General features: G+C 57.8%; 118 protein-coding genes and 2 pseudogenes (1 of these 120 only partly in view). 64 read left to right on the top strand and 56 right to left on the bottom strand.

Annotated elements, in window-relative coordinates; translation table 11 throughout:
* A protein-coding gene (locus ACP15U_RS19620; protein WP_425046717.1) for a tripartite tricarboxylate transporter permease crosses the window boundary here: on the top strand, positions 1-1,355 show its 3' portion. 160 nt of this gene lie to the left of the window's left edge; the window shows 1,355 of its 1,515 coding nt (coding positions 161-1,515); the start codon falls outside the window, past its left edge; the stop codon is at positions 1,353-1,355.
* A 66-nt stretch (positions 1,356-1,421) separates the two neighbouring features.
* On the opposite strand, the gene ACP15U_RS19615 is transcribed toward ACP15U_RS19620, so the two are convergent.
* The gene (locus ACP15U_RS19615) at positions 1,422-2,828 is read right to left on the bottom strand and encodes a helix-turn-helix domain-containing protein (RefSeq protein WP_425046716.1); all 1,407 of its coding nucleotides are present in this window, start codon (positions 2,826-2,828) and stop codon (positions 1,422-1,424) included.
* Positions 2,829-2,978: 150 nt separating this feature from the next.
* Between ACP15U_RS19615 and ACP15U_RS19610 the strand changes: the two genes are divergently transcribed.
* Entirely contained in the window at positions 2,979-4,031 is a 1,053-nt protein-coding gene (locus ACP15U_RS19610) for a ketopantoate reductase family protein (RefSeq protein WP_425046715.1), read from the top strand.
* 71 nt (positions 4,032-4,102) lie between these two features.
* Here ACP15U_RS19610 and ACP15U_RS19605 read toward each other — a convergent pair whose 3' ends face one another.
* A complete protein-coding gene (locus ACP15U_RS19605) occupies positions 4,103-4,345 on the bottom strand; it encodes a DUF1127 domain-containing protein (protein ID WP_425046714.1) in 243 nt (80 codons plus the stop codon).
* Positions 4,346-4,548: 203 nt separating this feature from the next.
* Here ACP15U_RS19605 and ACP15U_RS19600 point away from each other — a divergent pair, with 203 nt between their 5' ends.
* Both ACP15U_RS19600 and ACP15U_RS19595 read left to right on the top strand, forming a co-directional pair.
* On the top strand, positions 4,549-5,133 hold the full coding sequence (locus ACP15U_RS19600) for a methylenetetrahydrofolate reductase C-terminal domain-containing protein (RefSeq protein WP_425046713.1): 585 nt from the start codon (positions 4,549-4,551) through the stop codon (positions 5,131-5,133).
* On the top strand, positions 5,126-6,115 hold the full coding sequence (locus ACP15U_RS19595; RefSeq protein WP_425046712.1) for a methylenetetrahydrofolate reductase: 990 nt from the start codon (positions 5,126-5,128) through the stop codon (positions 6,113-6,115). Before ACP15U_RS19600 ends, ACP15U_RS19595 begins: the two co-directional genes overlap by 8 nt.
* 28 nt (positions 6,116-6,143) lie before the next feature.
* Here ACP15U_RS19595 and ACP15U_RS19590 read toward each other — a convergent pair whose 3' ends face one another.
* Both ACP15U_RS19590 and nth read right to left on the bottom strand, forming a co-directional pair.
* Complete coding sequence (locus tag ACP15U_RS19590; protein ID WP_425046711.1) at positions 6,144-7,133, bottom strand: adenosine kinase; 990 nt, start codon at positions 7,131-7,133, stop codon at positions 6,144-6,146.
* Positions 7,130-7,774, bottom strand: coding sequence for an endonuclease III (gene nth / locus ACP15U_RS19585; RefSeq protein ID WP_425046710.1), 645 nt, complete (start codon positions 7,772-7,774; stop codon positions 7,130-7,132). The genes ACP15U_RS19590 and nth overlap by 4 nt, the downstream gene beginning before the upstream one ends.
* Positions 7,775-7,954: 180 nt before the next feature.
* On the opposite strand from nth, the gene ACP15U_RS19580 reads away from it, so the two are divergent.
* The 4 genes from ACP15U_RS19580 to ACP15U_RS19565 all read left to right on the top strand — a co-directional run bounded on the left by ACP15U_RS19580 (position 7,955) and on the right by ACP15U_RS19565 (position 11,143).
* Positions 7,955-8,803, top strand: a complete 849-nt coding sequence (locus tag ACP15U_RS19580; protein WP_425046709.1) for a bifunctional helix-turn-helix domain-containing protein/methylated-DNA--[protein]-cysteine S-methyltransferase — start codon at positions 7,955-7,957, stop codon at positions 8,801-8,803.
* A gap of 127 nt (positions 8,804-8,930) precedes the next feature.
* Positions 8,931-9,602: an OmpA family protein gene (locus ACP15U_RS19575; RefSeq protein WP_425046708.1), complete on the top strand. Its 672-nt coding sequence runs from the start codon at positions 8,931-8,933 to the stop codon at positions 9,600-9,602.
* 132 nt (positions 9,603-9,734) lie between these two features.
* Positions 9,735-10,283 (top strand): NADPH-dependent FMN reductase, encoded by a 549-nt coding sequence (locus ACP15U_RS19570; protein ID WP_425046707.1) that lies wholly within the window; start codon positions 9,735-9,737, stop codon positions 10,281-10,283.
* Between the two features lie 53 nt (positions 10,284-10,336).
* Positions 10,337-11,143 (top strand): acyl dehydratase, encoded by an 807-nt coding sequence (locus ACP15U_RS19565; RefSeq protein ID WP_425046706.1) that lies wholly within the window; start codon positions 10,337-10,339, stop codon positions 11,141-11,143.
* Here ACP15U_RS19565 and ACP15U_RS19560 read toward each other — a convergent pair.
* Positions 11,140-12,180: an NAD(P)/FAD-dependent oxidoreductase gene (locus tag ACP15U_RS19560; protein WP_425046705.1), complete on the bottom strand. Its 1,041-nt coding sequence runs from the start codon at positions 12,178-12,180 to the stop codon at positions 11,140-11,142. The genes ACP15U_RS19565 and ACP15U_RS19560 overlap by 4 nt on opposite strands.
* Before the next feature lie 51 nt (positions 12,181-12,231).
* Between ACP15U_RS19560 and mnmD the strand changes: the two genes are divergently transcribed.
* Both mnmD and ACP15U_RS19550 read left to right on the top strand, forming a co-directional pair.
* Positions 12,232-12,906 carry a tRNA (5-methylaminomethyl-2-thiouridine)(34)-methyltransferase MnmD gene (gene mnmD / locus ACP15U_RS19555; protein ID WP_425046704.1) on the top strand — a complete coding sequence of 225 codons (675 nt, stop codon included), beginning with the start codon at positions 12,232-12,234 and terminating at the stop codon, positions 12,904-12,906.
* A 13-nt stretch (positions 12,907-12,919) separates the two neighbouring features.
* Positions 12,920-13,810: a DMT family transporter gene (locus ACP15U_RS19550; RefSeq protein WP_425046703.1), complete on the top strand. Its 891-nt coding sequence runs from the start codon at positions 12,920-12,922 to the stop codon at positions 13,808-13,810.
* Here the strand turns inward: ACP15U_RS19550 and ACP15U_RS19545 are convergent.
* On the bottom strand, positions 13,784-15,769 hold the full coding sequence (locus ACP15U_RS19545) for a lytic transglycosylase domain-containing protein (protein WP_425046702.1): 1,986 nt from the start codon (positions 15,767-15,769) through the stop codon (positions 13,784-13,786). The genes ACP15U_RS19550 and ACP15U_RS19545 overlap by 27 nt on opposite strands.
* 137 nt (positions 15,770-15,906) lie before the next feature.
* On the opposite strand from ACP15U_RS19545, the gene dapA reads away from it, so the two are divergent.
* The gene (gene dapA / locus ACP15U_RS19540; protein WP_425046701.1) at positions 15,907-16,779 is read left to right on the top strand and encodes a 4-hydroxy-tetrahydrodipicolinate synthase; all 873 of its coding nucleotides are present in this window, start codon (positions 15,907-15,909) and stop codon (positions 16,777-16,779) included.
* A gap of 118 nt (positions 16,780-16,897) precedes the next feature.
* On the opposite strand, the gene ACP15U_RS19535 is transcribed toward dapA, so the two are convergent.
* The 4 genes from ACP15U_RS19535 to ACP15U_RS19520 all read right to left on the bottom strand — a co-directional run bounded on the left by ACP15U_RS19535 (position 16,898) and on the right by ACP15U_RS19520 (position 22,639).
* Positions 16,898-17,770, bottom strand: a complete 873-nt coding sequence (locus tag ACP15U_RS19535; protein ID WP_425046700.1) for a dimethyl sulfoxide reductase anchor subunit family protein — start codon at positions 17,768-17,770, stop codon at positions 16,898-16,900.
* Positions 17,770-18,534, bottom strand: a complete 765-nt coding sequence (locus ACP15U_RS19530) for a 4Fe-4S dicluster domain-containing protein (RefSeq protein WP_425046699.1) — start codon at positions 18,532-18,534, stop codon at positions 17,770-17,772. The genes ACP15U_RS19535 and ACP15U_RS19530 overlap by 1 nt, the downstream gene beginning before the upstream one ends.
* A gap of 100 nt (positions 18,535-18,634) precedes the next feature.
* Positions 18,635-21,454 (bottom strand): molybdopterin oxidoreductase family protein, encoded by a 2,820-nt coding sequence (locus tag ACP15U_RS19525; RefSeq protein ID WP_425046698.1) that lies wholly within the window; start codon positions 21,452-21,454, stop codon positions 18,635-18,637.
* Between the two features lie 51 nt (positions 21,455-21,505).
* Entirely contained in the window at positions 21,506-22,639 is a 1,134-nt protein-coding gene (locus tag ACP15U_RS19520) for a citrate/2-methylcitrate synthase (protein WP_425046697.1), read from the bottom strand.
* A gap of 33 nt (positions 22,640-22,672) precedes the next feature.
* On the opposite strand from ACP15U_RS19520, the gene ACP15U_RS19515 reads away from it, so the two are divergent.
* Positions 22,673-23,524: a phosphate acyltransferase gene (locus tag ACP15U_RS19515; protein WP_425046696.1), complete on the top strand. Its 852-nt coding sequence runs from the start codon at positions 22,673-22,675 to the stop codon at positions 23,522-23,524.
* A gap of 85 nt (positions 23,525-23,609) precedes the next feature.
* Here the strand turns inward: ACP15U_RS19515 and xsc are convergent, their stop codons facing one another.
* Both xsc and ACP15U_RS19505 read right to left on the bottom strand, forming a co-directional pair.
* Entirely contained in the window at positions 23,610-25,385 is a 1,776-nt protein-coding gene (xsc, locus tag ACP15U_RS19510) for a sulfoacetaldehyde acetyltransferase (RefSeq protein WP_425046695.1), read from the bottom strand.
* A gap of 118 nt (positions 25,386-25,503) precedes the next feature.
* The gene (locus ACP15U_RS19505; protein WP_425046694.1) at positions 25,504-26,979 is read right to left on the bottom strand and encodes a PLP-dependent aminotransferase family protein; all 1,476 of its coding nucleotides are present in this window, start codon (positions 26,977-26,979) and stop codon (positions 25,504-25,506) included.
* A 123-nt stretch (positions 26,980-27,102) separates the two neighbouring features.
* Here ACP15U_RS19505 and ACP15U_RS19500 point away from each other — a divergent pair, with 123 nt between their 5' ends.
* Both ACP15U_RS19500 and ACP15U_RS19495 read left to right on the top strand, forming a co-directional pair.
* Positions 27,103-27,426 (top strand): ArsR/SmtB family transcription factor, encoded by a 324-nt coding sequence (locus tag ACP15U_RS19500; protein ID WP_425046693.1) that lies wholly within the window; start codon positions 27,103-27,105, stop codon positions 27,424-27,426.
* Complete coding sequence (locus ACP15U_RS19495) at positions 27,419-28,450, top strand: permease (RefSeq protein ID WP_425046692.1); 1,032 nt, start codon at positions 27,419-27,421, stop codon at positions 28,448-28,450. Before ACP15U_RS19500 ends, ACP15U_RS19495 begins: the two co-directional genes overlap by 8 nt.
* A gap of 205 nt (positions 28,451-28,655) precedes the next feature.
* On the opposite strand, the gene ACP15U_RS19490 is transcribed toward ACP15U_RS19495, so the two are convergent.
* Entirely contained in the window at positions 28,656-30,056 is a 1,401-nt protein-coding gene (locus tag ACP15U_RS19490) for an aspartate aminotransferase family protein (protein WP_425046691.1), read from the bottom strand.
* Positions 30,057-30,692: 636 nt separating this feature from the next.
* Here ACP15U_RS19490 and ACP15U_RS19485 point away from each other — a divergent pair.
* The 3 genes from ACP15U_RS19485 (at position 30,693) to ACP15U_RS19475 (ending at position 33,899) form a co-directional block, all read left to right on the top strand.
* On the top strand, positions 30,693-31,691 hold the full coding sequence (locus tag ACP15U_RS19485) for an ABC transporter substrate-binding protein (protein ID WP_425046690.1): 999 nt from the start codon (positions 30,693-30,695) through the stop codon (positions 31,689-31,691).
* 127 nt (positions 31,692-31,818) lie between these two features.
* Complete coding sequence (locus tag ACP15U_RS19480; RefSeq protein WP_425046689.1) at positions 31,819-32,625, top strand: taurine ABC transporter ATP-binding protein; 807 nt, start codon at positions 31,819-31,821, stop codon at positions 32,623-32,625.
* On the top strand, positions 32,622-33,899 hold the full coding sequence (locus tag ACP15U_RS19475) for an ABC transporter permease (protein ID WP_425046688.1): 1,278 nt from the start codon (positions 32,622-32,624) through the stop codon (positions 33,897-33,899). Before ACP15U_RS19480 ends, ACP15U_RS19475 begins: the two co-directional genes overlap by 4 nt.
* Before the next feature lie 68 nt (positions 33,900-33,967).
* On the opposite strand, the gene ACP15U_RS19470 is transcribed toward ACP15U_RS19475, so the two are convergent.
* The 8 genes from ACP15U_RS19470 to hmgA form a co-directional block, all read right to left on the bottom strand.
* Positions 33,968-34,297 carry a DOPA 4,5-dioxygenase family protein gene (locus tag ACP15U_RS19470; protein WP_425046687.1) on the bottom strand — a complete coding sequence of 110 codons (330 nt, stop codon included), beginning with the start codon at positions 34,295-34,297 and terminating at the stop codon, positions 33,968-33,970.
* Positions 34,298-34,399: 102 nt separating this feature from the next.
* On the bottom strand, positions 34,400-35,038 hold the full coding sequence (gene maiA, locus ACP15U_RS19465; protein ID WP_425046686.1) for a maleylacetoacetate isomerase: 639 nt from the start codon (positions 35,036-35,038) through the stop codon (positions 34,400-34,402).
* A gap of 67 nt (positions 35,039-35,105) precedes the next feature.
* Positions 35,106-35,648, bottom strand: coding sequence for a VOC family protein (locus ACP15U_RS19460; RefSeq protein WP_425046685.1), 543 nt, complete (start codon positions 35,646-35,648; stop codon positions 35,106-35,108).
* 4 nt (positions 35,649-35,652) lie between these two features.
* Positions 35,653-35,850: a DUF2783 domain-containing protein gene (locus ACP15U_RS19455; protein ID WP_425046684.1), complete on the bottom strand. Its 198-nt coding sequence runs from the start codon at positions 35,848-35,850 to the stop codon at positions 35,653-35,655.
* Positions 35,851-35,855: 5 nt separating this feature from the next.
* The gene (locus ACP15U_RS19450; protein ID WP_425046683.1) at positions 35,856-37,466 is read right to left on the bottom strand and encodes an FAD-dependent oxidoreductase; all 1,611 of its coding nucleotides are present in this window, start codon (positions 37,464-37,466) and stop codon (positions 35,856-35,858) included.
* 150 nt (positions 37,467-37,616) lie between these two features.
* Complete coding sequence (locus ACP15U_RS19445; RefSeq protein ID WP_425046682.1) at positions 37,617-38,567, bottom strand: MBL fold metallo-hydrolase; 951 nt, start codon at positions 38,565-38,567, stop codon at positions 37,617-37,619.
* An 84-nt stretch (positions 38,568-38,651) separates the two neighbouring features.
* Complete coding sequence (gene fahA, locus ACP15U_RS19440) at positions 38,652-39,908, bottom strand: fumarylacetoacetase (RefSeq protein ID WP_425046681.1); 1,257 nt, start codon at positions 39,906-39,908, stop codon at positions 38,652-38,654.
* Between the two features lie 78 nt (positions 39,909-39,986).
* Positions 39,987-41,339: a homogentisate 1,2-dioxygenase gene (gene hmgA / locus ACP15U_RS19435; RefSeq protein WP_425046680.1), complete on the bottom strand. Its 1,353-nt coding sequence runs from the start codon at positions 41,337-41,339 to the stop codon at positions 39,987-39,989.
* A gap of 71 nt (positions 41,340-41,410) precedes the next feature.
* Here hmgA and ACP15U_RS19430 point away from each other — a divergent pair, with 71 nt between their 5' ends.
* Positions 41,411-41,848 carry a MarR family winged helix-turn-helix transcriptional regulator gene (locus ACP15U_RS19430; protein WP_425046679.1) on the top strand — a complete coding sequence of 146 codons (438 nt, stop codon included), beginning with the start codon at positions 41,411-41,413 and terminating at the stop codon, positions 41,846-41,848.
* A gap of 60 nt (positions 41,849-41,908) precedes the next feature.
* Positions 41,909-43,138, top strand: a complete 1,230-nt coding sequence (locus tag ACP15U_RS19425) for an adenylate/guanylate cyclase domain-containing protein (RefSeq protein WP_425046678.1) — start codon at positions 41,909-41,911, stop codon at positions 43,136-43,138.
* On the opposite strand, the gene ACP15U_RS19420 is transcribed toward ACP15U_RS19425, so the two are convergent.
* The 12 genes and pseudogenes from ACP15U_RS19420 to ffh form a co-directional block, all read right to left on the bottom strand.
* On the bottom strand, positions 43,139-43,948 hold the full coding sequence (locus ACP15U_RS19420; RefSeq protein ID WP_425046677.1) for a division plane positioning ATPase MipZ: 810 nt from the start codon (positions 43,946-43,948) through the stop codon (positions 43,139-43,141).
* Between the two features lie 305 nt (positions 43,949-44,253).
* The gene (rpmE, locus tag ACP15U_RS19415) at positions 44,254-44,475 is read right to left on the bottom strand and encodes a 50S ribosomal protein L31 (RefSeq protein ID WP_425046676.1); all 222 of its coding nucleotides are present in this window, start codon (positions 44,473-44,475) and stop codon (positions 44,254-44,256) included.
* Positions 44,476-44,486: 11 nt separating this feature from the next.
* Complete coding sequence (gene rplS / locus ACP15U_RS19410; protein WP_425046675.1) at positions 44,487-44,870, bottom strand: 50S ribosomal protein L19; 384 nt, start codon at positions 44,868-44,870, stop codon at positions 44,487-44,489.
* Positions 44,871-45,183: 313 nt separating this feature from the next.
* On the bottom strand, positions 45,184-45,612 hold the full coding sequence (locus ACP15U_RS19405; protein ID WP_425046674.1) for a CBS domain-containing protein: 429 nt from the start codon (positions 45,610-45,612) through the stop codon (positions 45,184-45,186).
* A gap of 171 nt (positions 45,613-45,783) precedes the next feature.
* Positions 45,784-46,599, bottom strand: a complete 816-nt coding sequence (trmD, locus tag ACP15U_RS19400; protein WP_425046673.1) for a tRNA (guanosine(37)-N1)-methyltransferase TrmD — start codon at positions 46,597-46,599, stop codon at positions 45,784-45,786.
* Between the two features lie 105 nt (positions 46,600-46,704).
* On the bottom strand, positions 46,705-47,208 hold the full coding sequence (rimM, locus tag ACP15U_RS19395; protein ID WP_425046672.1) for a ribosome maturation factor RimM: 504 nt from the start codon (positions 47,206-47,208) through the stop codon (positions 46,705-46,707).
* A 143-nt stretch (positions 47,209-47,351) separates the two neighbouring features.
* Positions 47,352-47,987: pseudogene (gene bluB, locus ACP15U_RS19390) on the bottom strand (5,6-dimethylbenzimidazole synthase).
* Between the two features lie 11 nt (positions 47,988-47,998).
* Complete coding sequence (gene rpsP / locus ACP15U_RS19385) at positions 47,999-48,382, bottom strand: 30S ribosomal protein S16 (RefSeq protein WP_425046671.1); 384 nt, start codon at positions 48,380-48,382, stop codon at positions 47,999-48,001.
* Positions 48,383-48,448: 66 nt separating this feature from the next.
* The gene (locus ACP15U_RS19380) at positions 48,449-48,745 is read right to left on the bottom strand and encodes a chorismate mutase (protein WP_425046670.1); all 297 of its coding nucleotides are present in this window, start codon (positions 48,743-48,745) and stop codon (positions 48,449-48,451) included.
* Positions 48,738-49,340 carry a GNAT family N-acetyltransferase gene (locus ACP15U_RS19375; protein ID WP_425046669.1) on the bottom strand — a complete coding sequence of 201 codons (603 nt, stop codon included), beginning with the start codon at positions 49,338-49,340 and terminating at the stop codon, positions 48,738-48,740. Before ACP15U_RS19375 ends, ACP15U_RS19380 begins: the two co-directional genes overlap by 8 nt.
* A complete protein-coding gene (locus ACP15U_RS19370) occupies positions 49,340-49,885 on the bottom strand; it encodes a GNAT family N-acetyltransferase (RefSeq protein ID WP_425046668.1) in 546 nt (181 codons plus the stop codon). Before ACP15U_RS19370 ends, ACP15U_RS19375 begins: the two co-directional genes overlap by 1 nt.
* A 4-nt stretch (positions 49,886-49,889) precedes the next feature.
* Complete coding sequence (ffh, locus tag ACP15U_RS19365) at positions 49,890-51,410, bottom strand: signal recognition particle protein (RefSeq protein ID WP_425046667.1); 1,521 nt, start codon at positions 51,408-51,410, stop codon at positions 49,890-49,892.
* Between the two features lie 318 nt (positions 51,411-51,728).
* On the opposite strand from ffh, the gene ACP15U_RS19360 reads away from it, so the two are divergent.
* Complete coding sequence (locus ACP15U_RS19360) at positions 51,729-52,259, top strand: prolyl-tRNA synthetase associated domain-containing protein (protein ID WP_425046666.1); 531 nt, start codon at positions 51,729-51,731, stop codon at positions 52,257-52,259.
* Between the two features lie 44 nt (positions 52,260-52,303).
* On the opposite strand, the gene ACP15U_RS19355 is transcribed toward ACP15U_RS19360, so the two are convergent.
* Positions 52,304-52,885, bottom strand: coding sequence for an FMN-dependent NADH-azoreductase (locus ACP15U_RS19355; protein WP_425046665.1), 582 nt, complete (start codon positions 52,883-52,885; stop codon positions 52,304-52,306).
* Positions 52,886-53,010: 125 nt separating this feature from the next.
* On the opposite strand from ACP15U_RS19355, the gene ACP15U_RS19350 reads away from it, so the two are divergent.
* Together ACP15U_RS19350 and ACP15U_RS19345 are read left to right on the top strand one after the other, a co-directional pair.
* On the top strand, positions 53,011-53,889 hold the full coding sequence (locus ACP15U_RS19350; RefSeq protein ID WP_425046664.1) for a LysR family transcriptional regulator: 879 nt from the start codon (positions 53,011-53,013) through the stop codon (positions 53,887-53,889).
* Positions 53,886-54,803, top strand: a complete 918-nt coding sequence (locus ACP15U_RS19345) for a DMT family transporter (protein WP_425046663.1) — start codon at positions 53,886-53,888, stop codon at positions 54,801-54,803. The genes ACP15U_RS19350 and ACP15U_RS19345 overlap by 4 nt, the downstream gene beginning before the upstream one ends.
* A 29-nt stretch (positions 54,804-54,832) precedes the next feature.
* On the opposite strand, the gene ACP15U_RS19340 is transcribed toward ACP15U_RS19345, so the two are convergent.
* Positions 54,833-55,171 carry an ArsR/SmtB family transcription factor gene (locus tag ACP15U_RS19340; protein ID WP_425046662.1) on the bottom strand — a complete coding sequence of 113 codons (339 nt, stop codon included), beginning with the start codon at positions 55,169-55,171 and terminating at the stop codon, positions 54,833-54,835.
* A gap of 231 nt (positions 55,172-55,402) precedes the next feature.
* Between ACP15U_RS19340 and ACP15U_RS19335 the strand changes: the two genes are divergently transcribed.
* The 6 genes from ACP15U_RS19335 (at position 55,403) to ACP15U_RS19310 (ending at position 59,359) form a co-directional block, all read left to right on the top strand.
* Positions 55,403-55,744, top strand: coding sequence for an AtpZ/AtpI family protein (locus tag ACP15U_RS19335; RefSeq protein ID WP_425046661.1), 342 nt, complete (start codon positions 55,403-55,405; stop codon positions 55,742-55,744).
* Positions 55,745-55,746: 2 nt separating this feature from the next.
* Positions 55,747-56,505: a F0F1 ATP synthase subunit A gene (locus ACP15U_RS19330; protein ID WP_425046660.1), complete on the top strand. Its 759-nt coding sequence runs from the start codon at positions 55,747-55,749 to the stop codon at positions 56,503-56,505.
* A gap of 76 nt (positions 56,506-56,581) precedes the next feature.
* Positions 56,582-56,818 carry a F0F1 ATP synthase subunit C gene (locus ACP15U_RS19325; protein ID WP_425046659.1) on the top strand — a complete coding sequence of 79 codons (237 nt, stop codon included), beginning with the start codon at positions 56,582-56,584 and terminating at the stop codon, positions 56,816-56,818.
* Positions 56,819-56,905: 87 nt separating this feature from the next.
* Complete coding sequence (locus ACP15U_RS19320; RefSeq protein ID WP_425046658.1) at positions 56,906-57,451, top strand: F0F1 ATP synthase subunit B'; 546 nt, start codon at positions 56,906-56,908, stop codon at positions 57,449-57,451.
* Positions 57,452-57,455: 4 nt separating this feature from the next.
* Complete coding sequence (locus tag ACP15U_RS19315) at positions 57,456-58,016, top strand: F0F1 ATP synthase subunit B (protein ID WP_425046657.1); 561 nt, start codon at positions 57,456-57,458, stop codon at positions 58,014-58,016.
* A gap of 173 nt (positions 58,017-58,189) precedes the next feature.
* Complete coding sequence (locus ACP15U_RS19310) at positions 58,190-59,359, top strand: BamA/TamA family outer membrane protein (protein WP_425046656.1); 1,170 nt, start codon at positions 58,190-58,192, stop codon at positions 59,357-59,359.
* A gap of 58 nt (positions 59,360-59,417) precedes the next feature.
* On the opposite strand, the gene ACP15U_RS19305 is transcribed toward ACP15U_RS19310, so the two are convergent.
* Complete coding sequence (locus tag ACP15U_RS19305; RefSeq protein ID WP_425046740.1) at positions 59,418-60,188, bottom strand: FadR/GntR family transcriptional regulator; 771 nt, start codon at positions 60,186-60,188, stop codon at positions 59,418-59,420.
* Positions 60,189-60,532: 344 nt separating this feature from the next.
* Between ACP15U_RS19305 and ACP15U_RS19300 the strand changes: the two genes are divergently transcribed.
* Positions 60,533-60,733: a hypothetical protein gene (locus ACP15U_RS19300; protein WP_425046655.1), complete on the top strand. Its 201-nt coding sequence runs from the start codon at positions 60,533-60,535 to the stop codon at positions 60,731-60,733.
* Between the two features lie 128 nt (positions 60,734-60,861).
* A complete protein-coding gene (locus tag ACP15U_RS19295; RefSeq protein WP_425046654.1) occupies positions 60,862-64,317 on the top strand; it encodes a chromosome segregation SMC family protein in 3,456 nt (1,151 codons plus the stop codon).
* Positions 64,318-64,765: 448 nt separating this feature from the next.
* Here ACP15U_RS19295 and ACP15U_RS19290 read toward each other — a convergent pair whose 3' ends face one another.
* The 3 genes from ACP15U_RS19290 to ACP15U_RS19280 are packed head-to-tail and all read right to left on the bottom strand — an operon-like array spanning position 64,766 to position 67,819.
* Positions 64,766-65,938 carry a lytic murein transglycosylase gene (locus ACP15U_RS19290; protein WP_425046653.1) on the bottom strand — a complete coding sequence of 391 codons (1,173 nt, stop codon included), beginning with the start codon at positions 65,936-65,938 and terminating at the stop codon, positions 64,766-64,768.
* Between the two features lie 13 nt (positions 65,939-65,951).
* Entirely contained in the window at positions 65,952-66,872 is a 921-nt protein-coding gene (gene cbiB, locus ACP15U_RS19285) for an adenosylcobinamide-phosphate synthase CbiB (RefSeq protein ID WP_425046652.1), read from the bottom strand.
* Positions 66,869-67,819: a threonine-phosphate decarboxylase gene (locus tag ACP15U_RS19280; RefSeq protein WP_425046651.1), complete on the bottom strand. Its 951-nt coding sequence runs from the start codon at positions 67,817-67,819 to the stop codon at positions 66,869-66,871. Before ACP15U_RS19280 ends, cbiB begins: the two co-directional genes overlap by 4 nt.
* Before the next feature lie 192 nt (positions 67,820-68,011).
* Between ACP15U_RS19280 and ACP15U_RS19275 the strand changes: the two genes are divergently transcribed.
* The gene (locus ACP15U_RS19275; protein ID WP_425046650.1) at positions 68,012-68,374 is read left to right on the top strand and encodes a response regulator transcription factor; all 363 of its coding nucleotides are present in this window, start codon (positions 68,012-68,014) and stop codon (positions 68,372-68,374) included.
* On the opposite strand, the gene ACP15U_RS19270 is transcribed toward ACP15U_RS19275, so the two are convergent.
* A complete protein-coding gene (locus tag ACP15U_RS19270) occupies positions 68,356-69,345 on the bottom strand; it encodes a glutathione S-transferase family protein (RefSeq protein WP_425046649.1) in 990 nt (329 codons plus the stop codon). The genes ACP15U_RS19275 and ACP15U_RS19270 overlap by 19 nt on opposite strands.
* A gap of 211 nt (positions 69,346-69,556) precedes the next feature.
* Between ACP15U_RS19270 and ACP15U_RS19265 the strand changes: the two genes are divergently transcribed.
* Positions 69,557-69,910 carry a hypothetical protein gene (locus ACP15U_RS19265; protein ID WP_425046648.1) on the top strand — a complete coding sequence of 118 codons (354 nt, stop codon included), beginning with the start codon at positions 69,557-69,559 and terminating at the stop codon, positions 69,908-69,910.
* 72 nt (positions 69,911-69,982) lie between these two features.
* Here ACP15U_RS19265 and ACP15U_RS19260 read toward each other — a convergent pair whose 3' ends face one another.
* The gene (locus ACP15U_RS19260) at positions 69,983-71,155 is read right to left on the bottom strand and encodes a MalY/PatB family protein (RefSeq protein WP_425046647.1); all 1,173 of its coding nucleotides are present in this window, start codon (positions 71,153-71,155) and stop codon (positions 69,983-69,985) included.
* A gap of 98 nt (positions 71,156-71,253) precedes the next feature.
* On the opposite strand from ACP15U_RS19260, the gene def (ACP15U_RS19255) reads away from it, so the two are divergent.
* Genes def (ACP15U_RS19255) through ACP15U_RS19230 form a run of 6 tightly spaced genes read left to right on the top strand, consistent with a single transcriptional unit; the run spans position 71,254 to position 74,157 of the window.
* Positions 71,254-71,772: a peptide deformylase gene (def, locus tag ACP15U_RS19255; RefSeq protein ID WP_425046739.1), complete on the top strand. Its 519-nt coding sequence runs from the start codon at positions 71,254-71,256 to the stop codon at positions 71,770-71,772.
* On the top strand, positions 71,769-72,266 hold the full coding sequence (def, locus tag ACP15U_RS19250; RefSeq protein WP_425046646.1) for a peptide deformylase: 498 nt from the start codon (positions 71,769-71,771) through the stop codon (positions 72,264-72,266). The genes def (ACP15U_RS19255) and def (ACP15U_RS19250) overlap by 4 nt, the downstream gene beginning before the upstream one ends.
* Positions 72,263-72,760, top strand: coding sequence for a peptide deformylase (def, locus tag ACP15U_RS19245; RefSeq protein ID WP_425046645.1), 498 nt, complete (start codon positions 72,263-72,265; stop codon positions 72,758-72,760). The genes def (ACP15U_RS19250) and def (ACP15U_RS19245) overlap by 4 nt, the downstream gene beginning before the upstream one ends.
* Positions 72,761-72,763: 3 nt before the next feature.
* Positions 72,764-73,669 (top strand): methionyl-tRNA formyltransferase, encoded by a 906-nt coding sequence (gene fmt / locus ACP15U_RS19240; RefSeq protein ID WP_425046644.1) that lies wholly within the window; start codon positions 72,764-72,766, stop codon positions 73,667-73,669.
* A 13-nt stretch (positions 73,670-73,682) separates the two neighbouring features.
* The gene (locus ACP15U_RS19235; protein WP_425046643.1) at positions 73,683-73,919 is read left to right on the top strand and encodes a hypothetical protein; all 237 of its coding nucleotides are present in this window, start codon (positions 73,683-73,685) and stop codon (positions 73,917-73,919) included.
* A gap of 1 nt (position 73,920) precedes the next feature.
* On the top strand, positions 73,921-74,157 hold the full coding sequence (locus tag ACP15U_RS19230) for a GlsB/YeaQ/YmgE family stress response membrane protein (RefSeq protein ID WP_425046642.1): 237 nt from the start codon (positions 73,921-73,923) through the stop codon (positions 74,155-74,157).
* Positions 74,158-74,185: 28 nt separating this feature from the next.
* On the opposite strand, the gene rnhA is transcribed toward ACP15U_RS19230, so the two are convergent.
* From rnhA to ispH, 3 genes are read right to left on the bottom strand one after another with little or no spacing between them, the layout of a single operon-like run.
* A complete protein-coding gene (gene rnhA, locus ACP15U_RS19225) occupies positions 74,186-74,638 on the bottom strand; it encodes a ribonuclease HI (RefSeq protein WP_425046641.1) in 453 nt (150 codons plus the stop codon).
* Positions 74,631-75,236: a class I SAM-dependent methyltransferase gene (locus tag ACP15U_RS19220; RefSeq protein WP_425046640.1), complete on the bottom strand. Its 606-nt coding sequence runs from the start codon at positions 75,234-75,236 to the stop codon at positions 74,631-74,633. The genes rnhA and ACP15U_RS19220 overlap by 8 nt, the downstream gene beginning before the upstream one ends.
* A gap of 16 nt (positions 75,237-75,252) precedes the next feature.
* The gene (gene ispH / locus ACP15U_RS19215) at positions 75,253-76,203 is read right to left on the bottom strand and encodes a 4-hydroxy-3-methylbut-2-enyl diphosphate reductase (RefSeq protein WP_425046639.1); all 951 of its coding nucleotides are present in this window, start codon (positions 76,201-76,203) and stop codon (positions 75,253-75,255) included.
* Between the two features lie 132 nt (positions 76,204-76,335).
* On the opposite strand from ispH, the gene ACP15U_RS19210 reads away from it, so the two are divergent.
* Positions 76,336-76,794 carry a c-type cytochrome gene (locus ACP15U_RS19210; protein WP_425046638.1) on the top strand — a complete coding sequence of 153 codons (459 nt, stop codon included), beginning with the start codon at positions 76,336-76,338 and terminating at the stop codon, positions 76,792-76,794.
* 82 nt (positions 76,795-76,876) lie between these two features.
* On the opposite strand, the gene ACP15U_RS19205 is transcribed toward ACP15U_RS19210, so the two are convergent.
* Positions 76,877-77,449, bottom strand: a complete 573-nt coding sequence (locus ACP15U_RS19205) for an NYN domain-containing protein (RefSeq protein ID WP_425046637.1) — start codon at positions 77,447-77,449, stop codon at positions 76,877-76,879.
* 136 nt (positions 77,450-77,585) lie between these two features.
* Here ACP15U_RS19205 and folK point away from each other — a divergent pair, with 136 nt between their 5' ends.
* The 11 genes from folK to ACP15U_RS19150 all read left to right on the top strand — a co-directional run bounded on the left by folK (position 77,586) and on the right by ACP15U_RS19150 (position 86,054).
* Positions 77,586-78,155 (top strand): 2-amino-4-hydroxy-6-hydroxymethyldihydropteridine diphosphokinase, encoded by a 570-nt coding sequence (gene folK, locus ACP15U_RS19200; protein ID WP_425046636.1) that lies wholly within the window; start codon positions 77,586-77,588, stop codon positions 78,153-78,155.
* A 106-nt stretch (positions 78,156-78,261) separates the two neighbouring features.
* Entirely contained in the window at positions 78,262-78,615 is a 354-nt protein-coding gene (rpoZ, locus tag ACP15U_RS19195; protein WP_425046635.1) for a DNA-directed RNA polymerase subunit omega, read from the top strand.
* A gap of 26 nt (positions 78,616-78,641) precedes the next feature.
* Positions 78,642-80,771 (top strand): RelA/SpoT family protein, encoded by a 2,130-nt coding sequence (locus tag ACP15U_RS19190; RefSeq protein WP_425046634.1) that lies wholly within the window; start codon positions 78,642-78,644, stop codon positions 80,769-80,771.
* Positions 80,772-80,802: 31 nt separating this feature from the next.
* Complete coding sequence (locus ACP15U_RS19185) at positions 80,803-81,456, top strand: DUF2062 domain-containing protein (RefSeq protein WP_425046633.1); 654 nt, start codon at positions 80,803-80,805, stop codon at positions 81,454-81,456.
* A 32-nt stretch (positions 81,457-81,488) separates the two neighbouring features.
* On the top strand, positions 81,489-82,235 hold the full coding sequence (locus ACP15U_RS19180; protein WP_425046632.1) for a pyridoxine 5'-phosphate synthase: 747 nt from the start codon (positions 81,489-81,491) through the stop codon (positions 82,233-82,235).
* Between the two features lies 1 nt (position 82,236).
* Entirely contained in the window at positions 82,237-82,713 is a 477-nt protein-coding gene (locus ACP15U_RS19175) for a hypothetical protein (RefSeq protein ID WP_425046631.1), read from the top strand.
* 20 nt (positions 82,714-82,733) lie between these two features.
* A complete protein-coding gene (gene acpS / locus ACP15U_RS19170; protein WP_425046630.1) occupies positions 82,734-83,165 on the top strand; it encodes a holo-ACP synthase in 432 nt (143 codons plus the stop codon).
* A 54-nt stretch (positions 83,166-83,219) separates the two neighbouring features.
* Entirely contained in the window at positions 83,220-84,056 is an 837-nt protein-coding gene (lepB, locus tag ACP15U_RS19165) for a signal peptidase I (protein ID WP_425046629.1), read from the top strand.
* Positions 84,053-84,739 carry a ribonuclease III gene (gene rnc, locus ACP15U_RS19160; RefSeq protein WP_425046628.1) on the top strand — a complete coding sequence of 229 codons (687 nt, stop codon included), beginning with the start codon at positions 84,053-84,055 and terminating at the stop codon, positions 84,737-84,739. Before lepB ends, rnc begins: the two co-directional genes overlap by 4 nt.
* Positions 84,736-85,638 carry a GTPase Era gene (gene era / locus ACP15U_RS19155; RefSeq protein ID WP_425046627.1) on the top strand — a complete coding sequence of 301 codons (903 nt, stop codon included), beginning with the start codon at positions 84,736-84,738 and terminating at the stop codon, positions 85,636-85,638. The genes rnc and era overlap by 4 nt, the downstream gene beginning before the upstream one ends.
* 86 nt (positions 85,639-85,724) lie before the next feature.
* Positions 85,725-86,054: a DUF1491 family protein gene (locus ACP15U_RS19150; protein ID WP_425046626.1), complete on the top strand. Its 330-nt coding sequence runs from the start codon at positions 85,725-85,727 to the stop codon at positions 86,052-86,054.
* 1 nt (position 86,055) lies between these two features.
* On the opposite strand, the gene ACP15U_RS19145 is transcribed toward ACP15U_RS19150, so the two are convergent.
* Complete coding sequence (locus ACP15U_RS19145) at positions 86,056-86,361, bottom strand: hypothetical protein (RefSeq protein ID WP_425046625.1); 306 nt, start codon at positions 86,359-86,361, stop codon at positions 86,056-86,058.
* A 130-nt stretch (positions 86,362-86,491) separates the two neighbouring features.
* Between ACP15U_RS19145 and recO the strand changes: the two genes are divergently transcribed.
* A complete protein-coding gene (recO, locus tag ACP15U_RS19140; protein ID WP_425046624.1) occupies positions 86,492-87,217 on the top strand; it encodes a DNA repair protein RecO in 726 nt (241 codons plus the stop codon).
* Here the strand turns inward: recO and ACP15U_RS19135 are convergent.
* Both ACP15U_RS19135 and ACP15U_RS19130 read right to left on the bottom strand, forming a co-directional pair.
* A complete protein-coding gene (locus tag ACP15U_RS19135; protein ID WP_425046623.1) occupies positions 87,201-87,590 on the bottom strand; it encodes an META domain-containing protein in 390 nt (129 codons plus the stop codon). The two genes, recO and ACP15U_RS19135, sit on opposite strands and share 17 nt — an antisense overlap.
* Positions 87,591-87,716: 126 nt before the next feature.
* Positions 87,717-89,408, bottom strand: coding sequence for an acyl-CoA dehydrogenase family protein (locus tag ACP15U_RS19130; protein WP_425046622.1), 1,692 nt, complete (start codon positions 89,406-89,408; stop codon positions 87,717-87,719).
* 142 nt (positions 89,409-89,550) lie between these two features.
* On the opposite strand from ACP15U_RS19130, the gene ACP15U_RS19125 reads away from it, so the two are divergent.
* Positions 89,551-90,321 carry a sulfite exporter TauE/SafE family protein gene (locus ACP15U_RS19125; protein WP_425046621.1) on the top strand — a complete coding sequence of 257 codons (771 nt, stop codon included), beginning with the start codon at positions 89,551-89,553 and terminating at the stop codon, positions 90,319-90,321.
* 94 nt (positions 90,322-90,415) lie between these two features.
* Here ACP15U_RS19125 and ACP15U_RS19120 read toward each other — a convergent pair whose 3' ends face one another.
* On the bottom strand, positions 90,416-92,014 hold the full coding sequence (locus ACP15U_RS19120; RefSeq protein ID WP_425046620.1) for a phosphoenolpyruvate carboxykinase: 1,599 nt from the start codon (positions 92,012-92,014) through the stop codon (positions 90,416-90,418).
* Positions 92,015-92,355: 341 nt separating this feature from the next.
* Here ACP15U_RS19120 and ACP15U_RS19115 point away from each other — a divergent pair, with 341 nt between their 5' ends.
* From ACP15U_RS19115 to ACP15U_RS19080, 8 genes and pseudogenes are all read left to right on the top strand, one after another.
* Positions 92,356-93,057: a response regulator transcription factor gene (locus tag ACP15U_RS19115; protein ID WP_425046619.1), complete on the top strand. Its 702-nt coding sequence runs from the start codon at positions 92,356-92,358 to the stop codon at positions 93,055-93,057.
* A gap of 37 nt (positions 93,058-93,094) precedes the next feature.
* On the top strand, positions 93,095-94,792 hold the full coding sequence (locus ACP15U_RS19110; RefSeq protein ID WP_425046738.1) for a sensor histidine kinase: 1,698 nt from the start codon (positions 93,095-93,097) through the stop codon (positions 94,790-94,792).
* Positions 94,793-94,795: 3 nt separating this feature from the next.
* Positions 94,796-94,981, top strand: a pseudogene (locus tag ACP15U_RS19105) (HPr kinase/phosphorylase); the annotation flags it as partial.
* A 24-nt stretch (positions 94,982-95,005) separates the two neighbouring features.
* Positions 95,006-95,230, top strand: a complete 225-nt coding sequence (locus tag ACP15U_RS19100) for a hypothetical protein (RefSeq protein ID WP_425046742.1) — start codon at positions 95,006-95,008, stop codon at positions 95,228-95,230.
* Positions 95,227-96,123: an RNase adapter RapZ gene (gene rapZ / locus ACP15U_RS19095; protein WP_425046618.1), complete on the top strand. Its 897-nt coding sequence runs from the start codon at positions 95,227-95,229 to the stop codon at positions 96,121-96,123. Before ACP15U_RS19100 ends, rapZ begins: the two co-directional genes overlap by 4 nt.
* Positions 96,120-96,515 carry a PTS sugar transporter subunit IIA gene (locus tag ACP15U_RS19090; protein WP_425046617.1) on the top strand — a complete coding sequence of 132 codons (396 nt, stop codon included), beginning with the start codon at positions 96,120-96,122 and terminating at the stop codon, positions 96,513-96,515. The genes rapZ and ACP15U_RS19090 overlap by 4 nt, the downstream gene beginning before the upstream one ends.
* A gap of 13 nt (positions 96,516-96,528) precedes the next feature.
* Positions 96,529-96,798, top strand: coding sequence for an HPr family phosphocarrier protein (locus ACP15U_RS19085; protein ID WP_425046616.1), 270 nt, complete (start codon positions 96,529-96,531; stop codon positions 96,796-96,798).
* Between the two features lie 37 nt (positions 96,799-96,835).
* Complete coding sequence (locus tag ACP15U_RS19080; protein ID WP_425046615.1) at positions 96,836-97,729, top strand: lysophospholipid acyltransferase family protein; 894 nt, start codon at positions 96,836-96,838, stop codon at positions 97,727-97,729.
* Positions 97,730-97,832: 103 nt separating this feature from the next.
* Here ACP15U_RS19080 and ACP15U_RS19075 read toward each other — a convergent pair whose 3' ends face one another.
* A complete protein-coding gene (locus ACP15U_RS19075; protein ID WP_425046614.1) occupies positions 97,833-98,708 on the bottom strand; it encodes a 3-hydroxybutyryl-CoA dehydrogenase in 876 nt (291 codons plus the stop codon).
* 159 nt (positions 98,709-98,867) lie between these two features.
* Here ACP15U_RS19075 and ACP15U_RS19070 point away from each other — a divergent pair, with 159 nt between their 5' ends.
* A complete protein-coding gene (locus ACP15U_RS19070) occupies positions 98,868-99,689 on the top strand; it encodes a DUF6473 family protein (protein WP_425046613.1) in 822 nt (273 codons plus the stop codon).
* A gap of 53 nt (positions 99,690-99,742) precedes the next feature.
* Here ACP15U_RS19070 and ACP15U_RS19065 read toward each other — a convergent pair whose 3' ends face one another.
* The 6 genes from ACP15U_RS19065 to ACP15U_RS19040 form a co-directional block, all read right to left on the bottom strand.
* The gene (locus ACP15U_RS19065) at positions 99,743-100,672 is read right to left on the bottom strand and encodes an electron transfer flavoprotein subunit alpha/FixB family protein (RefSeq protein WP_425046612.1); all 930 of its coding nucleotides are present in this window, start codon (positions 100,670-100,672) and stop codon (positions 99,743-99,745) included.
* Positions 100,672-101,430, bottom strand: coding sequence for an electron transfer flavoprotein subunit beta/FixA family protein (locus ACP15U_RS19060; RefSeq protein WP_425046611.1), 759 nt, complete (start codon positions 101,428-101,430; stop codon positions 100,672-100,674). The genes ACP15U_RS19065 and ACP15U_RS19060 overlap by 1 nt, the downstream gene beginning before the upstream one ends.
* 258 nt (positions 101,431-101,688) lie before the next feature.
* Positions 101,689-102,261: a cob(I)yrinic acid a,c-diamide adenosyltransferase gene (locus ACP15U_RS19055; RefSeq protein WP_425046610.1), complete on the bottom strand. Its 573-nt coding sequence runs from the start codon at positions 102,259-102,261 to the stop codon at positions 101,689-101,691.
* Between the two features lies 1 nt (position 102,262).
* The gene (locus ACP15U_RS19050) at positions 102,263-102,469 is read right to left on the bottom strand and encodes a twin transmembrane helix small protein (protein ID WP_425046609.1); all 207 of its coding nucleotides are present in this window, start codon (positions 102,467-102,469) and stop codon (positions 102,263-102,265) included.
* A 167-nt stretch (positions 102,470-102,636) separates the two neighbouring features.
* Positions 102,637-103,464: an SDR family NAD(P)-dependent oxidoreductase gene (locus ACP15U_RS19045; RefSeq protein ID WP_425046608.1), complete on the bottom strand. Its 828-nt coding sequence runs from the start codon at positions 103,462-103,464 to the stop codon at positions 102,637-102,639.
* Positions 103,465-103,543: 79 nt separating this feature from the next.
* Entirely contained in the window at positions 103,544-104,206 is a 663-nt protein-coding gene (locus ACP15U_RS19040) for an SH3 domain-containing protein (protein ID WP_425046607.1), read from the bottom strand.
* A 209-nt stretch (positions 104,207-104,415) separates the two neighbouring features.
* Between ACP15U_RS19040 and ACP15U_RS19035 the strand changes: the two genes are divergently transcribed.
* The 3 genes from ACP15U_RS19035 (at position 104,416) to tuf (ending at position 108,744) form a co-directional block, all read left to right on the top strand.
* On the top strand, positions 104,416-106,764 hold the full coding sequence (locus ACP15U_RS19035) for a DNA topoisomerase IV subunit A (protein WP_425046606.1): 2,349 nt from the start codon (positions 104,416-104,418) through the stop codon (positions 106,762-106,764).
* Between the two features lie 117 nt (positions 106,765-106,881).
* Positions 106,882-107,457, top strand: a complete 576-nt coding sequence (locus ACP15U_RS19030; RefSeq protein WP_425046605.1) for a hypothetical protein — start codon at positions 106,882-106,884, stop codon at positions 107,455-107,457.
* A gap of 111 nt (positions 107,458-107,568) precedes the next feature.
* Positions 107,569-108,744, top strand: coding sequence for an elongation factor Tu (tuf, locus tag ACP15U_RS19025; RefSeq protein WP_425045001.1), 1,176 nt, complete (start codon positions 107,569-107,571; stop codon positions 108,742-108,744).
* Positions 108,745-108,855: the final 111 nt, after the last annotated feature.

The following is a 108,855-nucleotide window of genomic DNA, read 5'->3' as shown; positions in this document are numbered from 1 at the left end:
TTCTGGTGCCGCCAACCGCCGCTATCATCTTTCTTGCCGCGTTGTATTACGGTGCTATGTATGGCGGCGCGGTGAGCTCGATTACTCTGGGTATTCCGGGTGCCTCGACCGCCGTTGCCACCGTGTTCGATGGCCGACCGATGGCCCAATCCGGACGAGCGGACCAGGCCCTGATGGCTGCGGCGATCGCCTCGTTCATCGGTGGCACGATCTCGGTCATCCTGTTCACCGGCTTTGCGCCGCCGCTGGCGGAGTTCGCACTGAAATTCGGCCCGCAGGAAGAGTTTGCCCTCATGCTTCTGGCATTTGCGACTTTCATCGGGTTGGGCGGCGATGACATTCCGAAAACCATCTTTTCGATCATGGTTGGCCTTGTATTGGCTGCCGTCGGGTTCGACATCATCTCCGGTCAGCCGCGCCTGATCTTTGGCGGACTTGTCGAATTCCAGCGTGGTATCCCCTTCCTGGTTCTTGCTATCGGCATCTACGGGATCGGTGAGATGATCTGGACGCTCGAGCATACCAAGGGCAAAATCCAGATGCACAAGGTCGAAGTAGGCTTCAAGAAGATCATCAACAATCTGGCTCAGGTTAAGAAATACCTGCCGGTTTCGACGATGGGTTCCGTGCTGGGCTTCTTTGTGGGCACCTTGCCCGCGGCCGGCGCAACCCCTGCATCGCTGATGTCTTACGGGCTGGCCAAGAGCTTCTCCAAGGATGGCGACAGCTTTGGCAAGGGCAATGTGGCGGGTGTCGCTGCACCGGAAGCCGCCAACAATGCGGCATCCACCGGCTCTATGCTGCCGATGCTGACACTTGGTATTCCTGGTTCGCCGACTACCGCGATCCTGCTGGGTGGCATGATCATCTGGGGTCTGCGCCCTGGTCCATTGCTCTTCGCTGAGAGCCCGGATTTCGTCTGGGGCCTGATCGGCTCGATGTATGTCGCGAACTTCATGACCGTTGTTCTCAACATCGCGCTGATCCCGGTCTTCATCCGAGTTCTGGCAATGCCCTTCAGCGTTCTGGCTCCGATCATCTTCATCCTCTGTGTTGTCGGTGTCTTCGCAACGACCGACCGGATGTTCGACACCTACCTGATGCTGGGTCTGGGTATCGCGGGCTATCTTCTGCGCAAGCTCAACTACCCGGTTGCTCCGGCGGTTCTGGCTATCGTTCTTGGGCCCCTCACCGAGCGTTCGATGCGTCAGTCGCTGATTTCCAGCCAGGGTGATCCGATGACCTTCCTTGAGCGCCCGATCTCGCTGATCTGCATCCTGATCGCTATCGGTCTGGTCAGCTATCCGCTGGTCTCGAAGATGCTGAAAAAACGCAAGGAAGTTGAAACCGCCTAAATCCTGATTTCCGTGGCGAACAAGACTGGGGGCCTTCGGGCCCCCAACTTTTTTCGTGAAGAGGTTTCAACTTTCGTAGCGGGTGCTGCCCCTTCGGAATTCGTCCATAGGAAGTTCGACAAATAGCGGTTGGTGGGCCCGTTGGGTGCATGCCTGCCGGGGGCAAAGCTGGCAGTTGATACCGATCGGCGCATAAAGCTTGGGGTCCTCGAAATTGTAGCTGGATGCGTAGCGTAGCCGGTGCGCGTACCTTGCTTCGCACCCAAGGGCCAGTGTCAGCCTTCTGTCTTGTGTCTCTTCACTGAACACGGGGCGGTGCACCGTCCGACTGATAGTAAAATATCTCTCACCATCGGGCATCTCCACAAATTGAGGCATCACAACTCCGGGGGTGTAGAATGCGGTGTGAATGTTCCAGACCGGGCAGGAGCCTCCGTATTCCGCAAGATGAAAGGATGTCGAGTTGAAGCGCTTGATGACATTCCCGGCCTTGTCAATTCGGAGAAAGAAAAACGGGACCCCCCGTGCGCCTTCTCGCTGAAGGGTCGTAAGTCTTTGACAAACCTGCTCATAAGAGGTGCTGAACGCCGCCGCGATGCGATCAATATCATAGGATGTTGCCTCTGCCTCCTTGAGGAACCGGTCGTAAGGCATGAGAAAGGCAGCGGCAAAATAGTTTGCCAGTTCTACTCTCAGGCGCGACGGGGCATGAAGCGGCCCGATGCCACTCCGGTCAGCAATTTCCGTAAGCAGTTCGGGATATTCCACGAGGCAGAGAACATGTGCCAGCTGAAACACCCGATTAGCCGTGTTCAATGCCTGTGACAGATGCACCTCACGGGTCCGTTCATCATAGAACCGAAGCGCATCACCCAATTGATCAATCCGGCGAACGGAAATGGTAATGTTGTGATCTTTGCTCAGCCGCTGGCGCAACTCGTAGAACCTGTCCTCCGGTGAGGTATACGCCCCTCGCCATGCTTGTTCCGCGGCTTGTTCCAGCTCGGGGAAATGGTTCTCGTGGTCACGGAAAAAATCGTGAATCACGGTTTCCGGAGAGCTTTTCAGAAGCTCATCTGTCGAACTGTCACCGGCAAGCTGGAGAATCCTTTCCAGAGCGTTTCGGTGCGCGCCATGCAGCTGCAAGAAATAGTCGACCAGCCGGGGTGCATGGTCGATGGCGCCACGGATTTCCTGAAGGTCCGGTCGATCTCCGGTGAAAAGGGGATCCAGAACCGTATTTCGCAGGTCTGCGACCCGCCGGGCGCTTTCGTCTTTTGTCAGTTCGCGCCAATCCAGAGCATAAGCTTCGGCAATAGACATGAGCATCTGGACGGACAGGCTGCGCTGGTTGTTCTCAAGCAGGTTAATGTAGCTGGCACTGACACCAAGTGTGCGCGCCATTTCTGCTTGCGTCTGTTTCTGCTCGCGCCGAAGTTGGCGAAGGCGCGGTCCAATCAGGGTCTTGGGCAATATGGCAATCCTTACAGCATTACAATTTCATACCATGTAATATTTACTATACACACATTGACCTGTTTTCCCTTACGGAAACGCAGTTTTGTAACTATATTATTGTTAGTGATTGGGCTTTGCCCGGAATGAACAAAGGAAGAATTCATCATGGCATACAAGATTGTAATCCTTGGCGCCTCGTACGGGTCGTTGCTTGGCACAAAGCTGTTGATGGCAGGTCAGGATGTCACGCTTGTATGTAGGCAGGCGACCGCCGATCTGATCAATGCGGAAGGGACCGAAGTTCGCATCAAGCTGCGTGACGAGGCGGAGCATCGGTCTTTCAACTCAAACGATCTTCCTGGAAATCTTGACGCAAAGACGCCTGAGCAGGTGAACCCGGACGACTATGACATGGTCGCGCTCGCGATGTCGGAGCCGCAGTATTGCAACGACTCTATCGTGGCTCTTCTGGGCAAGATCGCAGCGTCGAAAAAGCCTTGCCTTTCGATCATGAACATGCCGCCTCTGCCATACCTGCGTCGGATCAAGGGATTGGACGCCAGTGGTCTGGAAGACTGTTTTACCTGCCCCTCGGCCTGGAGCGGGTTTGAACCTGGTGTTGTCACACTCTGTAGTCCCGACCCGCAGGCGTATCGGGTACCCGAAGAAGGCCCGAACACACTGCATGTCGGTTTGCCGACAAACTTCAAGGCAGCACCGTTCGAGTCGGACGAGCACAATGCCATCCTGCGTGACCTTGAAGCGGGAATCGACCAGGTTCGTGTCGATGGAAAGGAAGTTCCGGTCAAGCTTCGGGTGTTCGACTCGCTCTTCGTTCCGTTCGCCAAATGGAGCATGCTGCTGACTGGAAACTACCGTTGTGTCCTGTCTGACGGAGCCCGCCCGATTAAAGAGGCTGTTCACGAAGACGTAAATCTGTCGGAACGGATTTACGAAATGGTCAACGAGATCGTGGGCAAGCTCGGTGCGGATGCAAAGGACGCGGTGCCATTTGAGAAATATGCAAATGCTGCCAACGGTCTGCTGAAACCGTCATCGGCGGCTCGTGCGATCGAAGGTGGAGCCGACAGGATTGAACGCGTGGATATGCTGGTCAACCTGATCGCCGATCAGGTCGGTTTGTCTGCCTCGGAGCTCAGCGGGGTCGTCGAGACCGTCAACGCGCGGTTGGAGGCCAATCGGAAAAGCGCCGCTTGATGTGACGCAAAAAAGCCGTCGGTCGGGTATCCCGGCCGACGGTGCAAATCCGTGTGACTTCTAGGCCGAAGTCAGAGAGTGCGGAAGTTCTCAGATCTGGCAGCCGCATAACCGACGATCTGGTCGCGAGTCAGGCCCATATCTGCAAGTTGCCGATCGCTTGCATGCGAAAGGTTCTCCACGTCACGCGCCAACCGGTTCGATGCGATGATGGATTGAAAGAAGCCGTCAATGACGCGCAGTGGCGCAAGCGCCGCGCTTGCAAAGTGGACGGAGCGTGGGGCGTTGAAACTTGCTTCGGTGTTCTGTGCCATAGACTTAGCTTCCTCAGGCTTGACTATCGGACGCTAAGTATACTGCGTTGCAGCATTATCAATGTGCCGATTCCGCAAAGCCGCATTGCAGTCAGGGCATAGCTGGCGATTGAACCGAAGTTTTGCAGGTAAACTGGTGACTTGTCAGATCTGCTCAATGGCGCTTTTCTTGCGCAAACAGGCGCAGTCCGGGGGCAAAAAGAGTGTACAGTATTCGTCTATTCGCCAGCCGCCGCTCCAGATCGTTCGAATGGATCTACCTTCGGCTGGAATCGTTTATGGTCGGGCTGGATCCGTTGTTCCGGCGGATTGGATATCAACGCGTCGAGCGGGTTGTGGCGCCGGTTGAACGGGTGACGAAATCGCTTTTGTTTGACTGCCGGATGTGCGGCCAATGTGTGCTGTCTTCGACAGGCATGTCATGCCCGATGAACTGTCCGAAATCCATTCGAAATGGCCCCTGCGGTGGCGTCCGGCCGGGAGGCTTCTGCGAAGTCAAATCCGAGATGAGATGTGTGTGGGTCATGGCTTGGGACGGGGCTGCAAGAATGCGCAATGGTGATCAGATCAGAACAGTTCTACCGCCGGTCGATCACTCGCTAAAGGGATCGTCCGCATGGCTCCGGGCATCGCGGGAAAAGGCAGAGAGCTTGCGAGCCTCCAAGGATGCGCCGCGCAGCACGATGGCGAACGTCTTTTCCGGCGCGCGTCGCACCGAACCGACAACAACCCCACTTGCCGCCGAACCGACATCGGACAATCGGAAGGAAGACGGAAAGAATGTCTGAGCAGAAGGCCGCACCACCGAAGGAGATGGGGTATCGGGCCGGCAGCCGGTTGGAAAGGGTTCTGCGTGCTGGAAAGTTTGCCATTACAGCCGAATTGAACCCACCGGACAGCTCCGATCCTCAGGACGTTTTTGAGGCAGCCCGGCCTTTGTCAGAGATATCTGACGCAATAAATGCAACGGATGCGTCGGGCGCCAACTGCCATATGTCGTCTCTTGGCATATCAGCATTGTTGCTCAGGGCCGGTTACGAAGCGGTCATGCAGGTCTCCTGTCGGGACCGAAATCGAATTGCAATCCAAGGCGATGTTCTTGGAGCGGCAGCGCTGGGCGTGCGCAACATCCTGTGCCTGTCCGGAGATGATGTCTCGGTTGGTGATCAGCCCGGAGCGAAACCGGTATTTGATTTCGACTCCATCTCGCTTCTGCGGACACTGCGGAACATGCGTGACGAGGGGCAATTTCTGTCGGGGCGCAAGATTGATCACCCTCCGAAACTGTTCCTTGGTGCCGTCGAAAACCCGTGTGTCGATCCATTGAAATGGCGACCGGACCGCTTGATGAAAAAGGCGGAGGCGGGCGCCGATTTCATCCAGACAAACCACATCTTCGACATACCCCGGTTCAAGGCATTCATGACTCGGGTTCGGGATCTCGGCCTTGATGAGCGGTTGTATATCCTGGCGGGCACCGGTCCGCTTGTCTCGGCACGGACGGCCCGTTGGATGAAGAACAGAGTTCCGGGTATCCACATCCCCGAAAGCGTCATCGCAAGGATCGAACAGGCAAAAGATCCAGAGGAAGAAGGCAAGTTAATCTGTATCGAACTCCTGCAGGAGTTACAGGAAATCCAGGGTGTTTCGGGCGTTCATGTCATGGCGTATCGGCGCGAGAACATGGTGTCCGAAATTGTTCAGAATTCTGGAATTCTGAAACGCCGATCCGGCAAAACGGATCGGCGTATGGATGCCGGGAAGGATTGAAGGCAAACGGGATTAGGCGCTGGTCCTCTTACAGAAGTCCTTCGTTTCGCAGGATTTCCCGCAGGTTTGCTTCGGGCCGTGGGCCAATGTGCTGGATGACTTCACGGGCACAGACGCATCCGATGCGCGCGCAGGTCTCGAGATCGCGGCCGGTTGCCAGCCCGAACAGGAATCCGGCCGCAAATTGATCTCCGGCGCCGGTTGCGTCCACCGGAACAATCTTTTCTACCGGCAGGTCAATCCGATTATCCCCGCTCAAGACTGAAACACCGTCACCGGATCGTGTGCAAACGACCAGCGGGCAGATCGCAGCGGTTTTGGCCAGTGCAGCTTCCAGATCGTCGGTTTCGAACAGCGATTTGATCTCGTCTTCGTTGCCAATGACAAAATCCAGCTCGTTTTCGATCAGCGACAGAAAGTCCGCCCTGTGGCGTTCAACGCAGAACGGATCTGAAATGGCGATGCCAATTTTGCCTCCGCCCAAATGGCAGTCGCGAGCGGCTTCCAGAAAGGCCGATTTTCCCTTATCCTTGTCGAACAGATAGCCTTCGAGGAACATGATACCGGTGTTCCCGGCAACGGATTTGGGCACGTCGGTCGAGCTCAGTTCCGAGGAAATCCCCAGATAGGTGTTCATCGAACGCTCTCCGTCCGGAGAGACGAAAATCATCGACCGCGAGGTTGGCAACTCGCCACCTTCAATTGGTGGATTTACAAAGTCGACACCGTCTTCGTTCATCGCATCAGCATAGAAATGTCCCAAGGCATCATCATGGACGCGCCCGATAAAGGCAGCCTCGAGACCAAGCGCGCCGGCTCCCGCTATGGTGTTAGCAACCGAGCCACCCGGGGTCTGTACTCTTTCGCCCATTGCGGCATAAAGGACTTCGCCGCGCTCACGCTCGATCAGTTGCATGATGCCCTTCTCGATTCCCATTATCTCGAGGAAGTTGTCGTCACACTGGCTGATCACATCGACAACGGCGTTCCCGATCCCAACGAGTTGATAGGTTTTCATAGGTTCTTTTCCTCGAATTTGCACAGGTCGCGGATAAGGCAGGTGCCGCATAGCGGTTTTCGCGCTTTGCAGTGATATCGGCCATGAAGGATCAGCCAGTGATGCGCGTGTAACTGGAAGTCGACAGGAATATTGTCCTCTATCGCGCGTTCTACCGTTTCGACATCTTTGCCGGGACAGATCCCGGACCGGTTGCCGACCCGAAAAATATGGGTATCGACAGCCTGCGCCGGATAGCGCCACCACATGTTCAGAACGACGTTCGCAGTCTTGCGACCAACACCGGGCAGGGATTGGAGTGCCGCACGGGAGTTCGGGACGATCCCGTCATAATCCTCCACAAGGATGCGCGACAGCTTGATGACATTCTTCGCCTTTTGGCGAAACAACCCGATTGTCTTGATGTGCTCGATCAGGCCTTCTTCGCCCAGACCCAGCATTTTTTGCGGCGTATCCGCGATCTTGAACAGGTCTTTGGTGGCCTTGTTCACACCAGCGTCGGTGGCCTGCGCCGACAGAGCGACGGCGACGACCAAGGTGTATACGTTCACATGGTCGAGTTCCCCCTTGGGTTCGGGGTCAGCTTCCTGAAAGCGCGCGAAGATCTCGCGGATCGTATGGTAATCGAGTTGCTTTGCCATCTCGCTTCCTATGCCTGCGCTGCGCGGTCTGCACAAGATGCAACGTCTGTCACTGAGCAGGCGTTGCGCCGATGCTGTATCCCGGCCACGCACGGAGAAGGGTTGTGGAAGCCGCAAGAAACGGGTCGCAAGGCAGTCGGGAGGGGCATAGATTATTCCTGTCTGAGATTGGAGGCGAACATGAATGTTCAAAACAGCGAACAGGGTTACCACTACGGTGTCATGCGCCGGGCCATCGAATTGATTGACGAAGGCGGCGAAGGCCTCTCGCTCGAAGAACTGGCTTGTGAAATGCACATGAGCCCGGCCCATTTTCAGCGTCTCTTCTCACGTTGGGTCGGGGTGTCACCAAAGAAGTTCCAGCAGTATCTGACACTCGGCCACGCGAAATCCATGCTCAGCGAACGGTTCACCACACTCGAAGCCGCGCATGGGGCCGGGCTTTCGGGAAGTGGAAGGTTGCACGATCTGTTCCTGAGATGGGAAGCCATGAGCCCTGGCGAATACGCCCGAAAAGGCGAAGGGCTCACTATCTACTGGGGTTGGTTCGACAGCCCCTTCGGGCCGGCGCTGGTTATGGGAACTGACAAGGGCATATGTGGTATTGGTTTCGCCTCGGAATCAAGTCAGCCCGACGCGATGGAGGATCTGGCGGGTCGTTGGCCTCGGGCCCAGTTTGTCGAGGACCCGGAAAAACTGCGGACATGGGCAGAAGCTGCATTTGGGACCACAAGGGCCTCCGGGCCAATTCCGCTTTATCTGATCGGTGCCCCCTTTCAGATCAAGGTTTGGGAAGCGTTGCTTCAAATTCCTTTGGGGAACGTCACGACCTACTCTGAAATTGCGGATACCGTCGATGCACCGCGGGCTGTGCGGGCCGTTGGCACAGCCGTCGGACGCAACCCGATCAGCTGGCTGATCCCATGCCACCGCGCCTTGCGAAAGACCGGTGGACTGGGCGGATACCATTGGGGGCTGCCGGTGAAGCGCGCGATGCTGGCCTATGAAGCCGCCAAGGCTGATGCCTGAGGTCACGGATCGGCAATGGACCGCCGGACCCACGCAAATGTAACTTGAGGCTTTTTTCTGCAACCGTGATATAGTGAGATCAATTCAAGCCCGGGAAAACGGGCATTTTCGAGCAGAAGGTGATCTCATGGCGATCTCAAAAACCATCATTGCGGCTTCGTCTGCCGTGTTTCTTCTTGGCGCGTGCACCAACCCCGCGTCGCTTACGGCGACATCCGTAGGAGAGGATCCGTACAAGAAAACCAAAGAGGGTGCTCTTGTCGGAGGCGTTCTCGGGGCCGGTATTGGGGCCCTGACTGGAACCAACACGGCGACGGCCGCTTTGGCCGGTGCTGCGGTTGGCGCAATTGCCGGAGGAGCAATTGGTGCCCAATTGGACAAGCAGGCGGCCGAGCTTCGGCAGGAGCTGTCCAATGATGGGATTTCCATCACCAATGCAGGGGATCGCATGATCGTGTCAGTTCCCAATGACATTACCTTTGCCACCGACAGCGCAGAAGTGAATCCGGCGTTGCGGTCCGATCTAGATCGTGTTGCTGCGAACCTTCTGAAGTATCCTGACAACACAGTGCAGGTTATCGGGCACACGGACAGCGACGGCGAGGCTGGTTATAACCAAAGCCTGTCCGAGCGCCGGGCGAATTCGGTGGCCGATATCCTACAAACCGGCGGTGTCCCATATACACGTCTGACCACTGCTGGCCGGGGTGAAGATGCGCCGATTGCCTCCAACCTGACGGATGACGGCAAGGCGCAAAATCGTCGGGTCGAGATTGTGGTGTTCCCGAACGAGGCCTGAGCCTTGCGATAGAATTCAGAATGTAGCGCGCAGCCTTCGCATGGACGAACACTGGCTGCGCGTGCAGGGGGCTTTCTCTTTTGCCACGGTTTCCTAGGGTGCGCTTGGAATGCACACGATGAGGACCTCAAGATGTCTGACCCCGTTCTTTTGGGTATTTCCGGCGCGCTGCGCCAGCCTTCGACGAACCGGAAACTCCTGCGCGAGGCCGTGCGGCTGTTTGGGACCTGCGCCTATGTCGAGGCCGATCTGAACCTGCCGCTTTACGACGGAGATGCCGAGAGCGAGTCGGGTATTCCCAAGGCGGTGCAAAAGCTGGCAGATCAGGTTGCGAATGCCGATGCGGTGGTTATCTCGACCCCGGAATACAACAAGGCGCCCCCGGGCGTTTTGAAGAATGCGCTTGATTGGATCAGCCGGACCGATGGATCGCCGTGGAAAGACAAACCTGTCGCGGTGATGTCGGCAGCCGCGGGCCGCGCAGGCGGTGAGCAGGCGCAATCTCTGCTGCGGTTGTTCCTCATGCCGTTCCAGCCACGTCTTCTGACCGGACCGGCCGTTCACCTTGCCGGCAGCGGCAAGGCGTTTGCAGAAGACGACAGGCTGCTCAGCGATCGTTACGAGGCGTCCGTTGCTGCGTTGATGAAAAAGCTGCATGCTGAAATCGGAATAACGAGCTGATTGCAACGGCTGCGCGGTTGTCGGAGTGGTGACAGCCCTCTAGGGTTCAGCCTATGGAACCTGAACGGCCCAGCGAAATTCAGTTCGACCACTTGGACCCTGCCCGCGCCGTAGCGTTTCAGGTGGCCATGGGGGAAACTCCCGCAATTGAAATCGGATCTGATCTGCCGCCGTTCTTTCACCAGCTGTACTTCTGGAGCCCCCGCCCGCCGTCCAAACTCGGACGGGACGGCCACCCAGAAACCGGTCAAGGATTGATCCCGGATCTGGGATTGCCTCGCCGGATGTGGGCCGGCGGGCAACTCCGGTTTGATAAGCCATTGCGAGCTGGCATCCCGGCAGAGCGATGTTCGATCTTGCAGGAGGTAACACGAAAATCAGGGCGGACCGGGCCGTTGGCATTTGTCACCCTGCGCCACGAGTTCCGTCAGGAGGATCGTCTATGCCTGACGGAATGGCAGGACCTTGTATACCGTCAAGATCCTGATCCGAACGCGCCTCTTCCTGTTCCTCCACCGGCGCGAACGGATGAGACCGACTGTGAAAACGTGTCATACGATAGCACGTTTCTATTCCGCTACTCTGCCCTGACCTTCAACGGGCACAGGATCCACTATGATCTTGATTATGCACGCGACGTGGAAGGTTATGCAGGGTTGGTCGTGCATGGCCCGCTATTGGCGCAGCAGCTGATGCTGATGGCCAGAAACCTGTTGGGGCCATTGCGTGAGTTCGCGTTTCGGGCGTCCTCGCCGCTGATGCATTTTGAAACGGCTGAATTGTGCCGCAATGGACAGGAATTCTGGGTACGAGGCCCGGGCGGGCGGCAATGCATGCAGGCAAAGGCGTCGCCTGCCTAGAGGTTGTCTTCGACGCGAAAGCCTTCGGGAATTTCATCGTTGCCTTCAAGGATCAGGTCCGCCATGACTTCGGCAACTTTCGGAGCCATTCCAAAGCCGATCTTGAACCCGCCATTGGCGATGAAATGTCCGGTCTGTCCGGGCCACGCCCCTAACATGGGAGCGCGGGACCGGGACCGGGGCCGAACGCCAGCCCACCGTTCGATAACTTCGGCTCCGTGCAGGATTGGCATGGCACGCATGGCCCGCTCGATTACATCGTCCAATGCTTCGTCGGTGCCTTTGGAGTCTTTGAAATCGCGTTCGGAGGTTGAGCCGATCGCCAGCGTTCCGTCCGCGTGTGGTATCAGATGCAGCGAGTCAGCGAACAACTGAGGAACATCTCCTGCGTCAAACCGCAACAGGGCGGCCTGACCTTTGACGCCGTTGCCCAGAGGCCGGCCAAATGCCTTGTTCAACTCCTCCAGCCCCGCGAAACCCTTGGCATGTACAACAGCGCCTTGGTCAGGTGCATCGGACACGACTTCGACACCTCGCACAGACAGCGCCGAAACCAGCGCGGAACAGGCACGGCGGGGATGCATCCGTGCACTCAAAGAATCGTGGATGACAAAGCCGGACGCGCTGGGCGGCACCCAGGCGCCCAGTTCAGACAATTGCCGAACTGTCCAAGCCGCATGCCCCTGCCACAGTTTCTGAGCGGAAGCTTCGCGTTTTCGAGCCATCTCAAGTGCTCGGGCATCCGGAATCGGTTGCAAGCGTCCAAGCCGTCCATATCCGGGAGACACGCCGCCCGCGGCCTCGACCCCCTTCCAGAAGCTCTCGGCCATGACAAGGCTATCGAACTGAAAGGCTTTCTTGGCATTCCAATTTTCCGGCACATGAGGGGCCAATGCGCCCACGAGTCCGCCACTGGCTCCCGCCCCGGGGCCGTGCGGGTCTACAACCCGGACCTCCGCGCCGCGCTGGGCGCAGATCCAAGCGATCGACAGGCCGAAAATCCCGGCACCGCGTACTGTCACATCCACCATTGCCATTCTCCGTCGGTTTCTTCAGTGTCGCGTCGTTGCAGCCGGACGGATCATCGCATGACAGAGAGGCAGGCGAAACTCAACTGGACCGAAGAACAGGTCCCGGTTTCCGACCGGTTCGACGATCCCTATTTTTCTTTGCAGAACGGGCTTGCGGAAACCCGGCATGTTTTTCTGGCTGGAAACGATTTGCCTGCGCGGTTTGTGCCGGGGTTTCAGGTGGCGGAACTGGGCTTTGGGACCGGGCTGAATCTGCTGGCCACCTGGGCCGAGTGGGAAAGATCTGGACAGACGACGCCCCTGCGGTTCACCAGTTTCGAGGCATTCCCGATGTCCCCCACCGATATGGAGCGCGCGCTGGAGGCCTTTCCAGAGCTATCGCCCTGGGCCGATCGGTTCCTGGCAGCTTGGCCGGGGCAGGGGATCTGCAATCTGGATACATTGCATGCAGAAGTGATCATCGGCGACGCCCGTGTGTCGTTGTCGGGATGGACAGGCAAGGCAGATGCTTGGTTTCTGGACGGGTTTTCACCGGCCAAGAATCCCGAGCTTTGGGAAGAAGGGTTGATGGAAGAGGTGGCACGGCACACGACACCGCAGGGCACGGCCGCGACTTACACTGCGGCCGGCTTTGTGAGACGTGGGCTGGAGGCCGCAGGATTCACGATAACCCGCACGCCCGGTTTCGGGCGCAAGCGGCACATGACACGGGCCGCGTTCTTGGCCCGATAGGGACCGGAACCAGATGTCGGATGCTTCGGTGACGCGGGAACAGTCAAACAATGTCCCAATGGGCATTCTGCTGATGCTGGCAGCCACAATCGTATTTGCCTTGCAAGACGGAATTTCTCGCCATCTGGCCGGAACCTACAACACCTACATGGTGGTGATGATCCGGTATTGGTTCTTTGCAGTCTTTGTCGTGGCTCTGGCGGCACGATCCTCGGGTGGATTGCGACGTGCCGCTTATACGAGACAGCCGTTTCTACAGATTCTGCGCGGGTTGCTTTTGGCAGGTGAGATTTGCGTTGCCGTTTATGGCTTTACCATCCTTGGCCTGATCGAAAGTCAGGCTGTTTTCATTTGCTACCCGCTTCTTGTCGCGGCGCTCAGTGGCCCGGTACTGGGAGAAAAGGTTGGCTGGCGTCGATGGATGGCCATCGGGGTTGGATGCATCGGCGTTTTGATCATCCTGCAGCCGGGCATGGGCGTGTTTCATCCGGCGGCCATCATCCCGCTGATTTCAGCGTTGATGTTCGCACTTTACGGACTGCTGACCCGATATGTCGCGCGGCAGGACGATTCCACAACCAGCTTTTTCTGGACCGGTATTGCCGGCGCGGTGATGATGACCGCGATCGGCGTCTGGTTCTGGGAGCCGATGAGCGCGTCGGACTGGAAGTGGATGTCTTTGTTATGCCTTACCGGCGCGTTGGGGCATTGGCTACTGATCAAGTGCTACGAGGTGGCCGAGGCCAGTGCCGTGCAGCCCTTTGCCTACTTCCATCTGCTCTGGGCGTCCATTCTTGGAATCACGCTGTTCGACGAGAACCTGCGCAATGCTGTCGTCGTGGGATCCGGTCTGATTGTCGCGGCGGGGCTGTTTACCCTATGGCGCGAACGAATAAAGAGTTGACCCGGTCAACTCCTGCGAGAAGGGAACGGGCAGGGGTTTCTTTTCAAGGCGAGCCCGATAGATCGGCAGGCTTTCGGTCACGCGCATCACGTAGTTTCGGGTTTCATTGAAAGGAATGTGTTCGATCCAGTCGACGATGTCCATTCCGCCCTCAGACCCGGAACTGCGCGGATCACCAAACCTCTGCATCCAGGAAATTGGTCGCCGCGGACCCGCGTTGTAGCCGGCCGACATCATCACCACATTGCCCCGAAAATCGCCGGCGAGCCCGGCCAGATAATTGGCCCCCAGCTTGGCGTTGTATTTCCAGTCCCCGATCAGCCGGTCGGTACTGTGCCCGCCGAGAATGCCCAGATCCGTTGCAACCAGCTTGGCCGTTGCCGGCATGACTTGCATCAGACCCCGCGCGCCTGCGCCGCTGATCACGACCGGATCAAATTCACTTTCCCGTCGGGCAATGGCAAGGCTCATTTCCGGAGCCATCGGCAGATCCATTTTCGCCAATGGGTGTAACGGGAAATAGGCATTTGGGATCACCACACCCGTGCGAGCAGCTCGTTTGGCAATCATCACGGCCAGATGGGGTTGGTTCATATCAAGAACCATGTCACCAAGGCGCTGGGCCGGTTCCGGCTGTAGCCCTTCGACCAAATGGGTCAGAAACCGTTCGGCGAGGTCCAATTCGCTCGCCTCCAGCAGGAGCAGACCCGCCTGCAGCACAGTCGACCCCATGAAACTCTCGGTCTTCCAGCTGTCTGGCTGCCGAGGCTGCATGAGTTTCGGATCGAATGGCCGTCCGATCCGCTCGGCTGCCAGAAGCCCATAGTATGACGTCTGAAACTCGGCCGCGAGCGCATATCCGGCCTGTGCTTTGTCAATGTCTCCCATCGCCTCGTATGCGCGACCGATCCAGTATCCGGCCCGTCCCTTCGAGATCGGAGAAGCGACCGCGGTTTCAAAACGTTCGAAATGCTGCACTGCGGTTGCCGGATCATCCAGTTTGCGAAGAGCGACAAAGCCCGCAATCCACTCCAGATCGGCAAAGGCATAGCCGGCCTCTGGTGTCAGATGGTGGTGCGCCGCGATCTTGTAGGCTGTCTGTGAGTCACCGTCCCGCATCTTTTGGCGGGCAAGGTTGCGGCGGCGCTGCGCCCATGCCTGAGGTTCACCCAGCGCTTCAGGTGATTTCGACCGGCTCAGCATCAGCTCTACTGCGCTATCGTCAAAGCCCTTTCTGTCGCGCCATACAAACCGGTCATGCGCCAGCCCGGGCGATGTTTTGAGCCCAGCAGGAACCGCAGCGATCCGGTCGTCAACACCCGGCGCCAGATCCTGCAGCGCCAATCGCGCTTCGGCCAGTTTGCGATGGCCATCGCTGACCAGCGGCACCATACGGCGCCCGCTGACCTTGTGACCGTCCCACAGTAGCCGGTCCAATCGGGCCTCGTGATGTGGCGCCAGCAGTTTTCGGTATTTCTTCAGGTATTCCGATTGCAAACCGCTACCCATTGGCATTGTGCGCCAAGCTTTGACCAGTTCGGCGTGCGCGTCACCCTCGTTTCCCTTGGCCAACAAGGCCGCAGCAAAGTTCAGTGCGCCTTCAGCGGTCTTCGGCGGGTTGCCATCGTAAAATTGCAGAACTCTGTCCGGATCTGCATTGGTGAAAGATGGTTCACTCTTGCGCCGCAACCAGTCCAGCCCCGGCCAGTCCGGCCGCCGATCCAGAAACACGAGCACGTCGCCCGATGATCCTTTGCCTGCACGCAGCCAATGCCAAACTACGATGTCCCGTGTGACCGAGCCGCGCTCGCCGGCCACCCTTAAGGCCTCGGTCCAGTTGTCTCTGCGCATCTCGGTCACGGCTGCGCGAAGGTTGTCCGCAGAATCGGCCTCAACGGCACTCGACGTGAATGCGGTCGAGAAAATCAATGCCGCAAGCAGGGCAAGTATGCGTGTCATCCCTTGCATTTCCCAACGAACCAAGGCTACAGCCTGTCACGATAATCCGACTCCCGCCGGGATCAACACACAATCTTTGGTCGGGGGCTCATTCGGCGGGCTTGTGCCCGCAGCACTGCAACCAAGGGAGCGCACCCATGTTCAAAGGCTCTATGCCGGCCCTCGTCACCCCGTTTCGAAACGGTGAGCTGGATTTGGAGACGCTCAAACACCTTGTCGAATGGCAGATTGACGAAGGGTCGACGGGTCTCGTGCCGGTTGGAACCACCGGCGAAAGCCCGACACTGACCCACGAAGAACACGAAACCGTGGTCGAAGAGGTGGTCAAGGCCGCAGCCGGCCGGGTTCCGGTGATCGCTGGCGCAGGGTCCAACAATACAATTGAAGCTATCCGCTTTGTGCAGTTCGCCGAGCGGGTCGGTGCCGATGCGGCACTTGTGGTGACACCTTACTACAACAAGCCAACCCAGCGCGGCATGGTCGCCCATTTCACCGCCCTCCATGATTGCGGCGATCTGCCGATCATCATTTACAACATTCCCGGCCGTTCGATTGTCGATATGACACCTGAGACAATGGGAGAGCTGGCCAAGCTGCCACGGATTGCAGGCGTAAAGGACGCGACCGGTGATATCACTCGTGTCTCTCAGCAGCGCGCCAGCTGCGGCGCGGACTTCGTCCAGCTGTCAGGCGAAGATGCATCTGCCCTGGGCTTCAATGCACATGGCGGGGTGGGCTGCATTTCTGTGACCGCGAATGTTGCGCCCAAGCTTTGTGCCGAGTTCCAGCAAGCCACTCTTGCCGGCGACTATGCAAAGGCGCTTGAGTATCAGGACAAGCTGATGCCGTTGCACGAAGCGATCTTTATCGAGCCGGGGTTGGTGAGCGCAAAGTACGCCCTGTCGCGCCTTGGCTTGTGCAGCGAAGAAGTCAGATTGCCGCTGACCGGCCTCGAAGACAGCACAAAGGCTGCCATTGACGCCGCAATGGCACATGCAGGGCTTCTCTGACCTCAGGTTGGAATCGATTCAGGATCCCGCAAAAAAAGGGCGGCCTCCGAACTGGAGCGCCGCCTTTTCTTCTTCGGGCCTTGCGGAAAGTACCCGCTGTTCCGAGCCAATAGCGGGTTCAACGCTTTCCGTAGTACAGCCCCACGACATGTTCGGCTTCGGCAAAGAACAACCAGCGGGACACTGCCACACCGATCAGATGCGAAAGCACGGCTAGGGCAGCCAGCAGATGATGGAAGGGCAGCAAGAGCAGGGCAACGGGAACCGCAAAAGCAAATACCCATGCGATGACCCGTAGCTTCTGAGCGTGTTTTCGGCCGACAACGAATACAAACTCACGCAGTAAATAGTTGGACCCTGTATGCGGCGGCTCGAAAGCAGAAACCGAGCCGCGCGCTCCAAGCCCTGTTGCCGTTCCGAGATCCGTGCCTGAACGCGCCAGCGCCTTGTCGCCGAGCACCCAGTATGCAAGCTGCACCAATGCAGCAATGGTCAACAAGAGTGTCGCAAGTTGGACCTGCCCGGCCAGCAATGCCCCACCAGCAAGGCTGAAGGACAGGAATACAACCGGGGTTAAGCCCATGTTCCAGCGCGGAATTGTCTTTAGCTGTGTATAGATCATCGAGGTGGTGAAAACCGTTGCGAGGCTCAGTGCACTGCCGATCGCGCCCAGAACAGGCCAGCGGGTTCCAAAAAAAACAGGCCCGAGAGCATAAAGCGCAAGGATCAGTAGTGCCGCGACAGCGCAAACGCCTTCACGGCTGAGCCAGCTTGTTTTCCACTGGGTCATGGCCCGCCATGCGCGCTCGGGGTGGCCAAGGTGAAAGGTCGATGCCAGCAATCCGATCACGGCCAGCCCGAATCCGATGGCAAAAAAGGCGAACGCCACGAACCCGGATACGGATGGCAGCCCAAGCCCCAGGAAGAACAGCAGCCCGAACCCGAGCCCCGACAATGTGGTAAATACGATGACGGAAGGAGCAGGGTGCATCAGTCGGACCCTCCAGGCAGCTGGTCAAGCGCCTTGTCGAGCCAGCGCATGAACCCACCCGGTTCTTCGGCCACAGGAGCCAACAACGGAGCCAGAACGTCAATTTGCTCGTCAATTGTGTCCTTGGGACGCGGTGGGAGATATTTGTTGACGGGTTTCGTTCCCATTTCGGGCATCAAATCCATGCCACCGCGTTCCGCTACCAGCTGTGAAACGTCGCTTTGGGGGTCGCCGAGATCTCCGAAATGCCGGGCACCGGCCGGGCAGGTGCGCACGCAGGACGGAATGCGATCCACTTCTGGCAGGTTTTCGTTATAAATCCGGTCGACACAGAGCGTGCACTTTTTCATGACACCTTCGGCCAGATCCATCTCCCGCGCTCCGTAGGGGCAGGACCACGCGCACAGGCCGCAGCCGATGCAATGGTCTTCGTTGACCAGAACAATCCCGTCTTCGCTTCGTTTATAGCTTGCTCCTGTCGGGCAGACCGTGACGCAGGGCGCGTCTTCGCAATGCAGGCAGGACTTCGGAAAATGAACCAGCTGCGCCGGCCCAGTCCCGGGCTGGACATGATAGCTGTGAACCCGGTTCAGAAATGTGCCGGAGGGGTCCGCGCCATAGGGATCCTGATCGCTAAGTGGCGCTCCGTAGTTCTCGGTGTTCCAGCCTTTGCAGGAAATGACGCAGGCATGGCATCCGACGCAAGTATCGAGATCGATCACCAGACCCATCTTGCGATCGGTCGAATTTGGGAGTTCGGTCATGTCGGTGAACCTCGTCCGTTTGCGTGGGTGGGGGCGCTGCCCCCGTCGCGGCAGGCCGCGACCCCCCTGGAGTATTTTTTAAAAAGATGAAGAGGCTGGCTCATTTCCCGACCTTCCATTTCAGATCTTTCGGGCCAGTGCCCACCGGCGATTTGAGGGCGCTGAAAGTGGGCTGGCTTTCTGGGAGTTCGCCCGGCGCGGCGGTCTTTTCGATCTTCACCTTAAGATCGAACCATGCTGCCTGCCCGGTGATCGGATCCGAATTGGCCCAACGCATACCGTCGCCTTTGGGAGGAAGCAGCTCGTGAATTAGGTGGTTCAACAGAAACCCTTTGGTGGCCTCCGGAGCGTTTTCGTCCAGTGCCCAGGCCCCCTTGCGCTTGCCGATCGCATTCCACGTCCAGACCGTGTTGTCGTTGAGCGCCGCCATTTCCATAACTGGCACGACTATTTCGCCGTGCGGCGAGGTGACTTTGGCCCAGTCTCCATCCGCCAGCCGGTGTTCACGCATCAACTTGGTCGGGACATAGAGCGGGTTGCGGCCGTGAAGTTGTCTGAGCCAGGCATTCTGAGTTCCCCATGAGTGATACATGGCCATGGGTCTCTGGGTGAGGGCGTTTACGGTAAAGCCGTCATTGCCGGTTTGGTCGGTCTCGTACCAGAACGGGAGTGGATCCATCGCTGTCTTGAGGCGATCACGCAGGTGTTCCGGGGGCTGACGGTCACCATGACCTTCGGCGGCCAGCTGGAACTTGCGGACCGGCTCAGCATAGAGCTGAAACAGGTAGGGTTGCGGGCTATCATACAGTCCCATTCCCACGGCCCAGTCCTGGTAAGCCATGTTCCACGGTTTGAAAAAATCCGCGCCTTCCGGGATGTGTTCAACAAAAAAGCCGCCGTTTTCAATATAGCGGTCCAGTTGGTCCGGATTCACCGCGCCACGTCCGGTTTCGGATCCATCCCCACGAAACCCGGCGAGAGGGCCGATGCCGGGCTTGCGTTCGTGGTTCACGATGTAATCCGCGTAGTCTTTCCACTTGGGCGTTCCGTCCTCGTGCACGAAGCCGGGCAAGTTCATTCGGTTGGCAAGTTCGATCAGAACCGATTGGAAACCACGCACGTCACGGTCCGGTTCCACCACGGGCCACCGGATGGCGTCGGCAGCGGCATCGGCCTCGCAGATCGGTCGGTCGAGCAGCGAGATACAATCGTGCCGTTCAAGATATGTCGTGTCGGGCAGGATCAGATCTGCATAGGCAACCATTTCCGAGGAGTATGCGTCCGAATAGATGATCCGCGGGATGACGTATTTCCCATCATCGTTGCGGGCGGTCAGCATCTCCATCACGCCCTTCGTGTTCATCGAGGAATTCCATGACATGTTGGCCATGTACATGAACAACGTGTCGATCCGGTAAGGGTCTCCGGCCGCGGCATTCGAGATCACCATGTGCATGAGCCCATGCACCGACATCGGATTCTCCCAGCTGAAGGCCTTGTCGATCCGCTTGGCCTTGCCGTCGTCGTCTAACTGCAAGTCCTGCGGTCCGCGGGGGAAGCCCAGGTGAGGCCCGTCCAACGGCCTGCCCGGTCGACCGTGGCCGTGTGGAGTAGGATGAACCTCGACAGGTTTAGGATAGGGCGGCTTGAATCGGAAGCCTCCCGGGACTTCGACCGACCCCAGCAATATCTGTAGCACGTGCAGCGCGCGGCAGGTTTGGAACCCGTTGGCGTGGGCAGAGATGCCGCGCATCGCATGGAAACTGACCGGTCGACCCACCATCTTGCTGTGAGTTTCGCCTCGGAAGTCGGTCCATTCCTGATCCAGCTCGATGGCTTCGTCAAATGCGACTCGGGCGATTTCACCTGCGATGGTCCGGATGCGATCGGCAGGGATGCCGCAACGGTCGGCCACCGCTTCGGGGGCGTATTCGTTGCTGAGGTATTTTTCAGCCATCTGATGGAAAACTGTGCGGTGCGTGACGCCATCCCGTTCCAATACAGCCGACAGGTCCGGGCGCACTCCGGGCTGGTCGAAAGGTGCAGTTTGGCCGGTCTTTCGGTCGATCACCAGCGGTTTGCCGTCGCCATCCCTCAGAAACAGACCTCTTTCCGGTCCCTCGGTGGCATTCAACAAAACGGGAGCGTTGGTGTATCTGCTCAGGTAATCAAGATCGATTTTCCCGGCTTTCATCAACACGTGGATCATCGAAAGAATAAAGAGTCCGTCCGTGCCCGGCGTGATGCCGACCCAGTCATCGGCAACGGCATTGTAGCCGGATCGGATCGGGTTAACCCCAATGACTCGCGCACCACGTTTCTTGATCTTGCCAAGCCCGATTTTGATCGGGTTGCTGTCGTGGTCTTCGGCAACGCCGAACAACATGAACAGCTTTGTGCGTTCCCAATCCGGCTGTCCGAACTCCCAAAAGGCTCCGCCCATCGTATAGATCCCGCCGGCGGCCATGTTGACCGAACAGAACCCGCCATGAGCTGCGTAATTCGGGGTGCCAAAATTCTGCGCCCAGAATGAAGTGAAGCTCTGACTTTGATCCCGGCCCGTGAAAAAGGCCAGCTTATGTGGAGCGGTTTCGTGCAGTTCGTTCAGCCAGCCAACAGCCGTACTGATCGCCTCGTCCCAGGAGATCTCCTGAAATTCGCCCGAACCGCGCGGCCCGACGCGCTTCAAAGGCGCGCGCAGGCGCGATGGCGCGTTGTGCTGCATGATCCCGGCGCTGCCTTTGGCGCAAAGGACGCCCTGATTGACCGGGTGGTCCCGGTTGCCTTCGATATAGGCAACTTTGCCGTCCTTCATGTGCACGTTGATGCCGCACCGGCAGGCACACATGTAGCAGGTCGTCTTTCGCACTTCGTCCGACACTGGTGGAGACAGGTCGAGCTTTGGTTCTGAATGTGCCATGGCGGTCCTTGTCAGTATCGGAGATGTTTCTGGTGAAGGGTTCGATTTGTGTCAGCGGCTTGCAAGCGGCACGTAATCCCGCAACTGCGGCCCGTTATAAAGGGTCAGGGGGCGGATCAGGATATTCTGGCGCTGTTGTTCGATGCATTGAATCACCCAGCCGGGCATTCTGCCGATGGCAAAAATCGGGACGTACAAATCCATCGGGATGCCGTGCAACTGGTAGATCACGCCTGAATAGAAATCGACATTCACGTTCAGCCCATGGCGAGAGTAGGGCTGCATCGCTTCGACAACGGCTTGAAGGATTTCATACCATTCAGGCGCCCCCATTTCCTCACCAAGTTTGCGGACCCCGTCGCGCATATGGCGGGCGCGGGGATCTTCCTTGCGGTAAACCCTGTGGCCAAAACCCGTGACCGCTTCGCGTGCCTTGCGCTTTGCCTTGACATAGGCGGCTGCATTCTCCGGCTCGCCTATCTCGTGAACCATCTTCATGACGTCTTCAGCAGCCCCTCCGTGGGCGGGGCCGGCCAGAGTGCTGAGCGCTGTCACGATAGCGCCGTGCAAATTGGCCTCGGTTCCGACCGTCACGCGAGCAGCAAAGCTCGAGGCATTCGACCCGTGTTCAGCATGAAGTATGAAATCCACATCAGCGAGACGCGCGGCGTCCTTGCTCGGCTTCTGCCCCTTCAACATCCACAGCCAGTTCGCGGCATGGCTCAGGGAGGGATCCGCCGGCACAGGGTCGCGCCCGTTGCGGATTGCCTCGTGGGCAGCGATGATCATCGGGACCTGACTGGTGAGGCGGATGCCGTTCTCAACGAACGCGTCTTCGCCTGTTTGTTGACTGTCCGGCTCCAGAGCGGCCAACGCGGAAACCGATGTGCGCAGAACATCCATCGGGTGGCCATCCTTGCAGGCTGCAATGATGTCAAAGACTGAGTCGGGAAGGGTGCGGCTTTCCTTGAGACGCGTGTCAAAGTCGGCCAACTCATCCGCGTTCGGCAATTCCCCATAGATCAGCAGATAGGCGACCTCTTCGAACGTCGATTGGGTGGCCAGATCATGGATCGAGTAGCCCCGATAGCTCAGCTCACCTTTGCCGCCATCAATGTCGCTGACCGCGGAACGTTCGAAATACACGCCTTTCAGGCCGCGGTTGATCTTGACGTTTTCGCTCATTGCTGGCTCCTTCTCCCGAACCGAGAGGATAATATGTCAGTATTGGATAATGCGCGGCGGGCCGCAGAGGAACGGCAAGCCAGAATAGTCTTTCCCGAAATCGAAGTCCCACGTGTCGCGGAAGCGGTTGGAAGACTGAGGCGGGAAGGGCTTTGCGTTCCTGTGGAACTGCGTGCACCTGGAGGCGAACTGGCGGCTGCTCTGGCCGAATTGCGGGGGCTGAAGCCGGCCATTGCCCGCCGGATGGTCTCCCGACCGTTGTTCCGGGCCGCCGCCATGGTGGCATTGGGAGAGGCGGACACAATGGTTGCCGGAGCCGAAGTGCCGACGCGACGGGTGATCGAGGCCGCCAGTATCGCACTTGGCCTGGCAGACGGGGTATCCAAATCCTCGTCATTTTTTCTGATGGTCTTCCCGGATGGGCGCGAGATGATTTTTGCCGATTGTGCTGTCAACGTGGCGCCGGATGCCGATGTTCTGACCGATATCGCCAAATCATCCGCAGATACGGCCCGGGCTCTGCTTGGTGAGGCGCGGGTTGCCTTGCTGTCATTCTCAACTGGAAGCTCCGGCGAAGGCGACAGCGTCAAGGTGGTTCGACAGGTTGCGAAACGCACGGGCTTTGCCGGGCCTTTGCAGGCAGATGCAGCTCTGAACCCGGTGGTGGCACGGACCAAAGGCGTGGAGCCGATTGACCCGAACGTTTTGGTGTTTCCCTCTCTGGACGCAGGCAACATCGCGTACAAGCTCTGTCGAGAACTGGCCGGTGCCCAGGCAATCGGGCCATTTCTGCAAGGTTTCCGCAGACCGGTATGCGATCTGAGCCGGGGTGCCAGCGCGCAGGATATCGTGGACGCAACTATTCTGACTGCAGCGCAGGTCTGACCGGACCGCAGGTCGGTTAAAGCCGAAGGGGGCACCGGATCAACCGGTGCCCCGAATCTGACGCTATGCAGGTAATGCCGAGGCATCAAACCTGCTGCGGCTGCATGTCGTCCTTGCTGATTCCTGCGACGCTGACTGGTTTTTTCATCGCATCGCGGCGGAAGGGTTCGCCAAGTTCCTGATTGATCAGGGCTTCGATCAGCGTTGTGATCCCGTTCTTCTGATCCTTGACGGCCTGATCCAGCGCGGCAGTGAGTTCGTCCATCGTGCGGGCTACAACGCCCTTGAGTCCGCAGGCATTGGCGATACCGGCATAGGATACTTCGGTGTCCAGCTCGGTTCCGACAAAGTTGTCGTCGAACCACAGGGTCGAATTTCGCTTCTCCGCACCCCATTGGTAATTGCGGAACACGATCTGTGTAATTGCCGGCCATTCTTCGCGGCCGATTGCGGTCAGTTCGTTCACCGCGATGCCAAACGCGCCGTCACCAGCAAATCCCACGACGGGTACGTCGGGGCAACCAATCTTTGCGCCCATGATCGCAGGCAAGCCGTAACCGCAGGGGCCGAACAGGCCCGGTGCAAGATATTTGCGTCCATCTTCAAAGCTTGGATAGGCGTTTCCGATGGCGCAATTGTTGCCGATGTCCGACGAGATGATTGCCTCTTTGGGTAGGGCCGACTGAATTGCGCGCCACGCCATGCGCGGGCTCATCCAGTCTGGCTTGTCGGCGCGCGCGCGTTCGTTCCAGCTGGTGCCGGGATCATCGTCTTCATGATCCATCGACGAAAGCTGCTGTGCCCAGCGGGATTTCTTTTCGGCAATTGCGGCCTTGCGCTCTGCGCGGCCCGCATCGCCCGCGGTATCCGACAGTTGAGCGAGGATACCGTTTGCAACCTTCGCAGCATCCCCGACGATTCCAACGGAAACCGGTTTGGTCAGACCGATCCGGTCAGGATTGATGTCCACCTGGATGATCTTGGCGTCGGCGGGCCAGTACTCCATGCCATAACCGGGAAGGGTCGAAAACGGGTTCAACCGCGTTCCTAGGCAGAGAACCACGTCGGCGTTGCTGATCAGTTCCATTCCGGCTTTTGACCCGTTGTAGCCCAGCGGGCCAGCAAAGAGCGGATGCGAGCCGGGGAAGGCGTCATTGTGCTGATAGCCAACGCACACAGGTGCATCGAGCCGCTCTGCGAGCGCCTTGGAAGCGTCGATGCCACCGTTCGACAGAACCACGCCCGCACCGTTCAGGATGACCGGGTTTTTGGCGTCCGACAGCAAGGCGGCGGCATCGGCAACGGCTTGCTCGCCGCCCGATGGCCGCTCAAACTCGACAACGGCCGGCAGGTTCACGTCGATCACCTGGGTCCACATATCGCGCGGTATGTTCAGTTGAGCCGGAGCGGAGGCCCGCTTGGCATTCATGATGACCCGGTTGAGAACTTCGCACACGCGGGTCGGATCTCGGACTTCTTCCTGATAGGCGACCATGTCCTCGAACAGTTTCATCTGTTCGACTTCTTGGAAACCGCCTTGTCCGATGGTTTTGTTGGCCGCCTGCGGCGTCACGAGAAGCAACGGGGTATGGTTCCAGTAGGCAGTTTTGACTGCGGTAACAAAGTTGGTGATCCCCGGACCGTTCTGGGCAATCATCATCGACATCTTGCCGGTGGCGCGTGTATATCCGTCAGCCATCATCCCCGCGCTGCCTTCATGGGCGCAATCCCAGAAGTTTATGCCAGCCGCCGGAAAAAGGTCAGAAATCGGCATCATCGCTGATCCGATGATCCCAAATGCATGTTCAATCCCATGCATTTGCAGGGTTTTTACGAACGCCTCTTCCGTGGTCATTTTCATGGGAGTATCTCCGGCAAGCATATGAAAAAGAACCGGCGCTACGTCTCCGTTGGGCCGGGGTCGCTATCCGGTTTAGGCGGTGGAAACTAGCCGCGTTAGGGCCAGTGTTCGCAACTGGCTAGGTCCAGTTCGTCGCGCCCTTTTCCATCGTTTCTGCGATAAGCCGTATACCGGCGGGAATCTTGGCGGTGGGGATCGAGGAATACCCAAGCCTATAGAAATTCTGAGGACGTTTCGGACCTGCGAAAAACTGCTCGCCCGGCTCAATCAGAACGCTTTTGTCGCGCATAGTATGCGCAAGCTGGGTTGTATCGGTGCCTTCCGGTGCCTGCATCCACAGAGAGGATCCGCCATATACACCTCGCCCGGCGATGGACAGCCCGTATTGCTCGACTGCCTCTTCGAGAGCTTTTCGCCGGCGGTGCAGGGTTGTGGACATTCGCCGGATCTGCGTGTCGTAGTGACCCAATGACAAAAAATATGCGACGGTTCGCTGAATGTGTCCGGGCGGGTGTCGCAGCACCAGTGCCCTCAGGGCGCGGGCCTCGCGGATGAACGCTTCGGACCCCACGACATATCCCAGCCGAAGTCCGGGAAACAGAGATTTGGAAAAGCTGCCGACATAGATCACGCGCCCGTCACGGTCCATTGACTTTAGCGCGGGTGATGGGGCCCCGAGAAATGAGAGTTCGAATTCGTAGTCGTCCTCGACGATGATCGCATCGATCTCCCTGGCTCGATCAAGCAGTTGCTTGCGTCGGTTCAGAGGCATGGTTCCCGTTGTCGGGCTCTGATGGCTGGGCGTTGTAAAGATGACGTCTGTTTCGTCTGAGATTTCCTTCGGCGGAAGTCCGTCCGCGTCTACTTTGACCGGCTGCAGATTGCATTGGGACTGCTCCAGAAGATCTCGCAGCGCATAGTAGCAGGGGTCTTCGATCGTTGCGGTCCGCTGCCGGTTCAAAAGGACCCGCGAGGTCAGCCACAGCGCATTCTGAGCCCCGAGAGTAATGAGAATTTCCTGAGGACGGGCGGAGATCCCCCGGCGCGGCAAAGAATGCCGGGCAATGAACTCTACCAGCAACGGGTCATCCCGGTCGAAATAGTCCGAGGTCATCGAAGTGAAATCGCGCTGACCCAGTGCGCGCAACGCGCAAAGTCGCCAGTTGGCATGGTCAAAAAGCGTCGGATCGGCCTGACCGTAGATGAACGGGTACCTATAGGAATGCCAGTCGCCCGGTTTGCGCAGGATGTCTCCCCCGGTAAATCGGCGCGCAATTGCGCTGCTCCAATCCACGGTCTCTTCGCCCTGCGGTAGCGGATCATATGCCGGGGGAACAGGAGCGTTCTCCGAAACATAGTATCCGGATCGCCCTCGTGAGGTCAGGTAATCATTGGCCAGAAGCTCGGTATAGGCCAGCGTTACGGTGATCCTACTGACCCCCAGATGCGTCGCCAATTTTCGCGACGAGGGCAGCTTCTCTCCGACGTGGAAACGGCCTGACAGAATGCCCTCGGCAATCATTTGCTGGATCTGTGCCTGCAACGTGCCTTGTGCATCGGGCTTGAGAAAAAAGGTGTCGACCGAGATAACCATTGCCGCACCTTAGGGTGGACTTAAGTGGCGCACAATCTGGACTTAGTCGTGGAGCCGAATTTTCTGGTTGCAATATTCTCAAAGAAACTATAAATCTAGTTTAGTAGTTTTGAGGGGCTTGGCATGGACTGGGAAATAGCGGCTTCCGGATTTTCCGCAATGGGATCCGAAGCACGGCTTCGTGTGTTGAAGATTCTGGTTCGGGCCGGTGACGACGGACTTACCGTGGGCGAAATTCAGGAGCGCACTGGGATTGCGCCTTCGACACTTGCCCATCATCTCAAGTTTCTTGCGGCCGGTGGCGTGGTCAAACAGGAAAAGGTTGGGCGCAGCACCCTGAACCGGGCGAGCTATGACAATCTGCGTGACCTTGCCGACTTTATCCTCGGTGAATGCTGTGCCGATGTCGGGGACAGTGTAAAACGGAAGGCAGCGAACGATGGCTGACGTAACTCAGGATCCGGGCCGGTTCAGGAACTTTGCCGCGGACGCCCTGAAAACGCCTTGGGCGGTAATCGCAGGGATACTTGTTGCAGTTGCAGTGCTCGATCCGGGCAACCTCGGCTCTACGATCGAGTTTGCAGCCCGTGCTCTGGCGCATACCGGGCAATACATCCTGTTTGCAGTTTTGCTGCTGTCATATCTCAAGGCTACCGGAGCCGAGGTCATGGTCGCCCGCGCATTCGAAGGGCGGGAGACACGGATGATATTTCTCGCTGCCCTCTTTGGTGGACTGGCGCCTTTCTGTTCGTGCGAAGTCATCCCTTTCATTGCCGGTCTGCTGGCTCTGGGCGCACCCTTGTCGGCGGTCATGGCCTTTTGGCTAAGCTCGCCTCTGATCGACCCGCCCACGCTGCTGATCACCGCCGGTGCCTTGGGCTGGCCGTTTGCTATCGGCAAGGCTGTCGCGGCCGTCGGGCTTGGTCTGTTCGGAGGTTTCATTGTGAAAGCCCTTATGGGTCACGGGGCGTTTGCCTCTCCGCTGAGGCAATACAAGCCGGCCGGTTGCTGCGGCTGCGCACCCAAGCTGGATGGAAAACCCAAATGGCGTTTCTGGACCGAGCCGGAACGTCGCGCGCAGTTTCGCTCGGAATTTGTGAGCAATGGATTGTTTTTGCTGAAATGGCTGGCTTTGGCTTATGTTCTGGAGGCATTGTTGATACAATACGTTCCAGCGGACCTGATCGCGACTGTTGTTGGCGGAGAAGGGATCGTTCCGATTGCCACGGCGGCCTTTGTAGGGATGCCGGCTTATCTGAACTCATACGTCGCACCGCCTCTGCTGGCGGGTCTGATGGAACAGGGAATGAGTTCCGGCGCGGCGATGGCGTTTATGATCGCTGGTTCGGTCAGTTCAATTCCCGCTATGGCGGCTGTATGGTCGCTAGTAAAGCCGCGTGTTTTTGCGGTCTATCTGGGGCTTGGGGTAAGCGGTGCCATTCTCGCAGGGCTTTTGTTCCAGATAATCTGAGACACCGGCGGGTCTGACTGGGATGGAAGACGACCCGCCAAAGGGCTCCCGAAACGGAGCTCTTCCGGCCTCCACCCTCCGGATTACCGGAGTGTGGGGGCCGATTTTTTTATGGTGTCTTTGGGACAGCCTTTCCGCGAACGACAAGGCCGGCGTCCCAACCGGGGCGCCGACCTGTGTCAGTGTTTCAACCAACGCAACCGCGTCAGGCGCTGAAGACGCGACCCAATGCGCCGTCGACCGCGTCAGTGATCTGGTCGATATCGTCGGCCGTTGCAATCAAGGCTGGCGAGAAGCATAGCGAGTTGTTCCGGCCCGGAATCGAACGGTTGGTCACGCCGATGATCACGCCCTGATTCATACAGTCTGCTGCGACGGCCTGAACGAGTTTCTCGTTCACCGGCTCCTTGCTGTCACGATCTGCAACAAGCTCGGCTCCGAGGAACAGACCTTTGCCGCGAACATCTCCGATGACCTTGTGCTTTTCCTGTAGCGCGCGAAGGTTGTCCAACATCCGTGCGCCCATATCCGTGCAGTTCTGCAGCAGGTTTTCATCTTCGATGATTCGCATGTTCTCGATCGCGGCAGCCGGACCGGCGGTGCACCCGCCAAAGGTTGAGATATCGCGGAAATAGTTCATCGGATCCTCGGCATCGTCTTTGAACAACTCAAAGACTTCCTCTGTTGTCACCATGCAGGCGATGGCCGCATAACCCGATGCGACACCTTTTGCCATGGTCACGAAGTCAGGCTTGACGCCGTACTGCTGGTATCCAAACCAGGTGCCGGTGCGGCCCACGCCGCAAACGACTTCGTCGATGTGCAGAAGCACTTCGTATTTCTTGCAGATCTCCTGAACCCGTTCCCAGTAACCTGCCGGTGCTTCGATGACTCCGCCACCCGCAGTCACGGGCTCAAGGCAAAGTGCACCCACTGTGTCCGGACCTTCCCGCAGGATGACCTCTTCGATTGCGTCTGCAGCGGCCTGACCAAAGGCTTCGCCGGACAGATGCTCAAGCCCCAATTCGTGCTTGCGATACTCCATGCAGTGGGGAACACGAACGAAATCGGGTGCAAACGGGCCATATTGTGCGTTGCGCTCATCTTGTCCACCAGCGGACATCGCCGCCAGAGTGGAGCCGTGATAGTCGCGGTCGCGATACAGGATCTTAGTCTTTTTGCCGCCGTATTTCTTGTGGGCGATCTGGCGAACCATCTTAAAGGCCTTTTCATTGGCCTCGGAACCCGAGTTTGTATAGTATACCCGGCTCATGCCCGGCATCTTTTCGGTCAGCTTTTCGGCAAAGATTGCGCCCGGGATCGATCCAGCGGTCTGAGCGAAATAGCACAGCTTCATCAGCTGGTCATAAACCGCCTTGCAGATGCTCTCGCGACCATAGCCGACGTTCACGGTCCAGACACCGCCAGAAACGGCATCAAGATGCTCTTTGCCCTTTTGGTCCCAAACGCGCATGCCTTTGCCTTCCACAATGATGCGCGGATCATTTGCCTCGAAGGGTTTGTGCTGAATCAGGTGATGCCAGATATGCGCCCGGTCCGCTTCGACAATGCGGCTCATATCATTCTCGTTGAACGTGCCGTCCATGGCGTGTCCTTTCAAAGTCTCGACTAACCGTTTCAGGAATCCGGTCGCAGTACGACCGGTGAATTGCGAACAGAACATCTGGAAATGTCGATCTGGAGTAGCGCCAGATTTTGTCGTCATTTAGCGCCAGCTTTTGTGCGGCATGTCTCAAGTTGGAATGTGACCAGTCGGTTGCTGCCTTGCGGGCCGCCTAAGAGCAATTTTGCCGACGGGTTCGGTACGCGGCGGCGTTCTCGGATTTCTGGGGATCTCAGAGCGCAGTTTGGTCAACTCGGTATCGCATCCATACACAGTAGGGCGTGGCTCCTTGGAAAAGGCAGCGCCAGCCTGCCTTCCAAATCCAATCAGGCTGGACTTAAATTTGGCGGAAAACTGGATGTATCATCCGGGGCGTTCAAATCGTCAGTCTTTGACGGGACAGTCAACAAACCTGCACGGGAGGATGAAATCAGACACCGGGCGCGCCGAAAACAGTTGCGCTGACCCGTTGTGACATTGCAGCCTGAACAAGTGGGCCGACGAAAACGTCGATGCCTTCTTCTTTGCGCAGACGAACCTGCCCAAAATGGGCGGTGAAACACATGGATCAGCCTAAAAAAACCGGGCGATCAGAAATCAACCAACTGGGAGCTAAATATGATGAAAACTCGCATCAAGGGCATTGTGGCCGGGGTTGCAGCCCTGATGGCGGCTCAAGGGGCCGCTGCACAAGATGAAATCACGGTTGCCTATTTCCTCGAATGGCCGATGCCGTTCCAGTACGCCAAAGTGAACGGTGAATATGACGAAGCGCTTGGCATGAAAGTGAACTGGGTGAGCTTCGACACCGGCACCGCGATGAGCGCGGCAATGGCATCGGGTGATGTCCAGATCGCCGTCAGCCAGGGCGTACCTCCTTTCGTGGTCGCGGCAAGTGCCGGTCAGGACCTTCAGATCGTCGATGTGGCCGTCAGCTATTCAGACAATGACAACTGCGTTGTTCGCGCCGATCTAGAGATTGACAAGTCGAGCGCTGGCGAACTTGCCGGCAAGAAAGTTGCCGTTCCGCTAGGAACTGCTGCGCATTATGGCTTCCTCAAGCAGATGAGTCATTTCGGTGTTGATCTTGGTTCGCTCGAAGTCGTCGACATGGCACCCGCAGAAGGCGCCGCTGCTCTTAGCCAAGGCTCGGTCGACATGGCGTGCGGCTGGGGCGGTGCTCTGCGTCGCATGAGAGAGCACGGCAATGTGTTGCTGACCGGTGCGGAAAAGGAAGAACTGGGCATCCTCGTCTTTGACGTGACTTCGGTTCCGGCTTCGTTCGCCGCGGAACAGGGCGACGTTCTGGCCAAGTTCCTCAAGGTAACCGCGGATGCAAACGCCAAGTGGAACAGCGGTGATCACACTGCGGAAATGCTGCCGGTGATCGCCAAGGATTCCGGTATGGACGAAGCCGATACCGAAGCCACGATCGGCACATTCGTGTTCCCGGGCGTGGGTGACCAGCTTTCAGACAAGTGGCTGGGCGGTGGTGCTCAGGAGTTCATGAAAGGCGTTGCTGACGTGTTTGTTCAGGCTGGCAGCATCGATGCCGCACTGGACAGCTATGAGAACGCAGTGAACGCCGCACCGCTGACCTCTGCCAAGGGCATGTAACTGACTAACCGACTGATAGGCGGGCGGCAAACGTCGCCCGCCGCAAGCATCCTCTCGCCCAATCTCTCCGCAATACAAGCCGGCTCGCCCGCGCGCAGGAGGGGTGTATCAAACCGGAAAGGGACCGATGTCGGGACTTTCAATAGAAAATCTTTCGATGCGTTTCGATCTGCCGAATGGCACGTCGGTACAGGCACTGAAAGATGTATCGCTCCATCTCAAGGAGGGGGAGTTGATGAGTGTGCTGGGCCCGTCAGGCTGCGGCAAAACCACTTTGCTGAACATCGTGGCAGGTTTTCTGGCGCCCACCGAGGGCAAGCTTGTCATGAACGGTCATACGGTGACCGGTCCTGACGCAGAACGCGGCATGGTTTTCCAGCAGGGCGCGTTGTTCGAGTGGATGAGTGTTCGTGAGAACGTGGGGTTTGGACCTTCGATGAAGGGGATGGCAAAGGCCGAAAAGAAACAGATCGTCGATCACCTGTTGGAAGTTGTCGGCTTGCAGGACTTCAAGGAAAAGGCGGTTTATGAGCTTTCCGGCGGCATGCAGCAGCGTGTTGCGCTGGCCCGTTGCCTTGCAAATGACCCGGATGTCATCCTGATGGACGAACCGCTTGGCGCTCTGGATGCTCTGACCCGCGAAAAGATGCAGTCGCTGGTCCTCAAGTTGTGGAAAGAAACCGGCAAGACGATCATCCTGATCACGCACTCGGTCGAAGAGGCCCTGTTGTTGGGCGAGCGCCTTCTGGTCATGGCTCCGCGCCCGGGCCGTATCCACAAGGAATATCGTCTTCCCTTTGCCGATCTTGGCGTTGGTGAGGATCTGCGCGAAGTCAAAAAGCACCCGGAATTCAATGTCAGGCGCGAAGAGATTCTTGGCATGATCTGGGATATGGAAGAAGAAATCATGGGCCGCACGGAGGAAGCGTCATGAGCAGTTTCGTTCCCTTCCTGATCTATATCGGTATCTTCATCGCCTCTTATCTGGTCGTTCACTACATTGTCCGACACTCAACGATAACCGGCTTCAATTCGCTCAAGACCGTTACCTTTGGTGACGAGAGCGCAGTCACGTCCGATCGCTGGGCCAGTATCATTTCGGTGATTACGATCTTTGTCCTATGGGGCATGTTCACGGGTTCGGTTCTGTTGCCGAAATTCCTGCATATGCCCGGCCCGTTCATCGGTGAGGCGTCGTTTGAATACACGGCCGAAACCCCCGACGGTCAAAAGGATACCGCAACAGTCACAGTTCTGGTTCACCCGGTCGATCAGAAAGTTGATGCGCCCGAAGTGGATCCCGGCGACGGCTGGGCAAAAAATGACAGCGCGGCGATCGGCGCATGGCGGTCCGGGTTGATCCGGGTCGACAAGAATGACGAACTGGGCCGCGATGCCGGCGCAACAGTGACCGAAGTAAACGGCCGGCCAATCGCCCCCGGTGAAAGTGTCCAGACAGAGTTCGGTCGGGTCGGGATGTCACCGAAGGGCACGCTGAACTTCGAGCCTGCAAAAGGCTGGCAGATGGAAGCGATCTGGCTTCCGCCGCCGGAAGATGTCGCCAAGCGTTTCGTCGAGATTGCCTCGCAGGGTTTCCGGGGATCCACGCTCTGGGAACATATCGGATATTCTCTAATGCGCGTAATCGTCGGCTTTTTCCTTGGGGCGCTCGTCGGAATTCCACTTGGATACGCAATGGGTCTGTCGGACTGGTTCCGTGGATGGTTCGACCCGATCGTCGAATTCATGCGTCCGGTGCCTCCATTGGCTCTGATCCCTCTGGTCATCATCTGGGCGGGTATCGGCGAAGCCGGCAAGATCATCCTTCTGTTCCTTGCGGCGCTTTGGATCATGGCAATCGCGGCTCGGTCCGGTGTGTCCGGGGTCAAGATCTCAAAAGTTCACGCCGCATACTCGTTAGGTGCCAACAAGCGGCAGATAATGCGTTACGTGATCGTGCCGAACTCGTTGCCGGAAATCTTTACCGGAGCCCGGGTGGCAATGGGGGTCTGTTGGGGCACCGTTGTGGCCGCAGAGCTGGTCGCGGCTGAAAAGGGTGCCGGCATGATGATCATGACTGCTGCCAAGTTCCAGAATACCGATATCGTTATCATGGGTATCATCATGATCGGCGTCATCGGATTTGGCATCGACATACTGATGCGCTGGGCGGAGCGGATGCTGGTGCCTTGGAAAGGCCGGGGATAAGCAGCCTTTGCTGACAAGAAACAGACGGGGCGGTCTTTGGGCCGCCCCTCTTTCGTTTCAGGATTTGATTACTTAAAAATTTCCAGTTTCAGGTTTTCGGATGCTCCCAGCCACATTGCGTGATCGCTGTGGTCGGCCAGATGATCTCCTGTCTCGGGGTGAACCAGTATCGTCAACCCGGCGCGCTCAAGCATCAACCAAGGCACGATTTTAGAGAATTGTCCCGGCTCGAACGCTAGTTGACAACTGCCTTTTGGGTGCGGTCCGACGGCTTTGTCGTGCATGCGACCAAGCCTTAGCGGAAAACGGGCAGCAGCTGTCTCGCACAGGGAGAGCGCTTTCGCTCTCGTCTGAGTGTCAAAGTAGACATGGGCATGATAGCCGGTCACTCGGTCCATTCGCGTTCTCCGGTTTCCTGGGTGCTCAAGAACATAGTTGTTCAGATATGCCGTGGAACCCGCAAAGGCCAACAGACTCTGTGCGTTGTTGCGCCGGTGGCGTCAGGCTTGCTGCTCGAGATCCGGGTGTGCGGCGGTAAATGCCGGGTGATCGGCACAGGCAGCTTCGACAGCAAGAATACGCGGCAGGTCAGATATTTTGACCTCCCAGCGGTGGGCATTGTAGAGCTGAGGGAGCAGACAGATATCGGCCAGCCCGGGTTTGTCTCCCGTGCAATAGGGTGCTTGGTCAAAGTTCCCCAATAGCGTTTCAAAAGCTTGAAGGCCGGGGCGAATGAAGTGCCGCATCCAGTCCCCGGGCATGCCTTCGGCGCCATCGCTCAGTTTGGTTGCATGTTGTGCAACCCTGAGATTGCAGACGGGGTGAATATCAACGGCAATCGATTGAGCGAGTGCCTGAACATGCGCCCGTGCTGCCGGATCCTTTGGCAACAGGCCCAGTTCTCGCGTCTGGTCGAGATAGTCGAGAATTGCCAGAGACTGGGTGAAAACACGCCCGTCAATCTCCAGCACCGGAACCAGACCCTGCGGGTTCCGGGCCAAGTGCGCTGGCGATCTTTGTTCGGCCTTGGTGAGATCGATGGTGACTTTGCGGTAGTCGATCCCCGCGAGGTTCAGGGCAATCCGCAGCCGGTAGCTGGCCGACGACCTGCGGTAGTCATAGAGAACCGTTTCGTCCATATCCGCACCTTTGAATGAAAGGGCAACCGGCGGCAGGCCAGTTGCCCTTTGTTTCCGTCCGCTCAGGTCAGACGTTACTAAGTTCCTTGGCATGCAGCCAGTCTGCGTGTTTGGGCGCCTTCTTGGTCTTGGACCATTCTTCCAGCATGTCCCACTTTACTTCATTAAGCTTGGCAAGCATGGCTTCTTCGCCGGGGTCCGGACAAGCCAGTTCGACCCGGTGGCCATTCGGGTCGAAGAAGTAGATCGAGTGAAAGATCGAATGGTCTGTGACGCCAAGCACTTCGACACCGTTCGCTTCCAGATGCTCCTTAAACTCGATGAGCGTATCGCGGTCCTTCACCTTGAAGGCAATGTGCTGCACCCAGATCGGAGTGTTGGGGTCACGACCCATCTCGGGTTTGGTAGGCAATTCGAAGAAGGCCAGAACATTGCCGTCGCCCGCATCCATGAAGATGTGCATGTAGGGATCAGGCTCATGAGTCGACGGGACATGGTCTTCGGCAATCGCCAAAATGAAATCCATGTTGAGCATCTTGTTGTACCACTCAACGGTTTCTTTGGCATCCTTGCAGCGATATGCAACGTGGTGGATCTTTTCCAGTTTCATAGGGTTACTCCTCCTTCAGGGCGGCGGCCTTGAGTGCCTGGCTCAGCACCTCGCGGTCTCCGATGTGGTTGGCCAAAACCAGAACCAGGCGGGCGTTCAGCGCGTCGCTGTCCGATTTTTCAAGCCCGTCATGGGTAGACAGAAGTTCGGCATAGAAATCGTCGGGTGTATCGATATTAGGGGTCAGGATCAGATCGGCCATATGCCTTACTCCTTGCCGGTGGCCCGGCGGATCGCGTGCCGGAATTGGTTTTCGTCAAAGCTCGGGCGGCGGGCCGCGACGTGCTGATCCGGGCGGATCAGATAGACGGCGCTGTCGCTGTCGCCGAGGTAACGTTCCTTGAGCGCCATGGTCGGGTCGTCCTTGACCGAAAGCGCAAGGCGAGTGACCTCGACCCCGTCTTCCTCGATCAGGTCGGGCGCATCGGCATCGATCGTAAGAAGGGTGAAACGATCCGCAAGTTTCGGCAGCAGGAACCCGTCGGCAATGGGGACATCCGGGCAGGGCGAGCCGGGACGAGTCCGTCGCGGTCCGCCAAGCGCGTCGGCCGAGTTCAGCGGTGAGCCATCGTAGGTGCATGGCACGCTCAGGCGGCCCGAATTCACCAGCGGGCGGGCAAATGCATAATGTTCCGACAGGTCCAGAACGGCATCGCGCATCAAGCGGGACATATCCGATTTTGGGGTGATGAAATCGGTCGAGCGGGAAGAGTTGAGAATATTTTCATCTGCGCCGTGGACCCGCTCATAGTCATAGCTGTCGAGCAAACTTTCAGGGGCGTTGCCGTCGAGAACAAGCTTGAGTTTCCAGACAAGGTTATCTGTGTCCTGAAGCCCGGAATTGGCTCCACGGGCGCCAAATGGCGAAACCTGGTGCGCGGCATCCCCGGCAAAGATCACGCGGCCTTGGCGGAACTGTTCCATGCGGCGGCACTGGAACGTGTAGATCGAGACCCATTCGAGTTCGAATTTCACGTCGTCGCCCAGCATCGCCTTCAGGCGCGGGATGACATTTTCGGGGCGCTTTTCGCGCTCCTTGTCAATGTCCCAGCCCAATTGCAGATCAATCCGCCAGACGCCATCAGGCTGCTTGTGCAGTAGGGCCGACTGCCCCCTGTTGAAGGGCGGGTCGAACCAGAACCAGCGCTCGGTGGGGAAATCCGCCTCCATGATCACATCTGCGATCAGGAAATTGTCTTCAAAGACGCGGCCGACAAAGTCGAGCCCAAGCATGGCGCGGACCGGAGATCCGGCGCCGTCGCATGCGATGAGCCAATCGGCTTCCAGAGTGTAGGACCCTTCGGGTGTTTCGACTTCGACCTTTACATGGTCATCGTGGGTGCCGACGGCCTCGACCTTGTTGCGGCCGCGAATTTCAATGGGGGCGCCTTCGGCCTGCAATTCGCGGACCCGGTTCACCATGTATTCTTCGAAATAATACTGTTGCAGATTGATGAACGCGGGCCGCTGATGACCCGCTTCGGGGAGCAGGTTGAATTCGTAGACCTGTCGGTCATCGAAGAACACTTTTCCGATGTTCCACTCCACCCCCTTGTCCACCATCGGCTGACCGCATCCCAGACGATCAAGGATCTCAAGCGGGCGCTTTGCGTAACACACGGCGCGTGAACCGAAGCTGACTTTGTCATTGTCATCCAACACCAGCACTTGGATCCCCTGCTGGGCAAGGTCTATGGCCGCCGCCAACCCGATCGGGCCGGCGCCGACAACGATCACTTTGTGACGAGCTGGCGTTGATGCGTCCTGATCGGGGCTGTGTTCATAGCCGTATAGAGGGACTTCAAAAATCTTGTTCACGGGCTCTTCCTCCCCAGTGTCGCGCTCAAGGCGCACCTTCCTTGTTCCCCGGCACAACAAGCCGGGGGCTACAGTCATCTTCTCATTCAATCCATCAGGGCAACACGATCTGGATCAAGTTTGCCCCGCCGCGGAAAAGCGCCTCGGATCTCAGCTCTGAAGCGCCTCCCACATCTCAAGATCGCGCTGAGCGGTCCAGATCCGCGGTGTGTCGATGCCACGTGCCTCGTCATAGGCGCGGGCAACATTGAACGGCAGGCAGTGCTCGTAAATGGCGTAGTCTGCAAATTTCGGATCGCACTCAGCGCGTACCGCGTCCCACGCCTCTTTGAGAGAGCCTCCTCGCGCGGCGACCTGGGCGGCGGGACGATAGGTAGAGGCAACAAAATCGCGGGTGTTTTCAATTGCGGCGTTAACCATTTCCTTGCCGACAAGCGCATCACCACGACCCGGAGCAATCGCATCCACATCGTACGCGCTGATCTTATCGAGGGTCTGGCCCCAGTCACCAAAATGGCCGTCTCCGCAGTAGCAGGCCGAATGATATTCCACGATATCGCCGGTGAACATCACATTCTGATCCGGCACATGGATCACCGAGTCTCCCGCTGTATGCGCGCGACCGATCTGCCGGATATCGACCCTGCGGTTTCCGAGGTAGATCGTCATGCTGTCGGAAAAGGTTGTCGTGGGCCAGGTCAGACCCGGAATGCTCTCATGTCCCTCGAAGAGTCGCGGGAACCGCTGGAACTCGCTGTCCCAATCTTCTTGACCACGCTCGACCACCATGGCGCGTGCCGCGTCCGACATGATGATCTGCTGTGCGCCGAAGGCCGAAGCCCCCAATACACGCACGGCGTGGTAGTGGGTCAAAACCACGTGTGAGATCGGTTTGTCGGTTACACTTCGGACGCATTCGATCACCTTGTTCGCCAGGCGTGGCGTTGCCTGAGCTTCGACGATCATGACACTGTCATCACCGATGATTACACCCGAATTCGGGTCGCCCTCGGCGGTAAAGGCAAAGAGGCCGTCACCGACTTCGGTAAACGAGATTTTCTTTTCGGTCATGTCACCTTGCGAGGCAAAAGCTTTGGCCATGGGTCTATCCTTGTGACGTTGCGCCGGTTGCGAGGTCGGGACGCCTCCGGCGGGAGTATTTGAAAAAAGATGAAATTGAGGGTCTCATCTTTCGTATGGGTCTTTGAGCGCGGGCAGGGCGGTACCGACACAATCGCCGAAGCCGATCGTATAGCCGTCTCCCTTCGCGGCGCCTTTCAGGGTCAGAGTGTCGCCGTCCTCGATGAAGGAACGCGTTTCGCCGCTGTCGAGCTCGATAGGTTCCTTGCCTCCCCAGCTGAGTTCCAGCAGAGAGCCGCGCTCGGGCTTGGTCGCGCCCGAGATGGTGCCGGAGCCAAGCAAGTCACCTGCGTTCATCGGGCACCCGGAGGTGCTGTGATGCGCCAGCTGTTGCGCGGCGGAATAGTACATTTCGTTATAGTTGGTCCGGGCAATTGTTGTCGGTGCCTTGCCCTCGGGCGCCATGGTCACCTCAAGCTCGATGTCATAGAGCATCGGGCCGCAGTCCTTGATGTGATCCAACAGTTCGAACTCGCGTTCCGGAGCGTTTGTCCGGAAGGGTTCCAGTGCCGGTTTGGTCACAATCCATGGCGAGATCGAGGTGGCGGTCGCCTTGGCCTGGAATGGCCCCAGCGGTTGATATTCCCAGGCCTGGATATCGCGGGCAGACCAATCGTTCAGCAGAACATACCCAAAGATGTGATCGTCGGCTTCCTGAACCGTGATAGGGCCGTCCGAGGGTGTTCCGACGATCGCACCCATTTCCAACTCGATATCGAACCGCGCGCAGGGCGCCCAGCGGGGCAGGGCGTCGTTGGGTCCTTTCAGCTGACCCCAGGGGCGGCGGATATCGGTGCCGGAGACCACCACCGAGGAGGCGCGGCCGTTATAACCGATCGGGATATGCAGCCAGTTCGGCGGCAGCGCGTTTTCCGGTCCGCGGAACATGGTGCCCACGTTGAACGCATGGTTCCGGCCTGCATAGAAATCGGTATATTCGCTGACCGCGAAAGGCATGTGCAGTTCAGCCTCGACCATCGGTACCAGTAGTGGTTCGACCCTGTCCTGTTCGGCAGAACCTTCGGCCAGTAAAACTGTCAGCCGGTCGCGCAGGGCGGCCCAGACGGCCGGCCCTTCTTCCATCAGTTCGTTCCAGAACGGCACATCGAACAGGGGTTCATCGGCGAGCGATATGAGGCCCTCTGCCTCGGCGGCGGTGACATCAAGGATCATGTCTCCGATGGCCACACCGCAATGCGGGTCGATGCTGTCGGTCGAAAAGACCCCGTAAGGCAGATTGTTCAGTGGAAAAGGGTGGTTGGCGTCGTTTGCCGAAGCAACCCATGATTTCAAAAGCGGCATTCTTGTCTCCAAACCTTGTCAGTCGGGGGTGCGGGGGTTCTGGTGACCCTCGAGGACAATCCAGTGATTTCCTGCACCCTATTTCTTGCCGGGTGTCCCGTCGAACTTCTTTTCAATATCGCTCCAGCAGTCGATATAGTCGTCCTGCAGGGGCGCCTCTTGCGCGGCAAAGGCTGTCAGGTGCTGCGGGAACCGGGTTTCAAACATGAAGGACATGGTGTTTTCCAATTTGTCCGGCCCGAGATTAGAATTCGACGCCCCTTCGAAGGCATTCTTGTCCGGCCCGTGTGGTAGCATCATGTTGTGCAGGCTCATGCCGCCGGGGACAAAGCCCTGCGGCTTGGCATCATACTGGCCATAAATATTGCCCATAAGTTCGGACATGATGTTCTTGTGATACCACGGCGGTCGGAAGGTATCTTCGGCAACCATCCAGCGTTCGCGGAACAGCACGAAGTCGATATTCGCGGTGCCGGGCACGCCCGACGGCGCGGTCAGCACGGTAAAGATCGACGGGTCCGGATGGTCGAACAGGATTGCGCCCACCGGGCAATAGGTACGCAGGTCGTATTTGTAAGGCGCGTAATTGCCATGCCATGCCACCACGTCGAGCGGGCTGTGACCGATTTCGGTCGTATGGAACTGTCCGCACCATTTCACGGTGATGGTCGACGGGGTTTCGCGGTCTTCAAAGGCGGCAACGGGTGCTTTGAAGTCGCGGGGATTGGCCATGCAGTTGGCCCCAATCGGACCACGGCCGGGCAGTTCGAACTTCTGGCCGTAGTTCTCGCAGACGAACCCGCGGCAGGGGCCTTCGAGAACTTCGACCCGATACACCAGACCGCGCGGAATGATCGCGATCTCCTTGGGTTCCAGGTCGATGATGCCCAGTTCCGTGGCAAAGCGGAGACGGCCCTCCTGCGGCACGATCAGCAATTCGCTGTCGGCGGAAAAGAAATAGTCATCCACCATGGATTCGGTAACGAGGTAGATATGGCTGGCCATGCCAACCTGCGTATTCACATCGCCGGCCGTGGTCATGGTGTGCATGCCGGTGATCCAGGTCAGGCCGTCCGGCGTTTCCACCGGGTCCCAGCGATACTGGCCGAGTGAAATCACGTCCGGATCGACACATGGGGCCGATTTCCAGTAGGGCAAATCGATCTTTTTATAGCGATGTGAGTGTTTCACCGACGGCCGGATTCGATAGCACCAGGTCCGCTCGGGCGGGTTCGCGGTGAAGGCCGTGCCGGAGAGCTGTTCACCATACAGTCCATAGTTACATTTTTGCGGACTATTCATTCCTTGCGGCAGGGCACCCGGCAGAGCCTCGGTTTCGAAGTCATTGGCAAATCCGGGCATGTAGCCTTCGGTTGTGCCCGTGGCGCTGCTGGCTTGGGTGAATTTGTGCGGGTCGGTTGGACGATTCATCGCGCGTTCCTCCGTTTCTGGTTGCTGAATAATAGTTGTTTTTGTAACTAACAAGCAGGGGAGATTGACTTATGAGCCAGAAAGATGACTTCGACCTGCGAAATTTCCTGCCATTCCTGTTGAATCAGGCGGCTGAGGAAAGCTCGCTGGAATTCCAGCGGGTCTATAAGAATCGGTATGGAATGCTGCGGACGGAATGGCGGGTGCTGTTTCATCTGGGCATTTTCGGAGAGATGACCGCCAAGGAAATTGGCACGCGCGCCAAGATCCACAAAACCAAGATTTCGCGTGCGGTGCAAAAGCTGGAAGAACGCCGGTACCTGACCCGTGAGCGCGACGAGAATGATCGTCGCGTGGAGCGACTGGCTCTGACGCAGGCTGGTCGTGCGGCTTACAACGAATTGCGGGGTATTGCCGAACAGTACGACAACCGGTTGGCAGCTCACTTCACGACGGGAGAAGCAGCATTGTTGCGTATGATGTTGCGCCGTCTGGCAGGATTAGAGTGATGCCACTGGCAAAAACCTAGTCGCGACCCCAAATCGGAAGGCAGTTAACCGGAGCATGAAATGAGACAGAACGCGCCATCCTTGCAAAACATCGACAGTCTGGCTTCGTGGTTGATGGCGCGTGGTCTGGAAGGCGCCAGCCAGAAGGAAGTTCTTGACGGCTATTGCAGCCACTTGGTCGACATGGGCGTGCCGTTGATGCGCTTGCACGCCGCACAAAGCGCCTTTCATCCAAATTACGGTGGCACCGGTTACAGCTGGAGCAGCGATCAGGGCATATCCTTGGAAAACTATGTGCATACAGATTCGCCGCAGGAACGATGGCTGGCCAGCCCACTATATGTGATCCTGACCAGCGAGAGCGATGAGCTGCGTGAACGTTTGGTCGACAGCAACACGCCCAGCCGGTTCCCGTTTCTGAACGAACTCCGGGATCGGGGGGCGACGGATTACTTCGCCATGGGTGTTCTGATGGAAAAACATGGCGGCGGCGATTGGGTGGTCGACCCCAACAACGCCCCCGAAGGTGTGCTGTTGTCATGGGCGAGCAATGCACCCGACGGATTCCGAGATCAGGATCTCGACTTGATCCGGCAGAGCATTCCCTATTTGGGCCTTGCGCTAAAATCTGCAGCCAATCGCCGGATGGCCGAGGATCTTCTTGGTGTTTATCTGGGTCGGGATGCTGGGCGGCGGGTGTTTTCCGGTGAGATCAGACGAGGTTCGCTTCAGCAAATTGACGCGGTGATCTGGAACTTTGATCTCGAGGGCTTCACCACTCTGGCCGAACGTATTCCGGGCCCAGACATGATCGCAATGCTAAATGACTACTTCGGTGTGGTCGTGGACGTCGTGCAGCAAAAGGGTGGAAACATCCTTAAGTTCATGGGCGACGGATTGATGGCGATGTTTGACGTTGGTGAGCTGCATGAAGATGCGCACGCTGCATTGGAGGCCGTCGTTCTTCTCAGGGAACGTATGGCGGAAAAGAACGAAGAAAGGCGCGCTGCTGGTCTGGAAGTTGCAGAATATACTCTGGCACTGCATGCAGGAGAAATCCTGTACGGGAACATAGGCGCTGCATCTCGTCTAGATTTTACGGTGATCGGCCCTGCGGTGAATCAGACTGCGCGTATTTCCGGAATGCACAAGGCCTTGGGACAAAAGCTCATCCTGTCGGACGAAGTCGCCAACGCGGCCCGTCCCTGCAAATTCGATCTGGTTTCGCTGGGACGATATATGCTGCGCGGCGTTCCCGAGCCGAAAGAGCTATTTACTCTTTTCGGGTGATCAGAAGTCGATTTCGACGTCCGGCAGGTTCAGTGCCTTCATCATTTCGCGCAATTCCTGCCGTGCGGCCACGTTCGAGATGTTCAGTTGCTTGACGCCGATATCCTTGAGATCAAGCAATGTCAGCCCTCGGGGAAACAGCTCGCGAAACACCACACGCTCGGAAAATCCGGGTGCGATGCGGAAGCCAATGCGCTTGGACAGCATCGTGATAGCGCGTTCCATCTTTTCCTTATTAACCATGCGCTGGGTGCCGACCCGGTTGCGAATGACAATCCAGTCGATAGGTTTCAACCCGGCCTGCGCTCTCAACTGGCGGGCATTCCAGACCATTTCGGAATAGACCGAAGGGCCAAGAATTGTTTCGCCTTTCGCATCGATACGAGCCAGCAGATCAAAATCCACGAAACTGTCATTGAGAGGCGTGATCAGCGTATCGGCCAGCGAATGCGCAACCTGACTGAGACGGGTGTGTGAGCCGGGGCAGTCAATCAGGATAAAGTCGCTGTCGGCTTCCAGATTAGCGACGGCGGCAGACAGGCGGTGGTCATAGATGTTCTCGCCGGGCTTCAGTTGTGACGGGTCGATTTCGGGCAGGTCGTGTGTTTCGGGTGAAGGTAATTCAAGGCCACTCTTGGCGAGGAAATCCTTGCGGTTTTCGGCGTATCGACCAAGGCTGCGTTGCCGCAGGTCGAGGTCAAGCGTGTTAACCTTCTTGCCCATCCGCGAAAGAGCCGTGGCCACATGCATCGAGACAGTGGATTTTCCCGCACCACCTTTCTCGTTTCCGACCACGATAATATGCGCCATTGCCCGATCCTCTTACCTGCCGCGCAGCGGCACCGTTTTCCGGCCACTATATGTTGTGGGGGTTTGTAAGGGAAGGGAGTTTGCTGGCCCGATCACCCAAAATACTGTGCGTGTTGCGAGGTGGGCTCGAAGTGGGTTTTTGGTGTGATTGGCAGGGCGGCAATTTGGGGCGGCCGTGGACTGTTGCCAATTTCTCAGATCCCGGCCTACAGGGCCGGGGCCAAGCAGTCGGGCGAGAGCTATCGGATGCAAAACTGAAAAGGCCGCCCTTCAGGACGGCCTTTGAACAGTCGGAAGGGGTAGGATCAGAAACCCAGACCTTCGTACTTTTTCTTGAATTTGGAAACGCGACCACCGGTATCCAACAGGCGCGCGCCACCGCCGGTCCAGGCAGGGTGCACCGAAGGATCGATGTCCAGCGACAGCTGGTCGCCTTCCTTGCCCCAGGTCGATTTCATTTCGACCACGGTGCCATCGGTCATCTTGACGTTGATGATGTGGTAATCGGGGTGGGTGTCTTTTTTCATGGTTCCGGTCCTTACGCCTCGGCGCCCGCTTTGGGCTTGTAGTTGGTGACCTCTGCGATCCGGGCGGACTTGCCCCGACGCGAACGCAGATAATACAGCTTGGCGCGGCGGACGCGGCCACGGCGGACAACGGTGATGCTGTCGATGTTGGTCGAGTAAAGCGGGAAGACACGTTCCACGCCTTCACCGAAGGAGATCTTGCGCACGGTGAACGAACCGGCAATGCCGTTGCCGTTCTTACGCGCGATGCAGACACCTTCGTAGTTCTGCACACGGGTGCGCGACCCTTCGGTCACTTTGAAGCCGACACGGATTGTGTCACCGGCTTTGAAATCGGGGATATCTTTCCCCAGGGCGGAAATCTGTTCCGCCTCGAGCTGTGCGATCAGGTCCATCGCAATTCTCCTATCTGCTCGTGGTTGGTCCACGAAGTTTTGATGCACCTAAGAGCTCTTGGTCTTCACCGGGTCCTGCCAGATGCAGCCCGCCAGAGATCAGGTTGTCTGTTCCTTGTTTCTGTCCAGCCAGCCGCCTGTCGAACCGAAGAAGGTTCTGCGGATACCTGCAAAACAGAAAGAGCCCGGAGCCGCAAAACGATTCCGAACGGCGGACGTATAGTGCGGGCTGCAACATTGATCAAGCCCCGAGTGTGGCGGCCATGTATTGCGCCGCTCAATCATGGACTGCACCAATGGCGCCCGGTCCGACCTATCCGGAGATATAGTGCTCCAGCTGTTCGATGACGAATTTCTGGTCGCTTATGATGCTCTTTACCAGATCGCCGATCGAGACTACGCCGACCAGTTGATTTCCTTCAAGAACCGGAAGGTGACGAACTGCTTTATCGGTCATGACGGCCATGCACTCTTCTACCGTCTGGTCAGGGGTGGCGCAGACGACACGCTCAGCCATGATCTCGCCGACCCGGGTGTCGGGCGAGGACCGGCCTTTCAGGAACACATTCCTGGCGTAGTGCCTTTCGGTGAAAATGCCGGAAAGCTGTGTTCCGTTCATAACGAGGACTGATCCCACGTTGTGATCGGCCATCTTCGTGATCGCCTCCAAGACTGTATCTTCCGGTCGGACAGTGATCACCTCTGCCCCCTTTTCGTGAATGAGTTGCCGGACTGTGGTCATCATTCTCCTCCTTTCATTGGAAGAACTGAAAGACAACGTAGCCACAGTGGCATTCAAAGGCGCGGCATCACCATGATTCAGATCACATGGTGCAGGCGGAAACGGCCGCAATCCAATCCGTCTGATTGATTTTCGTTCCAATAAGCAGCTGTATCGGGCAGGTTTTTGGCGTCAGCTCTGTTCCTGATCCTCTGAAGATCTGCGATGGGCCTCCCAAAGGTCCGGGCGGCGTTCGCGTGTGATCTCTTCGCTCTTTTCCCGCCGCCACTGGTCAATCTTCCCGTGATGTCCGGACATCAGAACTTCGGGAATCGGCCGGCCTTTCCATTCGGCGGGCCGGGTATATTGGGGATGTTCCAGCAAACCGGATGAAAAGCTCTCTTCTTCGGTCGATGCCTGGTTGCCAAGGACGCCAGGAATCAGCCGCACAGTTGCGTCGATCAGCGCCTGTGCCGCAATCTCACCGCCCGTCATGACAAAATCGCCGAGTGAAACTTCCTGAATTCCGTAGTGCTCCAAAACCCGTTCATCCACGCCCTCGAACCGTCCGCACAGCAAGGTGACACCATCTGCGCGTGCAAGGTTGCGCATCAGGTTCTGATCCATTCGTTTGCCACGTGGCGAAAGATAAATTAGGGGCCAGTTGCCGGTGACGCCTTCCATCGCATGGTCGATGGCATTGCCTAGAACGTCAGCCCGCAAAACCATACCGGCGCCGCCGCCTGCAGGGGTGTCGTCCACATTGCGATGCTTGCCAATCCCGAATTTGCGCAGCTCGATTGTTTCGAGCTGCCAGAGCCCTTCCTGCAAGGCTTTGCCGGTCAGGCTTTCGCCAAGGACACCGGGAAATGCTTCGGGGAACAGGGTCAGGATCTTGGCCTTCCAGACTCCGTGCAGATCCGGTGTAGGGGTAATGAGTTCGCGCGGTTTCAGGGTCGGGCGGATGGTCTTGCGACCCAGGGACCGATTGGGGGCGTCGTCTGTCACGAAATGCTCTCCTGCGCGGGCTTTGATGAGGCTGTATTGCGTCGTGGTCGGCTTTTTCGTTGCCGGAAGTGAGGCAACAGGACCGATTCTTGCCCAAAGGCCGTTTCAGAACAATCCTTCGGGCGGGTCGGCAATGATGCGGCCCGCCTTCAAATCGACCGTTGGCACAGCTGCCAGTGTAAAGGGCAACAGCACCGTGCCCTTGATGCCGGGCCCGTGAAGCTCCAAAAGGTCCGTGGCCCCGTGGTTCTGCACGGATTTCACCCGGCCAAGAACAGTGCCACCGGTATCGAAAACCTCCAGCCCGATCAGGTCTGTGTGATAGTATTCATCGTCGGGCAGCGACGGCAGTTGATCCCGTCTGGCAAACAGGCGGAGGCCCTTGATCGCGTCGGCCTGCTCTTTGGTTTCGACCCCGCCCAGCCGCGCAGCAAAACCGTTCTTGATCGAACCCGTCAGGACCAACGGATAGCTTTCGGTTCCATCCTCGTTGCTAAGAGGAGAATAGGATTCAATATCTTCGGGTATAGCGCAGAAGCTCTTCAGTCGCACTTCTCCGCGGACACCAAAAGCGCCCGCTACTGCGCCAACGCAAACCAGATCGCTCATCTTTGCCCTCCTTCACATAACTTGGACACGACCCTGCCGCCGGCATCAAGGCACCTGTCGTTATGCGCATTTCGCTCAAACAGAACCCCGAGTACAAATGCACCGGCGGTGAACATGGCAAGTCGGACTAATCTGAACATGGGTCAACGCGCCTCGATCATCAGTTTGTCCGCCCGTGTTTCCCAGCCGGAGAGTTGCAGTTCCGGTGTGTCCGAACTGTCTTGGGGCCAGCCGATACAAAAATATCCGACAAGTTCCCAGCCCTCTGGCACACCAAGATCTTGGGTCAGCCGGACCGGATCAAGGATCGATACCCAACCCAGCCCCAGTCCTTCGGCACGCAGGCGGAGCCAGAACAGGGTGATGGCGCAGACCACGGAGTAGCGGCGTATCTCTGGCATGGTCCGCGCGCCCAGTCCGTGGCCTTTGACTGTGCCTTCATCGCAGAACACGGCCAGTTGCACCGGGGCTTCGCGCATGCCCGAAAGCTTGAGGCCGGCATAGGCGGCCGCGGTTTCGCCAGAGCATCCCTTCAGCGCCGCGGCATTGGCGATCTCATAGTTTTCCAGTGCAGACGCCCGGGCCTGTTTGCTGTCCACGCGGACAAGGCGCCAGGGTTCGCTCAGTCCCACAGACGGGGCGGTATGAAATGCAGCGAGGCAGCGCACAAGCGCTGCCTAGTCAACCGGATCAGTTCGGAACCGGCGCACATCGCGCCGGAGACGCAACAACTGGTCAAGCTGCGTGCAGAACTCCTCGGGAAAGGTCTGATCCTGCACGCCCGGCCTGCTTATTCTTCAGCTGCAACAGCTTCTTCGGCAGGCGCTGCATCGGCTTCGGCAGCCTTGGCTGCTTTTTCTTCTGCGCGCTCTTTGGCCTTGGTGCCGGGTTCACCCTTTTTCAGGTTTTGACGTTCGGCTTTTTCGCGAACACCGGCCGCTTCGAGGAAACGTGCGATCCGGTCGGTGGGCTGTGCGCCCTGATCGAGCCAGTACTGGATACGCTCCATGTTCATCTTGATGCGCTCTTCGGAATCCTTCGGCAGCAGCGGGTTGTAGGTGCCGAGCTTTTCGATGAAACGGCCGTCACGCGGCATGCGCGAGTCGGCAGCAACAATGCGGTAGAAGGGGCGCTTTTTCGAGCCGCCGCGGGCCAAACGAATTTTCATTGCCATTGTTCAGTTCTCCTATGATGGCATAACACCGCTGGTGTGTTTTCTGTGGGGCCGGTCGATGTCCGGTTATTCCTGGTGCTTTTTGTGGTGTCTGATGACTTCCTGAATGATGAAGTTCAGAAAAGCCTTGGCGAAATCGGGATCCAGGTTGGCCCGCTTTGCCAAATCTTCAAGCCGGGCGATCTGCGCGGCTTCGCGTGCGGGATCGGACGGGGGAAGGTCATGTGTCGCTTTCAGTCTGCCGACGGCCTGTGTGTGCTTGAACCGCTCGCCCAGAGTGTAGACGAGGATAGCATCCAGCCGGTCGATGCTGTCGCGATGTTCTTTCAGCAGCTCCGCTGCCCGGGTCACGGCATCAGTCAATGGCCCATCCTTTCGGTTTGAACAGCGGATCCTGATAGTGGCCGATTTCCATTTCGATCCCATGCGCAAGCTGGGTTCCCTCAAGTTCGGCCGGAGAAGGATGGCGATAGACCGCGTCATTGCCGTCGATTGTGGCCGCCGAATGATCTTTCTTGGCGCCCAACCGTTCTGCGAGCCTGATAGAATCCAGATTTTTCGGGTCGATATAGCTGACCGCGCCATCCCAGCCGAGTTGGGTATAGAAATAGCGCCTTGCCGCATCGACGGCTTCAAGCGCATAGCCATGACCCGCGGCATCCGGCCAGATGACCCAGGCCAGTTCCTTTTCCGGCCATTTTGCGGGCATCCAGCCGCCAGCCATGCCATAGGTCTCGTCGGTGACCTTGTCGTGGATCATCCACATGCCATATCCGCGAATCTGCCAATGCCCGATTTCAGCGGCGTAGAGCATCCAGCTCTCATAGGCATTAAGCGGCCCCCCCATGAAGCGGGCCCGGTAGCTGGTAAAGGTTGCTCGAAAGTCCGGATAATCCTCGGCCTCGGGGCCGCGCAGCACCAGCCGCTTCGTTTCAAGTATGGGAATGTTGCGGGGCATCAGGCATAGGCCTCCATGCCACCGTTCACCAGTGCGTCCGGGGCCGGGTGCCGCCAGACGTGCATGGTTCCGAAAGCGGAATGTTCAAAAGTAGTCTCGAATGCCGCGCCAAGCCGCCGGGCGACAGCCTGGCTTGCGGTGTTCGCGGGATCGATCAGGCTTATGGCCGTCGGCCATTGTAATACGTCATAGGCATAACTGCGGGCCGCCATCGCGGCCTCGGTCGCATAGCCATTGCCGGTGGCATCGTTCATAAGGGTCCAACCGATTTCCGGCTCCGGCCAGCCTTCCGGGCTCCACAATCCGACATGGCCGAGATAGGTCCCGGTTTCACGGCTCTCGACACCCCAGAACCCATATCCACGCAACATCCAGTGGCCAAGCATCATCGCGAGGGCACGCCATGTTTCGTCAGGGTGTTTGGGTCCACCGACAAAACGTGACGCATCCGACGCGAAAAATTCCGCCTCGGCCGGGAAATCGGCCTCGCACGGCGCCCGCAGGATCAGGCGGGATGTTTCAAGGGTGGGTATCGAGAAGCTCATCGGTTTACTTCTTTTTCCCAAATCCACTGAGACCCGGCGGCAGGCCCATTCCGCCACCCAGTCCGGGCAATCCGCCCGGCATACCTTTTCCACCCCCCATGGCTTTGGCGGCCTGTTCCAGCGCTTTGGGATCCATCCCCTTGGCCATCTCGGCCATATCCGCCGGAGCGCCGCCCTTGCCGAACATGCCCTTCATGGCCTGCTTCAGCATCTTGCCTTTGCCCATCTTGCCCATCTTTTTCATCACGTCGGACATCTGGCGCTGCATTTTCAACAGCTTGTTGAGGTCAGAGACTTCCATACCGGCACCTGCTGCAATGCGTTTCTTCCGACTGGCTTGCAACAGCGACGGGTTCGCGCGTTCGCGCTTGGTCATGGACTGGATCAGAGCGATCTGACGCTTGAGAACCTTGTCATCCATGCCGGATTCTTCGACTTGTTTGGCCATTTTTCCCATGCCGGGCATCATCTGCATCATGCCTTGCATACCGCCCATCTGGAGCATCTGTTCCAGCTGCATCTTGAGGTCGTTCATGTTGAACTGACCCTTGGCCATGCGCTTCATCATGCGCTCGGCCTGCTCCATCTCGATGGTTTCCTGAGCCTTCTCGACCAGCGATACGATGTCGCCCATGCCCAGAATTCGGCCAGCGATCCTGTCCGGCTCGAAAGTTTCGAGCGCATCCATCTTTTCGCCCAGACCCACAAAGCGGATCGGCTTGCCGGTTACGGCCCGCATCGACAAAGCGGCACCGCCACGGCCATCACCGTCCATTCGGGTCAGAACCACTCCGGAGATTCCGATCTTTGCATCGAACTCTTCAGCGACTTCGACCGCGACCTGCCCGGTCAAGCCATCGACCACCAGCAGGGTTTCGCGCGGTTCGACGACGTTGCGGACGTCCTCGACCTCTTGCATCAGGACTTCGTCGATATGTAGGCGACCCGCAGTATCGAGCATGTAGACATCATATCCGCCCAGAGATGCCTGCTGCTTGGCGCGCCGGGCAATGTCGACCGGCTTCTGACCCGGAACGATAGGGAGGGTATCGACTCCGATCTGGGTGCCCAGCACCGCAAGCTGGTCCATCGCTGCGGGACGGTAGACGTCAAGCGAGGCCATCAGGACCTTCTTGCCTTCTTTCTCTTTCAGGCGTTTGGCGAGTTTGCCGGTTGTGGTTGTTTTGCCGCCACCCTGCAGACCCACCATCAGTATGGGGGCCGGCGGATTGTCGATCTTCAGATTTCCGGGATCTTCCTCGCCACGAAGCGTGTCAGCCAATGCATCGTGAACGATCTTGACCACCTGCTGGCCGGGTGTCACCGACTTGGTCACGGCCTGGCCGGTGGCCTGCTCCTGAACTTTCTTGATGAACTCACGGGCAACGGTGAGCGAGACGTCCGCCTCCAGCAGAGCCACGCGAACTTCGCGCAGGGCGGTTTTGACGTCCTCTTCGGAAAGCGCGCCCTGCTTCGTCAGACGGTCAAAGACGCCAGAGAGGCGTTCGGATAAATTTTCAAACATGCCTCGGCCTCCTGTGCCGGTTACTTGCGTGGCGCTTCCAAGGTAGGAAGCTGGGGTTCCAATCTCAATCGCCTGTCCAGATCCAGACGCGCAAGGGTTCGCGCTCGCGGCCTGCCAAACGGTTTTGCCCCCACGGGCGCAACGCGCTGGTGGAGGGCGATCCCTGAGCGACTCAAGGGACCGGAAGATGTGATACTTCCGGGTTTTGCGGGCTCGGTATCCCTCTTGATCGTCAGAGTCAAGGTTTCGCGGCTTGCGAACTTGTTTCAACTGCGGCTAGAGCCCGTGTAACCTGCAATCCACTAATAGGGTCCCGCGATGGATGCGTCGTCAAATTACCAGGATAGTCTGCCAATCAGTTCAGACGCCCTGTTGGACAGACTGAAAAATTGGGGTCTCAGGTATCGTCTGCATGAACATGTGCCCCTGCGGACCGTTGAGGAGTCTAAGGCCGTCGAGAACCAGTTTATGGTTCCGGGTGAAAAGGCGCTGCGGATCAAGAACCTGTATTTGAGAGACAAGAAGAAGCGGAATTATCTTGTGACGCTGGAACAAAGCCATGAGATCGACCTGAAGGAACTGGGCCGCAAGCTGGGCGCAGGGAGTCTGTCCTTTGGATCTGCGGAGAGGCTCATGCAGAACCTTGGTATCCGCCCTGGTGCCGTTTCGCCGATGGCGATGATCAACGGGGTGAAGAACGAAGTGCGGTTTTTCATGGATATCGCCGCGCGGGATGCCGAGGTGATCTATATGCACCCGCTGGTCAACGACCGCACCGTCGCGATGTCGCGGCAGGATGTGCTGGAATTCTTTGACCGGATCGACTGCCAGGTGACGTGGCTGCCTTAGTCGGGGATGGGACCACGCCAAGGAGCACGATCCCGGTTTCTGTATCAGGCCGCCAGTTCACCAAGTGCTGACTTTGCCGATTTCAGTGCGGCTTCGGGGTCAATGGAGGTCTGCTCTGCGGCAATGATCTCAACGTCTGTAATGCCGATGAAGCCCAGAACGTGTCGGGCATAGGTAGAAGCGAAATCAGCCTTGGAGCCCAGCGGCATGCCGCCGGACGCCACCGCCAGTATGGCGCGTTTGCCCTTCAGCAACCCATTCGGACCATTCTCGGTGTATGCAAAGGTCAGTCCCGCGCGGGCCACCAAATCAACCCAGGCTTTGAATGCTGCGGGGACCGAGAAGTTGTAGACTGGCAGGCCAATGACGATCGTGTCGGCCTCTGACAGCTCCCGCACCAGAGTGTCGGACAGGGCCAGCGTGTCTCGTTGTTCGGCAGATCTCTGGTCGGCCGGGGTGAAATTGGCATCCACCCATGCTTCGTTGATCAATGGCAGCGGAGCAGCCAGATCCCGGCGGATAACGCGGGAGGCGTCCAGCTTCGCAACAATCTCGTCGGACAGGGCCCGGGTTGCGGAATTCTTGCGGCGGGCGGAAGCGTCGATGTGCAGGATGGTGCGGGGCATTGGTCGGGTTTCCTTCGATTGGGCAAAGTGATGTGATGATCAAAGAAATAGCCATTGCAAAATTGAACACAACTCAACTATAAAAACATTTATTGTTGGAAAATGCACATACCTCGAGGGCTGGAATGGACAATTGGGACGAGGTTCGGACTGCTTTTCAAGTGGCTCGGATGGGAACCGTAAGCGGAGCCGCAGAAGTTCTTGGCGTTCATCATGCCACTGTGATCCGTCATATTGATGCAATCGAAGGGCGACTGGGGGTCAAGCTGTTTCAGCGTCATGCCCGCGGATATACCCCGACCGAAGCCGGAGACGACCTGTTGCGGGTCGCGCAGGCTACCGAGGATCAATTCAATCAGCTCGTCGGGCGATTGAAGGGACAAGGTGACGATGTTTCGGGCGAACTTGTTGTCACCTCTTTGGGATCCTTTGCGCCGCTGCTCGCGCCGGCATTGGCAGAGTTTCAGAAGATGCACCCGGATCTGATCGTCCGCTATCTGACCAGTGACAGGGTGTTTCGGCTGGAATATGGCGAGGCTCATGTCGCCGTGCGGGCGGGTGCTGCGCCTGACCAGCCGGACAATGTGGTGCAACCCTTCCTCACTCAGCGGATCGGCCTCTATGCCAGTAAGGATTACGTAGAGCGTTTCGGTACACCGCGCGATCTCGCCGATTTCCCGAACCACCGTTTTGTCGGCAACGACGACGAAAACAGCCGCGCGCCGTTCAGCCGCTGGCTCAGGCAGAATGTGCCTGCCAATGCGATCACCTTTCGCTGCACAAACGGGTTTTCCATGCAGGAAGCTGTGTTGGCGGGGGCTGGGATCGGATTTATGGCCCGCTGGGAGGCACAGCGCCACGACAGCCTCGTGGAAATCATGCCGCCCGAGGATGATTGGGCAGGTGCACTGTGGTTGGTCACCCATGTAGACTTGCATCGCACCACTAAGGTCCAGACTTTCCTGAAGTTCATAAAGGAGCGTGCAAAGGACTGGCGCGAATGAGTCCGCAGGCGCAGGGCCATCTGGCAATGCTGCTTTTTTCGGCGCTCGTGGCAGGTTCATTCTCGCTCGGATCGATGGTCGCGAATGAGATTTCCCCGGCCGCACTCAATGCTGTTCGCTTCGCCCTTGCAGCGGTGGTGATCGGGATCGCAGCCGTGACCACGACGGGGGTGTCTCGGTCTGCCTTCGCTGCCCCGTGGCGCTACTTTGTTCTCGGTGGGCTCTTCGCCGCTTACTTCGTATTGATGTTTGAGGGCCTGAAAACGGCAGCGCCTGTCAGCGCGGCAGCGGTCTTTACATTGACACCCGTGATGGCTGCAGTCGCTGGTTGGTTCTTGCTGCGTCAGGTGACGTCGCCCCGAATGGCCATCGCATTGGCCATCGGAGGCGCAGGTGCACTATGGGTGATCTTTCGCGCTGACTGGTCCGCATTTCAGGCATTCGAAATCGGAAAGGGCGAGATCATCTATTTCTGGGGCTGCGCCGCGCATGCAATCTATACGCCGATGGTACGAAAGCTAAACCGCGGAGAGCCGGCCGTTGTGTTCACGCTGGGCATGTTGCTGGCCGGCTGTACCATCCTGATCGTTTATGGCTGGTCGGATCTTCGCGAAACCGACTGGTTGGCGCTGCCGCCTATCGTCTGGATCGGCCTGGGATACCTAGCGGTCTTTGCCAGCGCTGCAACGTTTGTTCTGTTGCAATTCGCGACCTTGCGCCTGCCATCGGCGAAAGTGATGGCCTACACTTATCTGACGCCCTCGTGGGTGATCCTGTGGGAGATTGCCCTTGGTCGCGGCGCGCCAACCGGTTTGGTTCTGGTCGGCATCGCAATGACCGTGTTGGCCCTTATCCTTTTGCTTGAGGAGGGGCCGGAGGGTCCGAACACGTCACAACAGGCAGGTTCGAACTGAGCAAAGCCTTCGATTCCGCACCCTGCTGTTCAGATGTCCTGATCGGCCTCGGGCAGTTCCACTTCGAGGAACCGCTCGAAGGCATCAAGGTTGACGGGTTCGAACTGGCCAAATCCCTGCATCCATACCGAAGCCGCACGCAAAGCGTCTGGCTCCAGTTTGCACCATTTCACACGTCCTCGTTTCTCCTGAGCTATCAGCCCGGCTCTGGTCAGGATCACGAGGTGTTTGGAAATCGCAGCAAGCGACATCTCGAAAGGTTCTGCAACATCGGTGACAGCCATGTCGTCCTCCAGCAACATCGCCAGAATGGCGCGCCGGGTCGGATCGGCAAGCGCCGCAAACACCAGATCGAGTCTCTCTGTCATGCCAAGCCCCTTGCCCTGTTGAGATCCGATCGTCAACCGATTGGTTGAATATGCAATTCTTGCTGGAATCCCGAATTTGACGCCTGCGACCGAATGATCCGGGGTCCTAGAGTCTGGAAAAAGTAATTTAAAAACAAACAGTTAATTGGTTCTTCCTAGATCGCTCAATGCCGTTGACTCTGATCGCACACGCCCTTAGCACCATGCCCAAGACAGCGCGAAGGGAAACCGTTGACCGAACACGACCAAAAGCAGCGCCTGACGCAGCTGGAGGAACGGATTTCGGCGGCGCGGAAACTGCAGGAGCCTGCTCCACGCGCAGATGAGCATTATTCTCAGGCACAGCTGGCCTGGCGGATGGTGATCGAACTTGTTGCCGGTCTCGGGATCGGCTTCGGCATCGGATACGGGCTGGACAGCCTGCTCGGGACAATCCCGATCTTCCTGGTGCTATTTGTATTTTTGGGTCTCGCGGCCGGGGTGAAAACAATGCTCCGAAGCGCGCAGGAGGCTCAGGAGAAGAAAATGGCCGACGAAGAAGATCGCGCGGCCGAGAGAGACGAGAGGGACTAGACGTGGCAAGCGAAGCGCACGGTGCAGAAGAAGGTGGTCTGGTATTTCACCCGATGGACCAGTTCATTGTGAAGCCGCTCTTTGGCGGGGACACAATAGCCTGGTACACGCCCACTAACGTCACCCTGTGGATGGCTCTGGCCGTTCTGGCGATTTTTGCTTTGCTGGTGCTTGGAACCTCCAAGCGCGCAATCGTTCCTTCGCGCATCCAGTCCATAGGCGAACTGGCCTATGGCTTCATCTACAAGATGGTCGAAGACATCTGCGGTAAGGACGGGGTCAAATATTTTCCGTATGTCATGACATTGTTCATGTTCATCGTCATGGCGAACTTTCTTGGCCTGATCCCCACTTCCTTCACCACCACTTCGCACATCGCAGTTACCGCAGTCATGGCTTTTGCCGTGTTCATCAGCGTTACCGTGCTGGGTTTCGTCAAGAACGGCTCCGCTTTCCTTGGCCTGTTCTGGGTCTCGAGCGCGCCACTGCCGCTGCGCCCGGTTCTGGCAATCATCGAGTTGATTTCCTACTTCGTACGTCCGGTCAGCCACTCCATTCGTCTGGCGGGTAACGTCATGGCCGGTCACGCGGTGATCAAGGTTTTTGCCGGTTTCGCCGCAGTTACCGCGATCGCGCCGCTGTCGATCCTGTCGATCACGGCAATCTACGGTCTCGAAGTCCTCGTGGCCTTCATACAGGCCTACGTGTTCACCATTCTGACCTGCGTATATCTGAAGGATGCGCTGCATCCGAGCCACTAAGGTCAAACCTCACGCGGCGGAGGAGGTCCTCCGCCTGCAACCTCAATCGCATATTCCATCGTAAGGAGACAAAGACATGGAAGGCAATATCGCAGAACTCGGTCAATTCGTCGGTGCCGGCCTGGCAGCTATCGGTTCGGGTGCCGCCGCTATCGGTGTGGGCCACGTCGCAGGCAACTTCCTCGCCGGCGCACTGCGCAACCCCTCGGCCGCTGCTTCGCAGACTGCCACCCTGTTCATCGGCATCGCATTCGCAGAAGCACTGGGCATCTTCTCGTTCCTGGTCGCTCTGCTGCTGATGTTCGCCGTCTAAGACCTTCGGGAACCGACATCCTTACGGTTGGGCAGGGCAGGTAACCCTGCGCTGCCCGATGTAAGCTAAGTTTCCAAGGAGACCGACATGGCAACTGAGACCAAGGAATCCGCAAGCGCCTGCGTCGACTCGTTCGGCAGCGCAATCGGTATGCCCCAGCTCTGCGGCGAGTGGATGGGCAATCAGATTTTCTGGCTCGTGGTCACGCTTGTCGTGATCTACCTGATCCTGTCGCGCGTTGCGCTTCCCCGTATCGGGGCTGTGCTGGCCGAGCGTCAGGGTACGATTACTAATGATATTGCCGCAGCCGAGGACCTGAAGGCCAAGGCGGTCGAGGCCGAAGAGGCCTATAACCGTGCTCTGGCCGAAGCGCGTGCCGAGGCACAGCGTATTGCAGCCGAGGCCCGCGCCGAGATTCAGGCGGACGTAGACGTCGCTATCGCCAAGGCAGACGAAGAGATCGCCGAAAAAGCATCCGAGTCGGAGAAGGCCATCGCCGATATCCGCGCCGGAGCTCTGGAAAGCATCAAGACCGTTGCCTCCGACACGGCGGCCGAGCTTGTGAACGCTCTTGGCGGCAAGGCCGACGAAACTGCATTGACCGGTGCCGTCGCTAACCGGGTGAAAGGATAAGACCATGCGCAATACTCTCGCACTTGTCCTGACATTCGCGGCGGCCAGCCCCGCACTGGCAGCCAGCGGACCGTTCTTCTCGCTGAAGAACACCGACTTCGTCGTTCTGTTGGCGTTCCTGCTGTTCCTGGGCGTTCTGGTCTATTTCAAGGTTCCCAAGATGATCGGCGGCGCGCTGGATAACCGCGCCGAAGGCATCAAGTCGGAACTTGATGAAGCCCGCGCCCTGCGTGAAGAAGCGCAGACCCTTCTTGCCTCTTACGAGCGCAAGCAGATGGAAGTTAAAGAGCAGGCCAAAGGCATCGTTGCAGCCGCCAAGGAAGACGCAGTTGCTGCGGCCGAGCAGGCCAAGGTGGATTTGCAGGCCTCGATTGCGCGCCGTCTGGCTGCAGCTCAGGATCAGATCGCTTCTGCCGAAGCTTCTGCGATTAAAGAGGTGCGCGATCGTGCCGTAACGATCGCGGTCGAAGCCGCAGGCGAAGTTCTCGCCAAACAAATGACTGCCGCCGAAGCAAACAAGCTCATCGACGCAGCCATTGGCGACGTTGACAGCAAGCTTCACTGACAAGAGCTACCGGGCGATTGAGGCCGGCCGTTCCAGAAGAAAATGCAAGAGGCTCCAACTGGAGCCTCTTTCTCTTTTTGGCGCCTGTGCTGAATTGGCGAAGGTGTCTGAGTTAAAATTTGATCCGGGCTCGTTTGTTGATTTCTGGCAGGCTCACAGCTAACCATTTGAGCATGAGATCGGTAAGGTTCGTATCGCTTGAGTTTTCCCTGACTGCAGTGGTTCACGCTCTTGTTGTTTCAGTTCTGGCATGGGTGTTCTGCGCCACCCCAAATCAAGCCAGTGCGCAGGGAGGGTTTCTGGATCAATTTGTCGATCCGGAAGACAATCATGTCGACGTTTCCACATTTTTGGATAACGGCGGTTTCGTCCCGGTACCGATCATCATCACCGAGCCTGCCGTGGGCGGTGGTGCGGGATTGGCGGCGGTTTTCCTGAAACTCCCCGAGGCAGGAAGCAACAACGATCCCACCCGCACGATCTTTGGTTTTGCCGGGACCGGCAACAATTCGAAAATCGGGTTTGGGGCAAGGTTCGGCAGCGCCTTTGACGGTGATCTCAAATACCGGGCAGTTGTTGGCGGGGGATCTATCAACCTCGATTTCTTTCCCTTGGGGATTCCTCAGGGACTTTCGTTTAACAACGAGGCCATTTTTGCAAATGCCGAAGCACGATACCGTTTGGGTGAAAGCGAGTTTTTCCTCGGGCCCACGCTGACCGCGATACAGACAACGGTCAGCCCAAATCTGGGTGGCGGCACCCCTCTGCCACCTGCGCTCAGCCGCGACATTAAGATGAATGCGCTCGGGCTGTCGCTGCACTTTGACAACAGGGATAATCCGTTCACACCGCGCAACGGGCTGAACGCAAGCGCCAAAGTCCGCAGGTTTGATCAGGCAATCGGTAGCGATGTCGATTATACTGCAACCGATCTCTTCGCGGCCTATTTCCATTCCCCGAACGACAAATGGACGTTGTCTGGAATGGTTCTGGGTTCTGGGACAAACGGTGACACGCCGTTCTTTATGGAACCGTCCATCAATATCCGCGGCGTTCCCTTCAACCGGTATCAGGGCGATCGTGTGATCTCGACCGAGTTTGAAGTTCGCCGGCAGCTTTCACCCAGATGGGCGATGGTCGGGTTTGCCGGCTATGGCAAGGCAACGTCAGACGGTGCTCCGGACATTTCCGCCGACAGCGAGGCAGCCACTTTTGGGGCCGGCATTCGATACAAACTGGCCCGAAAATACGGGCTTGATGTTGGGATTGATATTGCACGGGGGCCGGAGGACACGGTGGTGTATCTCCAGTTTGGTCACGCCTGGGCCATGAACATGGACTAAGAAATTCCGGACGTCTGCAAATCGGATTTCCGTTGCCCGGTCTTTGGATTAATCACCCTCAGGATTTTCCAACCTCGTGCTCCAGCCGCTGCCGGGCAATGCTTTCATGCCGTTCTGCTGTGCGCAGGTCATTGAGCGAACTCTCAACGAAACTCAGATGCGCCTCGACCGCAGCCTTGGCTGCTTTGGGGTTGCGGGACTGCAGGGCGTCATTGATCGCACGGTGCTGGTCAAGAAGCGCATCGCGTGTGGTTCGCTGACGGAACATGATCTGGCGATTGTAGAACACGCCTTCCCGCAAGAGTTCAAACATCGAGCGCATCATGTGCAACATGACGACGTTGTGACTGGCTTCGATTATGGCTGTGTGAAACTCGGCATCCAGCCGGGCCTCTTCCTGAGCGTTGCGGCGGCCATGCGCTGCGACCATCTTGTCGAAAATCGCCTGAACCACTTTCAGATCGCTGTCGGACCCCAATCGGGCCGCCCGTTCCGCCGCCAGCCCTTCCATATCCCGGCGAAAAGACAAGTAGTCGAAAACGGCCTCGTCATGAGTGCCGAAAAGCCGGATCAATGCGGGCGAAAAGGCCGAACCCAGAACTTCGGCCACAAAGATACCGGACCCGGCACGAGTGGTCAGCAGGCCCTGGTCCTGCAGTTCCGAAATGGCATCGCGCAGCGAAGGCCGGGAGACTCCAAGCCGCTCCGAAAGCTCCCGTTCAGAAGGAAGACGCTCCCCCGGCCGAAGGATGCCGCGCAGGATCAAGAGCTCGATCTGACGGACGACGGATGTCGAGAGTTTTTCGGACTGAACTTTTTGGAACGGCATCTCGCCCTCGGGTTGATTGGTCAATTTATATGACCGGAGAGAGGCGGGCTCAAGTGAGAGTTGGAGGAATGCGTTTTGAGGCTAGGGTTCCGGCATATATGAAAGGAATTGTTAACGGTTTGCCGCGCAGCTTGGAGGCCATGCAAAAAGCTTGTGCAATCCTTCTGCTTCTAGCGTCTTGTGGGACGGCCACGCCATATTTCAGGGGCCAGTCCGCAACACGGGTGGCAATTGACGGAAGTGTATTCGAAGTGCGGGTGCGGCGAAGTCTTGCGGAAGCCGTTCGTATCAATCCTCAGTATGCCCCGCGTCTGGGACCGATCGCTCCCCGTGCGGCTTTTGCCATGTCCCAGGTCAGCGGGTGTCGGGTCACCGGTGTCCTCGGAGATCAGGCAGTGGTAACCGGCGTGCTCGATTGTGGCGATCGCCCAGCCGGATGGGCCCTGCCGGCTGCTGCATTGAACTTCGATTGTCTGGAAACGGACCAATGGGTGAACGAAGGTCCCGGGCCAGATTACCAGAACTTCGAATGCTCAGCGTTTTGATGCCATGAGGCCCATATCTTGGGGATAACTTTGCCGAAATGTCCATATGCAGCGGTAACCGCGTTGACTCCGCGGGCAGGTCAGCGCCAAAATGATGGCTACGACATGGAATCACCTCGGATCTCGGCTTGCGCTTTTCGAAACTCAGACTGACCGGCTTCAAAAGCTTCGTTGATCCTACCGACCTGATCATTGCCGAGGGGCTGACCGGGGTGGTGGGGCCGAACGGCTGCGGCAAGTCCAATCTGCTCGAAGCGCTGCGTTGGGTTATGGGGGAAACCCGGGCCAAGACCATGCGCGGATCGGGTATGGAAGACGTTATCTTTGCCGGCGCAGCGACCCGTCCCGCCCGAAACTTTGCCGAAGTTTCACTCAGTATCGACAACGCCGACCGTCTGGCTCCTTCGGGTTTCAACGACTCTGATATGTTGGAAATTGTACGTCGGATCACGCGTGACGCCGGGAGCGCTTACAAGGCGAACACCAAGGATGTACGAGCGCGCGACGTGCAGATGCTGTTTGCCGACGCGTCAACCGGCGCGCATTCTCCTTCGCTCGTGGGGCAGGGCAAAATTGCCGAGCTGATTAACGCAAAACCCAAATCGCGCCGCCGCATTCTAGAAGAGGCGGCCGGAATTTCCGGCCTTTACCAGCGCCGGCACGAGGCAGAGCTGAAGCTAAAGGCCACCGAGGCCAATTTGCTCCGGGTAGACGACGTGTTGGAACAGCAAGCTGCACAGTTGGCTCAGTTGGCCCGACAGGCGCGGCAGGCAGCGCGATATCGAGAGATCGGTGAGTTGTTGCGTCGCGCCGAAGGTATGCTGCTCTATCGACGTTGGCGCGAAGCAGACGAAGCGCGACTGTCCGCCGAAGCAATACTCCGCGAACGGATCAGCAATGCCGGACAGGCCGAATCCGCCGCGCGTGTGGCGTCTGCCAAGCGGGGCGAAATCGAAGAAGCGCTGCCGCCACTTCGGGAAGAAGAAGCAATTGCAGCAGCTGTTTTGCAGCGCTTGCAGGTGCAGCGGGATGCCCTTTCCGACCAGGAAGTCAACGCACAGCAGGCCATCCAGACATTGGTTCGGCGGATCGACCAGCTTGGCAAGGACATCGAACGTGAGACCGGGCTCAACAATGATGCCGGTGAGACCATCGAACGTCTGGAGTGGGAAGCCCGGGAACTGTCGAAAGCCGGAGAGGGTCACGAGGACAAGCTGGACGAAGCGGCCGAATTGGCCCGAGAGTCCGCCACAGTATTGCAAGATCGCGAGGGGCGTCTCGCGCAGGTGACCGAAGACGTCGCAAGATTGGCGGCGCGCCACCAATCAGCGCAACGTTTGCTGGAGGACAGCCGCAAGACGCTTGAGAGGTCCGAGGCCGAAGAAACCCGCGCCCGGTCAGCCGTTGACGAAGCCCGGGAAACCCTGACCCGTTCCAGTGAGACTTATGAAGCGGCGCTGGCCGCCGAAGAAGAAGCGCGGGAACGTGCGGAAGAGGCCGAGGAAGCCCTGGCACTCGCCGATGAAACCCGCACGGAAACCCAATCTCTCGAGGCCGAGGCAAGAGCGCAACGATCCGAGGCCGAAGGAGAGCTGGGCGCTTTGCGGGCCGAAGTGGCCGCGCTTGCCAAGCTGGTTGCCCGCGATACTGCCGAGGGAGGGCAGGTCATGGATGACCTCCGTGTTGCCTCCGGCTATGAAAAGGCACTGGGCGCGGCCTTAGGTGACGATCTGCGGTCACCTCTGGTCGGGATGGATGGCCCGTCTGGCTGGGTATCCGTTCCGGGATATGACGCAGATCAGCCGCTTCCGGACGGGGTTGTACCTCTGGCTTTGCATGTGTCCGGGCCAGACACGCTCGCCCGCCGCGTTGCGCAGATCGGCGTAGTCGAAGCGGATCAGGGCGAGCGTCTGCAATCCAGTTTGAAACCGGGTCAGCGACTGGTCACGCGCGAGGGCGATCTGTGGCGATGGGACGGGTACCGGACCTGGGCAGAAGACGCGCCGAGCGCTGCCGCATTGCGGCTGGAGCAGTTGAACCGTCTTGAGACCCTAAAGCAGGAACAGGAACGTGTCGGTGCACAGGCCGACGGGACCAAGGCTGCGCATGAAGCGCTGACCAGAAAACTGGCCGAAGTCACCGAAGCAGATAAGGCAGCCCGGGATGCCCGACGCGCCGCGGATCAGCGGGTGGCAGATTCAGCCCGAGCGCTTAGCCGGGCGGAGTCGGAACGTACATTGGCCGAAGGCAGGCTTGAAACGTTGAGCCTGGCTGTGAACAGGCATCACGAGGACGCGCTTGCCGCTCGGGCCCAGTTGCGGGAAGCCGAAGCAGGGATGGCCGAACTGGGTGATCTCGATGCCGCGCGCGAAGCTGTCGAAGACATCAAACAGACCGTAGAGGCGGCCCGGATCACGATGATGACCCGCCGGTCTTCGCATGATGAGTTGCGCCGAGAGGCCGAAGCTCGCATCAAGCGGTCACAACAGGTGACCAAGGATCTGAGCGGTTGGCGACACCGTCTGGAAACAGCGGAAAAGAGGATTGCCGAACTGGCAGAACGCAAAGAGCAGTCAGAAGCGGAATTGGAAGAAGCGGCTGCAGTCCCGGCGGAACTGGCGGAAGAACGTGAAGCGCTCTCGGCTTCGATCGAAGAGGCGGAAACACGGCGAGCCAAGGCGTCTGACGCGTTGTCTCTGGCCGAGATGGCGCAGCGCGAAGCCGCGTTGGCAGAACGTGATGCCGAACGAAACGCATCAGATGCCCGCGAAGCCCGTGCGGCAGCGGAAGCTCGGTGCGAAGCGGCGCGCGAAACGGTCACCGCAGCGGCCGAACGTATCGCCGAAGAACATCAATCTACGCCGAACCAGCTATTGAACCAGTTGGATGCTGATCCCGACCAGATGCCGGATTCCGAAACGCTGGAGGCAGAGGTGAACCGCCACAAGCGCCAGCGGGATGCGATGGGCGCTGTGAATCTACGGGCAGAGGAAGATGCCCGCGAAGTGCGTGAAGAACACGAGGAACTGCTGCGCGAGAAATCCGATCTCGAAGAAGCTATCAAGACTCTTCGGAACGGGATTGCCAGTCTGAACCGAGAGGGCCGCGAACGGCTTCTGACGGCGTTCGAACAGGTCAATCGCAACTTTGCGATGTTGTTCAAACATCTCTTTGGTGGCGGTGAAGCCAACCTCGTGATGGTTGAAAGCGAAGACCCGCTGGATGCCGGTCTGGAAATCATGTGCCAACCTCCGGGTAAAAAGCTCTCGACACTCAGCCTGCTATCGGGCGGGGAACAGACCCTGACGGCATTGGCATTGATCTTTGCGGTGTTTCTGGCCAACCCGGCACCTATCTGCGTTCTTGACGAGGTCGACGCCCCGCTGGATGACGCCAATGTGACCCGGTTCTGCGATCTGCTCGACGAGATGTGCCGCCAGACCGATACGCGCTTCCTGATCATCACCCACCATGCCGTGACGATGGCCCGAATGGATCGCCTGTTCGGTGTGACCATGCAGGAGCAGGGGGTGTCGCAGCTGGTTTCGGTCGACCTGAAGAAGGCGGAGGCGCTGGTTGCATAGTCACCGGATCCGGCCTTTCGTTTTAGCGAAACTGCGATCGTGTTTTGAATTGAGTTTCTGCAATTTGCGAACCGGTATGGTCTTCCTGTTGCTCGGTTTGTCTGGCCTGGCAAATGCAGAAGAGCCCGGTATTCTGCCGTCTGACGTGCCGCTGACTTTGGAAGAACTCCAACGACTTTTCTCTGCGGGTTCATTTGGACACAACGCCGAAGGTAATGCACAGGTGTCAGATGATCCCTCTGCCCTTTACCTGCTGCCAGAGCAGCAGGGTGTAGGGTTGGGCGGGGTCGAGCTCATGCCGGACGGCAGGGTTTGTCTTAAAAATCGCAACGGGAAACCCCGTTGTGATCTTTATGTCCGCAACAACGGGGTGACATTTCGGATCGGGGAAAGCGGTTTCCGGCTTCCGATCCGGACGGAGTTTACTGTCCGACCCTAAAGCCGAGTGTCACAGCCGCGACAAAAGCTCGGCCGTCGGCCATGCGTCGGCGGGCAAACCCAGACGTTGCTGCTCGGCCTGAACAGCGGCCCGTGTTCCGGCACCAAGGATTCCATCGATCTTGCCGACATCGTGGCCCCTGTTCTGCAGTTTTGTCTGCAGGGATTTCATCTGCTTGCCGGAAAGGCCAGCGTCGGGTTTCCCTGCGTCGTAAATCTCCGCACCCTCCAGTCGGGTGGCGAAATAGGCGGCGGTCAGGACATAAACAAAGCTCTGGTTCCATTCGAAATAGACATCGAAATTCGGAAAGGCCAGAAAGGCCGGGCCGTTGCGGCCTTGCGGTAGAATGAGTGACGCTGGCAGGCTTGATGGAAGCGACCCTTGGCGCGATTTGACACCCATTGATTCCCATTCCGGGACCGGGCGCAGTTTGCCAGGGCCACTGAGGGACCAATCCATTGCATCAGGAACGGATACCTCCTGCAACCAGGGTTGATCGGCACGCCAGCCCAGCTCGGACAACATCTTTGCACCGGACATCAGCGCATCGGGGGCCGATGTCTTGAGCTGGACCTGCCCATCACCATCGCCATCAACGCCGTTTTCGAGAATATCTCTGGGCAGCATCTGAACCATGCCAATCTCGCCCGCCCACGCCCCTGTGGTGCGGGAGGGATCGAAGTCGCCTTGTTCAAAAAGCTCGATCGCGGCGAAGATTTGCGGTCGAAACAGATCGGGGCGTCGGCAATCATGGGCCAAGGTCACCAGCGCATTGCGGGTGTTGAAATCCCCCTGAAAGGCACCGTAATCGGTCTCGAAAGCCCAGAAGGCGAGCAAGACCCCACGTGATATCCCAAATTCCTTTTCAACCCTATCGAACACAGAATCATACTTTCGTGCCATCGAGCGGCCCCGGTCAATCCGGTTCTGGGAAATCAGTCGGCGTGAAAACTCGATGAAGGGTTTCTGGAAAACTCCCTGTGAACGGTCTGCTTTCAGGACCTTTGCGTCTTGCGACACGCCTTTGAAAAACGCGTCAACATTGGCTGCGTCATGTCCCTTTGCCACGGCTTCGGATTTCAGATCGCCCACAAACCCGCGGAAACTTCCGCCGCATTGGGCATCGGCGCTGGCTGCCAAGGCGGACAAGGCCAACGCAAGAACCGGGCGATGGTAACGCATGAAAATTTTCCTCTCACAGTAACAATTGAATAGCGGCTGTTGTTAAAACCAACCCAAACATCAATGCCCAGACTTGCCAAAGCATTGTGACGGAACGCTCGATTTCGGCAGGGCCAATATCCCGGTTTGCAGTACCGTTCACCCACGACAGATCCTTCTTCTCGCCGTGATAGCTGCGGGGCCCGGCCAAAGCGATGTCCAGTGCGCGGGCCATAGCTGCCTCGGGCCAGCCGGCATTGGGGGACTTGTGACGCCGGGCATCGGTTGTGATTTCATTCCAGCGTGGCATCTGGCCACCCAGAAGGGCAATCATAAAACCGGTTGCGCGGGCGGGGATCACATTGAGCAAATCGTCCAGCCTGGCTGCGGCCCAGCCAAATTCCTCGTAACGCGCATTGCGATACCCAACTATACTGTCGGCCGTGTTCACCACCTTATAGACGAAAAGCCCTGGTAACCCTCCGACCAGAAACCAGAATGCAGGGGCGACAACACCATCAGAGAGGTTTTCAGATGCGCTTTCGATCGCGGCCCGGGCAACTTCAGGCTCGGTCATTTCGCTGCAATCCCGCGAAACAATGAGGGCCACGCTGCTCCGCGCCTCTGCAAGCGATGACCGCAAAGAAGTGGCAACATCCGAAACATGTTGCACAAGCGATCTCTGTGCCAGCAGAATCGCAGCACACAGAATTTCCGCCAATGGGCCAATCTGATCAAGGATTGAACCCAAAGCGATGGCCCCGAGAAGCAGAAAAACAACAGCCACAACACCCGACTGGCGGCGGTTGGTCCCTTTGTTCATTCGGCGATCCAGAAATCCGACGAAATCGCCGAACAACACAGCCGGGTGCCGCAGACGGTTCCAGAGCCAGTCCGGCTCGCCAAAGACCGCATCCATCAGCATCGCAAAACACAGGACAAGCGCAGCGGTCACAGCGCCGCCTCAAGCCGGTCCCATCCTTCCTCTGGCGGAAGTCCGAGACGAATGAACTGCGTGGAGTATGGGAAGGTGCGGGTCCAGATATGCTTTGTAGCCAGCCGGTTTTGCCATTCTGCAGCATCATTTACTGTGAATAGCCGGAATAGATCAGTTCCACCGGCTAACGAGGCCCCTTGTGATAGCAATAGTCTATCCAGGCGGAAGGCATCTTCTTTCAAACGTGCACGGGTTGCCTGGGCCCATTCATAGTCCTCAAGTGCCTGAGCCCCGGTTCGAAGGGCGGGTCCGGACACGGCCCACGGGCCTGTCAGATCGCGCAAGCGTCCGATCAATGCCTCCGGTCCGATTGCAAAACCGAGGCGGAGCCCGGCAAGGCCCCAGAACTTTCCAAAACTCTTAAGGACAACGACATTCGGTCGGCTGGTTTCGGAGACAAAAGAGGCCTCTGGAACCGTATCGCAAAAGCTCTCGTCGATTATAGTCAGGCCAGTTTCGATCTTGCCGGCGTCCCAAATTCGGCCATCTGGGTTGTTCGGGTGGACCAGAATACGGGCATCCGCCGGCGGAGCGTCGCAGATCGTCCAGCCCTGTGAAGCGAAAGCGGCGGCGTGCTCGTTATATGTCGGGCGAGTAATCGCGACCTTGCCTTTGGGAGCCAGCGCGGGCAGTCGAGCGATTAAGGCCGAAGCACCGGGGGTCGCCAGAATCGCAGCATCGTCGGGAACGTTCCAGAACTTGCGGGCCGCCATCTCTATACGGTTCTGCGCTTTCTGGTCCGGAAGCGCAATCCAGTCATCGGCCGTGAATTCTGGCAACGGATAGGGCCGGGGGTTGATACCGGTGGACAGATCCAACCAACTGTCACGCGTACCTCCAAAGCGGTTGACGGCGGCGTCGATTCCGCCTCCATGGTCTCGCGCCGGCTTGTCGGTCAACTCCATGTATCGCTCGTCCTTAAGAATGGCAGGGTTGTGCCGCCTTCAAGCGGATTTTTGCCGCTGAGACAAGCCGCCAAGGTGCGCAAGCGATCGGTCTCGGTCATTGTTAAGTATTTGTTAAGGTAATCGGCAGATCACCGAAAAAGGGGAGAGGCGCGAAAAAACACCCAGCAAATCTCGCGCCGCAGCTCGAAAATGAAAGTTCTGATTGTCGAAAGCAACCCGGATCTGGGCAAGCTGTGGCAGCGCCATCTGGAACGGCAAGGGTCGGACGTAACCCTTGTTCCCAGTCAGGAGGCCGCAATCTTGGCGCTGTATGGCACCGAGTTCGAGATCATCGTACTCGATCTGGTTCTTGATCAGGGGAGTGCACTGGCAGTTGCAGATTTCGCCAGCTACCGCCGCCCCGAAGCGCGCGTGATCTTTGTCACCAATACCAGCTTTTTCTCGGACGGATCCATCTTTGCGCACAGTCCGAACGCCTGCGCATACGTCCAAAGCGAAACCCCGCCCGAGGATCTTGCCGCGATGGTGGAGCACTACGCGGCGCTGCGCTGATCTCTTCCGTGCGGCTCCTGATAGTCAATCAGCGGGTTTATCGGGATGATCCGGTTCGGATTGATGCTGTCGTGACTGAAATGATAGTGCCTGACGATATGCGCCATTCCCACGGTTTCAGCGACCCCGGGCCACTGATACAGCTCACGAGTGTAAGCCCATAGGTTTGGAAAATCGATCAACCGCTTTCGGTTGCACTTGAAATGCAGGTGGTAGACCGGATCAAACCTCAGCAGCGTCGTGAACAGCCGCCAATCGGCTTCGGTTATCTGGGTTCCCATAAGGTATCGCTGATGCGAGAGACGGTCTTCGAGCCAGTCGAGGGTATCGAACAGAGGGCGCACCGCCGCGTCATACGCTTTCTGAGTCGTGGAAAATCCGCATTTGTAGACGCCATTGTTCACGGAATCATAAATCCGTGCGTTTACAGTTTCTATCGCGTCTCTCATTTCTGCGGGCCAATAGTCATCCCGGTTACCGGTCAATTCGTCGAAGGCCGAGTTGAACATTCGAATGATCTCGGAGCTTTCATTGGAAACGATGGTCTCGCGCTTCCTGTCCCAAAGGATCGGAACCGTAACCCGGCCCGAGTAATTTGGATCGGCCTTTGTATAGACTTGATGAGCATGGGTCAGGCCGAAGAGCGTATCACCGGTCGCTCCGTTGGCGTCTTTCTCGAAGGTCCAGCCTTGGTCAAGCATGTCGGGATGCACGACCGAGACCGTTATATGATCTCTCAAGCTCTTGAGTTCGCGAAAGATTAGAGTGCGATGTGCCCACGGGCAAGCAAGGCTGACATAGAGGTGATAGCGTCCGCTTCCCACCTCAAATCCGCCTTTGCCTGAAGGCCCGGGAGCTCCGTCCGCTGTGATCCAGTTGCGGAATTGCGCGGCTGACCGCTTGAAAGCGCCATCATGTGAATCGGTGTCATACCACTGGTCATGCCAGATGCCGTCGACGAGAAGCCCCATGTCTTACCCCATAATCTGTGTTCCCGGAAAGATAGGGTGGGGCAGGCTGTGCGCCTATTCCAATCGCCGCGCAGGTTCTCTGCGCCGCTGCACATGCACGGTGAGGATTCCATGCAACGTCTTGAAATTGGAAACAATCTGTAGCTGTTCTGTTGCTTGTAATTTCCTTGCTCTGGTTAAGCATGAGAAGTCTGCTGCCGGGAGTTTTTTTATGACGACCTATATTTCGAAGGATATTCGCGAAGGGCTTGATGCCGCTCGAATCGCCAGCCTGAAAAAGGCCAGCCGGCTACGGGTCGAGGCGGGGGATGAGTATTTCCGCGTGTTGCGCCTGTGGCGCGACGGGTTTGCCGTCGAAGCCGAAACCACGCCTCGGTTGCGCGGATTGGTGGATCTCTATGACGGGTCCCATCACCTCTATCAATGCCTGATCATGGCGGCAGAAGAAGAGCGGGGCGAGATGATCTACGAATTCAAACGCTCCACTGCGGCAGCCGACAAGGCACCGCTTGATTTCTACCGCTCGCCCGATGCGCCTATCGCGCTGCTGGGCAAGGACAAGTGAGGGGGCGGGCAATTTTCCGGCGAACCTGGGCGTGCCCCGCGCTCTGGTTCTGCCCGGCCTCCTCGATGTCGCTTACTGAAGATCCCCGAAAGCTGCTGCCAGCCGCTCACAGGCTTCCTCGATCCGGGACCGTTGCGTTCCCAGATTGAAACGCAGGAAGTTCTGTCCTCCGGTTCCGAACGTGGTTCCGTGGTTGACCGCGATTTTGGCCTGCTGTTCGACGCGCGTGGTGAACTCTGACCGGGTCATTCCGGTCCCGGAAAAGTCGACCCATGCAAGATAGGTGGCGGCCATCTCCATCGATTTCACTCCGGGAATGGCAGCAATCGCCTTGTCAAAGAACTGCCGGTTGCCATCGAGATATTCAATCTGCGCGTCCACCCATTCTGCCCCTTCCGGTGAGTAAGACGCTGTGGTCGCAATTTGCCCGACCGAGTTCGGAGCAAGGCTGAGTGCTGCCATGCGCTTGGCAAATTGCCCGCGAAGTTCGGGGTCGGGGATGATCACCTGCCCGGTATGAAGCCCGGCTATGTTGAATGTCTTAGAGGGGGCGGTGAGCATGAGCAGCCGATCAGAGATCTCCGGGGCCGCGTTCTGCATGGGGATATGCGTGTGCCCTGGATAGACGAGATCATGGTGAATTTCATCGGATAGCAGCAGCAGGTCATGGCGCTTGGCAAAATCAGCGACGGCTTGCAGCTCCTCCTGCGACCAGACGCGGCCACTGGGATTGTGGGGCGAGCAAAGAATGACCATTTTTTCGCTGCCGGTCATCTGTTCGTCATAGGTTTCAAAATCCAGTTCGTAGCGGCCGTCGTTGTTCGCCAACACGCATTCTACAACCTCACGGCCAGAAGCGCGGATCACTTTGGCAAAGGCATGGTAGACTGGCGTGAACAGAACAATTCCGTCTCCGGGCTTTGTGAAGGTGTCGAGGCACATTCCCACCCCATTGACCAACCCGGTGGTGGTAAAGATTGCGTCGCCTTCCACCTGCCAGTCGTGGCGGGTGCGCATCCACCAGCGGATTGCATCCTTGTAGGTTTTGTCACAGTTGACGTAACCGAAGATTCCGTGATCCACCATCTCGCGCATGGCCTTCAGAACGGGCGGTGGGGCCATGAAATCGGTGTCGGCAACCCACATGGCCAATCCATTCTCAGTGGGTACGCCATAGATCGGCTCCATCATGTCCCATTTGGAGGATTGGGTGCCGCGTCGGTCGATGATCTCGTCGAAATTCATGGGTCTTCTCCGCTAGAACGTTCGCGAAGCTACCCCCTTTTTCGGCATGTGCAAGAGGGGGCGTTGCGGCGCGAGGGGTGATGGCATACATCAAGGCCATGAAACGAACGATCCTGATCCATCCTGATCCCCGCCTGAAAAAGGTCTGCGCGCCGGTGGCTGATGTCACCGATGATTTGCGCAAGCTGGCAGATGACATGCTGGAGACAATGTATGACGCACCTGGCATCGGTCTGGCCGCACCGCAAATTGGCGTGCTGGATCGTCTGATCGTGCTGGATTGCGTCAAGGAAGAAAACGAAACCCCGCGTCCGCTGGTCATGTTCAACCCACAGGTATTGGCTTCGTCAGACGATACCAATGTCTATGAGGAGGGGTGCCTGTCGATACCGGACCAGTATGCCGAGGTTACCCGCCCCAAAACGGTTGAAGTCGAATGGCTGGACCGTAACGGAGCGGTGCAGCGCGAAACTTTTGACGGGCTTTGGGCCACCTGCGTGCAGCACGAGATCGACCATCTCGACGGAAAGCTGTTCATCGACTATCTCAAGCCGCTCAAGCGCCAGATGATTACCCGCAAGATGCAGAAGCTCAAGCGGGAGCGAGCCCGGGCGTGAGTGTTCTGCCTATCCTGAAATGGCCCGATGCACGCCTGTCGCAGAAATGCGCACCGGTGGAAAATGAGCGGTTGGAGGATCTGGTTTTGGACATGTTCGACACCATGTATGCCGCGCAAGGCCGAGGGCTGGCCGCTCCACAGGTTGGGGTGATGAAACGACTTTTTGTCATGGATTGCACCTGGAAAGAAGGCGAGCATTCCCCGTTGGCGATGATCAACCCGGCTATCATGGCGGCCGAACGAGTGCCGGAGACAATGGAAGAGGGTTGCCTGTCGATCCCTGGTCTGTTGATCCCTGTTGAACGTCCCAAAGCAGTGACTGTCCAGTGGACCGCACCAGAAGGTGATATTCACATGGCTGATTTTGACGGGTTCGAGGCACGTTGCATTCAGCATGAATTCGATCATCTGAACGGTGTCGTGACGTTTGATCACCTTGACGAAGTTGCGCGCGATACGGCTGAAACCAAGTATCGGGAGGTCATTCCATGACCGTCCGCACCTGTTTGCCATGGCCTGACAAGCGGCTGCGCAGCGAGGCCGCACCCGTGAAAGAGGTCACGGATGACATTCTGCAGATCTGGAAAGACATGATCGACACGATGGAGGCGATGCCGGGTGTGGGACTCGCGGCGCCGCAAATCGGTGTCATGCTGCGCCTTGCGGTCGTGGATGGGTCTACTGAACGTGGCCGTGTTGTCCGGTTGGCGAATCCGGAGATCCTGCACCGCTCTGTCGAGCTTCGCGAACATGAAGAAGCCAGCCCAAATCTTCCGGGTGTTTCGGCCAAGGTCAAACGCCCGCGCGCTGTCACAGTGCGCTACGTCAATGAGCGGGGTGCAGAGAAAATCCGGGATTTCGTCGGGATCGAGGCGACCAGCGTGCAGCATCAGATCGACCATCTCAACGGTCGGATGTATTTCGACAATATCTCCAAGGTTAAGCGCGATATGCTGTTGCGCAAGGCCAGAAAGCTGGTGGGCTGATCCGTGCGCATAGTATTTATGGGAACTCCGGATTTTTCGGTGCCGGTGCTCGATGCTTTGGTCAACGCCGGGCACGAGATTGCCGCCGTCTACTGTCAGCCGCCTCGCCCCGCTGGTCGTGGCAAGAAGGACCGACCGACCCCAGTTCACGCACGTGCCAAGGCGCTTGGTCTGGAAGTTCGCCATCCTGAAACACTGAAGGCCCCCGAAACACAGGCTGAGTTCGCACAGCTGCAGGCAGAAGTCGCCGTGGTCGTGGCCTACGGCCTGATACTGCCGCAGGCTGTTCTGGATGCGCCTGAACGCGGCTGTCTGAACATTCATGCAAGCCTGTTGCCGCGTTGGCGCGGCGCGGCGCCAATTCACCGGGCCATCATGGCCGGCGATACCGAAACCGGAATCTGCGTTATGCAAATGGAAGCGGGTCTGGATACCGGCCCGGTTCTGCTGCAGCGGTCCACTCCGATCGAAAAAGAGGAAACAACAGCTCAGTTGCATGACCGACTTTCCGCGCTTGGTGCCGAAACGATCGTAGAAGCTCTAGGTTGCCTGCCGCAATTGGTTCCGCAATCTCAGCCGGACGACGGGGTTACCTACGCAGCCAAGATCGACAAGTCCGAAGCGAAGGTGGACTGGACCCGACCGGCGATAGAGGTCGACCGCCAGATACGGGGCCTGTCTCCCTTTCCCGGAGCATGGACCGAGATTGACGGGGAGCGCGTGAAGCTCTTGGGGTCTCGTTTGAGCGAAGGGCAGGGGCAACCCGGAGAAGTTCTGGATGGCGCGCTCACTGTGGCTTGCGGTTCAGGGGCGGTCTCTCTTACCCGCTTGCAACGGGCAGGCAAAGGCGCGCAGGATGCAGGTGTGTTCCTGCGCGGTCGGCCAGTGGCCAAAGGCGCACGGCTCTGACAGGAGATACGTCATGTTCTTGGTGTTGATGGGAACGGTGGTGATCGCTGGTATCGTTGGCTACCTGTCGGAAAAATCCGGTTTCACCCAGAACGGTTACCTCTCATCAATCATTATCTGCGTAGGCGGTGCGTTCCTGTTTTTCTTCATGCGCCTGATGTTTGGTTGGGGTTTCGGGTCCCCGGGTATGAACGCAATCGTTTCCTCGGTCGGGGCATTGATAATCGTGCCGTTCCACTGGAGAAAGTGAAATGTCTGTTATTGCGTTGATCATCATAGGGGCCGCGGCAGGGTTTCTGGCTACGCGGCTGATGCGGATCGAGGCGGATATTCCCACCACAATGCTCATCGGTATCGTAGGCGCGTTGATCGGGGGTCTGATCCTGCGCACCCTGACCACGATCATGGGTGGGCTGGCCGGATTTGTCGGTGCGGTTCTGGGGGCGCTGCTTGTAATCTGGCTCTGGCAGAGATACCGCGGAAGGTAGCCCGGGGTCGCGTCAAACAGGTTCGGTGTCAGATTTTGTAAGGTTTCATCCCTGCTCGCGCCAGTTCGTCTGCTCGCTCGTTCTCCGGATGGCCTGCATGGCCCTTTACCCACTCCCAGGTGACGTCGTGGCGGCGCTGGGCTTCGTCGAGTCGCTGCCATAGCTCGACGTTTTTTACCGGTTTCTTGGCAGCAGTTTTCCAGCCGTTCTTTTTCCAACCAAAGATCCAGCCAGTTACGCCGTTCTTAACATAGGCGCTGTCGGTTACCACGGTGATTTTCGAAGGGCGCCCCAGCGTTTCCAGGGCATTGATCGCGGCCAGAAGTTCCATCCGGTTGTTGGTGGTTTCCGCTTCGCCGCCTTTTAGCTCGCGCTCTTTTACAACGGTTTCACCATCGAGTGCGCGGAGCAGAACACCCCAACCCCCAGGCCCGGGATTTCCCGAGCATGCGCCATCTGTGTAGGCAAACAGCTCAGGCACGGTCGGCAACTCTTGCGAATATTGAAATCCAGTCGGACACCGATCCATCCAACCCGGTTCCGCGGCCGGTAACCCGTTCGACTACAAAGAATCCCGCGTCCTTCAAAATCGCCTCCAATTCGTCTTGTTTGTAGTAGCTGTAATAGCGGCCCAGCCTGTCGGGGCCCTCACCAGACCCAAGTTTCATTCCGATGAAGAAGATGCCGCTGGGTTTCAATGCCTGTCTGATTGCGCTCAGATGGCTCGGAAACTCATTGGCTGGCGCATGAAGCAAACTGAAATTTGCCCATATCCCATCATAGGACGCGCCTCCTCGGATGTCATCGAAGCTTGCCAAACGGGCGGTGACACCGGCGTGCAGACCGGCAAGCTTTATCATTTCCGGCGAGGCGTCGATTGCATCAACTGACAGACCGGCCCGCGCCATTGCCGCGGCTGAAACTCCGGGACCGCAGCCCAGATCCAGAACGCTGCCCTGTGGCGGAATCTGAGCAATAAACTTCGCGAGGCGGGGATCCTCGGCATTATGGGCGTCGGTCAACTCGGCGTAGCGACCGGCTTCGCGGTTGTAGACGTTGATCGTGTTTCTGTCGCTCATGGGGGTTGCCAGGAAATCACGCGGGTTGCCGCAAGACGCGGGGCACTTTGAACTCAACATTCTCTTCAGCGGTTTCTACCAATTCGACCGTGACGTCGAAACGGTCGCGAAATGCCTGAATGACTTCGTTCACCAGAATTTCGGGGGCCGAAGCACCAGCTGTGATCGCCACCGATCCGATCCCCTCCAGCGCCCGCCAGTCGATGTTCTCGGCACGTTGCACCAGTTGCGCATAGTTGCACCCAGCCTTGGAGGCGACTTCGACAAGCCGGCGTGAATTGGACGAGTTCGGCGCGCCGACAACCAAGAGCGCATCCGACATTGGCGCCACCGCCTTTACCGCCTCCTGACGGTTGGTGGTGGCGTAGCAAATGTCTTCCTTGTGCGGGCCAACGATGTTGGGAAACCGTTTCTGCAGGGCCAAGACTATGTCTTTGGTATCATCGACCGAAAGCGTGGTCTGCGTCACAAAAGCGATACGATCCGGGTCACGCACCTGCGCATTGGCCACGTCTTCGACAGTCTCCACCAACAGCACTTCGCCATCAGGTAACTGACCCATTGTGCCTACGGTTTCAGGGTGGCCTTTATGGCCGATCATGATCATTTGCAGGCCAGCTTCGGCGTGGCGTTGGGCTTCGATGTGAACCTTTGAGACCAACGGGCAGGTGGCGTCGACATAGACCATATCACGCCGTTTTGCTTCAGCCGGAACTGATTTCGGAACGCCATGAGCGGAAAAGATCACTGGGCGGTCATCGGGGCAGTTCTCAAGTTCTTCGACAAAAACGGCACCCTTGTTTCGCAACCCGTCTACAACGTATTTGTTGTGCACGATCTCATGGCGGACATAGACCGGGGCCCCCCATTTTTCGAGCGCCATTTCCACGATCTTGATTGCGCGATCCACTCCTGCGCAAAAGCCCCGTGGCGCCGCAAGGTAAAGAGTCAGGGGATGTTTCGTCATGTCGCGTCTCCTTGCTGGGAGAGGTAATTCTTTGTGACCGCCGGGTCCAGCCCATTACCGGCTCACGCACATGTAACTGGACCGGTCCCAAAGAACGTTGCCAAAAGCGAAGAACAATCAGTCGGGTGTCACATGAGATATGTTTTAGTGGTTTCAGGATTTGCGGTGATCGCGGCCGTGACTTGGTATCTATTGCGCGAAACAGCCCCAGCAGGGGTACTCTCATACCAGAATTCCAAAGTCGTCAGCCGGGGGCATGCTCTTTATGACGAATTTTGCGCCAGCTGCCATGGTCAAGACCTTGAGGGGGAGCCGAACTGGCGGCAAATGGACGAAGACGGGTATCTGCCTGCACCGCCGCATGATGCAAGCGGACACACCTGGCACCATCCGGACGAACAATTGGTGCGCATTACCTCCTATGGGTCCGAGGCGATCATAGGGGGCGGATACAAAAGCCGGATGCCCGGGTTCGCGGATCAAATGTCACGCGAAGACATTGTCGCGGTACTTTCCTTCATCAAAAGCACATGGCCGCAGAGTATCATAGAGCGCCACAACAGCATCAATCTCAGCGCGGCGGACGGGTGATCACCGGTGATCACCATTGGGTGCCATAGCTGTGTGCGAATGCCTGAAATGAAAACAGGCGCCTCGACGGCGCCTGTTTGAGTTACTTGCCTGCTGCAACAGCGACGTTCCGTTCTGTGGGAACCTCGCGCGGAGGTCGCCCGATGACATCCCGGAGCTCTTCGAGCTCGATGAAGTTGTCTGCCTGGCGGCGCAACTCGTCCGAGATCATGGGCGGCTGGCTGCGAATGGTCGACACGACCGAGACCCGCACGCCTTGGCGTTGAAGGCTGGCGACGAGAGGGCGGAAATCGCCGTCTCCCGAAAACAGCACAATGTGATCCACCCGCGGGGCCAGTTCCATAGCATCGACGGTCAGTTCGATATCCATGTTGCCTTTGACCTTACGGCGACCCATGCTGTCGGTGTATTCCTTGGCTGGCTTTGTCACCATGGTGAATCCGTTGTAATGCAACCAATCTACCAAGGGTCTGATGGGAGAGTATTCATCATTCTCAAGCAGCGCAGTGTAGTAGAATGCCCGCAGCATCTTGCCGCGACGCATGAATTCCTGACGCAGAAGCTTGTAGTCGATGTCAAATCCCAGTGCCTTGGCGGCGGCATATAGATTCGATCCGTCGATGAACAGCGCGAGCCGTTCGTCTTTGTAAAACATCAATCTGTCCTTCCGGTGTGACCGTTCCGCCTCGGTGTTCCGTGAGTGTGAAATAATAATTGGCGTAACTATGAGTCTAAAATAAGGGAAATGAGATGTATCGCAAGTCTCGTCACGAAAAGTTTCCGGGCCAAATATGAGCGAATTTCAGCCACTTTCAGCAATTGCACTGGGTGGAAACCTACCATCAGATGCAGGTCCGCCGGAATTGACACTGCGTCAGGCGCTTTTGGATCTCGAGGCAAGCGGGCTTAAGCTGCACGCTGTCAGCCGTTTTTTTTCAACACCTTGCTTCCCTGCAGGTGCCGGTCCGGACTACGTGAACGCAGTGACCTTGGTTCAGGGCGAGCAGTCGCCAGAAGAGCTTTTGGATATCCTGCATACAATTGAACACAAGCATGGAAGGGCTCGCAAACAACGTTGGGGAATGCGCACGTTGGATCTCGACATTTTGTTCTTTGGCGATGCCGTTCTGCCGGATCCGCAGGTTCAGGCGCAATGGCGGGACCTCCCCTCCGAACAACAATTGACGGACATTCCGGGTCAATTGATCCTGCCGCACCCTCGTCTTCAGGACCGGGCCTTCGTTCTGGTGCCGCTTTGTGATGTGGCACCGAACTGGGTGCATCCACTGCTTGGCAAAAGTGCCGCCGAGATGTGCGCAGCGCTACAGGAAGAAGACATAGCGGCCGTGCACCCTTTATGATGCCCATTGCACCTTGCGGCAGAGCAGCAATTTCGCGCTTGTCAAGGCGGGGATTCGCGCGTAAGAACACGCTTTCTGGACAAGGTTTCACTTTGGAGAGTTCCCAATGGCCCGCGTGACGGTTGAAGATTGCGTTGACAAGGTACCAAACCGGTTCGAACTGGTGATGTTGGCTGCCCACCGGGCACGCGAGATCTCTGCCGGTGCGCAGATCACAGTGGACCGTGACAACGACAAGAACCCTGTCGTTTCGCTGCGCGAGATTGCTGACGAGACCCAGAGTGCCGACGATCTGCGCGAGCGTCTGATCGAAAGCAACCAGACCCAGATTGAGATTGACGAGCCCGAAGAAGACCAGATGGCGCTTCTCATGGGAGCAGAATCCGACAAGCCGGCAGATGACGATATGTCCGAAGAGAAGCTCCTGCGCGCGTTGATGGAGGCTCAGGGCCAGGGGTAACCCTAACTCGCGAGGGTGCGGACCGGATGATATCTGCCGAAGACCTGATTGCGCTGGTCCGAAACTACAACCCGAAATCGAATACGGAAAGACTCGCCAAAGCTTATCAGTTTGGCGAGCAGATGCACGATGGGCAGTTCCGCCATTCCGGAGAGCCCTATTTTTCCCATCCCGTAGCTGTTGCCGCCATTCTGACCGAGCAGCGGCTGGACGATGCCACAATCATCACCGCTCTATTGCATGATACGATTGAAGACACCAAGGCGTCGTACGGTCAGGTGAAAGACCTGTTCGGCGACGAGGTGGCCATGTTGGTCGATGGCGTCACCAAGCTGACCAATCTTCAACTGTCCAGCCGCGAAACCAAGCAGGCCGAGAACTTCCGCAAGCTGTTCATGGCAATGTCCAAGGACCTGCGCGTCATCCTCGTCAAACTTGCCGACCGTCTTCACAATATGCGGACGATCAAGGCAATGCGTCCGGAAAAGCAGGCGCAAAAGGCAAGAGAGACAATGGACATCTATGCTCCGTTGGCAGGCCGAATGGGGATGCAATGGATGCGCGAAGAGCTGGAAGATCTGGCCTTTCGCGTTCTCAACCCGGAGGGACGACAATCGATCATCCGCCGGTTCATTACGCTGCAAAGGGAAACCGGCGATGTGATCCACCGGATCACTGGTGACATGCGGTCCGAACTTGAAAAGGCAGGCATCGAGGCCGAGGTTTTTGGACGAGCCAAGAAACCCTATTCAATCTGGCGCAAGATGCAGGAGAAGGATCAGGGATTCTCCCGTCTTTCGGACATTTATGGTTTCCGGATCATCACCACCTCTGAAGAAGACTGCTATCGAGCTCTGGGTGCGATCCATCAGCGATGGCGTGCTGTGCCGGGGCGGTTCAAGGATTATATCAGCCAGCCGAAATCGAACGGATACCGATCCATTCATACCACGGTGTCCGGCCGGGACGGCAAACGGGTCGAGGTACAGATCCGAACGCGCCAGATGCATGACGTAGCCGAAACCGGTGTTGCGGCGCACTGGTCTTATCGGGACGGTGTCCGCAGCCACAACCCGTTTGCAGTCGATCCGGCCAAATGGATCGCCAACCTGACCGAGCAATTCGACAGTGAGGAAGATCACGAGGACTTCCTCGAGGCCGTGAAGCTCGAGATGTACTCAGATCAGGTGTTCTGCTTTACGCCCAAAGGCGACGTGGTCAAACTACCGCGTGGCGCGACACCGATCGATTTTGCCTATGCCATCCACACCCGGATCGGCCACGCATGTGTGGGCGCCAAGGTCGACGGTATCAGGGTCCCACTGTGGACCCGCCTCAAGAATGGCCAGTCCGTTGGAATCATAACCGCCGAAGGTCAGACCCCGCAGGTCACGTGGCTGGAAATTGCGGTAACGGGCAAAGCTCGTACCGCCATCCGTCGGGCGCTGCGCGAAGTGGACCGTGAGCGGTTTATCAAACTCGGACAGGAGCTGGCACGCGCGGGTTTTGAGCATGTTGGCCGGAAATCTACCGACAAAGCTCTGGAAGCCGCTGCCAAGAATCTGCGGTTGAAAGACCGCGAGGAACTTCTGGCTCGTCTGGGAAGCGCGGAGTTGACTGCGCATGATGTGGTACAGGCCGTATATCCCGAGCTGGCTCCGGATAAAGGGGATGCCGTTTCGCCGCGTCGGGCAGTGATAGGTCTGGACCCGGGGCAGTCTTTCGAACGCGCACCCTGCTGCCAGCCGATCCCCGGAGAGAGGATCGTCGGAATCACCTATCGCGGTAAGGGCGTCGTGGTCCATGCCATTGATTGCGAACGGCTCAGTGACTACGAAGACCAGCTGGATCGCTGGGTAGACCTGCACTGGCATTCCGGCACCCATCCCGCTGCCTACGGAGTGACGCTGGACCTTACAATCGGCAATGATGCCGGTGTACTGGGGCGTATTTGCACATTGATCGGAGAGAAGAAGGCCAATATCTCAGATCTGGAGTTTGTTGACAGAAAGCCCGATTTCTTCAGGCTCATGATCGACGTTGAGCTGCGGGATGTGGAGCAATTGCACTCGTTGATGCTGTCTCTGGAAGCAGAAAGCGACGTGGCGGCAGTGAGCCGGCACCGAGGATCAGCAAAGGCAGGGGTTTCGGCCTAGTCGTGGCCGGTGGTGGGGAAGGACGATCACGTTGGTATTCAAGCGCCGTGACCGCCGTTCTTTCCTGCGTATCACGTCGGAGTTGTTTTACCCACGTGGCGGTTGGACCCGCGCATTTCATTATGTGAAGCACCGGGTCAGGCGACTGCCGGATTCGCCGCAGAGAATTGCTCGGGGAATTTGGGCGGGTGTTTTCACCAGTTTCTCCCCCCTTTTTGGCCTGCATTTCCTAGTGGCGGGCGTCATTGCCAAAATGATGCGCGGCAACATTATCGCAGCCCTCATGTCGACTTTTTTTGGCAATCCCATCACGTTTGTATTCATTGCCGCCGTGTCGATGCATACCGGGCATTTCTTGTTGGGAACCGAGTTCGAAGATGATGCTGCCTCTCTGGGGGAAAAGTTCAAGGAGGCGGGTGGTGATCTTTGGCACAACTTCAAAGCCAATTTCACGTCTGCGGAAACCGATTGGCACGGGCTAAGCCTCTTCTACAACGAGGTTTTCTTTCCATACCTCGTCGGCGGCTTGATCCCCGGCGCCATCGCGGCAACGATTTGTTACACACTGAGTCTGCCGCTGATTACGGCCTATCAGAACCGGCGACGGACCAAGATCAAGGCAAAGTTTGAAGCCATTCGAAAAAAGGCCGAAGCCGAGGCTGACCTTTCTGAAAAAGCGGACTAATGTCAGCACGAACGCGCAGAAGGAACAACCGCATGTCAGAAAGAGCCCTGCGTCTGGGTGTGAATATTGATCACGTTGCTACGGTGCGCAACGCGCGCGGGGGCGCCTATCCCGATCCGCTAAGAGCAGCTAAGCTTGCCGAGGAGGCCGGTGCCGACGGTATCACTGCCCATTTGCGTGAAGATCGCCGCCATATATCGGATGCTGACATCGACGGTTTGATGGAAGTGCTGACCGTGCCTCTGAATTTTGAGATGGCCGCGACAGATGAGATGCAGAAAATTGCGCTCAGGCACAAACCGCACGCAGTCTGCATTGTGCCGGAAAAGCGAGAAGAGCGAACCACCGAAGGTGGGCTTGAAGTTGCAAGAGATGAAAACCGGCTCGCGCATTTCATTGCGCCGTTGCGTGAAGCAGGGTGCCGTGTGTCGATCTTTATCGCGGCAGACAAGGCACAGATCGAAGCCGCCCACCGCATTGGTGCCGAAGTCATCGAGCTTCATACCGGTGCCTATTGTGACGCCCACGCGGAAGGACGGTTCGATGATCGCGACCGGGAATTGGCGGCTCTGCGCGAGATGTCGAGCTTTGCCCACGGGTTGGGATTGGAAGTCCATGCTGGCCACGGTTTGACATACGAAACGGTGCAGCCGATCGCGGCCTTTTCCGAGGTGAAAGAACTCAATATCGGTCATTTCCTGATTGGCGAGTCCATCTTTCGCGGATTGACCCCTGCGATCACCGAAATGCGCCGCCTCATGGATGAAGCGCGAGGATAAAATGATCAGACCTGTTCTTGTTTTGGCCGCTGCCTTGTCGATCTCGGCTCCGGCTCAATCGCAAACGCTCGGGCTGTGCAAAGACTCTTGGATCGGGCTTTCTCAAATTGGCGACTCGATAGTCGGCGGACGCAACTATGCCAACGGAAACGTGAAGCTTGGCGTGGTCGATACCGGAGGAGAACCGGTTTGCTGTTCGCAGCACCTTGTTGTGACAGTGCCGCATCCCGAGCGGAAGCGGCAGTGCTTTATCCTCTCGGCTAACGATCAGGCCGGATTTTGGGGAATCGATGTAAGCAAGATCATTTCGGAATACGATCCGGCAAAGGGGTTGCTGCTCAGGGTTCCGGTTGCATCCTACGACCCTGATACCGGGGGAATAGACCGCAGCACCATCCGGGCAGTTCCCATGCGGATCAATCAGGCTACTGGCGTTGTGAAGCTGGAACAAAAACGCCTGAAGTCGTTTAAGAATTAGATCTAAAACCGGATAACTCCATGATCCTCGGCATCGGTACAGATCTGGCCAACATTGACCGCATTCAGGGAACACTCGACCGTTTCGGTGATCGTTTTCGCAATCGCGTGTTTACAGAAACCGAGCAGCGCAAGGCGGAGCGTCGAGCAGACACAGCCGGCACCTATGCCAAGCGATGGGCGGCCAAGGAGGCGTGTTCAAAGGCGCTGGGCACGGGATTGCGGATGGGGATCGCGTGGAAGGACATGGCCGTGTCGAACCTGCGCTCCGGTCAGCCGGTCATGCAGGTTACCGGCTGGGCCGAGGAGCGCCTCAACGAGATGACCCCGGAAGGATATGAGACGATTATTCACGTAACGCTGACCGATGATCACCCGTGGGCGCAGGCTTTTGTGGTGATCGAGGCGCGACCGGTCAGCGAGCCCGCAGCGGAATCTGCTCCGCTACCTTGACTTACCTCCGGCTGCCCCGCATGTAGCGCCCAACCTGACAGAACGGAGACCCGCATGGCCACCAAAGCCAAATCCGGAAACGCCATTTGGGAGACGATCAAAACCATCGTCTACGCGCTGCTGATTGCGGGTGTCTTCCGCACGCTGTTCTTTCAGCCGTTTTGGATTCCGTCGGGGTCGATGAAGGAAACTCTGCTCATCGGAGACTTCCTCTTTGTCAACAAAATGGCCTATGGCTATTCCTACGCATCCTGCCCCAGCCTGATCATACCCAGTGTCGGGTTGAACGTGGACGCCGAGGATATTTGCGGTTTCGCAAAGGGTGATAACACGCGCCTTCTGGCGTCCGATCCGGAACGCGGTGATGTGGTCGTTTTCCGCCACCCTGTATCAGGCCGTGATTTCATCAAGCGGCTGGTGGGCCTGCCGGGCGACAAGCTGCAGATCAAAGACGGTGTCCTGCATATTAACGATGCTCCGGTCGGCCTTGAGGACAACGGGGTGTTTGAAGAGATCGCGACAGCCCAGGGTCCGCAGGGCCTGCGACCGCGCTGCGAGAATGGGCCAGTTGGCGAAGGGGGCGTGTGCCAGAAATCCCGGCAGACCGAAACTTTGCCCAACGGTGTATCCTATTCCGTCCTGAATATTGCCAATCAGGGATCGGACCACACCGGTATCTATCAGGTGCCCGAAGGTCATTTCTTCTTTATGGGCGACAATCGAGACAATTCGGCTGACAGTCGTTTGCCTCAGGCCGCGGGTGGGGTTGGCTTTGTCCCCTTCGAAAACTTGATCGGTCGCGCCGACCGGATCATGTTCTCCTCGGCGGGTCGTTCCATGTTGTTTTTCTGGACCTGGCGTAGCGATCGTTTCTTCAAAGGTGTCGATTGAAGCTCTCCTCTGAACTGATCGAATTTCAGGCAAGACTCGGGTACGAGTTTCAACGGCCCGAGTTGCTGCTGCGGGCCCTGACGCACAGCTCGATTTCATCAACGACCCGGCCAGACAACCAACGGCTCGAATTCCTGGGTGATCGCGTTTTAGGCCTCGTGATGGCTACTGCCCTGCTCGAACATGACACCAAGGCCACCGAGGGTCAGTTAGCGCCTCGATTCAATGCCCTGGTGCGCAAGGAAACCTGCGCGGACGTTGCGCGAGATATCGATATCGGTTCGGTTCTTAAGATCGGGCGCTCGGAAATGATGTCAGGCGGTCGCCGAAAACAGGCACTGTTGGGAGACGCGATGGAGGCGGTTATTGCCGCAGTCTATCGCGACGACGGCTTCGAGGCTGCACGCGACATGATCCTTCGCCTTTGGGGCGATCGGATCAGCAGCGTCGAGGCTGATGCCCGCGATGCAAAGACCGCGCTGCAGGAATGGGCTCAGGCTCGGGGGCAGAAACCACCTGTTTATGAAACGGTTTCCCGGTCCGGCCCTGATCATGCCCCCGTTTTCACAATTGTGGCGCGAATGCAGAATGGAAACGAGGCGCAGGCCAGTGCCGGCGCCAAACGGCAGGCCGAGCAGGCCGCCGCTGCGGCCCTATTGGCGCAACTGGAGGCATCAACATGACCAAGGCAGGTTTCATCGCCCTGATCGGAGAACCCAACGCCGGTAAATCCACCCTGTTGAATCTGATGGTCGGGGCCAAGGTGTCGATCGTGACGCATAAGGTGCAAACCACAAGAGCGCGGATCAGGGGCGTGGCGATCGAGGGTGACAGCCAGCTGGTGTTCGTCGACACACCGGGCCTGTTTAGGCCGCGGCGTCGATTGGATCGTGCAATGGTCGCTGCCGCTTGGGGCGGTGCGGCCGACGCTGATGTGATCGTGCTGATGGTAGAGGCCCATCGGGGCCTTACCGAAGGTGTGGAGCGAATTCTGGAAGGATTGTCCGAAGTCGCCTCGGGCCGAAACGTCGCGCTTGCGATCAACAAGATCGACAAAGTGCAGGCAGAAGATTTGCTTGGCCTCGCGAAAGCGCTCAATGATCGTTACGAGTTTGCCGAAACGTTCATGATTTCGGCCGAGCGCGGTCACGGCGTCGATGATCTGCGCAAATGGTTGGCCGGGCAGGTCCCGGACGGTCCGTGGCTGTATCCGGAAGATCAGATTGCCGATCTGCCGATGCGGATGATCGCGGCCGAAATGACCCGCGAAAAACTGACACTTCGGCTTCATCAAGAACTGCCCTATCAATTGACGGTCGAAACCGAGAGCTGGGAAGAGCGAAAAGATGGTTCGGCGCGGATCGAGCAGATCATTTATGTCGTCCGCGATGGCCACAAGGGTATCGTTTTGGGCAAGAAAGGCGAGACCATCAAGGCGGTTTCGCAATCCGCCCGTGCCGAACTGGAGGAATTTCTCGGCCGTAAGGTGCACTTGTTCCTGCAGGTCAAGGTGCGCCCGAACTGGCTGGAGGAGGCCGAGCGATATTCGGAAATGGGCCTCGATTTCAAAGACGGCGCGTGATCCATGTCGCGGCCCGAACCTTCCTGCGACGGGGGCCTCTTTCAGGCCAGGCCGCGCCAGCAAACACTTCGGAATGTGGGTCTCGTATGAACCGTCTGACTACCGAGTTCTGGGTTCAGGCCTATCTCGCACGACTGCGATTTCAGGAGATTCCTGCCTTTGTCGTTGCTCACGGCGATGACACCGCCGGCGCAGTTCTGGTAAAGCTCAACACGCTTGACGGTCAGGCGACGGCATGCCATCGGAGCTATGATCTGATGAGTGGCGACCGGCGATGGGTCGAGTTGTCTTCTGGTGATGAGGCTCACGTTGACGCTTCGATCACCCGCCAGCGGGAGTTTGATCCCGACTTGTGGGTAATCGAAGTCGAAGATCGTCACGGCCGGCATCTTCTGGGCGAAGACGGTCTCGAATAGGTTACCATCCGCCGCTTTTGTTCAGGATATCATGACCGGTCGCATTGGGCGCCCCGCCGGCAAAATCCCGCACTTTGGCAGCGAAGTCCGCAAAATAGGGTTGAGCCTGCACATGCTCCAGGGTTTCGGCTTTGTCCCAGCGTCCCCAGTGGATACGGGTCTTGCCGTCGTCGGCGACAGCAACCTGATAGACAAACTTTCCGGCAATCTCGGGGTCGTTGTCGATTGCGACAATGAATGCGCCTGTGGCCGCCTGCCATTCCCCTTCATCGCCGCTGTAATCGTAGGTTATAGTGATACCGCGCATTGGCCTCTCCTAACTTAACGAAATAGTTAAACATCCTGCCCGGCAACCTTTGTGAAGTCAAGGATCTCGCTTGAAGCACCGGCAACCTTGCTGTCTGTTGGAGCTGCTGACGGCTGCGCGGGGAAGTAACTTGGATTGGCGAGACCACGGAATTTTGCTGACCGCGCGCCGGCACGGGGAAACCTCTGCCATCATTGACGTATTTACCGAACAGCACGGGCGGCATGCAGGCGTGGTACGCGGGGGCACAAGCCGCAAGATTGCTCCGATCCTGCAACCGGGCGCACAGCTGGATGTGTCATGGCGAGCCAGGCTCGAAGAACATCTCGGCGCATTTCAGGTCGAACCATTGCGCAGCCGTGCCGCGGCTGCATTTTCCAGTCGTCTGTCTCTTGCTGGTTTGAACTCTGTCACCTCGCTGTTGGCATATTGCCTCCCCGAGCGCGAGCCGCATCCGGATCTATACCGAAAAACTGAACCCTTGATGGATCTTCTGGGTCAGGAGGAGATCTGGCCCCTGGCCTATCTCAACTGGGAGCTTGCCCTGCTAGAGGAGATGGGGTTCGGGCTCGACCTGAGCTCCTGTGCTGTCACCGGAGCCACTGACGGGTTAGTCTATGTGTCACCTAAATCCGGCCGGGCGGTGTCGCTGGAAGGCGCGGGTGATTGGGCTGATCGCTTGCTGCCTCTCCCAGCCTGTATGCGTGGAGAAGGCCCGGCACCGGACACCGAAATTCTCGAAGGGTTGAAGACAACCGGGTTCTTTCTGGAGCAGAAGCTGGCGTCGTCACTTGGCAATCACCCTCTACCGGGTGCGCGTGGTCAGTTGATTGACCGCCTTACTCGCCGGCTTTGAACAGCATTTCATGTCCAGCGTCATTGCGCAGGATCAGGACGTTACCTGAGACTTCGGACTGGGTCATTGCCATTAGGGCAGCAAAGTAAGCTCCCTCTGCTTCAAGGCTTGGGCAACTGGCGCTTGTCGCCACGAGGTCTGAAACTTCGAACCAGGGATAGGGGGCCGTTTGCGCCGCCGAGAAGCTGTTGCACGGGCCTTTCCCGGATATCTTCCCGCCATCTTCAAATTGCAGGCTCGCGTCAGCCGAAAAGGAGGTGTTGTCCAGACTTTGCAACTGCCATGTAGGTCCGGCGGCGCCATAGGCGGCAACGGTTTCGTCGCTCTCGCAGGTCGACAATCCAATCAAGGGCAGAAAAATAAGCAATCGCATGGCGGCACGTTAGCGAGCCAGAATGGATGCGCAAGTCACACCATACCGGGTCATGGTTTGCGCCGCCCTGTAGGGTCTGGATTCCAACCGCCCGGTTGGTCGGGCGGCCGAAGATTTGTGGCCGCGTCACCCGAGCAAGCGCCGGGCAATCACCTGAGCTTGAATTTCGGCAGCGCCTTCGAAAATGTTCAGGATCCGGGCATCGCAAAGCACGCGCGAAATCTTGTATTCCAGCGCAAACCCGTTGCCGCCGTGGATCTGCAACCCGTTATCCGCAGCTGCCCATGCAACCCGGGCGCCGAGCAATTTGGCCATGCCCGCCTCAAGATCGCAACGATGGCCGTGATCTTTTTCCCATGCCGAGAAATAGGTCAGTTGGCGCGCGATCATGATTTCGACAGCCATCATTGCGAGTTTTCCGGAAACCCGCGGGAATTCGATCAGTGATTTGCCGAATTGTTTGCGGTCTTGTGCGTATTGCATCGCGATATCAAGCGCAGACTGGGCGACCCCGATTGCGCGGGCCGCTGTCTGGATCCGGGCCGCTTCGAAGGTCTTCATCAGTTGTTTGAAGCCCTGACCCTCTGCCCCGCCCAACAGATTGTCGCCCTTGACGTGGAAACCGTCGAAACCAAGCTCATACTCCTTCATTCCTCGGTAGCCGAGAACCTCGATTTCACCGCCGGTCATACCTTCGGTCGGAAAGGGAGCCTCGTCGGTGCCCGGAGTTTTCTCGGCAAGGAACATCGACAGGCCCCGATGATCGGTCGTGTCGGGGTCGGTCCGGGCAAGCAGGGTCATGACATGGGTGCGCGCGGCGTGTGTGATCCATGTCTTGTTGCCCGTGACTTTGTAGTCGCCATTTTCGTCCTTGACGGCACGGGTGCGCAGGGAACCGAGATCCGAGCCGGTATTGGGTTCGGTGAACACCGCCGTCGGCAGGATTTCGGCGCTGGCGATCTTGGGCAGCCAATACGCCTTCTGTTCATCGGTGCCGCCCCCTTCGATCAGTTCGGCGGCAATTTCGCTGCGCGTTCCAAGCGAGCCCACACCGATGTAACCGCGCGACAATTCTTCTGAGACCACAACCATAGACGCCTTGGACAAGCCGAACCCGCCGTATTCTTCGGGGATGGTAAGGCCGAAAACACCCATCTCGGCGAGCTCTTCGATGATTTCCATCGGGATCAGTTCGTCATTGAGGTGCCAGTCATGCGCGTGTGGTTCGACCTTTTCCACGGCAAAGCGGCGGAACTGTTCGCGGATCATTTCCAGCTCGTCATCGAGGCCACATGCACCAAAGGTGATGTTGGCGGATTGCTCCTGCATGAGTTCGACAAGGCGGCTGCGCGCGGCCTGCGTGTTGCCACTTGCCATCAGGGTCTGAACCTCGGTGCAATGGAACGGAGACAGCGCATCCCACCCAAGGCCCAACTCTTGCAGCCGCAGGATTTCACCCTGGCTCATGGGGATGCCGCCCGCAATCTGATGGAGATACTCACCAAACGCAATCTGGTGGATCAGTTGCTCCAACTCGCCAAAATTGCCGTTGTCCTGAAGCTTTTCGGCCCATCGCTGCATCTGCTGGAGCGATTGGTTGTATGTGCCCAGCCATGACAAGCCATGTGCGGACGACTGATTGGCTTCGATCAGGTCTCCCGAGATCCGACCTTCGACGCTGACTTTTGCGCGAACGGCCTCCAGGGCGGTTTCAAAAACCTGCGCCACCGGGGCCAGAGCGGCGCCGGTTAGTGTCAGGAGGTCGGGCAAGATCGGGGAGTGGGTTGTCATCGTCAGGTCCTGTCCGTCGTGAGGCATGAATCGCTTCCTTTTCTGGTCGCTTGGTCTTAGCACTTTGCACATGCAGCGCAACAAAAATACGTTATGATGTGTCATTTAGATCAAAAGTTGCGCAAAAAATTTTGCGATGCGGCATAATACGATGGTGATAAGAGGGGATATGGAGAGCCTTCTGACACACATCTCGCCGCTGGAACTTATGCTGGCCTGCGCAATTGCCTTTTTGGCTGGCTCGGTCAAAGGCATGGTCGGCTTTGCCTTGCCGATGATCCTGATCTCGGGTCTGAGTACGTTCCTGCCCCCAGATCTAGCATTGGCCGGATTGATCTTACCAACGCTGGCGACAAACCTTATGCAAGCGTTGCGTCAGGGTGCGGCCGCGGCGTGGGAATCGATCGCCAAGTTTCGGGTTTTTCTGCTTGTGGGTCTGGTTTTCCTGCTTGCTTCTGCGCAGCTGGTTAGAGTTCTTTCCCCATCGGCACTTCTGCTAATGCTGGGGCTGCCGGTCACATTCTTTGCCCTCGTCCAGTTGTTCGGCCTGCGTCTTGAAATCAAAAACCCGTCGGCGCGAATAGAGGCGTTGATTGGGGCGGTCGCAGGGTTCGTTGGTGGCATGTCCGGTGTCTGGGGACCGCCGACCGTACTGTACCTGACTACCCTAAACACACCAAAATCCGAGCATCTGCGGGTTCAGGGGGTCATTTACGGTCTGGGCGCGGTTGCGTTGGCAGTGGCCCATATCGGATCGGGAGTGCTGTCGGAGGAGTCGGCACCTCTGTCGTTTGCCCTGCTCCTGCCTGCGATTGGCGGTATGTGGCTGGGCGGCCGTTTCCACGATCGGATTGATCAACAAACCTTTCGCCGGGCCACATTGATTGTACTGACAGTCGCGGGGTTGAACCTTGTGCGGCGCGGTCTTCTGATGATGTAGCCGAGCCCCGGAAACATCCGGATCAAAATGTCTCGACAAAAAAGCCCCCTGCATTTGGCAAAGGGCTTGATTGGTTGAGACTTTTGGTAGCAAGTCAGCCGATGGCTACCGCTTTAACGTCTTCGTCGATATAGGGCAGGTACTGTTCGAAGTTGTTTGCGAACATTTGAACCAGTTTGGTTGCCTGTGCATCATATCCGGCCTGATCGTCCCATGTCCGGCGCGGATCCAGCAGAACTTCGGCAACACCGGGAACTTCAACCGGAACATCAAAGCCAAAATTCGGATCCTTGCGGAATTCGGCCTCGGCAAGCGATCCATCGAGCGCAGCGGTGAGCAGGGCACGTGTCGCCTTGATTGGCATGCGGGATCCCGTGCCATAAGCGCCTCCGGTCCAACCGGTGTTCACCAGCCAGCATGTCGCGCCGTGCTGAGCGATCTTCTCGCGCAGCAGGTTGCCATAGACTTCGGGGCGCCGCGGCATGAAGGGCGCGCCGAAACAAGTGGAGAACGTTGGCTCGGGCTCGGTCACACCGCGTTCGGTTCCGGCCACTTTTGATGTAAAGCCCGAAAGGAAATGGTACATCGCCTGAGCCGGCGTCAATCTGGCGATCGGAGGCAGAACACCAAACGCATCACAGGTTAGCATGATGATGTTCTTGGGGTGTCCGCCCATCGCGCTGCTCGATGCGTTCGAAATGTATTCGAGCGGATAGGCACACCGCATGTTGGCAGTAAGCGAGTCGTCGTCGAAATCCAGCTCTTTGGTCTCGGGGTCAAACACCATGTTTTCAATCACTGTGCCGAACTTCGAGGTGGTGGCATAGATTTCGGGCTCGGCCTCGGGGTTGAGGTTGATGGTCTTTGCGTAGCAACCGCCTTCGAAGTTGAAGGTGCCGCGATCCGACCAGCCATGTTCGTCATCACCGATGAGGGTCCGGGCGGGGTCCGCCGAAAGAGTTGTTTTACCTGTTCCCGACAGGCCAAAGAAAACCGCTGCATCCACCGGGTTGCCGGTTGCGTGGTTGGCCGAACAATGCATCGGCATGATGCCTTTCTCGGGCAGCAGGTAGTTCAGCAGGGTGAATACAGATTTTTTGTTTTCACCTGCGTATTCGGTGCCGCCGATCAAGATCACCTTGCGGTCGAAATTCATTGCGATCACGGTTTCCGAGCGGCAGTTGTGCTTTTCGGGATTGGCCTTGAAGCTTGGGCAGTTGATGACAGTGAAGTCCGCAACGAACCCATCCAGATCCTCGCGATCCGGACGGCGCAGCATGTGACGGATGAACAGGTTGTGCCAAGCCAGCTCGGTTACCATCCGCATATTGATCGAATGCGCCGGATCAGCGCCTCCGACGAGGTCCTGAACGAAATAATCGCGGCCCTTCATGTGCTCGATCATGTCGGCATGGAGGGCATCGAATCCCTCAGGCGTCATCGCAGTGTTGTTTTCCCACCAGATGCTGTCGGCGATGCTGTCGGTATTTACAACATGCTTGTCCTTGGGCGAGCGGCCGGTGAATTTTCCGGTCGATACCAAAAAGGCCCCGCCATTGCCCAATGTGCCTTCGCCGCGCTTGAGCGCCTCTTCGATCAGCGCGGATTCCATGAGGTTGTAATAGACATTGCCCAGACCCGTGATGCCCTGATCTTCCAGGCGAAACTCTGGGTTAACCCGTCCAGATGTCATGTTCTTCTTCTCCTGTGGCGGTGCGATTTTATCCGGCTTCGGCACATCGCACCTGCGGGGCTTTCGTCCGGCTCATCTGCCGGTGAGCGCGGTCTTATCACGAGCCTTTGGGGCATGAACAGGACGGTTTGGCGCAGTTAGCGCCACCAAGGCGATGTTTTGCATAAGCGTGCAGAATGAGACGACCCAGCGGCGTCAAATTCACCTGTCGGCAATGTTTTTTTGTCCCAATTGCAACGGTAAGGGCCCCTGATTCGCAGTTAAGGATTGATTCGGTCCTTCAAAAAAGCGATGTATGGGAAAAAAATAAGGCAGTAACGAGCAGTATAGGGGCACACCTTATGTCAAAGATTGCATTGGTGGACGATGACAGGAATATCCTGACATCGGTTTCCATGACTCTCGAAGCCGAAGGCTTTGAGGTCGAGACTTATAATGATGGACAGGCCGCGCTCGACGCTTTCAACAAGAAGCTGCCGGACATGGCCGTGCTCGACATAAAGATGCCGCGCATGGACGGGATGGACCTGTTGCAGCGTCTTCGACAGAAAACCCAGATGCCGGTGATTTTCCTGACCTCGAAAGATGATGAAATCGACGAGGTTTTGGGATTGCGCATGGGCGCTGACGACTACGTGAAAAAACCATTCTCGCAGCGTTTGCTTGTCGAGAGGATCCGAGCCCTGCTGCGTAGGCAGGAGGCAGTTTCCGGTGACGTGACCGGAACGACCCCGGAAACAAAGGTCATGGAGCGTGGCCATCTGCGGATGGATCCGTTGCGCCATTCGGTGAGCTGGAAGGGCAAGGACGTTTCGTTGACGGTTACCGAGTTCCTGCTACTGCAGGCTCTGGCGCAGAGACCGGGGTTTGTCAAAAGCCGTGACCAGCTGATGGACGTGGCCTATGACGATCAGGTTTATGTGGACGACCGCACCATCGACAGCCATATCAAACGCCTGCGCAAGAAGATGCGTAGCGCGGACACCGATTTCGCAGCGATTGAGACGCTCTATGGGATCGGTTACAGGTACAACGAAGAGTAACACCCTGCGAAACGGGCTCGATCAAGAAAGGGACAGCGTGCGGGATACCGGCACTACACAGGCGCATCGCAGTGGTGATGTTGTGCTGGGTGACGATTGGGTTGCCCCGCAGAGCACTGTTGCCGAAGAGCTGCGGGCTAAGCGTGCGAGACGCAGTTTCTTTTCGCTGCGCGGCTCGCCTCTGACGCGCAAGATCATTACCTTCAATCTGATCGCGCTGATCATCCTCGTTTCGGGTATTCTCTACCTCAATGACTCGCGGGATAGCCTGGTTCGGCAACGCGCCGGTGCATTGATGGCCGAAGCCAGCCTGATCGCCGACGTATTTGAGGCGCAACTTCCTGCCGGTGGACCGGTGAACCTCACCACCGGCGATGGTGTGGATGTACGCGAAACACTCGAAGCCCTCAGCCTGCGCCGGGGGGTTGAGGTGCTCGTGTTTGACACAACGCAGGCACTGGTCGACCGAACTACGGGCACACGGCCGGATCTGGGTGATACAGCATCTGAAAGCCAGACAATCATCAGCGACGCATTGCTGGCCTTGTGGAACGGCGTTTCGTCGATTTTCTCTCAGGTGGATACGGCGCCCGACATACCTCTGGAACAACAGTTGCAGCAATTGGTGTCTGCAGCGCTTGCAGGTGGCGATCAGGTCGAAGCTGCTTTGGAAACAGCTGGTGGAACTGTCTTTGTCGCCGCTCAGCCGATCATGCGGGACGGCGATCCGGTCGGAGTCGTAGCCGTTTCCAGCCCTTCTGGCGAAATCGATGCGGTTGTTCGGGACGAACGGGAAAGAGTATTGCAGATGTTCGTCGTCGCTTTGCTCGTTTCCGTTGGGCTCAGCCTTGTGCTGGCCTCCACGATTGCCAACCCCTTGGCCGATCTGGCCGAAGCCGCAGAATTGGGCCGTGACCGCAATGCCCGGCGTGCAACGCCGGGCCGTATCAGGATACCCGATCTATCAGCGCGTCCGGACGAAATCGGTCGGCTCAGCCGGGCGCTACGGGGCATGGTGAGTGCCCTTTACACGCGAATTGACAGCAACGAACAATTCGCCGCTGACGTCGCACATGAAATCAAGAATCCGCTGGCCAGTTTGCAATCCGCAGTTGGTACGCTCCGCATGATCAAGCGCGAGGATCAGCGTGAGAAACTGCTCGACGTGATCGAGCATGACGTGCGGCGGTTGGACCGGTTGGTGAGCGACATCTCCAACGCCTCACGGCTGGACGCAGAACTGGTCAAGGAGGAGGAAGAGCATTTCGATCTCCTGACCATGTTGTCCAACCTGAACCAGTATCTCGGTGAAGATGCCCGGGCCAAAGGCATCGATTACATCACAGACCTGCCGCCCGAACCAGTCATGATCGACGGGCTCGAGGCCCGATTGGCACAGGTATTCGTGAATCTCATCACAAACGCGATTTCCTTCTGTGAAGATGGCGACGCAATACGTGTATGGGCCAGAAAACGGGCAAACAGGGTTCTGGTGGTTGTCGAAGATACAGGCCCCGGCATTCCTGATGAGGCGCTGGCCAAGATCTTCAAGCGGTTTTACTCCCAGCGCCCCGAAGAGCATTTTGGTAACAACTCGGGCCTTGGGCTGGCAATTTCCAAGCAGATTGTCGAAGCACATGGCGGCGTGATCTGGGCCGAAAACATCCGTCCGACAGAGGCGGATATTACGTCTGAACCGCTGGGCGCCCGCTTTGTCGTGGGCCTGCCTGTCTAAGCCGTGACCGGCCCGGAGGCTGCCTGCCTGCATGCCAGCTGTGTCGCCCAAGACGGTCGTGGATTGTTGATTCTCGGGGCATCTGGCAGCGGCAAATCTGCACTGGCATTGGAACTGATGGCATACGGCGCCATGCTTGTCGCAGACGACCGGGTGATTGTTTCGTCCAAGCAAGGGCAATTGACTGCGGAACCTCCGGAAGCCCTACGTGGAATGATCGAAGCGCGTGGCGTCGGGCTTTTGAAAGCAACACCGGTTGCGCCTGTTTCCATCCATGCCGCCGTCGATCTTGATGTTGAGGAAGATCAACGGCTGCCGAAACCTCACAAAATCACGATTTTGGGCCAATCCCTGCCGTTGTTTCGCCGCGTGAAAAGCCCACATTATGCCGTAGCGTTGATGCAATACCTGAAAGCAGGACGGCAGATCATTCCATGACGGCCCATGACACTCATTCGCAAACCCAGCTTGTTCTGGTAACCGGACCGTCAGGCGCGGGCAGGTCGACATCGATCAACGTGCTGGAGGATCTGGGTTATGAGGCGATTGACAATCTCCCGCTCAGCCTGATGCCACGTCTTTTGGACGGACCCGGGCACACCGGTCCGCTCGCCTTGGGCGTTGATACCCGAAACCGTGATTTCTCAACTGCGGCGCTGCTGGAACTGATCCGAACGTTGTCGGAACGTCCCGACATTCAGCTCACGGTTCTGTATCTGGATTGTCGGCCCGGTGTCCTGCTGCGGCGTTATTCAGAAACCCGGCGGCGTCATCCGATGTCGCCCGCCGAAAGCCCGAGTATCGGGGTCCAGCGCGAACTCGATCTTCTGGCACCAATCCGCGATCAAGCCGACACGCTTATTGATACAACCGAGCTGAACGTTCACCAACTGCGCGTGGAAATCGAACGATGGTTCGCGTCGGAGAGCGGCCGTGGTCTGGCCCTGACAATCCAATCCTTTTCCTACAAGCGCGGCCTGCCGCGGGGCATCGACATGGTGTTCGACTGCCGTTTTTTGCGAAACCCGTATTGGGAGCCATCCTTGCGCCTGTTTGACGGACGGGATGCACAAGTGGCCGAGCATGTGGCAGCAGATCCGCGATTTGAGCCATTTTTTGAAAAGGTGCTGGATCTTACCAAAATGCTGCTGCCGGCCTATTCCGAAGAGGGTAAATGCCACCTTTCCTTGGCATTCGGGTGTACCGGGGGGCAACACCGATCTGTCATGCTTGCTGAAACCATGGCCAAGGCTCTTGCAGAAAGTGGTCAGCAAGTGTCAATAAGGCATCGCGAACTGGAACGTCGCACAGCTGAAAAGAGGCCGGATTGATCGGAATCGTGATCGTCGCGCATGGTGGGCTGGCAGGAGAATACCTGTCGGCCATCGAGCACGTTGTCGGTGTTCAACCCGGAATGGTTGCCATTGCGATTGAGGCCGATCATGACCGGGGTGAGAAGCAGGCGGAAATCTGTCGCGCCGCTGACTTGGTAGACACCGGCGACGGCGTCGTGGTGGTCACGGACCTGTTCGGCGGATCCCCTTCGAACCTTTCGCTGCGGGCATGTGCTCCGGACAACCGCCGCATTCTTTACGGGGCAAACCTTCCGATGCTGATAAAACTGGCCAAGAGCCGAGACCTGCCGGTGTCCGAAGCCGTTCGCTTCGCGATGGAAGCCGGAAAGAAGTACATTAATACGCAAAACATTTCCCCGGATACCTGATAGACGGATACCCATGACACAGCGCACGCTCAAAATCGTGAACGAAAAGGGGCTTCATGCCCGCGCTTCGGCTAAACTGGTCGAAGTGGTCGAGGGTTTCGACGCCAATGCGGAAATCTCACGCGACGGACTTTCTGCATCGGGTGACAGCATTATGGGGCTTTTGATGTTGGCAGCATCGAAGGGAACGACTATTGACGTTCAAACGTCCGGCCCAGATGCTGAGGCGCTCGCAGAGGCGCTGGAAACGCTGGTCGCGGACAAGTTCGGAGAGGGCTTCTGATACGGTCCGACCCGGAGCAGAAAACAGGACGAACAACGTGGCGGACACCGCGCAGAACAACAAGGCGCATGTGGCGGCTAAGCCCGACCAGGGCGAGATCTATGATCGCCGGACACTGACTTATGCGAACTCTTTCGATGACCCGTGGACGTCGTTTGCGATACGCGCGATCGAGTGGTGCACGGGCAAACTGACGATTCTTCGTATGGTCAGCGCGTTCGAGAAGCAGAACGACAAGTATCGTGGGCAAAAATTCTGGCGCGGCGCATTGAACACCATGGGCATCGATCTGCTCACGCCCGAAGAGCAGATCCGGAACATACCTGCGGATGGGCCGGTTGTTGTGGTGGCAAATCACCCGCACGGGATGGTCGACGGGATGATCTTTGCCGATCTCATTGGCCGGGTGCGTCTGGATTACCGGATCCTGACCCGGTCGGTGCTGACCGGGCTTGATGAGGCAGCTACCTCCTTCATGATCCCGGTGCCCTTCCCGCATGACCCCGAGGCGCAGCAGAAGATGCTGGAGATGCGTTCGAATGCCATGGACCATCTTAAAAATGGCGGGGTTGTGGCTCTGTTCCCTTCTGGGGTGGTCATGTCTTCGGATAGCTGGTTTGGCCCCGCAGTCGAACAGGAATGGAACGTGTTCACAGCGAAGATGATCCGCCGGTCAGGTGCCCGCGTGGTCCCAATCTTTTTCCCCGGTTCGAATTCCCGATGGTATCAGATCGCCAACCGCGTATCGCCAATCCTGCGACAGGGGTTGCTTCTGCACGAGATCGTGCGCTCCTGCAACAAGCCGCAAAGCCCGGTTATCGGTGAGCCGATATCGGACGCCGATATGGAACTTCTGGAGAAAGATCCGCGTGGGTTCATGGCGTGGTTGAGGGAGCACACGCTAGCGTTGGGCAAGCAAGAAGCCTCTTGAAACATCGCGATCCGAGCTGACCGATTGGAAGGCCGGGCCGGCGGACCGGCTCATTGATCTATCCTGATCACATGCCTGTTTGTTGGCGATGGGCGTCGTTTGGTCACCGGGTAGGAACCGGAATTTCTCCGCGATAGTCGTAAAATCCGCGCTGCGTCTTTCGACCCAGCCATCCCGCTTCGACATATTTCGTCAACAGCGGGCAGGGGCGGTATTTGGTGTCAGCCAGGCCGTCATGCAGAACGTTCATGATCGCCAAGCATGTATCCAACCCGATGAAATCAGCAAGCTCCAGTGGACCCATCGGGTGGTTGGCGCCCAGTTTCATCGACTGATCAATGGACTGCACACTGCCCACACCTTCGTACAAGGTGTAGACCGCCTCGTTGATCATCGGCATCAGGATCCGGTTCACGATGAAGGCCGGAAAATCCTCGGCACTGGCAGCCGTCTTGCCCAATCGGTCGACGACTTCCTTGCAGGCGTCATAGGTAGCTTCGTCAGTGGCAATACCGCGGATCAATTCGACCAGTTGCATCACAGGAACGGGGTTCATGAAATGGAAACCCATAAACCGCTCCGGGCGATCCGTGCGGCTGGCCAGTCGGGTGATCGAGATCGAAGACGTGTTCGAAGTCAGGATGGTGCTAGGCTTGAGATGCGGCTGAAGATCTTCGAAAATCGCCTGCTTGACGGTTTCCCGTTCGGTCGCGGCTTCGATCACAAGATCCGTGTCTCCGATATCCGGCAAGTTCAAAGTGGTCGAGATCCGGCCCATTGCGGCAGCAACATCCGCCTCAGATATCTTACCGCGCGACGCCTGACGATCGAGATTCTTTTGAATCAGGGTGGTTGCCGCGTCCAGCGACTGCTGATTGACGTCGTTCAGAACCACATCATATTCGGCCAGCGCCAACACATGGGCAATGCCATTGCCCATCTGTCCCGCTCCGATCACCCCGACTTTCTGAATGCCCATCAATCTGCCTTTCCTAGCAAGTTCGCCAGACCATATCGGTAGGCGGGTGACCGGGACAAGAGGGACCGACACCAACAGTTTGATGCAAATCCGCGCATTAGCCGAATCGCAACGCCTTGGCGCCACGCTAAGGGCGGGTGAAATCTGATGGTGGGTGATATGAGCTATCACAAGCATGGCGCTGTGGCGCCGGAACAGGAATATTGTGCCTACGGGAACTCCAAGCTTCGGTTTCGTGGTCCAAAACGATCGCTGACACAACCATATGTGGCGTTTGTCGGAGGAACGGAGACTTACGGAAAGTTTGTTGAGAGGCCATTCGTCGATCTGGTCGAGACTGAGTTGGGGCAAGTCTGCATCAACCTTGGCAGCGTCGACTCCGGATTGGATACCTTTGTGCAAGAGGCCGAGCTTCTTCGAATTGCACAGGGCGCAGAACTTGTGGTGTTGCAGATCCCTGCGGCGCAGAACCTGTCAAACCGCCTTTACCGCGTACATCCACGCCGGAATGACAGGTTTCTTGCAGCCTCTCCGAGCCTGAAGGCCATTTACCCGGAGGTCGACTTCACAGAGTTCCATTTTAACAAGCATATGCTTGGTGCATTGCGATCAGTTTCTGATGAAAGGTTCCAAGCCGTTCGCGAGGAATTGCGCGCGGCCTGGGTCAGCCGTATGCGCCTGTTGTTGCGGACAATTGACAACCGGACGGTTTTGCTCTGGCTAAAATACCAAGACGATCTGAATGGCACCGGCGCGTTGGGGGCCGATCCTCTATTGGTGCAGGAAGGCATGCTGGAAGAGCTGAAGTTCGATGCCTGCAAGTTGATCCGTTTTTCCGTTCGGGCTGCAGGCGAAAGCGGCGATCTCTCAAAAATGGTGTTTGGCCCAATGCAGGCCCCGGCCGCCAGTCATATCATTGGTCCTGCGACACACGCGGTTGTCGCCGATACTCTAGTGCAGGAATTGCGCCCCCTGCTGTAATGAAACAGGCCCGCCTGTGGCGGGCCTTTTCGCGATGCTTTGACGGAGTTGGATCAGCCGAGTTTTTCGGTCAGTTCCGGAACAGCCTGGAACAAGTCGGCAACCAGTCCGAAATCGGCAACCTGGAAGATAGGTGCTTCTTCGTCTTTGTTGATCGCGACAATGATTTTGCTGTCCTTCATGCCGGCGAGGTGCTGAATTGCACCCGAGATACCGACCGCGATATACAGTTCCGGCGCGACGACTTTACCGGTCTGACCAACCTGCCAGTCGTTGGGCGCATAGCCCGAGTCGACGGCGGCACGCGAGGCACCGACTGCGGCACCGAGCTTGTCAGCAAGGCCTTCGATCAATTTGAAGTCGTCTTCGGAACCAACACCGCGACCGCCGGAGACAACGACACCAGCCGAAGTCAGCTCGGGACGATCGCTTTCGGCGACCTTGTCTTCGACCCATTCCGACAGGCCGGGGTTGGCGCCAACCGACACGGTTTCGACCGAGGCAGAACCGCCTTCACCGGCCGCATCAAAGGTCGAGGTGCGGATGGTGACGACTTTCTTGGCGTCGCCTGACTTGACGGTCTGAACCGCGTTACCAGCGTAGATCGGGCGCTCGAAGGTCGAGCCGTCCACCACGCCAGATGCATCCGAGATCACCATGACGTCCAGCAGCGCTGCAACGCGCGGCATGACATTCTTGGCGTCGGTGGTGGCGGGTGCAACGATATGCTCGTAATCGCCTGCAAGGCTTACGATCAGGTCCGCTGTCGCTTCCGCCAGACGATGTCCCAGCGAGGCATCCTCGGCAACCAACACCTTGGCAACTCCGTCTAGCTTGGCAGCTGCATCACCGGCGGCCGCGGCGGATGCACCGGCACACAGAACGGTCACGTCGCCCATCTGCTTAGCGGCGGTCAATGCCTTGGCGGTGGCGTCGACAGCCAGCTCACCATTGTTCACTTCGGCAAGGAGAAGAACAGCCATTACACAGCCCCCGCTTCTTTCAGTTTCTCAACCAGCTCATCAACCGAGCCGACGATGATGCCGGCGGCACGTGCAGGCGGTTCCTCGGTCTTGACGACCTCAAGCCGTGGCGAGACATCGACGCCGTAGTCGGCAGCTGTCTTTTCATCCAGCGGCTTTTTCTTGGCCTTCATGATGTTCGGCAGCGAGGCATAGCGCGGTTCGTTCAGGCGCAGGTCGACTGTGACAATGGTCGGCATCTTGACCGAGATCGTCTGCAGACCGCCATCCACCTCACGCGTGACTTTTGCGGTATCACCTTCGATGTCCAGTTCAGACGCAAAGGTACCTTGCGACCATCCCAGCAACGCCGAAAGCATCTGGCCGGTGGCGTTCATGTCGTTGTCGATCGCCTGCTTGCCGCAGAGCACGACGCCCGGCTGCTCTTCCTCGACAACCTTGGCAAGGATCTTGGCAACCGCGAGCGGCTCGACATCGGTGTGGACGTCCTCGGCGGCGACCACGAGGATCGCGCGATCCGCACCCATCGCCAGAGCGGTGCGTAGCGTTTCCTGCGCCTGCTTCACGCCGATCGATACGACCACGACCTCTTCGGCTTTGCCGGCTTCTTTCAGACGGATGGCTTCTTCGACAGCGATCTCATCGAAGGGGTTCATCGACATTTTCACGTTAGCAAGATCGACTCCGCTTCCGTCCGCTTTGACGCGAACCTTCACGTTGTAGTCAATCACACGCTTGACAGGCACAAGTACCTTCATTCTGCGGTCTCTCCTTAACAAAACGGCAAGCCGCTCAGCGACTCTCCCTTACGCTCTCGACGTGTTGATACCGAACGGGACTTCCCGGCAACAGGGCAAAATCGTCACGTTATGTATCGCAGACGTCGCGTTTCGTCCCTTGACGCGTGATCTTTGCAAGAATGTTTCGCGCGACGACATCGACCGAGCCCGGTTTGCAATCGCCGCCGAAAAACGCCGCAGGGGCCAGCTGAACAGGATTCGCAAAGGCCTCAGCGGTCAGTGGTTTGCGCCCGGAACCCAAAGCACGTCATCGTTGCCGCCGTTGTTGGCTGTTCGAGCTGCTACAAAAAACCAATCGCTGAGGCGGTTGAGATACGTGATCGCCACTGGGTTGATTTCTTCTTGGGTGGACAATTCCACTGCCAGCCTTTCGGCTCGGCGGGCAACGGTGCGGCAGACGTGAAGATGCGCGGCCAGTGCTGATCCACCGGGCAGAATGAAGCTGCGCAAAGGTTCGAGATCGCGATTCATGCCATCGATTTCCTGCTCCAGCCGATCGACCTGATCGGATATCACGCGCAGGGGCGGGTATTCGGCCTCGGCGTCCTTGTCGAGATCAGGCCGGCACAGATCTGCACCAAGATCGAACAAATCGTTCTGGATCCGGGCAAGGGCTGCATTCAGATCATCTTTGGCGGCGAGCCGGGCGACACCGGCAAAGGAATTCAGTTCATCCACAGTGCCATAAGCCGCGACCCGAGCCGAAAACTTGGCAACGCGGTCGCCATTCCCAAGCGCGGTTTGTCCCTTGTCGCCGGTACGTGTGTAAATCTTGTTCAGGACCACCATTTTAAGAGACACCCTGATTGCGGAGATAGACAAAGAGAACGATCAGCACGACTGCGATGGCCTGCATGATGATCCGAAGGCGCATCATCTTGTTGCCGTACTTGGCGTTGAACTTGCCGCCTTGGGCGAAGCCGCCGACGCCGATCATCAGCACGACAACGACGGCAAGCATCGCCACGATCATCAGTATGAAAACTATGTTGGTCATTTTGCCGGTCCTTCCTGAGAATTCGGCGAGAGCATTTTCATTGCGTGTTCATGTGGAGACTTAGGGCGCCGCCCAGCATGTTCGAGCAACGGGCAGGGGCGGCGAATCTCCGGTCTTGCTGTCCGCTTTAGCGGCACCTGACGGCAAAGCGAACAGGAATTTTCGTCTCAGATGCGCGATAGGATCCGGTCGATTGCGCGGGTCGGTAGCACCCGTCGCAGGTAGCCGGCGACGTAAGCCGGTGTGGTGACGTAGTATCGCGGGCGTGGGCGCCGCGCCTCACAAGCGTGGGCAAGCCGTTTCGTGACAGATGACGGAGGCAGCTCGAACGGATCCGGCCCTGAACTGCCATAGAGTCGCTTGATAAGCGTTTCCTCGTACTTCGTGCGCAAGGCAGAGTTTTCCCAGTCGACGTAGCGTTCAAAGATCGGCAGTGCATTTTTTCGAAGCTTCGTCGAAACCGGGCCGGGTTCGATCAATGAAATCTGAATTCCGCTGCCTGCCAGTTCAAGGCGCAGCGTGTCCGTCAATCCTTCGATGGCATATTTCGTGGCGGCATACGCGCCACGCCACGGAAAAGCGACCAAGCCGAGAACCGATGAATTCTGCACGATTCGACCATGGCCCTGGGCCCGCATGACCGGGATCACCTGTCGGGTCAGCTCGTGCCATCCAAACACATTGGTTTCGAATATCGCCCGCAATCCCTCGAGTGGGATATCTTCGACTGCGCCGGGAAATCCATGGGCGCCGTTGTTGAACAACGCATCAAGTGTGCCGCCGGTGCTTTTCAGAACTTCGCCAAGACCGGAGGTGATCGTGTCCGGGTCGGTGTAGTCGATTCGAGGGCTTGCAAATCCCTGCGCCCTCAATCGGTCGCAATCGACCTGACTCCGGCAGGATGCAAAGACCGTCCATCCCCGTTCGCGCATCCCATGTGCCGCGTCGCGGCCGATGCCAGACGAGCATCCGGTAATTAGGATGGTTTTTTGCATGTGTCCTGCCCGATGGTGCATTGCCGTCGAACCAAGCTATGACCGCCAAACGTTCTTGAAGCAACGGGTTAGGGGCAGGTCAACGCACCTTCTTGCTGACAAGCGAGGAAGCGATCCAGCCAATCTGGCGCTCGGGCAGAACCCGCAGCCGCAGCCAGCCTGTGCCTGAATCTCCCAGAACTTCGACTTCCCGGCCGATGTTAAGTCGAGCCACGACCGGATAAATCGTGCCCGGCCCGTCGCGCATATTCACGCGAGTGCCTGTGACCTCTCGGATATCGGGCTCAGGCTCTGAGAGTTCTGTCGTGATAGCTGTGCTCTCAGATGTGCTTTCGGGCTCGGGATTCGTGGTTTCCAGCGACAGGGCGCCTTGTTCCAATGATGCCAGCCGAAAATTGGCCCCACCTTCCTGCGGGAAGAACTCCAGCCCCGAACTGAGACTGGCTCGGACCTGTGCCAAGCGGGCCGCCGCCTCGGCTTCGGTGATTTCTGGCTCCGGTTCGGGCTCGGCCTGAGCTTTGCGCACCTGATCGGTCCGGGATTTCAGAACCGGGCGGGCAACCAGAGTGTCCGCGCGAACCTGCACCAACTGCGCAGCAGGTTTTGGACGGGCGGGTGCGGTGGCTTGCTTTTCGGCGCTCGGTATTCGAATTCCACGCGGTTCAAAATCATTGCCGCCGCTAAGTTCGTAGAAACCCCAGCCCATGAAAACAAATGACAAAAATACATAGCGCTTGTGCATAGCGCCCTCCAATACAATCAACAATGCCGATAGATCAGCCGCAGAAACCCCACTGACAGAGTAGCATAAAGCGGCATTCAAGTCGAATGACGGGGAAGTTATCATAACTTCTCCCACCTGTAGTCATTCGGGCCGTCGTGTTGGAAAATTAGCGGTTCAGTGAGCCCTCTTGCTTTACCCCGCCGCACGGGCGGCGTATCACATCATCTATGACGGATATCGTAGACGACCCCAACATGGAGCCCTCGGACAACGGGGCAGAGATTGCCGAACCACTGCGCCGGGCGATTGGCGAGCGCTACCTGACATATGCGCTTTCAACGATCATGCACCGCGCATTGCCTGATGCCCGAGACGGATTAAAGCCGGTCCACAGGCGCATATTGTTCGCAATGCGTGAACTGCGACTCACCGCTGGGGGTGGTTTCCGCAAGTCCGCAAAGATCTCTGGCGACGTTATGGGCAACTATCACCCGCACGGGGACGCGGCGATTTACGACGCCATGGCGAGGCTCGCGCAAGACTTTAACGTGCGATACCCGCTGGTCGACGGGCAGGGCAATTTCGGAAACATCGACGGTGATAATCCGGCTGCCAGCCGATACACGGAAGCTCGGATGACCATCGTCGCCGAGGCGCTTCTGGAAGGGTTGAACGAAGACGCGGTTGATTTTCGTGATAACTACGACGGAACCCTTACGGAACCGGTGGTTCTGCCTGCGCAGTTTCCCAATTTGCTGGCCAATGGTTCCAGCGGAATTGCCGTCGGCATGGCAACCAACATTCCGCCGCACAATATTGCCGAGCTCTGCGATGCCTGTCTGCATCTGATCAAGACGCCTGACGCGCGAGATGACACGTTGTTGAATTACGTGCCGGGGCCTGATTTTCCGACCGGCGGTATCATCGTCGAACCCAAGGAGAGTATTGCGCAGGCCTACCGTACTGGTCGCGGCTCGTTCAGATTGCGCTGCAAATACGAGATTGAGGATCTCGGGCGGGGGCAGTGGCAGATTGTAGTCACCGAGATCCCCTACCAGGTGCAAAAATCCCGGTTGATCGAAAAGATCGCCGAACTGATCCAGACCAAGAAAGTGCCGATTCTTGCCGATATCCGGGATGAATCGGCTGACGACATTCGGATGGTTTTGGAACCGAGATCAAAGAACGTCGATCCGGATGTTCTGATGGGGATGCTCTATCGCAACTCGGATCTGGAAGTGCGTTTCTCACTGAATATGAACGTGCTGATCGACGGGGTAACCCCCAAGGTCTGTTCGTTGAAAGAGGTGCTGCGCGCTTTTCTGGATCACCGGCAAGAGGTCCTTCTGCGCCGGTCCCGGCACCGGCTTGGCAAGATCGACCACCGGCTTGAAGTTCTCGAAGGTTTTATCGTCGCGTTCCTGAATCTGGATCGAGTGATCGACATTATTCGGTATGACGAGGATCCAAAGGCGGCATTGATCCGCGAGGACTGGAGCCGCGACTATACCCGTGCACTGAACGAGGCTGACTATGTCTCGCCGCCGCCGGGTGAGGGTGAACTGTCCGAAGTGCAGGTGGACGCAATCCTCAACATGCGCCTGCGCAGCCTGCGCCGGCTCGAAGAAATGGAATTGGTCCGAGAACGCGATGCCCTGATGGAGGAGCGTGCAAACATCGAGGATCTTCTGGCCGATGACGGCCTGCAATGGACCCGCATTTCAGAGCAGTTGAAGGAAACCAAAAAGACCTTCGGCAAGGAATATGAAGGCGGCGCCCGGCGGTCCCGTTTCGCTGAGGCGGGCGAAGTTGAGGAAGTGCCTCTCGAAGCGATGATTGATCGTGAGCCGATCACGGTTGTCTGTTCGCAAATGGGCTGGATCCGCGCCATGACCGGACATATCGACCTCAAGCGCGAGTTGAAGTTCAAGGATGGTGACGGCCCGCGCTTCATCTTCCACGCAGAAACGACCGACCGGCTGCTGGTCTTCGGCACAAATGGCCGGCTTTACACGATCAGCGCCGCCAATTTGCCCGGTGGTCGCGGCATGGGGGAGCCGGTTCGCCTGATGGTCGATCTGCCGAACGAAGCCGAGATTGTGGACATTCTGATTCACAAACCGGATCGTAAGCTGCTGGTTGCGTCTTCGGCGGGTAACGGGTTCGTCGTGTCAGAATCCGATGTCGTTGCGCAGACCCGAACTGGTAAGCAGGTGCTCAATGTAAAGGGCGACGAGCGTGCAATCATTTGCAAGCCGGTTGCCGGCGACCATGTTGCCGTGGTTTCGGAGAACGGCAAGTTTCTTGTTTTCCCGGTTGCCGAACTGCCCGAAATGGGGCGCGGCAAGGGGGTGCGGCTCCAGAAATACAATATGGCACGCGGTCGGCAGGGAACGCTCGAATTGGATGGCGGGCTTTCGGATGTCACGACCTTTAATTGGGAAGAAGGGCTGAAATGGTCCATGGGCGGTGACAAGACCCGGCATGAACCTGACCTGTCCGATTGGCTGGGTAAACGTGCGGGGGTCGGAAAGAAGCCGCCATATGGTTTCCCGCGATCGAACAAGTTCAGCTGATCTGTTGCCGGCAGGTTCCGGTCGGTGGATAGATGCCAAGTCCGGACCGGCTGCTATTTGCACGCAGGCCCGCAGTGTTCTATGTCCTGTGCAAACAAGACCTGTCGAGACGTGACCATGATCCGAATTCTGACCCTGATGGCCGGCCTGTTTGCGCTGGTTGCCTGTTCTCCAACCCTGGTTAATGAACCCCCCGAGCAAATGGGCGCCTTCAAGTTGAGGGTGAACTACGTCTTCGCGGAAAAGGCGGTCAAAGGCCCGGTCTCTCGCAGCGCAACACCGCAGGAATGGGTCGCGGCAATCGAGAATGCGATGAACGTCCGGCTTGGCCGCTATGACGGCGCTCAGGAGTATGATCTTGGTGTCAGTCTCGAAGGTTACATGCTGGCGCCCGAAGGTGTGCCCGTGGTCTATAACCCCAAGAGCACGGCTGTGGTTCGGGTGACGGTTTACGATGTCGCGCAGAAAAAATACCTGGCTAAGGCTGTCCAGATGCAGGTTCTGGAGGACACAACCAGATCCAGCGCTGTCTTGGGCTCGGGGCATGCGCGCACCAAGGAAGAGCAGATGAGCGGGTTGTCTCTGAAGATCGCCGATCGGATCGAGGAGTGGCTGGCAGAGGAGCACAAGGAGAACGGCTGGTTCGATCCGGTCGAGTCACCGGGCTCGGAAATCGCCGACCAGAACAGTTGAGCCGGATATCTGCACGACATACTTGATTTTCCTCATGGAACCCAATATGTCGCGCGCGCAGTAGGAAACTGGTTCATACGGACCACTCAGTTCAAAAAGGGCGCCTAGAGAATGGCAAAGGAAAAGTTTGAGCGTACAAAACCGCACGTCAACATTGGCACGATTGGCCACGTTGACCACGGCAAGACGACGCTGACCGCGGCAATCACCAAGTATTTTGGCGACTTCAAGGCGTATGACCAGATTGACGGTGCGCCGGAAGAGAAGGCGCGCGGCATCACCATCTCGACGGCGCATGTTGAGTATGAGACCGACAACCGCCACTATGCGCATGTCGACTGCCCCGGCCACGCCGACTACGTCAAGAACATGATCACCGGTGCTGCCCAGATGGACGGCGCGATTCTGGTTGTGAACGCCGCTGACGGCCCGATGCCGCAGACCCGCGAGCACATCCTGCTGGGCCGCCAGGTTGGCATCCCGAAGATGGTTGTGTTCCTGAACAAAGTTGACCAGGTTGACGACGAAGAGCTTCTGGAACTGGTTGAGATGGAAGTTCGCGAACTGCTGTCCAGCTACGACTACCCCGGCGACGATATCCCGATCATCGCGGGTTCGGCTCTGGCGGCGATGGAAGGCAACAACCCGGAGATCGGCGAAGAGAAGATCAAGGAACTGATGGCGGCTGTTGATGACTACATCGACACCCCTGAGCGTGCTGTTGACCAGCCGTTCCTGATGCCGATCGAAGACGTGTTCTCGATCTCGGGCCGCGGCACCGTTGTGACCGGTCGTGTCGAGCGTGGCGTGATCAATGTTGGCGACGAGATTGAAATCGTTGGCATCCGCGACACCACCAAGACCACCTGCACCGGCGTGGAAATGTTCCGCAAGCTGCTGGACCGCGGCGAAGCGGGCGACAACATCGGCGCGCTGCTGCGTGGCGTTGACCGTGACGGTGTTGAGCGTGGTCAGGTTCTGTGTAAGCCGGGTTCGGTTACACCGCACACCAAGTTCGAAGCCGAAGCCTATATCCTGACCAAGGAAGAGGGCGGCCGTCACACCCCGTTCTTCGCGAACTACCGTCCACAGTTCTACTTCCGGACCACGGACGTGACCGGCACCGTGACCCTGGCCGAAGGCACCGAGATGGTTATGCCGGGCGACAACGTGTCGTTTGGCGTTGAGCTGATCGCGCCGATCGCCATGGAAAACGGCCTGCGCTTCGCCATCCGCGAAGGTGGCCGCACCGTCGGCGCTGGCGTGGTGTCGAAAATCGTCGAGTAAGGCGCGCTAGCGCGCCTGGTTGCGGCAGGCGATCTTCCAAAGGAAAATCTGCCGAGAGCAACACGGTGAGACAATTGGAAAGGCCGTCCCACACGGGGCGGCCTTTTCCTT

The organism is Primorskyibacter sp. S87, from assembly GCF_049801055.1.
GTDB lineage: Bacteria > Pseudomonadota > Alphaproteobacteria > Rhodobacterales > Rhodobacteraceae > JBNAGF01.
Note: the sequence above shows the minus strand (reverse complement) of the source record. Positions and strands in the feature narration are given on the sequence as shown.

What these genes read in the sequence shown, in the direction of transcription:
- ACP15U_RS19610 (WP_425046715.1), top strand. Translation starts at nt 2,979, where the DNA reads ATGGCATACAAGATTGTAATCCTTGGCGCCTCGTACGGGTCGTTGCTT.
- ACP15U_RS19605 (WP_425046714.1), bottom strand. Translation starts at nt 4,345, where the DNA reads ATGGCACAGAACACCGAAGCAAGTTTCAACGCCCCACGCTCCGTCCAC.
- ACP15U_RS19595 (WP_425046712.1), top strand. Translation starts at nt 5,126, where the DNA reads ATGTCTGAGCAGAAGGCCGCACCACCGAAGGAGATGGGGTATCGGGCC.
- ACP15U_RS19590 (WP_425046711.1), bottom strand. Translation starts at nt 7,133, where the DNA reads ATGAAAACCTATCAACTCGTTGGGATCGGGAACGCCGTTGTCGATGTG.
- nth (WP_425046710.1), bottom strand. Translation starts at nt 7,774, where the DNA reads ATGGCAAAGCAACTCGATTACCATACGATCCGCGAGATCTTCGCGCGC.
- ACP15U_RS19580 (WP_425046709.1), top strand. Translation starts at nt 7,955, where the DNA reads ATGAATGTTCAAAACAGCGAACAGGGTTACCACTACGGTGTCATGCGC.
- ACP15U_RS19575 (WP_425046708.1), top strand. Translation starts at nt 8,931, where the DNA reads ATGGCGATCTCAAAAACCATCATTGCGGCTTCGTCTGCCGTGTTTCTT.
- ACP15U_RS19570 (WP_425046707.1), top strand. Translation starts at nt 9,735, where the DNA reads ATGTCTGACCCCGTTCTTTTGGGTATTTCCGGCGCGCTGCGCCAGCCT.
- ACP15U_RS19565 (WP_425046706.1), top strand. Translation starts at nt 10,337, where the DNA reads ATGGAACCTGAACGGCCCAGCGAAATTCAGTTCGACCACTTGGACCCT.
- ACP15U_RS19560 (WP_425046705.1), bottom strand. Translation starts at nt 12,180, where the DNA reads ATGGCAATGGTGGATGTGACAGTACGCGGTGCCGGGATTTTCGGCCTG.
- mnmD (WP_425046704.1), top strand. Translation starts at nt 12,232, where the DNA reads ATGACAGAGAGGCAGGCGAAACTCAACTGGACCGAAGAACAGGTCCCG.
- ACP15U_RS19550 (WP_425046703.1), top strand. Translation starts at nt 12,920, where the DNA reads ATGTCGGATGCTTCGGTGACGCGGGAACAGTCAAACAATGTCCCAATG.
- ACP15U_RS19545 (WP_425046702.1), bottom strand. Translation starts at nt 15,769, where the DNA reads ATGACACGCATACTTGCCCTGCTTGCGGCATTGATTTTCTCGACCGCA.
- dapA (WP_425046701.1), top strand. Translation starts at nt 15,907, where the DNA reads ATGTTCAAAGGCTCTATGCCGGCCCTCGTCACCCCGTTTCGAAACGGT.
- ACP15U_RS19535 (WP_425046700.1), bottom strand. Translation starts at nt 17,770, where the DNA reads ATGCACCCTGCTCCTTCCGTCATCGTATTTACCACATTGTCGGGGCTC.
- ACP15U_RS19530 (WP_425046699.1), bottom strand. Translation starts at nt 18,534, where the DNA reads ATGACCGAACTCCCAAATTCGACCGATCGCAAGATGGGTCTGGTGATC.
- ACP15U_RS19525 (WP_425046698.1), bottom strand. Translation starts at nt 21,454, where the DNA reads ATGGCACATTCAGAACCAAAGCTCGACCTGTCTCCACCAGTGTCGGAC.
- ACP15U_RS19520 (WP_425046697.1), bottom strand. Translation starts at nt 22,639, where the DNA reads ATGAGCGAAAACGTCAAGATCAACCGCGGCCTGAAAGGCGTGTATTTC.
- ACP15U_RS19515 (WP_425046696.1), top strand. Translation starts at nt 22,673, where the DNA reads ATGTCAGTATTGGATAATGCGCGGCGGGCCGCAGAGGAACGGCAAGCC.
- xsc (WP_425046695.1), bottom strand. Translation starts at nt 25,385, where the DNA reads ATGAAAATGACCACGGAAGAGGCGTTCGTAAAAACCCTGCAAATGCAT.
- ACP15U_RS19505 (WP_425046694.1), bottom strand. Translation starts at nt 26,979, where the DNA reads ATGGTTATCTCGGTCGACACCTTTTTTCTCAAGCCCGATGCACAAGGC.
- ACP15U_RS19500 (WP_425046693.1), top strand. Translation starts at nt 27,103, where the DNA reads ATGGACTGGGAAATAGCGGCTTCCGGATTTTCCGCAATGGGATCCGAA.
- ACP15U_RS19495 (WP_425046692.1), top strand. Translation starts at nt 27,419, where the DNA reads ATGGCTGACGTAACTCAGGATCCGGGCCGGTTCAGGAACTTTGCCGCG.
- ACP15U_RS19490 (WP_425046691.1), bottom strand. Translation starts at nt 30,056, where the DNA reads ATGGACGGCACGTTCAACGAGAATGATATGAGCCGCATTGTCGAAGCG.
- ACP15U_RS19485 (WP_425046690.1), top strand. Translation starts at nt 30,693, where the DNA reads ATGATGAAAACTCGCATCAAGGGCATTGTGGCCGGGGTTGCAGCCCTG.
- ACP15U_RS19480 (WP_425046689.1), top strand. Translation starts at nt 31,819, where the DNA reads ATGTCGGGACTTTCAATAGAAAATCTTTCGATGCGTTTCGATCTGCCG.
- ACP15U_RS19475 (WP_425046688.1), top strand. Translation starts at nt 32,622, where the DNA reads ATGAGCAGTTTCGTTCCCTTCCTGATCTATATCGGTATCTTCATCGCC.
- ACP15U_RS19470 (WP_425046687.1), bottom strand. Translation starts at nt 34,297, where the DNA reads ATGGACCGAGTGACCGGCTATCATGCCCATGTCTACTTTGACACTCAG.
- maiA (WP_425046686.1), bottom strand. Translation starts at nt 35,038, where the DNA reads ATGGACGAAACGGTTCTCTATGACTACCGCAGGTCGTCGGCCAGCTAC.
- ACP15U_RS19460 (WP_425046685.1), bottom strand. Translation starts at nt 35,648, where the DNA reads ATGAAACTGGAAAAGATCCACCACGTTGCATATCGCTGCAAGGATGCC.
- ACP15U_RS19455 (WP_425046684.1), bottom strand. Translation starts at nt 35,850, where the DNA reads ATGGCCGATCTGATCCTGACCCCTAATATCGATACACCCGACGATTTC.
- ACP15U_RS19445 (WP_425046682.1), bottom strand. Translation starts at nt 38,567, where the DNA reads ATGGCCAAAGCTTTTGCCTCGCAAGGTGACATGACCGAAAAGAAAATC.
- fahA (WP_425046681.1), bottom strand. Translation starts at nt 39,908, where the DNA reads ATGCCGCTTTTGAAATCATGGGTTGCTTCGGCAAACGACGCCAACCAC.
- hmgA (WP_425046680.1), bottom strand. Translation starts at nt 41,339, where the DNA reads ATGAATCGTCCAACCGACCCGCACAAATTCACCCAAGCCAGCAGCGCC.
- ACP15U_RS19430 (WP_425046679.1), top strand. Translation starts at nt 41,411, where the DNA reads ATGAGCCAGAAAGATGACTTCGACCTGCGAAATTTCCTGCCATTCCTG.
- ACP15U_RS19425 (WP_425046678.1), top strand. Translation starts at nt 41,909, where the DNA reads ATGAGACAGAACGCGCCATCCTTGCAAAACATCGACAGTCTGGCTTCG.
- ACP15U_RS19420 (WP_425046677.1), bottom strand. Translation starts at nt 43,948, where the DNA reads ATGGCGCATATTATCGTGGTCGGAAACGAGAAAGGTGGTGCGGGAAAA.
- rpmE (WP_425046676.1), bottom strand. Translation starts at nt 44,475, where the DNA reads ATGAAAAAAGACACCCACCCCGATTACCACATCATCAACGTCAAGATG.
- rplS (WP_425046675.1), bottom strand. Translation starts at nt 44,870, where the DNA reads ATGGACCTGATCGCACAGCTCGAGGCGGAACAGATTTCCGCCCTGGGG.
- ACP15U_RS19405 (WP_425046674.1), bottom strand. Translation starts at nt 45,612, where the DNA reads ATGACCACAGTCCGGCAACTCATTCACGAAAAGGGGGCAGAGGTGATC.
- rimM (WP_425046672.1), bottom strand. Translation starts at nt 47,208, where the DNA reads ATGAGCGATCTGGTTTGCGTTGGCGCAGTAGCGGGCGCTTTTGGTGTC.
- rpsP (WP_425046671.1), bottom strand. Translation starts at nt 48,382, where the DNA reads ATGGCAATGAAAATTCGTTTGGCCCGCGGCGGCTCGAAAAAGCGCCCC.
- ACP15U_RS19375 (WP_425046669.1), bottom strand. Translation starts at nt 49,340, where the DNA reads ATGCCCCGCAACATTCCCATACTTGAAACGAAGCGGCTGGTGCTGCGC.
- ACP15U_RS19370 (WP_425046668.1), bottom strand. Translation starts at nt 49,885, where the DNA reads ATGAGCTTCTCGATACCCACCCTTGAAACATCCCGCCTGATCCTGCGG.
- ffh (WP_425046667.1), bottom strand. Translation starts at nt 51,410, where the DNA reads ATGTTTGAAAATTTATCCGAACGCCTCTCTGGCGTCTTTGACCGTCTG.
- ACP15U_RS19360 (WP_425046666.1), top strand. Translation starts at nt 51,729, where the DNA reads ATGGATGCGTCGTCAAATTACCAGGATAGTCTGCCAATCAGTTCAGAC.
- ACP15U_RS19355 (WP_425046665.1), bottom strand. Translation starts at nt 52,885, where the DNA reads ATGCCCCGCACCATCCTGCACATCGACGCTTCCGCCCGCCGCAAGAAT.
- ACP15U_RS19350 (WP_425046664.1), top strand. Translation starts at nt 53,011, where the DNA reads ATGGACAATTGGGACGAGGTTCGGACTGCTTTTCAAGTGGCTCGGATG.
- ACP15U_RS19345 (WP_425046663.1), top strand. Translation starts at nt 53,886, where the DNA reads ATGAGTCCGCAGGCGCAGGGCCATCTGGCAATGCTGCTTTTTTCGGCG.
- ACP15U_RS19340 (WP_425046662.1), bottom strand. Translation starts at nt 55,171, where the DNA reads ATGACAGAGAGACTCGATCTGGTGTTTGCGGCGCTTGCCGATCCGACC.
- ACP15U_RS19325 (WP_425046659.1), top strand. Translation starts at nt 56,582, where the DNA reads ATGGAAGGCAATATCGCAGAACTCGGTCAATTCGTCGGTGCCGGCCTG.
- ACP15U_RS19320 (WP_425046658.1), top strand. Translation starts at nt 56,906, where the DNA reads ATGGCAACTGAGACCAAGGAATCCGCAAGCGCCTGCGTCGACTCGTTC.
- ACP15U_RS19315 (WP_425046657.1), top strand. Translation starts at nt 57,456, where the DNA reads ATGCGCAATACTCTCGCACTTGTCCTGACATTCGCGGCGGCCAGCCCC.
- ACP15U_RS19310 (WP_425046656.1), top strand. Translation starts at nt 58,190, where the DNA reads ATGAGATCGGTAAGGTTCGTATCGCTTGAGTTTTCCCTGACTGCAGTG.
- ACP15U_RS19305 (WP_425046740.1), bottom strand. Translation starts at nt 60,188, where the DNA reads ATGCCGTTCCAAAAAGTTCAGTCCGAAAAACTCTCGACATCCGTCGTC.
- ACP15U_RS19300 (WP_425046655.1), top strand. Translation starts at nt 60,533, where the DNA reads ATGTCCCAGGTCAGCGGGTGTCGGGTCACCGGTGTCCTCGGAGATCAG.
- ACP15U_RS19290 (WP_425046653.1), bottom strand. Translation starts at nt 65,938, where the DNA reads ATGCGTTACCATCGCCCGGTTCTTGCGTTGGCCTTGTCCGCCTTGGCA.
- ACP15U_RS19280 (WP_425046651.1), bottom strand. Translation starts at nt 67,819, where the DNA reads ATGGAGTTGACCGACAAGCCGGCGCGAGACCATGGAGGCGGAATCGAC.
- ACP15U_RS19275 (WP_425046650.1), top strand. Translation starts at nt 68,012, where the DNA reads ATGAAAGTTCTGATTGTCGAAAGCAACCCGGATCTGGGCAAGCTGTGG.
- ACP15U_RS19270 (WP_425046649.1), bottom strand. Translation starts at nt 69,345, where the DNA reads ATGGGGCTTCTCGTCGACGGCATCTGGCATGACCAGTGGTATGACACC.
- ACP15U_RS19265 (WP_425046648.1), top strand. Translation starts at nt 69,557, where the DNA reads ATGACGACCTATATTTCGAAGGATATTCGCGAAGGGCTTGATGCCGCT.
- ACP15U_RS19260 (WP_425046647.1), bottom strand. Translation starts at nt 71,155, where the DNA reads ATGAATTTCGACGAGATCATCGACCGACGCGGCACCCAATCCTCCAAA.
- def (WP_425046739.1), top strand. Translation starts at nt 71,254, where the DNA reads ATGAAACGAACGATCCTGATCCATCCTGATCCCCGCCTGAAAAAGGTC.
- def (WP_425046645.1), top strand. Translation starts at nt 72,263, where the DNA reads ATGACCGTCCGCACCTGTTTGCCATGGCCTGACAAGCGGCTGCGCAGC.
- ACP15U_RS19235 (WP_425046643.1), top strand. Translation starts at nt 73,683, where the DNA reads ATGTTCTTGGTGTTGATGGGAACGGTGGTGATCGCTGGTATCGTTGGC.
- ACP15U_RS19230 (WP_425046642.1), top strand. Translation starts at nt 73,921, where the DNA reads ATGTCTGTTATTGCGTTGATCATCATAGGGGCCGCGGCAGGGTTTCTG.
- ACP15U_RS19220 (WP_425046640.1), bottom strand. Translation starts at nt 75,236, where the DNA reads ATGAGCGACAGAAACACGATCAACGTCTACAACCGCGAAGCCGGTCGC.
- ispH (WP_425046639.1), bottom strand. Translation starts at nt 76,203, where the DNA reads ATGACGAAACATCCCCTGACTCTTTACCTTGCGGCGCCACGGGGCTTT.
- ACP15U_RS19210 (WP_425046638.1), top strand. Translation starts at nt 76,336, where the DNA reads ATGAGATATGTTTTAGTGGTTTCAGGATTTGCGGTGATCGCGGCCGTG.
- ACP15U_RS19205 (WP_425046637.1), bottom strand. Translation starts at nt 77,449, where the DNA reads ATGTTTTACAAAGACGAACGGCTCGCGCTGTTCATCGACGGATCGAAT.
- folK (WP_425046636.1), top strand. Translation starts at nt 77,586, where the DNA reads ATGAGCGAATTTCAGCCACTTTCAGCAATTGCACTGGGTGGAAACCTA.
- rpoZ (WP_425046635.1), top strand. Translation starts at nt 78,262, where the DNA reads ATGGCCCGCGTGACGGTTGAAGATTGCGTTGACAAGGTACCAAACCGG.
- ACP15U_RS19190 (WP_425046634.1), top strand. Translation starts at nt 78,642, where the DNA reads ATGATATCTGCCGAAGACCTGATTGCGCTGGTCCGAAACTACAACCCG.
- ACP15U_RS19180 (WP_425046632.1), top strand. Translation starts at nt 81,489, where the DNA reads ATGTCAGAAAGAGCCCTGCGTCTGGGTGTGAATATTGATCACGTTGCT.
- ACP15U_RS19175 (WP_425046631.1), top strand. Translation starts at nt 82,237, where the DNA reads ATGATCAGACCTGTTCTTGTTTTGGCCGCTGCCTTGTCGATCTCGGCT.
- acpS (WP_425046630.1), top strand. Translation starts at nt 82,734, where the DNA reads ATGATCCTCGGCATCGGTACAGATCTGGCCAACATTGACCGCATTCAG.
- lepB (WP_425046629.1), top strand. Translation starts at nt 83,220, where the DNA reads ATGGCCACCAAAGCCAAATCCGGAAACGCCATTTGGGAGACGATCAAA.
- era (WP_425046627.1), top strand. Translation starts at nt 84,736, where the DNA reads ATGACCAAGGCAGGTTTCATCGCCCTGATCGGAGAACCCAACGCCGGT.
- ACP15U_RS19150 (WP_425046626.1), top strand. Translation starts at nt 85,725, where the DNA reads ATGAACCGTCTGACTACCGAGTTCTGGGTTCAGGCCTATCTCGCACGA.
- ACP15U_RS19145 (WP_425046625.1), bottom strand. Translation starts at nt 86,361, where the DNA reads ATGCGCGGTATCACTATAACCTACGATTACAGCGGCGATGAAGGGGAA.
- ACP15U_RS19135 (WP_425046623.1), bottom strand. Translation starts at nt 87,590, where the DNA reads ATGCGATTGCTTATTTTTCTGCCCTTGATTGGATTGTCGACCTGCGAG.
- ACP15U_RS19130 (WP_425046622.1), bottom strand. Translation starts at nt 89,408, where the DNA reads ATGCCTCACGACGGACAGGACCTGACGATGACAACCCACTCCCCGATC.
- ACP15U_RS19125 (WP_425046621.1), top strand. Translation starts at nt 89,551, where the DNA reads ATGGAGAGCCTTCTGACACACATCTCGCCGCTGGAACTTATGCTGGCC.
- ACP15U_RS19120 (WP_425046620.1), bottom strand. Translation starts at nt 92,014, where the DNA reads ATGACATCTGGACGGGTTAACCCAGAGTTTCGCCTGGAAGATCAGGGC.
- ACP15U_RS19115 (WP_425046619.1), top strand. Translation starts at nt 92,356, where the DNA reads ATGTCAAAGATTGCATTGGTGGACGATGACAGGAATATCCTGACATCG.
- ACP15U_RS19100 (WP_425046742.1), top strand. Translation starts at nt 95,006, where the DNA reads ATGATCGAAGCGCGTGGCGTCGGGCTTTTGAAAGCAACACCGGTTGCG.
- rapZ (WP_425046618.1), top strand. Translation starts at nt 95,227, where the DNA reads ATGACGGCCCATGACACTCATTCGCAAACCCAGCTTGTTCTGGTAACC.
- ACP15U_RS19085 (WP_425046616.1), top strand. Translation starts at nt 96,529, where the DNA reads ATGACACAGCGCACGCTCAAAATCGTGAACGAAAAGGGGCTTCATGCC.
- ACP15U_RS19075 (WP_425046614.1), bottom strand. Translation starts at nt 98,708, where the DNA reads ATGGGCATTCAGAAAGTCGGGGTGATCGGAGCGGGACAGATGGGCAAT.
- ACP15U_RS19070 (WP_425046613.1), top strand. Translation starts at nt 98,868, where the DNA reads ATGAGCTATCACAAGCATGGCGCTGTGGCGCCGGAACAGGAATATTGT.
- ACP15U_RS19065 (WP_425046612.1), bottom strand. Translation starts at nt 100,672, where the DNA reads ATGGCTGTTCTTCTCCTTGCCGAAGTGAACAATGGTGAGCTGGCTGTC.
- ACP15U_RS19060 (WP_425046611.1), bottom strand. Translation starts at nt 101,430, where the DNA reads ATGAAGGTACTTGTGCCTGTCAAGCGTGTGATTGACTACAACGTGAAG.
- ACP15U_RS19055 (WP_425046610.1), bottom strand. Translation starts at nt 102,261, where the DNA reads ATGGTGGTCCTGAACAAGATTTACACACGTACCGGCGACAAGGGACAA.
- ACP15U_RS19050 (WP_425046609.1), bottom strand. Translation starts at nt 102,469, where the DNA reads ATGACCAACATAGTTTTCATACTGATGATCGTGGCGATGCTTGCCGTC.
- ACP15U_RS19045 (WP_425046608.1), bottom strand. Translation starts at nt 103,464, where the DNA reads ATGCAAAAAACCATCCTAATTACCGGATGCTCGTCTGGCATCGGCCGC.
- ACP15U_RS19040 (WP_425046607.1), bottom strand. Translation starts at nt 104,206, where the DNA reads ATGCACAAGCGCTATGTATTTTTGTCATTTGTTTTCATGGGCTGGGGT.
- ACP15U_RS19035 (WP_425046606.1), top strand. Translation starts at nt 104,416, where the DNA reads ATGACGGATATCGTAGACGACCCCAACATGGAGCCCTCGGACAACGGG.
- ACP15U_RS19030 (WP_425046605.1), top strand. Translation starts at nt 106,882, where the DNA reads ATGATCCGAATTCTGACCCTGATGGCCGGCCTGTTTGCGCTGGTTGCC.
- tuf (WP_425045001.1), top strand. Translation starts at nt 107,569, where the DNA reads ATGGCAAAGGAAAAGTTTGAGCGTACAAAACCGCACGTCAACATTGGC.